This is a genomic window from Amycolatopsis xylanica (assembly GCF_900107045.1).
Classification (GTDB): Bacteria; Actinomycetota; Actinomycetes; order Mycobacteriales; family Pseudonocardiaceae; genus Amycolatopsis; species Amycolatopsis xylanica.
Window position 1 is genome coordinate 1 of the sequence record NZ_FNON01000012.1, and the last position, 113928, is coordinate 113928.

Below are 113928 nucleotides of genomic sequence, written 5' to 3' on the forward strand. Positions count from 1 at the left end.
GTTTTACTGCTCTCAAAGGAACCTCAAAACGAGGTTCTATATATAAGCTCTACTGGCTTAGTTCACTAGCACACTGTTGAGTTCTCAAGCAACACGCTTGGGATCGCGCCGCAAGCGGCCTTATCCCTAGCGATAATTCCTAGCAGTTTTTGTGGGACCGCCCACTCCATCGCCTGAGGCGAGAGCTTGGTTCGCGAGTCCCGGTCGGCCGCCCGGTTTCCCTGGCGACTTGGAGAACTTTACACGCCCGATCGGGGCCCGAAACAGGGGGGTACCTTAACCGCGAAACCCCAGGTCAAGCCCCTGTTTCGGGCCGAAAGCCCGATCAGCCGCGCAGGCGGACCCCGGACAGGTTCCGCTTGCCCTTGCGCACGACGAGCCACTGCCCGTGCAGCGCCCCGTCCAGCGACGGCTTCCACTCCTCGTCGGTCACCTTCACGTTGTTCACGTACGCCCCGCCTTCCTTGACGGTGCGACGCGCGGCGCCCTTGCTGTCGACAAGCCCGCCGGCCAGCAGGAGATCCACGATCGTCGGCTCGTCCGACACCTTGACCTCGCCCGAAGGCACCTCGGCCAGCGCGGCTTCCAGCGTCCGCGCGTCCAGCTCGGCCAGCTCACCGCGGCCGAACAGCGCGCCCGAAGCCGCGATGACCTGCCGCGTGTTCTCCTCGCCGTGCACCAGCGTGGTGAACTCTTCGGCCAGCCGCTTCTGCGCGGCACGCAGGTGCGGCCGCTCGGCGGTGTCCTGCTCGAGCGCGGCGATCTCCTCCTGCGAGAGGAACGAGAACATCCGCAGGTACCGGATGACGTCGGCGTCGCCCACGTTCACGAAGTACTGGAACCACGCGTACGGCGAGGTCATCTCCGGGTCGAGCCACAGGTTCCCGCCGCCGGTCGACTTGCCGAACTTGCGGCCTTCCGCGTCGGTGACCAGCGGTGCGGTCAGCGCGTGCACGCTCTCGCTCTTGACCCGGCGGATCAGGTCGACGCCGCCGACGAGGTTCCCCCACTGGTCGGACCCGCCGACCTGCAGCTTGCAGCCGTGCTTCTCGTTCAGCTTCAGGTAGTCCTGCGACTGCAGCAGCAGGTAGCTGAACTCGGTGTACGACATGCCGTCGGTCTCGAGACGGCGCTTCACCGTCTCCCGGTTCAGCATCGTGTTGACCGGGAAGTGCTTGCCGACGTCACGCAGGAACTCGAGCACGCTCTGCGGCCCGGTCCAGTCCAGGTTGTTCTCGATGATCGCGCCGTTCGACGGCAGGTCGAAGTCCACGAACCGCTCGAGCTGCCCGCGGATGCGCTCGGCCCACTCCCCCACCACGTCGAGCGTGTTGAGCGTGCGCTCGCCGGTGTCGCGCGGGTCGCCGATCATGCCGGTGGCGCCGCCCGCCAGCGCGATCGGCCGGTGCCCGGCGCGCTGGAACCGCGCGAGCATCAGCAACGGGACGAGGTTGCCGGCGTGCAGGCTGGGCGCGGTCGGGTCGAAGCCGCAATAGAGAGTGATCGGTCCCTGGTCGAGATCGCGGCGCAGCGCGTCGATGTCGGTGGACTGCGCGATCAGGCCGCGCCAGGACAGCTCGTCAAGGATGTGTTCACTCACGCCTTAGATCCTCGCGCACCTGGTCAAGCCGAAATCGACCGGGTGCGGCGCTTTCCACCTCTGCGGTACGTGGAGACCGCGGGCGAGCCATCGATCCAGAACCGCCACGGCGTGTCCATCGCCATCGCGACGCCGACCCGCGGCCCCGACTTGATCTGGGACTCCGGAACCTCGTCACCGGTGTACAGCCGCACGGGCGACGCCGGATCGAGCAGATCGGCGCCGTCCTGTGCCTTGTCGAGCCGCAAGGCCGAGGTCAGGATCGCCGGGCCTTTCGCCAGTTCGATCGGTCCGCGCGCGGTCGGCCTTCGCTTGCGCACGATGTCCGCACCGGACACCACTTCACCGGCTCGCAGCAGCACGGCGCCCGCGTGCCCGTCGAAACTGCCGACGACGTTCGCGCAGAAGTGCATGCCGTAGACGAAGTAGACGTAGAGGAACCCGGCCGGTCCCCACATGACCGCGTTGCGTGGCGTCTTGCCTCGATAGCAGTGCGACGCCGGGTCGTCTTGGCCGCGATAAGCCTCGACCTCGACGAGCCGGACGGCGACCGTGCCGTCGGGGCCGGTCGACTCGATCACCGAGCCGAGCAGGAGTTTCGCCAGGTCAACGGGATCTATCGAGAGCTCTTCGCGGGTGAACAACCTCACCGGCACTGCCAGGCCGCTGGCTCGCGGTTGACCTGCCCGGCGACGGTGTTGTCGTCGCCGACCGCCGTGACGTAGCCGTAGTCCCGCTCACCCATGGCGAGCTGGTCCACCGTCGCTTCGGAGTGCCGCCACACGGCGGGCCGCTGGCTGGGGCCGGTCCCGGTGCCCGTGGAGCCGATGATCAGCCCCGACGAGTTGATGCCGACGGCGGTGGTCCCGTTGGGCAGCTCGACCGGGGAGGACCCGTCCCAGTACAACGCGTGGGCATTCCCCTCCATCGGCGCGTCCGCGACAGGCGTGCTTTCCGTCTGCTCCACGGGCGGAAGCGCGTAGCCGACGACCTTGCCGCCGCGGATCGCGGTGGCCCTGGCGCCGTGCAGCCCGTCCGGGGTCGCGAGCGGCCGCAGCTCGCCGTTCACCCACAGCGCCGGCCCGTTCTCGTGGTTGAGCAGGATCGTGCCGTCGTCGTCGAGGTCGACGGCGTCGTAGCGGTCGCCGATGTCGAGCACCGACGGCACGCCCGAACGCCAGACCACCCTGCGGAGGGTGGCCTTGTCGGACACCGTGCCGAGAATGTCGCCACGCGCGTTGATCGCGGTGGCGTGCGATTCGGAATAGCCGTCCGGCAGCGGGAGCAGGTCGAACTTGCCGTTCTTGAGTGCGTACGCCCGGTTGGCACGGGCCTGCTCGTCGAGCGCCACTCCCACGATCGTGCCAGCGCCGTTCATGTCGGTCACCGTGGCGCCGCTCAGCCCAGGCGGGCTGCCGACCACGGTCATCGCGCCCTTCGACCAGGTCACCACGCCGGACCGGTCGCCGAAGCCCGCGTAACCGTCGTGCCCGTCGGCACCGGTGACCTGCACGAGGACGTCACCGGTTCCCGACGGCTTCGGCAGCTGCCGAACGGTCCAAGCGCAGTTCGCGGCGGCAGCCGCCACGGGCAGCTCACCGACGACGATCGCCGGTCCGGCTCCGGAGGCGATGCTCAAGACCACCAGGCCCGTGGTCATCGCGACGGCCGAGCGGGTGATCACTGACTTGCGCATGGCGAAGAGGGTAACGGTCTCCACTGACGGGTGATCGCCTAACCGAGCCATTCACGGATGCTCGAAACCCGCTCGACCAGCCGCGTCCGCTGTTCGGCTACACGATCGGGTGAGGTTCCGCCGCGCGAGTTCCGCGACCGGACCGAGCCTTCGACGGTGAGAACCTCACGGACCTGCGAGGTCAGTGCGGGATTGATTTTCTCGAACTCCTCGTCGGTCAGCTCGTCGAGACCGACGCCGCGCGCCTCGGCGACCCGCACGCTCTCCCCCGCCGCCTCGTGCGCGACGCGGAACGGCACGCCCTGGCGGACCAGCCACTCGGCGATGTCGGTGGCCAGCGTGAACCCGGCAGGCGCCAGCTCGGCGAGCCGCTCGGTGTGGAAGGTCAGCGTGCCGAGCATCCCGGCGAGCGCGGGGAACAGCAGCTCCAGCTGGTCGACGGAGTCGAAGACCGGCTCCTTGTCCTCCTGCAGGTCCCGGTTGTACGCCAGCGGCTGCGCCTTCAAGGTCGCCAGCAGCCCCGTGAGGTTGCCGATGAGACGGCCGGCCTTGCCGCGGGTCAGCTCCGCGACGTCGGGGTTCTTCTTCTGCGGCATGATCGAGCTGCCGGTCGCCCAGGCGTCGTCCAGCGTCACGTAGCCGAATTCGGCGGTGTTCCAGATGATCACCTCTTCGGCGATCCGCGACAGGTTCACCGCGAGCATGGTCACCGCGAACGCGAACTCGGCGGCGAAATCACGCGAAGCGGTGCCGTCGATGGAGTTGTCGACGCTGGTGTCGAAGCCCAGCTCGGCGGCGACGGACTCGGGGTCGAGTCCGAGCGACGAACCGGCCAAAGCGCCTGAGCCATAAGGGGATTCCGCGGTGCGGATGTCCCAGTCACGCAGACGGCCGACGTCACGCAGCAGCGCCTGGCAGTGCGCCTGGAGGTGGTGCGCGAGCAGCACCGGCTGTGCGTGCTGCAGGTGGGTGCGGCCGGGCATGATCGCGTCCGGATAGCGCTGTGCTTGGGAGACAAGGGCTTCCACGACATCCAGGGTCCCGGCGATGATCCGGCGGGCGGCGTCGCGCAGGAACATGCGGAACAGCGTGGCGACCTGGTCGTTGCGCGACCGGCCCGCCCGCAGCTTGCCGCCGAGCTCGGTGCCGGCGCGCTCGATCAGGCCACGCTCCAGCGCGGTGTGGACGTCTTCGTCGGCGAGCACCGGGGTGAACGCGCCGGACTCGACGTCGGCGGCGAGCGTGTCGAGCGCGGCGAGCATGCCGACCAGCTCGTCGTCGGTGAGCAGCCCGGCCTTGCGCAGCACGCGGGCGTGCGCACGCGAGCCCGCGATGTCGTACGGCGCGAGCCGCCAGTCGAAGTGGGTCGACAGGCTCAACGCCGCCATGGCTTCGGCGGGACCGCTGGCGAATCGCCCGCCCCACAACTGGATGCCGCTCAAGGTGCTCCCTTTCAAGAAGTGTGTTCGGACCGGTTCGCCCACGCGGTGAACCGTTCGGCCAGATCCTTGCCGGTCAGCGGCTCTCTGGCGATGACCGCGACCGTGTCGTCGCCCGCGATCGAGCCGACGACCTCTTCGAGCGCCGCCCTGTCGATGGCGCTGGCCAGGAACTGCGCCGCGCCCGGCGGGGTGCGCAGTACCGTCAGGTTCCCCGACGAGTCCACGGACACGAGCAGTTCGGCGAGCAGGCGGGACAGTCGCGAGGTGCCGCCCTGGACACCGCGGACCGGGCTGCCGTCCTCCGGGATCACGTAGATCGGAGCGCCCGAGTCCGCGCCGCGCAGCTTGACCGCGCCGAGTTCGTCGAGGTCACGCGACAGCGTCGCCTGGGTGACCTCGACCCCTTCGGCGGCGAGTAGCTTCGCCAGTTCCGTCTGGCTCCGAATGGCCATCGTGGACACCAGCTCCGAGATCCGCGCCTGCCTGCCAGCCCTGGTCATCGTCGTTCTGCCTCCTGGAACAGCCAGACGAGCAGCGCCTTCTGGGCGTGCAGGCGATTTTCCGCCTCGTCCCACACGGCGCTGGCGGGCCCGTCGATGACCTCGTCGGTGATCTCCCAGCCGCGGTGCGCTGGCAGGCAGTGCAACACGATCGCGTCGTCGGCCGCGCGGGCCAGCAACGTGGAGTTGATCTGCAGCTGCCGGAACGGGCCGACCCGGTCGAGGCCGTCGTTCTCCTGGCCCATCGAGGTCCAGGTGTCGGTGACCAGCACGTCGGCGCCGTCGACCGCGGCGTGCGGGTCGGTGAAGGACGTGATGCTGCCGCCGGTCTCGGCCGCGCGCTTCTTCGCGTCCAAGGTCACGCCCTGGTCCGGCTGGAAACCCTCCGGCGAGACGACGCGGACGTGCATGCCCGCGGTCGCGCCGCCGAGCAGGAATGAGTGGGCCATGTTGTTCGCGCCGTCGCCGAGGTAGGTGACGGTGACCCCGGCCAGCTTGCCCTTGCGCTCGCGGATGGTCTGCAGGTCGGTGAGCACCTGGCAGGGGTGGAACTCGTCGGTCAGCGCGTTGATCACCGGGATCCGGCTGACCGAGGCCATCGCGTCCATGCGCTTCTGCGCGAACGTCCGCCAGACGACGGCGTCGACGTAGCGCGACAGGACGCGGGAGGTGTCCTCGATCGTCTCCTCGCGGCCGAGCTGCATGGCGCGGCCGTCGACGATGATCGGGTGCCCGCCGAGCTGATGGATGCCGACGTCGAAGGACAGCCGGGTGCGCGTCGAATTCTTCTCGAAGATCGCGGCGACCGACTTGCCCTTGAGCGCCTGCGAGCTGTGCGGCTCGGCCTTCAGCTTGTCGGCGAGGTCGAGGATGTCCGCCTGCTCCTGCGGGGATAGGTCGTCGTCACGGAGGAAGTGCCTGGGCATCAAAGGTCCTTTGTGGTGGTTTCGAGCGCGTCGAGGAAGCCGTCGGCCTGCTCGGCGGACAGGGTCAGCGGGGGCGCCAGCCGGATCGTGTCGGGTTGGATCGGGTTGACGAGGTACCCGGCCTCCTGCATCGCCTGCGCGACGGTGGCGGAGACGGGCTTGCGCAGGCCGATGCCGATCAGCAGCCCGGCGCCTCGGACGCCCGCGACGAACGGGAGCTGCTCGGCGCGGGCCGCGATGTCCTTGCCCAGCGCGGAAACGTGGTCGAGCAGATCGTCTTTGATGATGGTCTTGATGACCGCGAGCCCGGCCGCGCAGCACACCGGGTTGCCGCCGAAGGTGGTGCCGTGGTGGCCGGGCTTCATCAGGTCCGCCGCCGCGCCGACGCCGATGGTGGCGCCGAGCGGGAGCCCGCCGCCGAGGCCCTTGGCCAGCGTGAACACGTCGGGGACGATCCCGGCCTGCTGGAAGGCGAACCAGGTGCCGAGGCGCCCGATCCCGGTCTGGACCTCGTCGAGGATGAGCAGCGCGCCGTTGTCCTTGGTGATGTCGCGCGCGGCCTGCAGGAAGCCGTCCGGAGCCGGGATGACCCCGCCCTCGCCGAGGATCGGCTCGATGATGACGGCCGCGGTTTCGGTGTCCACGGCGGCTTTCAGCGCGTCGACGTCGCCGAACGGCAGATGCGTGACACCGGGCACCAGCGGCTTGAACGGGTCGCGCTTGCCGGGCTGGCCGGTGAGCGTCAGCGCGCCCATCGTGCGGCCGTGGAACGCGCCGTCGAACGCGATGATCTTGGTGCGGCCGGTGAGCCTGCTGATCTTCAGCGCCGCCTCGTTGGCCTCCGCGCCGGAGTTCACGAAGAGCACCTTGGCGTTGCCCGCGAGGCTAGCGACGTCGACCAGCGCCTCGGCGAGTTCGACCGCGACCGGGTTCACGTACAGGTTCGAGACGTGCCCGAACTTCGCGATCTGCTCGCTGACCGCCTTGACGACCGCGGGGTGCGCCTGGCCGAGCGCGTTGGTGGCGATGCCGCCCACCAGGTCCACATAGGACTTTCCGTCGGCGTCCCACACCAGCGCGCCCTCACCTCGGACGAGGGTCAGCTGCGGGGTTCCGTAGTTGTCCATCAGCGCGGACTTCCAGTGCGCCTGGCCGTCTACATTGGACTCGATCATGGCAGCTCATCCTCCGGAAAAACCATTGTCCCGATCCCCCTCGACGTGAACACTTCCAGCAGCACGGAATGGGCCAGCCGTCCGTCGATCACGTGGGCGCGGCTGACCCCGCCTCGGACCGCGCGGACACAGGCCTCCATTTTCGGGATCATGCCGCTGGCCAGCCCGGGGAGCAGCTGCTCCAGCCGGTCCACCCGGATCCGGTCGACGAGCGAGGACCGGTCGGGCCAGTTCGCGTACAGGCCTTCGACGTCGGTGAGCACGACGAGCTTCTCGGCGCCGAGCGCGGCGGCCAGCGCGCCTGCCGCGGTGTCGGCGTTGACGTTGTGGACGGTGCCGTCGATGTCGGGGGCCACGGTGGACACCACGGGGATCCGGCCTGCGTTGACGATGTCGAGCACCGCGTCCGGGTTGACCGTGGCGACCTCGCCGACCAGCCCGATGTCGACGGCCTCGCCGTTGACCGTGGCCTGCTTGCGCTCGGCGGTGAACAGCTGCGCGTCCTCGCCGGAGATGCCGACGGCGTACGGGCCGTGCTTGTTGATCAGCCCGACCAGCTCCCGGCTGACCTGGCCGACCAGGACCATCCGGACGATGTCCATCGTCTCCGGGGTGGTGACGCGCAGGCCGCCCTTGAACTCGCCTTCGATGCCGAGCCTGGTCAGCATCGAGGTGATCTGCGGGCCGCCGCCGTGCACCACGACCGGCTTCAGCCCGGCGAGCCGCAGGAAGACCATGTCCTCGGCGAACGCCTGCTTGAGCTCGTCGTCGATCATCGCGTTGCCGCCGTACTTCACGACGACCGTCGCGCCGTGGAACCGCTGCAGCCAGGGCAGCGCCTCGATCAGCACGCCCGCTTTTTCGGCGGCCAGCGCGAGCCGCTCGTCTGCGGGGATCAGTGATTCGGAAGGGCTCATGAGGAGTACGCGCTGTTCTCTTCGACGTAGCCGTGCGACAGGTCGGTGGTGAAGATGGTGGCCTCGTGCTCGCCGACGCCGAGGTCGATGACGATGTCGATGTGGCGGCCGGTCAGGTCGGCCTCGGAGCGGTCCTGCGCGGTGGTGCCGTTCGCGAACAGGGTCGCGCCGTTGATCGCGATCGACAGCGTCTCCGGGGCGATGTGCGCCTGCGCGCGGCCGAGCGCCATGGCGATCCGGCCCCAGTTCGGGTCCGAGCCGAAGAGCGCGGTCTTGACCAGGTTGTCCTCGGCGACCGTGCGGCCGACGGCGACGGCGTCCGCTTCGGACCGCGCGCCCTTGACCGTCAGGTCGACCTCCTTGGTCGCGCCCTCGGAGTCCGCGCGCAGCTGCATGACCAGGTCGTGGCTGACCTCGGTGAGCATGGCCACGAGGTCGGCGTCCGACGGCTCGACGCCGCTGGCGCCGGAGGCGAGCACGAGCACGGTGTCGTTGGTGGACGTGCCGCCGTCGACGTCGAGCCGGTCGAAGGTGACCTTCGTGGCCGCGCGCAGCGCGCTGTCGAGCGCGTCCTTGGTGACCACGGCGTCGGTGGTGAGCACGCTGAGCATGGTGGCGAGGTTCGGCGCGAGCATGCCGGCGCCCTTCGCGAAGCCGCCGACGCTCCAGCCGTCGCGGTGCGCCTTGAACGCCTGCTTGGGCTTGCTGTCGGTGGTCATCACGGCGGTCGCGGCGTTGAGGCTCGCCGCTTCGGAGGCTTCGAGCGCCTTGGCGGCGATGTCCACCCCGGACAGCACCGCGTCCATCGGCAGCCGCTCCCCGATCAGGCCGGTGGAGCAGACGGCGACCTCGATCGCGCCTGCCTCGAGCACCTCGGCGACCTTCTCCGCGGTGGCGTGCGTGTCCTGGAAGCCGAGCGGGCCGGTCGCCGCGTTGGCGCCGCCGGAGTTCAGCACGACCGCCTTGAGCCGCTGCTGCTTGAGCACCTCCTGCGACCAGAGCACGGGCGCGGCCTTGATGACGTTGCGGGTGAACACGCCGGCGGCCACGTCGAGAGGCCCGTCGTTGACTACGAGCGCGAGGTCGAGCGCACCCGCCTTGATCCCGGCGGCCACCCCCGCCGCGCGGAATCCCTGGGGACCGGTGACGGTCATGGTGCGACTCCTACCGTGGAAAGGCCGATGGTTTCTTCGAAGCCGAGTGCGATGTTCATGGACTGGATCGCGCCGCCCGCGGTCCCCTTGGTCAGGTTGTCGATGGCGGCGACCACGACGAGCCTGTTCGCGAGCGCGTCGACGGCGACCTGGAGCTGGACGTTGTTGGAGCCGAGCGTCGCGGCCGTGGTCGGCCACATGCCCTCGGGCAGCACCTGCACGAACGGCTCGCCGTCGTAGAACTTCTGATAGAGCTCGTAGACATCGGCGGCCCGGCGCAGCGGCGCGCTGGCGGTGGTCAGGATGCCGCGGGACATCGGCGCGAGCACGGGCGTGAACGACACGGTGACCGCTTCGCCCGCGATGGCGCCGAGGTTCTGCATGAGTTCCGGGGTGTGCCGGTGCGCTCCCCCGACGCCGTACGCGCTGGCCGAGCCCATGACCTCGGAGCCCAGCAGGTTCGGCTTGAGCGCCTTGCCCGCTCCGGACGTTCCGGTCACCGAAACCACGGTCACGTCCGGCTCGATGATCTTCTCGGCGAACGCGGGCGCCAGCGCGAGCGAGCCGCCGGTCGGGAAGCAGCCGGGCACCGCGATGCGCTTGGTGTTCTTCAGCTTCTCGCGCGCGCCGGGCAGCTCGGGCAGCCCGTACGGCCACTGGCCCGCGTGGTCGCCGCCGTACCAGCGCGCCCAGTCGCCGGCATCGGCCAGGCGGTGGTCGGCACCGAGGTCGACGACGAGCGTCTCCGGCCCGAGCTGCGCGGCGATCTCGGCCGAATGGCCGTGCGGCAGTGCGAGGAAGACGACATCGTGCCCGGCGAGTGTGTCCTTCGTGGTCTCCTGGAGCACGCGGCCCGCGAGCGGGACCAGGTGCGGCTGGTGCGCGGCGAGCTTCGTGCCCGCGCTGCTGGCCGCCGTGAGCGCGCCGATCTCGACCTCGGGGTGCGTCAGTAGCAGGCGCAGCAGCTCCCCGCCCGCGTACCCGCTCGCCCCGGCCACCGCGATCTTCACCGTCATACGAATGATTATGCATACCCATGCAAACTCAATCAAACCGGGGTCCGCCACCGAGAGTGCGCGCCCCGGACCGCAGACCACTCGGATGGAGGAACACCGGGAGCGTCCGGGTCTGGCATTAATGGGCTGATGGGGATAGGCGAGGTGTGGCAGGTAGGCGCGCTCGAAATGTCCGTCCAGCACTGCGATTCCGATTCGTGGCGCCTGGTCGTGGAAATCGGCCGCAATCCCGAACTCGCGGACAAATTGTCCCGCTCATTGGGGCTGCGTCCCATGCCGACTCAAAGAGGCATTCCCGCAGGTGGAAGCCCGATGCCCTGGGTGTTGTCCGGCCGTTCGGAGTCCGCGGTGCGTGAATACGCGGGAAAACTCCGTGCTCATATCGGTGCAACCGCCGATCCGCAAAATGTGGCCTGCACATTGGCGTCCAGCCGCCCCTTCGAATATCGCGCCTCGATCGTCGCCGAGGGCACCGGGAAACTGCTCGAGGAACTCACGGCGGTCGCGGACGGGCGCACGCCGGTGACCCGGGCGGCGTTCAGCCCGATCGCCTACCTGTTCACCAGCCGCGCCGCCGACCCGGCCCGCACGGTCGACCTGCTGAGCGCGCGCTACCCCGTGTTCGCCGAGACCGCGGCCGACCTGCGGTCGCGTGTGGACGACGACGTGTTCGTGCTCGAACTCGCGCTCGTGCGGTTGTTCGGGCATTGGGGCGTGCGGCCGGACGTCGTGGTTGGCAAGTCCGTCGGCGCGCTGGCCGCGGCGTACGTCGCGGGCGTGCTGACGCTCGGCGACGCGTGCGCGCTGGTGTCCGCCTACCGGGGCGGGATCTTCGACAAGGTGCTCGAGACGGTCACGCTGCGGCCGCCGGTCCTGCCGATCGTCATCGGCGGGGACGTCACGTCGCCGGAGTTCTGGGCGTCGCACATGGCCTCGCCGCCCCGGATGTTCGGCAGCATCTTCGCGCTCGCGGACGACGGGGTTTCGACGTTCGCCGAGGTCGGCGCGGACGGCGTGCTGTCCGAACTCGGGCAGGACTGCGTGCCCGCCGCCGAGTTCGCGCCGCTGGTGCGCGGCGGCCAGGAGTACCGGTCAGTGGTCAGCACGCTGGCGTGGCTGCACGAGCGCGGGGTCGCGGTCGACTGGCCCGCGTTCTTCGGCGAGTGCGAACCGGTCGACCTGCCGCCGAGGCCGTGGCGCCAGCCGATCGCCGTGCCCGCGCCGGACGGCCCGCTGCGGCTCGACGCGCCGACCAGGCAGGTCCGGCTGCACGACCGGCTCATCGCGGTCACGCGCAAGGAGTTCGACCTGCTGCGGCTGCTGTCGTCGCGCCGCGGCTGTGTCGTGCCGCGCAAGGAGATCATGCTGGAGGTGTGGGGCGACGAGACCGATCTCGGCCGCACGCTGGACACCCATGTGAACAGCCTGCGCCGCAAGCTCGGCTCCAGCGACTGGATCGTGACGGTCCGCGGGGTCGGCTTCCGCCTGGGCCAGGCCTGATTTGACATTCCTCTGACATGTTTCGACATGGTCCGCCAAAGACTTGCCGGAATTTGACGGACGACGCGTTGCCCGCACCCGTGACCGCGTGGAAATTTGAATTCACTGGGGTTTCCGAGCGGCAAGGGTGGGCGGATGCGAGTTGTCGTCGTTGGCGCGGGCCCAGCCGGTTTGATGCTGGCCGGTGAACTCCGGCTCGGCGGCGCCGAAGTCGTGGTGCTGGAGAAACTCCCGGAGCCGACCGGGGAATCGCGCGGGCTGAATTTGACCGCGCGGACCATGGAGGTTTTCGATCAGCGGGGCATTCTCCCGTTGTTCGGGAAACTCAAGACCTCTCCCGGTGGGCATTTCGGCGGGCTGCCGGTGGATTTCGGCGTGCTCGACGGCGCGCATCACGGCGCGTACGGCGTCACCCAGGCGCGCACCGAGGCCGTGCTCACCCAGTGGGCCACCTCGCTGGGTGCGGACATCCGGCGCGGCCAGGAAGTCGTCTGGCTCTCGGAAGCCGACGACGGCGTCGAGGTCGAGACCACCTCGGGCAAGCTGCGCGCGGAGTACGTCGTCGGCTGCGACGGCGGCCGCAGTCTCGTCCGGACACTCGCGGGCATCGGCTTCGAAGGCCGTGAGGCCACCCGTGAGCTGATGCTCGCCGACGTCGAAGGCTGCGCGCTCGAACCCCGGATGATCGGCCGGTCGCTGCCGCTGGGCATGGTGATCGTCGGCCCGATCAGCGAGGGCGTCGACCGCGTCATCCTCTGTGAACGCGGCGCGCCGCCGAGACGGCGGACCGAGCCGCCGAGCTTCGCCGAGTTCGCGCGGACCTGGCATCGGCTGACCGGCGAGGACATCTCCCACGGCCGTCCACAGTGGATCAGCGCGTTCGGCGACCCGGCCAAGCTGGCCACCACCTACCGCAAGGGCCGGATCCTGATCGCGGGCGACGCGGCGCACGTCCACCTGCCCGCCGGTGGCCAGGGCCTGAACGTCAGCGTGCAGGACGCGGTCAACCTCGGCTGGAAGCTCGCCGCGCAGGTCACCGGCTGGGCGCCGCCAGGGCTGCTCGACACCTACCACGCGGAACGGCACCCGGTCGGACAGCGGCTGCTGGTCAACTCGTCCGCGCAGGGCACGGTCCTGATGGGCGACGACACCATCCAGCCGGTGCGCGACGTCCTCACCGACCTGATCGCCCACGACGAGGTCACCCGGCATCTGGCGGGCATGGTCACCGGGCTGGACCTGCGCTACGACGTCGGCCCCGGCGAACATCCCCTGCTGGGTAAGCGCTTGCCGCGCGTGGAACTCGACGGCGCGCCGGACACGGCCGAGCTGCTGCACCCGGCGCGTGGCCTGTTGCTCGACCTCTCGGACGACGTCGAATTACGCCGGGCCGCGAGACCGTGGCGGGACCGGGTCGACGTTGTCACGGCGTCGGCGAAGGGCCTGCCCGCCAAGACCGAAGCCTTGCTCGTCCGGCCCGACGGCCATGTGGCCTGGGCCGGCGAAGAAGACCTGACCGCCGCACTGCGACGTTGGTTTGGAGAACCGCGATGAGGACACTGATCGTGGCGCGGATGGCGCCCGGCTCCGGCGAGGACGTCGCCGGCATCTTCGAGGAGTTCGACCGCACCGAGATGCCCGGCCTCATGGGCACCAAGCGCCGGGAGCTCTTCTCCTACCAGGGTTTGTACTTCCATCTGCAGGACTTCGAGGGCGACGGGCCGAAGTCGATCGAGCAGGCACGCGCGCATCCGCTGTTCGTGGCAGTGAGCGCCGACCTGAAGCCGCACATCACGCCGTTCGACCCGGACACCTGGCGCTCGCCTGCCGACGCGCTGGCCACCTCCTTCTATCACTGGGAGGCGCCGTGACCCGCCGGGTCGTGGTGACCGGGATGGGCGTGCTCGCGCCGGGCGGCGTCGGCGTCAAGCCGTTCTGGACGCTGCTCACCGACGGCCGCACGGCCACCCGCCGGATCTCGACGTTCGATCCGTCGCCGTTCCGCTCACAGGTCGCGGCCGAGGTCGACTTCGATCCGGGCGCGCACGGGCTCGGAGCGCAGGACGTCCGGCGGATGGACCGGATGACCCAGTTCGCGGTGGTGGCCGCCCGCGAGGCACTGGCCGACAGCGGGCTGTCCACTGTGGACCCCGAGCGCACCGGGGTGGCGCTCGGCACCGCGGTCGGCGCGACGATGACGCTCGACTCCGAATACCGGGCGGTCAGCGACGACGGCAAGCAGTGGCTGGTCGATCCGGAGTACGCGGCGCGCCATCTCTACGGTGCGTTCGCGCCGAGTTCGGCGGCCGCGGAGGTCGCGACGGCGCTCGGCGCGCAAGGACCGGCCGCGGTGGTGTCCACCGGCTGCACCTCGGGGATCGACTCGGTCGGGCACGCCTGGCAGCTGATCCGCGAGGGCTCGGCCGACGTGATGATCGCAGGTGCCGCCGACGCGCCGATCTCACCGATCACGGTCGCCTGCTTCGACGCGATCAAGGCGACCACCCCGCGCAACGACGAGCCCGAGCAGGCGTCGCGGCCGTTCGACCGCTCGCGCAACGGCTTCGTGCTCGGCGAGGGCGCGGCGGTGTTCATCCTGGAGGAAGCCGAACACGCGCGCCGCCGCATGGCCGACTGCTACGGCGAGATCACCGGCTACGCGAGCCGCAGCAACGCGTTCCACATGACCGGACTGCGGCCCGACGGCACCGAGATGGCCGCGGCGATCCGGCAGGCGCTCGACATCTCGAAGCTGGATCCGTCCGATGTGGACTATGTCAACGCGCATGGCTCCGGCACGCAGCAGAACGACGTGCACGAGACCGCGGCGGTCAAGCTGGCGCTCGGTGAGCACGCGTACCGGACGCCGATGAGCGGGATCAAGTCGATGGTCGGGCATTCGCTCGGCGCGATCGGCTCGATCGAGATCGCGGCCTGCCTGCTCGCGAGGCGCTACGGCATCGTGCCGCCGACCGCGAACCTGCACGAGCCCGATCCGCGCTGCGACCTGGACTACGTTCCGCTGACCGCGCGCGAACACCGAGTCGACACCGCGCTGACCGTCGGCAGCGGGTTCGGCGGGTTCCAGAGCGCGATGGTGCTCGCATGAAGACGATCGTGACCGGGCTGTCGGTCGCCGCGCCGAACGGGCTCGGCGTCGAGGACTACTGGTCGGCGACACTCGCCGGGCGTGGCGGGATCGGGCGGCTCACCCGGTTCGACCCGTCGCGGTACGCGGCGACGCTCGCGGGCGAGGTGACCGGGTTCGACGCGGCCGAGCACCTGCCGGGCAGGCTGCTCCCCCAGACCGATCCGATGACCAGGCTGTCACTGGCGAGTGCGGCCTGGGCGCTCGAAGACGCGGGTATCGAGGAGACCGGCGGCGGCGGGGTGGTCACCGCGAGCACCGGCGGCGGGTTCGAGTTCGGCCAGCGTGAACTGGGCAACCTGTGGAGCAAAGGGCCCAAGCACGTCAGCGCGTACCAGTCGTTCGCCTGGTTCTACGCGGTGAACTCCGGGCAGATCTCGATCCGCGAGGGGCTGCGCGGGCCGTCGAGTGTGCTCGTCTCGGACCAGGCGGGCGGGCTCGACGCGCTCGGCCACGCGCGCAGGCAGATCCGCGGCGGCACGCCGTTCGTGGTCTCCGGCGCGGTCGACGGCGCGCTCTGCCCGTGGGGGTGGGTGTCGCTGCTGGCGAGCGGGCGGGTGAGCACGTCGGCCGATCCCGAGCGCGCGTACCTGCCGTTCGACACCGGCGCGGCGGGTCACGTGCCCGGCGAGGGCGGCGCGATTCTCGTGCTGGAGAGCGAAGAAACGGCCGGTGAGCGCGGATATGGCGAGCTCGCCGGGTATGCGGCGACGTTCGGCGTGGACGCTTACCGGCGGGTGATCGAGCTGGCTTTGGCCGACGCCGGTGAGTCCACAGTGGACGTGGTGTTCGCCGACGCGGCGGCCGTGCCCGAGCTGGACCTGGCCGAGGCCGAGGCCATCACCGCCGTGCTCGGCACGGTGCCGGTGACCGCGCCCAAGACGATGACCGGGCGGCTCTACGCGGGCGGTGGCGCGCTCGACGTGGCGTCGGCGCTGCTGGCCATCCGCGATGGCGTCATCCCGCCGACGACCAATGTCACCAACGCGTACGACCTGGACCTGGTCACCATGCCGAGGCCCGCGCCCCTGCGCACCGCGCTGGTGCTCGCGCGCGGCCAAGGCGGTTTCAACTCGGCGATCCTGCTGCGACGAAAGGATTGAACAGTGCTCACCTTGGACGAGCTGCTGCTGATATTGACCGACTGCGCGGGCTCGCCGGAGCCGGTCAGCGGTGCGGTGATCGACGCCGAGTTCGCCGATCTCGGGTACGACTCGGTCGCGCTGATCGAGGCCACCGGACGGCTTTCGCGCGACCACGGCGTCGAACTCGACGACGACGCCACCGCGACCGCCCGTACCCCGCGCGCGCTGCTGGAGCTGATCAACCATGGCTAGGACCGCGCTCGTCACCGGCGCCACCAGCGGGATCGGCCTCGCCGTCGCCAAGCAGCTCGCCGAAGCCGGGCATCAGGTGTTCCTCTGCGCCCGCAACGACGTCTCGCCGACCGTCAAGCAGCTGCGCGCGGACGGCTTCGAGGTCGACGGGACCGAATGCGACGTCCGGTCCGAGACGGACGTCCAGGCGTTCGTGCAGGCAGCGGTCGACCGGTACGGCCCGGTGGACATCCTGGTCAACAACGCGGGCCGCAGTGGCGGCGGGGTCACCGCCGATCTGGTCGACGAGCTGTGGTTCGACGTGATCGACACCAACCTGCACGGGGTGTTCCGGATGACCCGCGCGGTGCTCAACACCGGCGGGCTGCGGCACCGGCCGTGGGGGCGGATCGTGAACATCGCGTCGACCGCGGGCAAGCAGGGCGTGGTGCTGGGCGCGCCGTATTCGGCGTCGAAGCACGCGGTCGTCGGGTTCACCAAGTCATTGGGCAACGAGCTGGGAAAGACGGGGATCACGGTCAACGCGGTCTGCCCTGGTTACGTCGAAACGCCGATGGCGCAGCGGGTCCGGCAGGGTTACGCGGCCGCGTGGGACATCAGCGAGGACGAGGTGCTCGACCGGTTCCAGGCCAAGATCCCGCTCGGCCGGTACAGCACCCCGGAGGAGGTCGCCGGCCTGGTCGGCTACCTCGTCTCGGACCCGGCCGGCTCGATCACCGCGCAGGCGCTGAACGTCTGCGGCGGCCTCGGCAACTTCTGAAGGAGAACGATGAACGTCGAACACGAGATCACCGTGGCCGCGCCCGCCGTCGACATCTATGCCTTCCTCGCCGATGTGACGCGGTGGCCGACCGTCTTCGAGCCGACCGTGCACGCCTCGGTGCTGGAACGGTCGGGGAACGTCGAGCGCATCCGGCTGTGGGCGACGGCCAACGGCTCGCCCAGGACGTGGACGTCGCGGCGCGTGCTCGATCCGGCGGGGCTGCGTGTCGAGTTCCGCCAGGAGGTTCCGCGAGCGCCGATCGCGTCCATGGGCGGCGCGTGGGTGATCGAGCCTTTGTCGGCGGGCAGCTCTCGGGTGCGGCTGCTGCACGACTACGAGGCCATCGACCAGTCCGGGATCGCGTGGATCGACCAGGCCGTGGATCGCAACAGCCACAAGGAACTCGCGGCGCTGAAGACGTTCGCCGAAGGCACGGTCGCGCCGGTGCACACGTTTGCGGACACCGTGCACATCAAGGGTTCCGCGGCGGACGTCTACGCGTTCATCAACGAGGCCGACCGCTGGCCGGAGCGGCTGCCGCACGTCGACCGGGTCGCGCTGACCGAGGACATCCCCGGGCTGCAGCTGCTGGAGATGGACACTCGCGCGCCCAACGGGTCGGTGCACACGACCTCGTCCGTGCGCGTCACCTTCCCGAAGCTGATCGTCTACAAGCAGACCCTGCTGCCCGCGCTGCTGTCCCTCCACACTGGACAGTGGCAGATCCGCGAGGTCGACGACGGGGTGCAGGTCACCTCGGAGCACTCCGTGTCCGTGCACGACCCGGCCACGCTCGACCAGGTGCGCGCCGCGCTGAGTGCCAATAGCCTGGCGACCCTGCGCCACGCGAAAGCATATGCCGAGAGCCAGGAGGAAGTCCTTGCCTGACACCGATGTCATCGTGGTCGGCGCCGGGCCGACCGGTCTGCTGCTGGCCGCAGAACTGCGGCTGGGCGGCGCCGAGGTCCTCGTGCTGGAGCGGCTGACCGAGCCGACGACGCAGTCGCGGGCGGGCGCGATCCACGCCAGGTCCGTCGAGATCTTCGACCAGCGCGGCAGGCTGGAACACCTGGGCGAGGTCGCCCGGGACGACCACGGGCACTTCGGCGGGCTCGACCTCGACCTCGGCCAGCTGCCGACCGTCCACCCGGGGCGGATGAAGATCGGCCAGGCTCGGGTGGAAGCCATGCTCACGGACTGGGTGACGGAACTCGGCGGGGAGATCCGGCGGGGTTACGAGGTGACCTCGCTCGAGCAGACCGAGTCCGAGGTGGTGGTCAACGGTTCGCTGACAGCGCGCTATGTCGTCGGGTGCGATGGCGAGCGCAGCAGTGTCCGCGCGCTGGCCGGGTTCGACTTCCTCGGCGTGGACGCCGAGCTGGAGCTGCTGCGTGCCGACGTGCGCGGCATCGAGGTGCCGTTCCGGTTCTTCCAGCGCTACCCCGCGGGTCTCGCGATCGCGTTGCCGATCGACGGCGGGCTCATCCGGCTCGTGGTGCACGAGTTCGGCAGGCCGCCGCAGACCCGGTCGGGTCCGGTGGAGTTCGCCGAGGTCGTCGCGGCGTACCAGCGTGTGACCGGCGAGGACGTCAGCGCGGGCGAGCCGGTATGGGTCGACGCGTTCGGCAACACCGCGCGGCAGGTGACGGAGTACCGGCGTGGCCGGGTGCTGCTGGCGGGCGACGCCGCGCACCACCTGATGCCGGTCGGCGCGCAGGCGATCAACCTGGGCCTGCAGGACGCGTTCAACCTCGGCTGGAAGCTCGCCGCCGAGGTCCGCGGCTCGGCGCCCGCCGGGCTGCTCGACAGCTACCACGCCGAGCGCCACCCGGTCGGCGCCCGCGTCAAGACGAACATCCAGGCGCAGGCCCAGCTGCTGCTCGGCGACGCCTCGGTCGACCCGCTGCGCGAGGTGTTCCGCGAGCTGATCACGCACGACACGGTGCGCGACCACCTCGCCGCCACGATCGCGGGCCTCGACGTCCGCTACGGCGAAAGCCCGCACCCGCTGGTCGGCGCGCGGCTGCCGTTCTCAGCGCTGACCACGGATTCGGGGCTGACGGACACCACGTCGCTGCTGCGCTCGGGCCGCGGCCTGCTGCTGAATCTGTCCGGCGAGCCGTGGACGGCGGCCGGGGTCGACGTCGTGTCCGCCAAGGTGGAACCGGGCAGCGTCTTGTCCGATGTGGACGGTGTGCTGGTGCGCCCGGACGGGCATGTCGCGTGGGTCGCGGGCACCGGCCCGCTGGAGGCGGCCGTGGAACGCTGGTTCGGCGTATGACGTTCCCGTTCCCGGACTGGCAGGGCGTCGGCGACCATCCGGAGCTGGCCAGGATGCGCCGGGAGGACCCGGTGCCGCTGGTGCCGATCGCCTCCGGCGGCACGGCGTACCTGGCGACCCGCTACCCCGACGTCCGCCGCGTCCTGATGGACCCGGTGTTCAGCAGGGCCGCCGCGGCCGCGCGGCAGGACGCGGCGGTGCTGACCCAGCTCAGCCGCCTGCCCCCGGTGCTGATGAACCTCGACCCACCCGACCACACCCGCATCCGCAAGCTGGTCGCCCGCGCCTTTTCAGCGGGGGCGGTGGAGAACCTGCGGCCGGCCGCCACCCGCATCGCCGCAGACCTGGTCGACGACCTGATCAAGGCCGGTCCTCCCGCCGATTTCCTGCACGACTTCGCCAGGCCGTTCCCGGCCCGCGTCATCTGCGCGCTGCTCGGAGTGTCCGATGTGGACCGTCACCGGCTGCGCTCGCTGATGGACATCACCCTGGCCACCACCGACCGCGCCGAGGTCGGCGCCGCGTTCGGCGAGATCATGGGCCTGATCGCCGACCTCGTCGCCACCAAGCGCGAGTCCCCGGCGGACGACCTCGTCTCGTCGCTCATCGCCGTCCGCGACGCCGGGGACCAGCTCAGCGAGCCCGAGCTGCTCTACACGGTGCTGAACCTCTGCACCGGCGGCTACGAGCCGGTCGCGGGCGCCCTGTCGAACTCCCTGCTCGCGCTCTCCCCCGCCCAGCTCGACCGGCTGACCGGCGACCTTTCCCTGCTGCCGGGCGCGCTCGAGGAACTGCTGCGGTACGTCCCGGTTTTCTGTTCCGCCAAGGAAAGGGTCGCGCTGGAGGACGTCGAACTGTCCGGCGTCCACATCCCGGCGGGCTCGACCGTCATCCCGGTGACCCCGTCGGCGAACCACGACGCCGCGCACATTCCGGACCCCGGCCACGTCGACCTCACGCGGACGAGCCCGCACCTGGCGTTCGGCCACGGCGTGCACCGCTGCGTCGCCATCCCGCTCGCGATGATGGAGCTGGAGATCGCCTACACGACGCTGCTCACCCGGCTGCCCGGCCTGCGCCCGACGTGTTCCGTGGCGGACCTCGTCTGGAAGACCGGCCTGGTGACGGTCGGCCCCACCAGCCTCCCCATCACCTGGCGAAGCTGACCCTCCTCAGGGTCGTGAGTGTCTAGACCGGTTATTGAGGGGAAGCGCAAAGGTGGCGTGATCGTGGGCTCGGCTTGGGCATGGGGGTCGTGAGTGTTCCGGCCGGCTCTAACCGGCCATACCACTCACGACCCCCCACTCGGCAGGCCCGCCCGACCATCCGCGTAACCCGGGTTGGGTGAGGGCCTCCCTCACCCAACCCGGGCAGTCAGGGCCTCCCCCACCCAGATATTCGGGTGAGGGAGGCCCTCACCCACTCGGGCTGAGTGAGGGAGGCCCTCACCCAGCTACCCCGCGACACGCCATGTTTGGCTTCCCCTCAATAGAACCGCCCGCAACACTCACGACCGCCTGGCGGCGGGCAGGTTCGGTGAGGTTGTCGCCGCGCGATCCGCGTGCCGGTTTGTATGGCCCTTGTATTTTCCGGTCGTACAAAGGCACGTCATGCGAGTCTTCCGATTCCTCCTCCCCGCGCTGGCGGTGACCGTCGCCGCGCTGTCCGCGCCCGCGACCGCCAACGCCGCCTACAGTGATCCCCTCACCACGACCACCAAGCAGAACTTGGTGTGGCACGCGACGCCCGCCTCGGCGCTGACCGCGCTGGACAACGCGCTGCCCAACGTCAGCCTCAACACCGTGGTCAACGACGCCAACTATCCGATGACCGGCTGCACCACCAAGGAAAAAGCCGCTCTCCCCAAGGCGCCGGCCGCCACCACGGCTCTGTGCTGGGACGCCGACCGGGCGGGCAGCGCGGCTTGGGTCCCGCAGGGCATCACCACCTCCGGCGACGCCGACAACGACGGCATGTGGGGCAACGACAAAATCCTCCTTTCCGGTTGGCATGGAACGGAAACGCTGAACCGCTACAACGACGCGCGCGTCATGGTCGTCAACTACAACAAGCCAGCCGCACCCGCTTTCCGCATGGCCTACCTGGCCGTGCCGAACAGCACCGGCACCGACTTCAGCGCGGCGAAGGCGCATATGGGCGGCATGGCCTGGTACGGCGACAAGATCTACGTGACCGCCGTCGGCAGCACCTCCACCGCGATCCGGGTGTTCAGCACCAAGCACATCCTGCAGATGACCGACAGCTCGGACAGCATCGGCAAGAATCCCAGCGGCTACAGCGCTTACGGCTACAAGTACGCGATGATGCAGATCGGCTACTACAGCTACGCGGGCGGCGCCTGCAGCATGTCCTCCGACACCGGCGTGCCGTGTTTCTCCTCCCTTTCCTTGGACCGCAGCACCTCCCCGGCCAGCCTGGTGACCACCGAGTACTTCTCCGACCAGAGCCTCCACGGCAGGCTCTTCCGCTACGACATGGGCTCGGACTACCTCCTCGACGCGAACTCGTCCGGCTCGGTGGCCGCGACCGAGGCCTACCGCAGCCAGGTGGGCAACATGCAGGGTGTGTTGGCGCACAACGGAAAGTGGTACGTGGCGCACAGCTCGGCCACCCAGGCGGGCCAGCTGTGGACGCAGACCAAGTCCTCGAGCAACTCGGCCACCTGCGGCTCCCCCTCGACCACGGCCTGCTGGGCCACGCACCCGGAGTCGCTCACCTACGACTGGTCCACCGGCCTCGTCTGGTCGCAGGCCGAGTGGTCGACCGCCGACTGCGCCGCAGCGAACCAGACCTGCGGCCGCGCGATCTTCGCCGTCCCGCTGACAGCCCTCCCCGCCTGAGGCCTGAGGCTTGGGGTCGTGAGTGGCACGGCCGGTTCTAACCGGCAATACCACTCACGACCCTGTCGGCCCGCGGCTTAGCCCGGATCACCTCCCAAGGCTTCGGGCCTGCGGCTGGGCGGAGTCGGGAGGTACTCCCCCTGATTCTCCGGATCACAGCCGACCCGAGGTAGCCGCGCGCGAATCCCGCCGGGTGTCCGCTCGAAGTAGTGAGCGATCGCCTCGACGCTTTCGCCTGCCAGCCAACGCTTTTCCAGCTCGGCGTCCTCGCCGGACGACCAGGACTGGCCTTGTTTGGCCGGCCGGTCGCCTGGTCTTCGGCGCGGCGGCGGCTTCGGTCTGCCCACGAAGTCGAAGAGGCTCTCCGCGAGCAGCTCCGCCACGGTGGACACGACCTGGGCTTGCAGATCGAGCCGTCCTTCGGCGACCGGATCGCCGTCGGCATCGGCGCCGCCGATGGTGATGGCGACCCACTGCGAGGGTTGGGTGTGGTCGTCGCTCGGCTGCGCGGCGACCTCGATGCGATAGGTGTTGGTGCCGACCCGGATCTCTGTCCGGTGCTCTTTGCTGATGTTCATGCCCGCGACGGTAGACCGGGGCACCGACAGTTTTGTCACTTTCCGCGCCCGACCTGCTGCTCTCCGAAATTGTCGGGGCCTCGGCGTACCGTGATTCCATCACATTCGGCGACGAGGGAGTGACGATGAGAGAGCATCAGTTCTGGCGGCTGATCCGCCAGTCGCAGCGGGGCACGCACACCGGGCCCGGTTTCCTGACCACGATGACGAAGAGCCGCCAGCAGGTGATCCGCCTGCGGCACAGCGTTGAATCGCTGCCCTTCTTCGAGATCGTGCGGTTCCACCACATCCTGCAGCGCATCCACCAGCGCGCCAACTCATGGGAGATGTGGACCGCGTTCGGGATCGTGCTCGGCAGCATGGACGACGAAAACTTCCGTGAAGCGGTGTCCTGGCTGATCCTGCAGGGCAGACGAAGATTCACCAGAGCCGTCGCTCAACCGGACCTGCTCGCGGAGCTGGAGTTCGACGAGGACGAGGTGATCGACGCCGAGCCGCTGGGCGGCATCATCTACGACATCCTCGTGCCGCTCGGCAATGGCGACGATGTCGACGAGACCATCGCCGAGGAGGCGATCTACGACGCCTTCGGCTTCGTCGGCAGCGAGCGGCCGGACGGCGAGCAGCTCTCGGAAGATCTGCCGAGCCTGGCCGCGAGGTTTCCCAAGCTCGTCGCGAAACACGTGGCTCCCGGGGCCGAAGCGCTGCCCGAAACCGCCGTCCTGGTGCCGAAACACTGGTGCCCCGACCTGGCGGACCAGATCGGGGCACCGTGATGGAGCGCTACTCACTCAATTCAGAAGCGAAGCAGCTGCGGGAGCAGGTCCTTCTTGGCGTCGGCGCCAGCCTTGGCCTTGTCCGACCGCTGGGTCGCGGCCGCCGCACCCTCGGGCACGGGCTGCGGGACCGGCTCGCACTGGGCGTCCGAGTGTCCCTGGCCGGGGGTGCGCTTCGGCAGCGTGCCGTTGGCCAGGTAGTCGGCGATCTTGTCGTCGACACACGCGACGCCGGAGAGCGAACCGGAGTGCGTGGTGCCACCGGGCGCGCTGATCAGGCTGGAGTTCGGGTAGCGCTTGCGCACCTCGAGGCTGCCGGGGTACGGCGTGGCCGCGTCGAGCTCCTCGTCGATCAGCAGGATGCCGGGCACCTTGCTGCCGTCGATCTCCACCGGCTTACCGGCCTTGGCTGGCCAGTAGAGGCACGGCGCGTTGAACCAGGCGTTGCCCCAGGTCTCGAACGGGGCGCGCAGGTAGGTGAGCCAGTTGTCGATCTTCCACTTGGTCCAGCTCTTCGGCCACTGCACGTCGGTGCACTGCACGGCCGCGTAGACGGCGAAGCCGTTGTCCGCGCCCTCGCCCTGCGCGTTCGAGTCGTCGTAGAGACCCTTCAGCGTCTGCCAGTCACCCTTGTGCACCCAGCCGTCGAAGGCCTCGGCCATGTCCTTCCAGCCGAACACGTAGTACCCGGCCTGCAGGAAGACGTCGGTCCACTCGTCGCCGCCGATGATGCCGCCAGCGGGGTTGGCGTAGAGCTTCTTCTGCTCGGCGTACCAGAGCTTCTCGACGTCCTTGCCGGTCTTGCCGAGGTGGTAGACGGAGTCATACTTGGCGACCCAGTCGAAGTAGATCTTGATGTTGCGGTCGAACGCGACATCCTGGTCGAGGTTCGCCTGGTACCAGACCTTGCGCGGGTCGACGTTGCCGTCGAGCACCATCCGCCGGACCTTCTGCGGGTACAGCGTGCTGTACACCTGGCCGAGGTAGGTGCCGTAGGAGAAGCCGTAGTAGTTGATCTTCTCCTCGCCCAGCGCCTTGCGCAGGTTGTCGACGTCCTTCGCGACGTCGACGGTCTTGATGTGCTCGAGCAGCGGGCCGTTCTTCTTGCAGGCCTCGGCGTAGCCCTTGGACCTGGCCAGCCAGGTCTTCTCCAGCTCACGCGTGGTCGGCACGTACTGCGGCCGGTTGTAGCTGAAGTAGTTGCCGTCGCAGGTCAGCGCCGGCTTGCTGGAGCCGACACCGCGCGGGTCGAAGCCGATCCAGTCGTAGTTGTCGCCCGCGCCGTTCGGCACCGCGGTACCGAGCGTGGACAGGCCGAGGCCCGAGCCACCGGGGCCGCCCGGGTTCACGACCATGATGCCCTGCGACTGCGGGGTCTTGTGCTTGACCCGCGAAACGGCGATCTGGATCTTCTCGCCGTTCGGCTTGGCGTGGTCGAGCGGCGTCTCGAGGAAACCGCACTCGGCGCCGGCCTTCTGCAGGCGGGCGCTCTCGCACTTGCCCCACTTGATGGGCGCCGGGGCGAACTCCGAAGCCGCGGGCGCCGCGCCCGCCATGGGGGCGATGGCCGCCCCGCTGACGAGGAGGCTCGCGGCCGCGACCGCGGCAGCAAATTTGTTCACGATGTTCCTTTTCGTCGACGTTCGTCCCGATTTCAGGGAAAATACCGAGTCTTGCCAACAACTTCGCCGACCGACACGGATTTCACCATCCGTCTTTCGTTGGTATTTCCTACACTCGTCAGCGATCTGATTCGGACAAACGTAGCGGGTCCGCCACCTGGCGTACTCGGCACCTACCCATCCGGTGGAGGTAAAAATGCAGGCCGCGCGGGACCTGGTCGACGCCGTCCGCACAGGGCTGGCGACGAGGGCGGATCCGGTGAAAGCGCCCGAGATGCGGGCGTACATGAAGTCCGACATGGACTTCCTCGGCGTCCAGAAACCGGCCAGGCGCGAGCTCACGAGAGAGATTTTCCGCGCACATCCGCTGCCCGATCGGGAATCGTTCACCGAAGCCGTGCTCACCTTGTGGCGCGACGCGAAGTACCGCGAAGAACGATATGTCGCGCTCGACCTCACCGGCGACAGGGCGTACGCGCGGTGGCTGGACTCGGAATCGCTGGGGCTCTACGACGAATTGATCGTCACGGGCGCCTGGTGGGACTACGTGGACGAGATCGCCGTCCGCCGGATCGGCCCGATACTGCGCGCGGAGCCGGAGGTGCTCAAGCCGCGGCTGCGGGACTGGGCGGCCGACGCCGACCGCTGGCGGCGCCGCACCGCGGTGATCTGCCAGATCGGCTCGAAGGACGCGACCGACACCTCACTGCTGTCCAAGACCATCGAGCTGAACGTGGCCGACAAGGACTTCTTCCTGCGCAAGGGCATCGGCTGGGCGCTGCGGGAGTACGCGAAAACAGACCCCGGGTGGGTGCGACAGTTCGTCACAGCCCACCCGGGGTTGTCGGGGCTATCCCAGCGCGAGGCGCTCAAACACCTCTAGGCACGCAGCTCCGCGCCGTACCGCTCGGCTGCGGCCGCCACAGCGGCGTCCTTGGCTTCGATGGCCTCTTCGACCTTCAGCGTGCGGTCCGGGGCCCGGAACCGCAGCTTGTAGGCCAGCGAGCGCTTGCCTTCGCCGATCTGCGAGCCGGTGTAGGTGTCGAACAGCTCGATGTTCTCGAGCAGGTCGCCCGCCGCACCACGCAGCGTCTCGGCGAGGTCGGCCGAGGGCACACCCGCGTCGACGACGAGCGCCACGTCGAGCAGCACCGGCGGGTACGCCGAGATCCGCGGCGCCGGGCGCGAGTCCGGCAGCGGGATGGCGTCGAGGTCGAGCTCCATGGCGACCGTCCGCTTCGGCAGGCCGAGCGCTTCGATCACCTTCGGGTGCAGCTCGCCCGCGTGCCCGACCGGCCAGTCGCCGACCAGCAGCTTGGCGCAGCGACCGGGGTGCCACGGCGGCAGGTCCGCAGCGGCCACGGTCAGCTCGATACCGGAGGCCGCCGCGATCGTGCGGGCGGCCTGGACCGCGTCCGCCCAGGTGGCGTCCTCGCCCTTGCCCCACCAGCCGGAGCGCAGGCGCTCGCCGGTGAGGACCGTGGCCACGTGCGTCGGCTGGAGCGGGACCGAGGCTTCGAGCAGCGCGAGCTGCTCGTCGGTCGGGCGCCGCTCGACGCCGAGGTCCGGCACCGGCAGCGGCTTGGCACCGGGCAGCACGACCTGGCCGATGTAGTACAGCGCGAGGTCCTTGAAACCACGGGAGACGTTGCGCTGCAGCGTCTCCAGCAGCCCCGGCAGCAAGGTGGTGGCCAGCTGGTCCTTGTCCGCTTCGAGGGGATTGCGCACCCGCACGGTGTGGCGGCGCACGTCGTCCTCGGCGAGGCCGAACGCGTCCCACACGGACTTGGAGATGAACGGGAACGGCTGCACCTCGACGTACCCGGCCTCGGCCAGCGCACGCGAGACGGCACGGCGGCGACGCTGGGTGTCGGTGAGTCCGCGACCGGCGGGCGCGGCGGGCAGCACCGACGGGATGCTGTCGTATCCCTCCAGGCGCAGCACCTCCTCGACCAGGTCGGCGGGCTGCAGCAGGTCACCACGCCAGCTCGGCGGCGCGGCGGTGACCAGCGCGGTCCCGTCGTCGCTCGCGTTCAGCTCGACCTTGCAGCCGATCTGGCCGAGCCTGCGCACGGTGACGCCGCGGTCGTAGTTCACCCCGGCCACGCGGTCCGGCAGGTTGATCGGCATGGTGATCGCGGGCAGCGGCTCCACGCCGCCCTCGTCGGTGCGGCCCGGCTGGATCGAGCCGTCGCCGTACTCGCGCAGCAGGCGCGCGGCACGCTCGACGGCGTGCGCGCACAGCTGCGGGTCGGTGTAGCGCTCGAACCGCTTGGCCGCCTCGGAGAACAGCTTGTGGCGGCGGGCGGTGCGGCTGATCGAAGCCGGGTCCCAGTGCGCCGCCTCGAGGAGCACGTCGGTGCTCTCCGGGGTGATCTCGGTGCTCGCGCCACCCATGGTGCCCGCCAGCGAGATCACGCCGCTGTCGTCGGCGATGATCACGTCGTCGGGGTCGAGCTCGCGGACCGCATCGTCCAAAGTGGTCAGTTTCTCGCCCGGCTTGGCCTTGCGCACCACCAGGTCGCCCTGGACGGCGCCGGTGTCGAAGGCGTGCAGCGGGTGCCCGACCTCGAGCATCACGTAGTTCGTGACGTCGACGGCCAGCGAGATCGACCGGATGCCGGACAGCATCAGCCTGCGCCGCATCCACCACGGTGTCGGCGCGCTCGCGTCGAGTCCGGTGACCCGGCGCAGCACGAACCGCTTGCAGCCGTCGGTGTCCTCGATGTGCACCGGCCAGGCGTCGCCCTCGGCGCCGGGCAGCTCGAAGCTGCCGGGGTCGCCGAACGGGACGTCCAGCGCGTTCGACAGCTCACGGGCCAGCCCGCGGATCGAAAGCGCGTAGCCGCGGTCCGGGGTCGGGGTGAGCTCGAGGACGGTGTCGCCGAGACCCATGAGGTCGCGGGCCTCGTCGCCGGGGCTCGCGGTGCCGGGCGGCAGCACGAGGATCCCGTTGTGCTCGTCGCCGAGGCCGAGTTCGCGGGCCGAGCAGATCATGCCGTCGCTGATCCGGCCGTAGGTCTTGCGCGAGGCGATCGCGAAGTCGCCGGGCAGCACCGCGCCGGGCAGCGCGACGACGACGAGGTCGCCCTCGGCGAAGTTGGTGGCGCCGCAGACGATGCCGCGGGTGCGGACGGCGGCGGGGTCGTCGCCCTCTTCGAGCTCGGGTGCGTGCTCCTCGCCGACCTCGACCCGGCAGAACCGGATCGGCTTCTTGAACTCGGTGAGCTCCTCGATCTCGGCGACCCTGCCGACCACGAGCGGGCCGGTGACCTGGCCGAGCGGCTGCACGTCGTCGACCTCGATGCCGATGCGGATGAAGGCGTCGACCAGCTCCTGCGGCTCGATCGCCTCACCAAGGCCGAGGTGCTCGGTCAGCCAGCTGACGGGGACTCGCACTACGCCTCCGTTCCGAAGGGAAGGGTGAAGCGGACGTCGCCCTCCACCATGTCGCGCATATCCGGGATTCCGTTGCGGAACTGCAGGGTGCGCTCGATGCCCATGCCGAAGGCGAACCCGGAGTACACCTCGGGGTCGACGCCGCAGGCACGCAGGACGTTGGGGTTGACCATGCCGCAGCCGCCCCACTCGACCCAGCCGGGGCCGCCCTTCTTCTCCTCGAACCACACGTCCACCTCGGCGGACGGCTCGGTGAACGGGAAGAAGTGCGGGCGCAGGCGGGTCTTGGAGTTCTCGCCGAACATCGCGCGGGCGAACGCGTCGAGCGTGCCCTTGAGGTGGGCCATGGTGATGCCCTTGTCCACCGCGAGGCCCTCGACCTGGTTGAAGACGGGGGTGTGCGAAGCGTCCAGTTCGTCGGTGCGATAGGTCCGGCCGGGGCATACGACGTACACCGGCAGATCGCGGTGCAGCAGGGTGCGCGCCTGCACAGGGGAGGTGTGGGTGCGCAGCAGCAGCCGCGAGTCCTCCTCGCCGGCGTAGAAGGTGTCCTGCAGCTGGCGGGCCGGGTGGTCCTTGCCGAAGTTCAGCGCGTCGAAGTTGAACCACTCGGCTTCGAGCTCGGGACCCTCGGCGACCTCGTAGCCCATGGCGATGAAGGCGTCGGCGATCTGCTCGGAGATCGTGGTGATCGGGTGCCGCGCGCCGCGGGCGACGCGGTCCCACGGAAGGGTGACGTCGACCGTCTCCTCACGCAGCACGCGCTCGTCCCGCTCGGCCTGCAGCACGGCCAGGCGCGCGTCGTAGGCGGCCTGGATGGCCTGGCGCGCCTCGTTGACGAGCTTGCCTGCTTCCGCCTTCTCCTTCTTGGGCAGCGCGCCGATCTCGCGGCGGGCCAGCAGCAGCGGCGACTGGTCACCCAGGTGCGCCGGTTTGACGGCGGCCAGCGCGTCGAGGTCGGTTGCCGCGGCGAAGTCCGTTTCGGCCTTCTTGATCGCAGCCCGCAGGGTTTCGGGCGAAAGGGCTTCGCCCGCGGTCGGGTTCTGCTGTTCGGTGGCTCCGGACATAACTCCTCGGCGTCCGTTGGTGACGGGATCGGCGGCCGCACGCGGCCAGGACGGCACGCGTGAGGGATGACAGCCGATTCTAGGTGATCGGCTCATGACACCGACCGGGAACCCTCGCCAGCGTCAGCGGGTGACGAAGGCGTCCTGAAGATCAACATCGGCGAACTCGCCCGCGACCGTGCCTTCGGCGGCGTACCGGTACAGCGCGGTCTGGTAGATACCGGACAACGTGCTCGTCAGTATCGACACGACCAGCAGCCAGCAGAAGGCCAGTCCGAGGCAGACGAACCAGGTGATGGCACCGCCGAGCAGCGTGCCGGGGAGCAGGAGCACGATCACCCCGGCGAGTGAGACCAGGAAACCGGCGAGGCCGATCCCGCCCTGCCCGGCGAGGTTCTCGCCCCAGGTGCGCTTGAACATCTCACCCGACCGCTTGGCCGACTCGCGCACGGTGCGGTTCTCCAGCATGAGCACCGGCAGGACCAGGTAGGTGACCAGACTCCAGGCCACATCGACGCCGCGGGCGATGAGCGTGCCGAGGAAGCCGAGCCGCTCCTCGATCACGCGCAGGATCATCGTCACGGTGGCGGTGATGATCGCCCAGCCCAGCAGGCGCAGCCAGTTCCGCCCGGCGGCGCGCAACCCGGCGCCCACGCTCGGGTCGCCGCCGCGCAGTGCCACGTCGGCCTGCGAGATGAGGGCGGCGTTGAAGAAGACTGTCACGAAGGCCGCCGCGACGTAGAACAGCGCGAGCAGTCCCCAGGAGCCCGGGGCCACCTTGACCTCGTTCATCAGGCCGTTCCGCGAGACGAAGAACGCGGGCACGAGGAACACGAGCGCGACGAGCAGCCCGGACACGCCCGCGAGCACGGGGAAGGTGGCGAGTTCCTTGCGCGAGCGCAGAACTCTCAGCGAAGCCTTGAACAGTGCGAACGATCGAGCCAGCCGGCCCATGGAAACCCCCAGAAAGTGACCACAGTGGACTCCGGGAGAATACTCGCTCAGCTTCGGCGTGCGGCCATCGCGCTGGCGTAGACGCAGACTGCGGCGGCGGTCGCCAGGTTCAGGCTTTCGGCCTTGCCGTAGAGCGGAATGCGGACCGCACTGTCGACGGCGCCGAGCACGTCATCGGACAGGCCGTGCGCCTCGTTGCCGAACACCCACGCGGTCGGCACGGCCAGGTCGATCGTGTCGAGCTGGTCGTCGGCGTACCCGTGCGCCGCGCGCGTGGTCAGCCCGGCTCCGGCGCAGGCGGCCAGCGCTTCGGGGATGTCGCGCACGCGCGCGATCGGCAGGTGGAACAGGCTGCCCGCGGCCGCGCGGACGCATTTGCCATTGTGCGGGTCGACGCTCTCGCCCGCGAGGATCACGGCGTCGGCGCCCGCGGCGTCGGCGACCCGGATCACGGTGCCCGCGTTGCCGGGGTCGGCCACGTCGACGAGTACGGCGACGAGCTTGGCGTCGGTGCCGAGCATCCCGGCGAGCGGCCGGTCGAGCAGCTCGCACACCGCGACGATGCCTTGCGGCGTAACGGTTTCCGAGAGCCCCTCGGCCGCGCGGTCGGTGATGGCGGACACTCGTATGCCGAGTTCGCGGGCATGCGCGACCAGCGCCGCGTGCTGGGTGGACGCCCGCTCCGCGACGAAGAGCTCGTGCACCTTGCCGTGTGCCAGCGCCGCTTCGACGGCGTTGGCGCCCTCGGCGAGGAACCGGCCGGTCTTGTCACGCTCGGCGCGGCGGGTCAGTTTGCGCGCAGCAACAACCCGGGGTGTCCGTTCGGTGAACGGATCGGCCCCGGGCTGTGTGCGCGCGTCTGAGGAGATCAGGCCGACTTCTTCTCTTCGGTGTTGACGTTCGCCTTGGCGAGCTCGGCGAGCGCCGAGAACGCGGCGGCGTCGTTCACCGCGAGGTCCGCGAGGATCTTGCGGTCGACCTCGACACCAGCGGCCTTGAGGCCCTGGATGAAGCGGTTGTAGGTCACGCCGTTCTCACGGGCGGCCGCGTTGATGCGGGTGATCCACAGCTGGCGGAAGTCACCCTTGCGGGCACGGCGGTCCCGGTAGGCGTAGTTGAGCGAGTGGAGCGTCTGCTCCTTGGCCTTGCGGTACAGCCGCGAACGCTGGCCGCGGTAACCGCTGGCCAGTTCGAGAGTTGCGCGACGCTTCTTCTGGGCGTTGACCGCCCTCTTGACGCGTGCCACGGGTCCATCCTGTCGATCTAGGGGGGCGGATCACACCCCGGGTGGTTAAAGGTACGAGCTGGAGAAGGTCTCAGAGACCCAGGAGGCGCTTCACGCGGCCGACGTCGGCCTTGTTGACCTCGGTCGTGCCCTCGAGACGACGCGTCAGCTCGCTGGACTTGACCTCCATCCGGTGGCGGCGGCCGGCCTTCTGGCGGCGCAGCTTGCCGGTACCCGTGATGCGGACCCGCTTGGACGTGCCCTTGTGCGTCTTCATCTTCGGCATGGGGGAGCTTTTCCTCTTTCAGGCGGCAGCACACCGGAGACCGGTGTGCTGCGACATGCGTTGCGTGCGGGGCGAAACCGTCAGGACTCGGCGACTTCTTCGTCCTTGGCCGGCTTGGCCTTCGGCTTGACGTTCTTGTGCGGCGCCAACACCATGATCATGTTGCGGCCGTCCTGCTTCGCCGACGACTCGACGAAACCGAGCTCGGTGACGTCGTCAGCCAGCTTCTGCAGCAGCCGGAAGCCCAGCTCGGGGCGCGACTGCTCGCGGCCACGGAACATGATGGTCACCTTGACCTTGTTCCCGGCGGCGAGGAAGCGGGACACGTGACCCTTTTTGGTCTCGTAGTCGTGCTGGTCGATCTTCGGCCGCAGCTTCTGCTCTTTGATGACGGTGAGCTGCTGGTTGCGGCGTGACTCGCGGGCCTTCTGCGCGCTCTCGTACTTGAACTTGCCGAAGTCCATGAGCTTGCATACCGGCGGGCGCGCCTGGGGCGCGACCTCGACGAGGTCGAGATCGTTCTCCTGTGCCAGCCGCAGTGCATCTTCGATCCGGACGATGCCGACCTGCTCGCCGGCGGGCCCGACGAGGCGGACCTCCGGTACCCGGATGCGGTCGTTGATGCGTGTCTCGGAGCTGATGGGGCCTCCTTGGTCCGAGGAATGATTCCTGTTACTCGACCTGGTGCCCACATACAGAAGGCCCCGTCATCAGGATGTCCTGACGCGCGGGGCCCACTCTTTTCCCGATCGCGGACGATCACAAGGATCGAACGCTTCGCCACCACGGCCTTGCGGCCGGTGTGGCGAGACCGGACCCGGACACCTGTCTTGCGGCGGTGACTCGGGTGGGAGCGGGGCTCCACTTGTCCGCCCCCGATTGCTCGGGAGCTGGTCGCAGGTGGAAGGGTACCAGACGTGTCAGATCAACCTTCACAGCAGCCCGAGTATTCCCAGGACATCCGCGGCCTGGAGGAGATTCCCAGCGTCGAGGTCATCAGCAGGGCGGCCGTGATGCTGTTGTCCGCCGCGGCCGAGCGCCTCGGTCTCGCCGACGCCGACCCGGACACCAGCCCGCACCGCGACCTCGACGAGGCCCGCCGTCTCATCACCGCGCTCGCGGGCCTGGTCACGGCCTCCGCAGAGTACCTGGGACTGCACGCCGGCCCGTTGCGCGACGGCCTGCAGTCGCTCCAGAAGGCGTTCCGCGAAGCCTCCGCCGTGCCCGACGCCCCTGGTCAGGGCCCCGGCGAGAAGTACACCGGCCCCGTCTACTGATCCACCCAAGGGCCGCCCTTGTCGCCCAGAGCGTGACAAGGGCGGCCCTTGTCACGTCGACATCCCGTCAGCTGTCATCTAAAATGTTAGATGTGAGTAGCTTACCCAGGCTGTCGCGCTCGCTCTTGCGCGATGAGGCCTACGAGACCCTGCGCCGCGCCATCATCGACGGCACGCTCGCGCCGGGCGCGAACCTGCGCGACGCCGACCTGGCGGACGAGCTCGGCCTGTCCCGCGCGCCGGTGCGCCAGGCGCTGACCAGGCTCGCGGCCGAGGGGCTCGTCGAGTCGAAGCCGCAGAGTTACACCCGGGTCGCGCAGGTCGTGACCGACGACGTCCGCGACGCGCTGCGCCTCGTCCGCGGCCTGCACGAGCTGGCGATCCGCGACGCGCTCCCCCGCATGGGCGAGCCGCAGCTCGCCGCGATGCGCGAAGCCAACGCCCGGTTCGCCCAGGCGATCGGCCGCGGCGACGTCGACGCCGCCATCGCCGCCGACGACCTGCTGCACGCCGTGCCCGTCGAGGCGTGCGGCAACCGCGCGCTCGCGGCCACCCTCGACCGCTACACCCCGCTGCTGCGCCGTCTCGAATACGCGCGCTTCGGCTCACTGCCCGCCCATAGGTCGGTGAAGCGCCACGACGAGCTCATCGACGCGATCGCCGCGCGGGACGCCGACGCAGCCATCCGCATCACCCGCACGATCTGGACCGAGCTGGAATCCCTGCTGGAGGACTGATGATCGACTTCGCCCGCTATCCCCTGCTGATCGGCCCCTCCCCTCTTCACGCGCTCGACCGGCTCACCACCCACCTCGGTGGCGCCCGTGTCTGGGCCAAGCGCGAGGACCTCAACTCCGGCCTGGCCTTCGGCGGCAACAAGACCCGAAAGCTCGAGTACCTGGTCGCGGACGCGCTCGCGCAAGGCGCCGACACGCTGATCTCGATCGGCGGCGTCCAGTCCAACCACACCCGCCAGGTCGCGGCCGCCGCCGCTCGCGCGGGCCTGAAGGCCGTGCTCGTCCAGGAAAGCTGGGTCGACTGGAACGACCCGCTCTATGACCGCGTCGGCAACATCCAGCTCTCACGGATCCTCGGCGCCGACATCCGGATGGTGGACGCCGGCTTCGGCATCAGCTTCAAGCAGAGCTGGGAAGACGCGATCAAGGAGATCGAAGCCGGCGGCGGCAAGCCGTACGCCATCCCGGCCGGTGGCTCCGACCACCGCCTCGGCGGCCTCGGCTTCGCCAACTGGATCGTCGAACTCGAGGCGCAGGAACGAGAACTCGGCGTCTTCTTCGACACGATCGTGGTCTGCTCGGTCACCGGCAGCACCCAGGCGGGCATGATCGCGGGCACCGCGCTGACCGGCAAGCCGCGCCGCGTGATCGGCATCGACGCCTCGGCCAAGCCCGCCGAGACCCGCGACCAGGTCACCCGCATCGCCCGCGCCACGGCCGCCTTGATCGGCGCTCCCGAGCCCGCCGAGACCGAACTCGACGAGCGCTACCATGCCGGGATCTACGGCATCCCCGACGAGTCCACAGTGGACGCCATCCACACGGCCGCCCGGCTCGAAGGCATGATCACCGACCCGGTGTACGAAGGAAAGTCCATGGCGGGCCTGATCGACCTCGTCACCCGCGGCGAGATCGCCAAGGACTCGAACGTGCTCTACGCCCACCTCGGCGGCCAGCCCGCGATCAATGGCTACACCTCAGTTCTGGGCCAGTAGATCCGGTGTGTGCTCGGCCAGCACGCGCAGGAAATCCGTCGCCGCCTGGCTGTGGTGGCCGCCGGGACGCCGGACGGCGAAGACGGGCACGCGCGCGTTCATGCTGGGCACGTCGATCACGCGCAGGCTGCCGATCCGCACCTCCTCCCTGATGTTGCTGATGGGCATGAACGCGATGCCGAGCCCGGCCTCCACCAGCCGTTTCTGGGCGGTGAGACTGTCGACCGCGGTGATCGAGGGGTTCACCAGCTGCCGTTCGAGCAGTGTGCGGAAAGACTCCGGGCGGCCGCGCTCGGACGGAAAGCCGAGCCACTTCTCGTCACGCAGCGGGCCGAGATCCGGCAATTCGGCCGCGGTGATCCGATGCGTGGCGGGCACCACCACGTACAGCTTCTCTTCGCCGAGCGGAATCGACTCCAGCGTGGCGTCGGCGCGGTAGCGCAGCCCGAGGTCCGCCTCGCCGCTGCGCACCAGCGCGCTCACCTCACGACTGGTCGCGGTGCGCAGGTCGACCGTGAGCGTGGACTTGGCCGTGAACGCGCGCAGCGCGTCGACGATGTGCGAGTCCGCGAGCGTGCCGACGATGGCCAGCCGGAGCGGCAGCGCGGCGGCCGACCGATCGCGGACGGCGCGCTCGCCGTCCCGGATCGCGGCGAGCGCGGCTTCGGCATGGGGCAACAAAGCGCGCCCCGCGTCGGTGAGCACCATTCGCCTGCCGACCCGCTCGAACAACGTCGCGTCGAGAGCGCGCTCCAGCTCGTGGATCCGCCTGCTGATCGCGGGCTGGGACCGGTCGAGCCGCCTGGCCGCCTCCGTGTAGCCGCCCACTTCGGCGATGCAGACGAAGGCCTCGATCTCGTCGAACGTCACTGCATCAGTATTCCTGATGCGTAGAGACAGCACTATGCATTTGCATGATGGAAGACGCGGGAGCACAGTGAACCGATGACCGATCAAGCGGCGAAAGCCACCCGGTTCCGTGCCCTGCACGAGCGACCAGAACCCTTGCTGCTCCCCAATCCCTGGGACGCCGGAACCGCCCGCCTGCTGGCCGGGCTCGGCTACGAGGCACTCGCCACCACGAGCCTCGGCGTGGCCAACACGGCGGGCCGCGCCCGCGCCAGCCGTCAGGAGATCCTGGACAACTGCCGCGTCATCAACGAGGCGACCCCGCTACCGGTGAACGCCGACCTCGAGAACTGCTTCGCCGACGATCCCGCCGAGGCCGCCCAGCTGATCGAGGTGGCCTGCGAGTACGGCGCGGTCGGAGCGTCCATTGAGGACCACACGGGCGACCATCGCACGCCGATCTACGACTTCGCCTTGTCCGTCGACCGGGTGCGCGCCGCGGTGGAAGTGGCGCGGAAGCTGCCGATCCCCTTCGTGCTGACCGCGCGGGCCGAGAACCACATCCACGGCGTCGACGACCTCGACGACACGATCAGGCGACTGCAGGCTTACGCCGACGCGGGCGCCGACGTGCTCTACGCGCCAGGGCTGCGCACGCTCGACGAGATGCGCGCCGTGGTCTCGTCGGTGAGCAAGCCCGTCAACGTGGTCATGGGGTTCGCGGATCCGTCGATCACGCTGGAGCAGCTGGGCGAGATCGGAGTGCGCCGGGTGAGCATCGGCGCCGCGCTGTCCAGGCTCGCCCTCAAGTCCTTTATGGACGGAGCAAGGCAGATGCGCGAAGGCGCGTTCGGCTTCGTGGCCGGGCTCCCGCCGATCGCGGAACTCCAGGCGGATTTCGAGGCCCGGTGAAAGCCGCAACCTGTCGACATATGGCGCTTGGAAACACGGCGCCATATGTCGACAGATTGCAACCAGGTCAGTCGCCGAGGACGGCGAGCACGTCGATCTCGACCAGCAGGCCTGCCGGGAGGCCGACGTAGACCGTGGTGCGGGCGGGGAACACCCCGGACACCAGGGTGTCGTAGACCTTGTTGAACTCGGCGAAGTGGTCGACGTCGGTGAGGTAGACGCGGACCATCAGCACGTCGTCGAAGCTGGAACCCGCGGCCTCGAGCACGGCGTTCAGGTTCGCGAAGGTCTGCTTGGTCTGCTCGGTGACCGTGTCGCCGACGATGGCGCCGGTGGCCGGGTCGAAGCCGACCTGACCGGCCACCTGCAGGATGTTGCCCTTGCGGACACCCTGCGAGAACGACGCGATCGGGGTCGGCGCGTTCTCGGTGGTGATCGCGGTCTTGCCCATTTACTTTCCCCTTTCCATGTTCCCCGTCCATCCACTGTGGACGGAAGCTTCGGCCGCGGCGGCGACCAGTTCCGGGACCAGGCCCATCAGGCCGTCGTAGTCGAGCAGCACCTTCGGCACCGACATGGACGCCGCGGCCAGCACCTCACCGCGCGCGCCGCGGATGGGGGCGGCGATGCAGTGGATGAAGTCCTCGTGCTCGGCGTTGTCGACCGCGTAACCACGGTCGGACACGTGCGCGAGCTCGACCAGGTAGTCGGCCGCGTTCGAGATCGTGTTCGGCGTGAGGCGGACGTAGTCGATGGCCTCGGCGACCTGGAGACGGCGCTCCGGAGGCATCGCGGCTACCAGCACCTTGCCGACGGCCGTGCAGTGCAGCGGGGCGCGCTTGCCGATGCGCGAATACATGCGCACCGAATGACGGCCCTCGTACTTGTCGATGTAGACCACCTCACCGTCCTCATAGGACGCTAGGTGGATCGTGTGTCCCGTGCGGGCATTGAGTTCCGACAGCGCGGGCTGCGAGGTCCGCCGGACGTCGCGGTCTTCGAGCGCCTGGTTGGCGAGGTCGAACAGGGCGCTGCCGAGCCGGTAGTACCGGGTGCCTTCGCGGCGCACGAAGTGATGCGACTCCAGCGTGCGCAGCAGGCGCAGCACGGTCGACTTGTGCACGCCGATCTCCTCGGCGAGGTCATCGAGCGTCTTCGGACCGGTCGCGAGCCCGGTGAGCACGGTCAGCGCGCGGTCGAGGCTTTGGCTCATGCTCCACCCAGCCTTGCGTCGGCCCAGCCTTGGTCATCGGCCGCCAGCAGCCGCGCGATGACCTCGTCGGGTAGTGGTTCACCCACGTCGTCGTGGGTGAGCAGGGTCGCCGCGGCCTGCAGATGGCCGCGACGCAGCCGGGTCAACGGGTCGTCGCCGCGCAGGGTCGCCGCCAGGAAACCGGCGGCGAACGCGTCGCCGGCGCCGACGGGCTCGACCACGTCGACCTTCAGCGCGGGTGAGAACAGGACCGTGTCGTCTTCGAGCAGGGTGACGCCGCGCTCTCCGTGCTTGACCACCAGCGTGCGCGGTGACGGCAGCAGCTCGCGCAGCCGGGCGGGATCGCCTGTCCCCCATACGCTTTCGGCTTCCTCGTCGCCCGTGAGCACGATGTCGGCCTGCGCCGCGAGCGAGCGCAGCACGCCAGGGTCACGGCCCGTCCAGAGCGCGGGCCGGAAGTTGACGTCGAACGAGACCAGTGTGCCGGGCTTCGGCTTCGCGAGGATCGCGCGCACCAGCTCGTGGCAGCTTTCCGACAGCGCCGGGGTGATTCCCGACAGGTGCACCGCGCGCACGCCGGTGAAGTCGATCTTCTCCAGCAGCTCGGGGCCCATGCCGGACGCCGCCGAGCCCGCGCGGTAGTAGCGGACCGGGCTGCCCGAGGCGCCGCTTTCCTTGATGTACAGGCCGGTCGGCCGGGTCGGGTCGACGTACACCCCGCTCACGTCGACGCCGGCGGCCGCGATCTCCGCGAGCAGCGCCCGCCCGAACGGGTCGTCACCGACGGCGCTCACCCAGGCGCTGGACAAGCCCAGCCCCGGCAGATGCGACGCCAGGTTCGACTCGGCGCCGCCGATCGTCCGCTTCCAAGTGCGCACCCGATCAGGTGGGCCACTCTCCGCGGGGACGAACAACGCCATCGACTCGCCGATGCACAGCACAGCGCTCGCCACTAACCATCTCCCCGCCGTCTAGCTCCCGTTGACCTGCAGCGCACCGGATGCTACACCTATGGCGCGCAACATACGCAACGTCCATTGCAACATACGCAACAGAGGTGACGGGGATGAATCAGCCTGCGGACGCTTGCACCCTGGACTCTGCCGCTTTGGCAGCGATCCGAGAAGAGCCTCTCGGCTGGAACTTCCGTGCGAGCGCGCCCGCGCTGGCCGGGCTGACGCTGGACAAGGCGGCCGGGCAACGGCTCGACCTCTTCGACGGCGGCTTCTTCGGCCCCTTCGTCGTGCTCGACGCCGAGGCGCTCGAGCACAACCTCACCACGATGGCGCGCTGGTGCGCTGCCCGTGGTGTGAAGCTCGCCCCGCACGGCAAGACGACCATGGCTCCGCAGCTCTACCAGCGGCAAGCCGAGCTCGGCTCCTGGGCGATCACCGCGGCCAACGCCGGGCAGGTGCGCGTCTACCGCGCGTTCGGGGTGTCCCGGATCCTGCTGGCGAACCAGCTGGTCGACCCCTCGGGCCTGCGCTGGGTGTCCGCGGAACTCGACCGCGACCCCGGCTTCGAGTTCAGCTGCTGGGTCGACTCGGTCCGTGGAGTCGAGCTGATGACCGAAGCGCTGAAGGGCGCGCGGCGCCAGGTCGACGTCATCCTCGAACTCGGCGCCGAGGGCGGCCGGACCGGCGCTCGCGACACCGAGACCGCGCTCGCCATTGCCGAGGCCGTGCACGCCAGCCCCGCGCTGCGCCTGATCGGCACCGGCGGCTACGAGGGCGCGCTCTCGCACGACACCGACGAGAAGGCGCTCGCGCTCATCCACTCCTATGTGGACGGACTACGCGAACTCGCGATCTCCTTGCACGCCAAGGGACTCATCACCGGCCAGGTGGTGGTGACCGCGGGTGGCAGCGCCTACTTCGACCAGGTCGCCGACGCGCTGACCAGCGGCTGGCCCGAGGGCGTCGACGTGCTCCCGGTGCTGCGCAGCGGCGCGTACCTGACCCACGACGACGGCTTCTACCGCGGCATCTCGCCGCTCGGCGAGCACCCGCGCATCTCCGACAGCGCGCCGTTCCGCCCGGCGCTGCGCGCGTGGGCTCAGGTCACGTCGAACCCCTCGAAGAACCTCGCGCTGCTGACGATCGGCAAGCGTGACGCGTCCTTCGACGAGGGCATGCCCGAACCGCAGCTCCTGCGCCAGGACGGCCGGATCAGCGAGCTGGCAGGCCACGAGGTCACCAAGCTCAACGACCAGCACGCGTTCCTCGCGCTGCCGGACGACTCGCCGGTCCGCGTCGGCGACTGGATCGGGCTCGGGCTTTCGCACCCGTGCACGGTGTTCGACAAGTGGCCGCTGATCCCCGTGGTCGAGGGCACCACGGTCATCGACTTCGTCAGGACGTACTTCTGATGGACATCGTCTTCCGAGGCGCCTTGGTCGCCGACGGCACCGGCGACCCGATCACCCGCCACGACGTCGGGGTCACCGATGGCCGGATCGCGAGCGTGGCCGAGGCCGGATCACTGGCTGGGAAACGCACGATCGACGCGGACGGGCTCGTGCTCGCGCCCGGGTTCATCGACATGCATTCCCACTCCGACCTGCAGGTGCTCGCCCAGCCGGATCACCTCGCGAAGGTTTCCCAGGGTGTCACGAGCGAAGTGCTCGGGCAGGACGGCCTGTCGTACGCGCCGGTCGACGACAGCACGCTCGAAGGCCTGCGCCAGCAGCTCGCCGGGTGGAACGACGACCCGGCCGGGTTCGACTGGAACTGGCGCTCGGTCGGCGAGTACCTCGACCGGCTCGACCAGGGCATCGCGGTCAACGCGGCGTACCTCGTCCCGCAGGGCTCGGTCCGGATGCTCGCCGTCGGCTGGGACGACCGTCCGGCCACCGACGCCGAGCTGACCAAAATGAAGGAGCTGGTCGCGCAGGGCCTGGCCGAGGGCGCGATGGGCATGTCCTCCGGCCTCACCTACACGCCGGGGATGTACGCGTCCACCGACGAACTGGTCGGCCTGTGCGAGGTCGTCGGCCAGAGCGGCGGCTTCTACAGCCCGCATCACCGCAGCTACGGCAAGGGCGCGCTGGAGGCGTTCGCCGAGATGGTCGACGTCTCGCGCCGCTCCGGCTGCCCGCTGCACCTCGCGCACGCGACGATGAACTTCTCGGTGAACAAAGGGAAAGCGGGCCTGCTGCTGGACCTGCTCGACGAGGCGCTCGACGACGGCTGCGACATCACGCTCGACACCTACCCGTACCTGCCCGGCGCGACGTACCTGTCCGCGCTGCTGCCCAGCTGGGCCACGGAAGGCGGACTGGAGCCGACACTGGCAAGGTTGTCCGATGTGGACACCCGAGAGCGGATCCGCGCCGAGATCGAGGAGACCGGCTCCGATGGCGCGCACGGCGTGCCGATCGACTGGGACAGCATCGAGATCAATGGCGTCCGCAACCAGCGCAACGATCACCTCGTCGGCCATTCGGTCGAAGTGTCCGCGAAGGCCGCCGGGATCGCACCGTCCACTTTGTACTTCGACACCCTGCTCGACGAGCGGCTCGGCACGAGCTGCTTGATGCACGTCGGGCACGAAGAGAACGTCCAGGCGATCATGCGCCACCGGACCCACACCGGCGGCAGTGACGGCCTGCTGGTGGGCAGCAGGCCGCACCCGCGTGCCTGGGGCACGTTCCCGCGTTACCTCGCGCGGTACGTGCGTGAGCTGGGTGTGCTCGGGCTTTCCGAGTGCGTCGCGCATCTCACCGGCCGCGCGGCGCGCCGGTTGCGCTTGTCCGACCGCGGGCTCGTCAGAGCGGGCTTCGCGGCCGATCTGGTGCTGTTCGATCCGGAGACCGTCCGGGACACGGCCACTTTCGACGACCCGAGGCAGCAGGCCGAAGGTATCCCCTACGTCTTCGTCAACGGCGTCGCCGCGATCGACGACGGCCGCCCCACTGGAGCACTCGCGGGGCATTCGTTAAGGAATCCCGGGAGGGATCAATGCTGAACTGGCTGCAACACTCCACCGGCGGGCTGCTCACGCTGGCCGCCGTCTCGATCGCGCTGCTGCTCTTCATGATCATCCGCTGGAAGGTCGAGCCCTTCATCGCGCTGATCGTGGTCGGCCTGCTCACCGCGCTGGCCGCGGGCGTGCCGGTCGGCACGCTCGTCGGCTCGGCGCAGAAGGCCTCGGACTCCTTGCTGGAAAAGGGTTTCGGCGGAATTCTCGGCCACATCACCGCGATCATCGGCCTCGGCACGCTGCTCGGGTCCATTTTGGAGAAGTCCGGCGGCGCCCGCGTGCTCACCACCGCGCTGCTGCGCGCGTTCGGTGAGAAGCGCGCACCGCTGGCGATGGGCATCGCCGGTCTGATCTTCGGTATCCCGGTCTTCTTCGACATCGGCATCTTCGTGCTCGCGCCGCTGGTCTACGTCGCCGCCAAGCAGGGCGGGAAGTCGCTCGTGCTGTACGCGCTGCCGTTGCTGGCCGGGCTTTCGGTGACGCACGCGTTCCTGCCGCCGCACCCCGGCCCGGTGGCCGCGGCAGGCCTGCTGCACGTGGAACTCGGCTGGATCATCCTGATGGGCGCGGTCTGCGCGATCCCGGCGTGGTTCATCGGCGGCGTGCTGTACTCGTCGTGGGTCGGCAAGCGCCTGCACATCGAGGTCCCGGAAGAGATGCTGGTCGCCGACGAGTCCGAAGAGGACGCGAACGCGCCGTCGCTCGGGCTGGTCGCCGCGATCATCGCGGTGCCGCTGGTGCTCATCCTGGCCGGCACGTTCGGCAGCATCTGGCTGCCGAAATCCAACAAGACGCTCACCGGGATCGCCGCGTTCATCGGCACCCCGGCCGTCGCGCTGACCATTTCGACGCTGCTCGCCTCGTGGCTGCTCGGCCTGCGCCGCGGGATGACGGGCAAGGATCTGAACGAACTCTCGGCGAAGGCACTGCGGCCGGTCGCGATGATCCTGCTCGTCGTCGGCGCCGGCGCTTTCTTCGGCGCGGTGCTCTCGGCCACCGGTATCGGCGGCGCGGTCGCCGGTTCACTGAAGAATGCCGGGCTGCCGGTCATTCTCGCCGCATATGTGATCAGCTGCGGGATGAGGATTGCACAAGGTTCGGCAACGGTCGCCATCGTCACCACCAGCGGCATCATCGCGCCGACCGTCGCGTCACTCGGATATTCCCAGGTACAGCTGGCTTTGCTGGTGGTCGCGATCTCCGCGGGCTCGATCATCGCCTCGCATGTCAACGACGGCGGATTCTGGATCGTTTCCCGGTACTTCAACATGTCCGTGCCGGAAACCCTGAAAACTTGGACGGTTTTGGAAACAGTCCTTTCCATTTCGGGTTTCGCCGTGGCAGCATTGCTGATGGCAGTGGTCTAAACCACGAAGCACACACTTACCGGGGAGTTACCATCATGACCGGTCTCAACCGTCGTACCTTCCTAGGCGCGGTAGGCGCCGCCGGAATCGCCAGTGTCGTCGGTGCCAGGGTCGCGGGCGCGACCGGGCCGCACAGCTACGGGAGTGGCGCCATCTACATCAGCAGCTACACCGACAACGGCGGCCACGGGCTCGATGTCGCGCACCGCACCGGCGCCGATCCCGCGCTCAAGGTGGACCGGACCATTTCCGGCGTGAACGCCGCTTCGTGGTTCGACATCAGCGCCGACAAGCGGACGCTGTTCGTCACGAACGAAGACGACAACAACGGCACCATCTCCTCGTTCAGCCTGGCCGACCCCGCGAAGCCGAAGCTGCTCAGCAAGAAGTCGACCAAGGGCAAGGGCCCCACGCACCTGGTCGTGCACAGCAGCCAGAAGTACGTGCTGGGCGCGAACTACACCAGCGGCGACGTCGTCGTGCTGCCGATCCTCGCGGGCGGCAAGCTCGGCGACGCCACCGACCTGGTCAAGCACAAGGGCGCCGAGCGGCCCGCGAACGCGCACCAGGTGGTCAACGACCCGACCGGCCGCTGGGTGCTGAGCGTCGACCTCGGCGCCGACTCCGTCTACGTCTATTCGCTCGACGTGTCCACCGGCAAGCTGAAGCTGAACCAGCAGCTCAAGCTCCCGTCGGGCGCCGGCCCCCGGCACCTGGTGTTCAGCAGGGACGGCAAGTACGCCTACATCCTCGGCGAGCTCCGCGCCGAGGTCACCGTCGCGGCGTGGGACGCGGCCGCCGGGAAGCTCACCCCCGGCCAGGTCGTCGCGGCCGTGCCGCCGGGCACCCCCGGTGACCAGTACCCCGGCGAGATCATCACCTCGTCCGACGGCAAGTTCGTCTACGCGTCGGTGCGCGGCTCGGACACGATCGCGAGCTTCTCGATCTCCGACGGCGGCAAGACGCTGAAGCTGATCAGCAACGTCAAGGTCGGCGGCACCTACCCGCGCCACATCACGCTCGACCCGTCCGAGCAGTGGTTCTACGTCTCGAGCGACAAGTCCGGCACCTTGAGCTGGCTCCCGCGTGACCCGGCGACCGGCCTGCCCGGCGCGGTCAAGGGCAAGCTGTCCATCCCCCAGGTGAACTCGGTGCGCTTCTTCTAAGGAGAGTTTTCGACATGAGAATCCGACGCACCCTCGCCGGGCTCGCCGTACTGGGGCTCGCCGCCGGCTGCGCCCCGACCCAGTCGGCTCCGGCCGCCGGAGGGGACGAGAAGACCGGCACCCTGCGGGTCTGGCTGTTCGACGAGGCCAACCGGGCGCCGAAGGAGGCGACGGTCAAGGAGGCCATCGCCGAGTTCAAGGCCGCGCACGCCGGCGTGGAGATCGACGTCCAGTGGATCCCGGTCGAGGGGCGTGCGGACAAGTTCTCCGGCGCCTTCAACGATCCGTCCAACGCGCCCGACGTCGCCGAGTACGGCAACACCGACGCCGCGAGCTACGTCGAGACCGGCGCGCTCACCGACCTGACCGGTGATCTGCAGAGCTGGAAGGAAGGCGCCGATCTGGTGCCGTCCGTGCTCGAGACGGCCAAGGTCGGCGGCAAGGCCTACGGTTTGCCGTGGTTCACCGGCGTCCGCGCGCTGTACTACCGCACCGACATCTTCACCGAGCTGGGCCTCACGCCGCCGAAGACGATGGCGGAGCTGGCCGAGACCGCGCGCAAGATCCGGGCCAAGAAGCCGGACCTGTACGGCATTTCCGTCGGTGGCAAGTACATCTACGCGATCATGCCGTACCTCTGGGCCGCCGGTGGCGAACTGGCCAAACAGGACGGTCCAAGGTGGACGTCCGCGTTGAACACCGAGGCGTCGAAGACCGGTATCACCAACTACGCGAGCCTGCTGAAGGCGGACATCTGCCCGCCGGAGCAGTGCGCGAACCTCACCGGGACGCAGAGCATCACGGCGTTCGCGGGCGGCAAAGCCGGGATGTCGATCGGCGGTGACTTCAACCGCAAGGCCGTCGAGGCCGGCGCGGTGAAGGGCAAGTACGCGGTGGTCCCGCTGCCGGGCACCACGGAAGGCAAGATCGCGCCGGCGTTCGCGGGCGGCAACCTGCTCGGCGTGTTCAACGCCAGCAAGCGGCGCGGCCTCGGCGTCGAGTTCATCCAGCTGCTCGGCGGGGCGAAGTACCAGGCGAAGATGTACCAGGGCATGGGCAACCTGCCCACGCTCGCCTCGGTGCAGCAGCAGGTTTCGCAGAGCGACCCGTTCCTCAAGCCGTTCGTCGAGACGGTGAAGGCGGGCACCAAGTTCGTGCCGGTCACGCCCTCGTGGGCGCGGATCGACGCGCAGAACATCCTGCCGACCGCGGTGCAGCAGATCGCGACCGGCGGCCAGCCGGTCGACACCGCGCTCAACGACGCGGCCGACAAGATGAACAAGGCGTTCGGGTCGTAGATGGCCACCGGACAACTGACGCGTCCCGCCCCCGTGACTCCTGAACGGAAAGCCGTCAGGAAGCGCGGGGACGGGCGCGCCGCCGCCTGGTATCTGGCACCCGCGGCGATTCTCTTGGGCGCGCTGCTGCTCTATCCGATCTACCAGCTCGTCCTGATCTCGTTCTACGACTACGGGCAGCCGCAGGCCGCCGGGCGCGCGCCGCTGAAGTTCCTCGGCTTCGCCAACTACCTGGACCTGTTCGAGAACGCGCAGTTCTGGACGGTGCTCGGCAAGACACTCGGCTTCGCGGGCACCTGCGTCGTCGGCAGCCTGGTGATCGGCACCGCGCTGGCCGTGCTCGCGACCCGGGTGCGCGCCTTCCCCCGGATGCTGCTCTTCCTGGCCGCGCTGGCGGCTTGGGCGACACCGGCGATGGCGGGCTCGTACGTCTGGCTGTTCCTGTTCGACGCCGATTTCGGCCTGGTGAACGAGATACTGGTCGGCATCGGCTTCGACGGCATGGCGCACCACTCGTGGACCTTCGGCACGGTCAGCACGTTCGGGCTGGTCGCGGCCGAGGTGATCTGGTGCTCGTTCCCGTTCGTCATGGTGACGATGTACGCGGGCATCCAGGCGATTCCCGCGGAGGTGCTGGAAGCGTCCTCTTTGGACGGCGCGTCGTGGTTCCGCACCACCAGGTCGGTGATCGTGCCGATGCTGCGGCCGCTGCTGATGATCGCGACCATCCAGTCGATCATCTGGGATTTCAAGGTGTTCACCCAGATCTACGTGATGACCAACGGCGGTGGCGTCGCCGGGCGCAACCTCGTGCTCAACGTCTACGCCTACCAGCAGGCGTTCGCAGGCTCGCAGTACGGGCTCGGCGCGGCGATCGGGGTCGTCATGACGCTGCTCCTGCTGTCGATCACCGGGCTGTACGTCCGGTCGCAACGCAGGAGCGACGCATGGCTCTAGTACGCAAGCCGGGCAGACTCGTCGCCGAGGTGGTGACGGTCGTGATCGCGGGCATCGTCGCATTCCCGATCTACTGGATGGTCCTGTCCGCGCTGAAGCCGGCGGGCGAGGTGCAGTCGGCGAACCCGAAGCCGTGGACGACCTCACCATCGTTCGAGAGCTTCAACCGGGTGCTGAACGTGTCCGGGTTCGGGCAGTTCTTCCTGAACAGCGTGCTCGTCGCGGTCGCCGTGGTGCTGCTGTCGCTGCTGATGTCCTTTTTGGCCGCGGTCGCGCTGACCCGGTTCAACTTCCGCGGCCGCACGGTGCTGCTGGTGATGCTGCTGGTCGCGCAGATGGTCCCGATCGAGGCGCTGACCATCCCGCTGTTCTTCCTGATGCGGTCGGTCGGCGACGTCGCGCCCGCGTTCGGGCTCAACGAACTGGGTTCGCTGGTGCTGGTGCACCTGGCGTTCAGCCTGCCGTTCGCGATCTGGATGCTGCGCGGCTTCGTCGCGGCCGTCCCGGTCGAGTTGGAGGAAGCGGCCAAATTGGACGGTGCGAGCCGGTTGCGGTTCACCTGGCAGATCCTGTTCCCGTTGGTGGCGCCGGGTCTCGTGGCGATCAGCGTGCTCGCGTTCATCCACGCGTGGAACGACTTCCTGTTCGCGAAGACGTTCATCATCTCCAAGACCGACAACCAGACGCTGCCGCAGGCGATCCTGGTCTTCTTCAAACCCGAGGACACCGATTGGGGCGCGGTGATGGCTTCGTCGACCTTGATGACGATTCCGGTGCTGATCTTCTTCGTGCTGGTGCAGCGCAGGCTGGTCTCCGGCATGGCCGGGGCGGTGAAGGGATGACGGGCTTCGACGGGCTCCTTCCCCGCCCGGTTTCCGTGACGCCCCAGCCTGGTTCGTGCCCATGGCCGACCGAAGTACAGGTACGCCGGGACTCGGACTTGCCCGCAGAGGGCTACCGGCTGGAGATCACGCCGTCGTCCGTGACGCTGGACGTCGCCGACGCGGCGGGCGAGTTCTACGGCCGTCAGACGTTGCGTCAGCTGGCCGGGCCGTCGTGGTTCCGGTCTGTCCCGGGTGGACCGTCCACTGTGCCCTGTGGTGTGGTGGTCGACCATCCCCGGTTCGCCTGGCGCGGATGCCTGCTCGACGTCGCCCGGCATTTCCGCACCAAGGCGGAGGTGCTGCGGTTCATCGACCTGCTGGCGGCGCACAAGCTGAACGTGCTGCACCTGCACCTGACCGACGACCAGGGCTGGCGCATCGAGATCCCGGAATTCCCCCGGCTCACCTCGGTCGGCGGGTGGCGCACCGGTTCGATGGTCGGCCGCCACGACGGTCCCGAGCGCGACGGCCGACCCCACGGCGGCTTTTATACTCTGGACGACCTCCGCGAGATCGTCGCCTACGCGGGTCTGCGGGCGGTGACGGTGGTCCCGGAGATCGACATCCCCGGCCACGCCCGCGCGGCCATCGCGGCCTACCCCGAGCTGGGCCCGGATCCCTCCGCGCAGTGGGAAGTCTGGACCTCGTGGGGCATCAGCACCTCGCTGCTGAACACCTCGGAGTCCACAGTGGACTTCTTCAAGGCGGTGTTCGACCAGCTCTTGGAGATCTTCCCGTCCGAGATGATCGGCATCGGCGGCGACGAGGTGCCCGGCGCGACCGCCGAGCACGGCCTCTTCGTCCGCAAGATCATCGCGCACCTCGAGTCCCGCGGCCGCCGCGCGCTCTGCTGGGACGAGGTGCTCGAGATCCCCGATCTGCCCAAGGTGACCATCAGCTCCTGGCGCAACTCGGAGGCGGGCGCCATCGCCGCCGCGGCCGGGCACGACGTGGTCATGTGCCCCGAGCAGCACGTCTACCTCGACCACCGCCAGTCCGATCACCCGGACGAACCGATCCCGGTCGGCTTCGTGCGCACGCTCGAAGACGTGTACGCCTACGATCCGGCGTTGCCCGGCATCCTCGGCACGCAGGCGCAGGTGTGGAGCGAGCACCTCGACACCGCCCGCCGCGTCGACTACGCGGCGTTCCCGAGGCTGAGCGCGTTCGCGGAGGTCGCCTGGAGCCCGGTCGAAGGCCGGGACTTCGCGGAGTTCCTGCCCCGCCTGCGTGATCACCACCTGCCGCGCTTGGACGCCCTCGGCGTCGAGTACCGCCCGCTGGACGGGCCGCACCCGTGGCAGACCCGCCCAGGCGTCCCCGGTCGCCCGATCTAGCCGGGGGTCGTGAGTGTTGCGACCGGTTCTAACCGGCCAAAACACTCACGACCCACTCCGTCACGCGGAGCCGATCGCGGCGAAGAACTGAAGCGCACGCCGGGCGACTCGGTCGGCCACCTCGGTCGCGGGAAAGTGTCCGACTTCGGCGAGCAGTTCGGCGCGGAGGTCGGTGGCGTGCGTGCCATGTCCGGTCATCAGGCTCACGGGCAGGAGCGGGTCGCGGTCACCCGACAGCACGAGTGTGGGAACGGTCAGCAGAGCCCAGCGATATTTTCCCGCCAGTACCAGCGGGATTTCGCGGCTGATCAGGTTCCGGTAGTACCTGACCGTGGCGCGGACACGGTCCGGCTCGCTGAACTGAGCCAGATACACCGCCTGGTCTTCGCTGGTCAGAGTGGCGGTCCGGTAGATCCAGCGGCGCAGCGCCCATCGGGGGATCGTGGACGCGGCCAGGCGTGGCCCGAGCAGGGGGAGACTGTTGGCGAGGATGTGCCACAGCCGAGGCCCGTGCCGCAATGTCCCGGGTATCGGCCTGAGAAACGGGTTCGCGGTGTTGAGCGCGATGTAGCGGGTGACACGGTCAGGATGGCGCAGCGCAAGCAGGTAGCCTGCCGCACCGCCCCAGTCATGCCCGATCAAGCCGAAGCGGCGCACGCCGAGCCGGTCGAGCAGGCCGAGGACATCATCGGCCATGACCCCGGGCTGGTATCCGTCCGGCGGCGCATCGGTCCACCCGAGTCCCCGCAGGTCCGGGCAGATCACCCGGTGATGACGGGCCAGCACGGGGATGACGTGCCGCCACTGCCACCAATGCTGCGGCCAGCCGTGCAGCAGGACAACAGGGTCGCCACGGCCGGCAAGCGCGACATGCGTGCGCAGCCCGCCGACGTCGAGGAACCGATGCTCGACGCCCGCCAGTTCGGGCATCGGGCGTCCGGTCATCGGAACCTCCTTGATCAGGGAGAATGAGTGCGGCCACGACAATAACAAACAGGCTGCCTGTTTTAAAGGCCTGGACCAGGAAGCAGTGATGGGACGCCAAGCCGAGAAATCCGAGACCACCCGCGCCGCCCTGATCTCCGCGGCACGCGAACTGTTCGCCGAGCACGGCTACGCGGCTGTCGGCACCACGGAGATCGTCACCAGGGCGAACAGCTCCCGCGGCGCGATGTATCACCATTTCAAGGACAAGCAGGAACTGTTCCGCGCCGTGTACGAACAGATCCAGCAGGAACTCATGGACGACGTGTCAGCGCACATGTCGCACACCGGCGACGGCGGGCCGCTCGCCGCGTTCGAAGCGGGCCTGCGCTCTTTCCTGCTCGCCTGCCTTCAGCCTGACAAAGCCCGTATCGGGCTGATCGACGCACCCGCCGTTCTCGGCTGGCGGCAATGGCGAGAATTGGATGAGCAGTACGCGCTCGGCATGGTGACAGCAGGCCTGCAACTGGGCGTCGACGCGGGCGTCCTGCGCACCGACGTGCCCGTCCGTTTCCTGGCCCACTTGGTTCTGGCCGCACTAGGCGAGGCAGGCCTGCTCATCGCCGGCGCCACCGACCCCGGCGCGGCGCGCCTCGAAGCCGAACGAGCCTTGCTCGCCCTCCTTGACGGACTCCGCACGGCCTGAGCGCCCGCACGATCACCACCTGCCACGGCCGGACGCGCTCGGCGTCGAGTACCGGAACGTCGGTTACCGTGATCGGGTGGGCGAAGACGAAATCGGAGTGGTGACCGCGCTCGTGCGCTCGTCGTTCCTGGTGAACGCGGTGTACGCGGAGTCGGGCCGCGAGCACGGCCTGACTCCGCAGCAGGGGCAGCTGCTGTGCGTGCTGATGGCGCGGCCGCAGGGCATGAGCGACCTGATCGCGACACTCGGCCTTGCCAAGTCGAGCCTCACCGGCCTGGTCGACCGCACCGAGCGCAACGGCCTCGTCCGCCGCGAACCCGACCCCTCGGACGCCCGCGCGGTCCGCGTCGCCCTCACCCCGCACGGCGCCAAGCTCGCCTCGGAGTTCTACGACGAGACTTGCCGCCGGATCGAGCAGTTGCCGGGCGGGTTGAGCGCCGCCGAGCGCGCCCTGCTGGCGAACTTGCTCGGGCGCATCGTGTCCGACAACAAGGTCCCCGTGGTGTTCTGACCCTCGCCCGACGCCTTGGGGTCGTGAGTGTTCAGGCCGGTTAGAACCGGCCGCATCACTCACGACCCGAGATCACGGCCCACTCCCAACCCCGGCCTTGCAGTTCGTACAACGAACTAATATGGTTCGTAGTACGAACTGATTCTCTCTGGGGAGCACGCATGACTTTGCCCAACGTCGTCTTCGGCTTCGGCGCGCACAGCGAAATCGCCGAGCAACCGGAACTGCTCCGCCTGACCGAGCAGGCCGACCGCGACGGACTCGACCTCTTTTCCTTGTCCGACCACCCTTACCTGGGCGCCCGTCTCGACGCGTACGCAGCGCTCGGCTTCATCCTCGGCCGCACCCGGCACCTCGGCGGCTTCGTCAACGTCACCAACCTGCCCACGCGGCCCGCACCGATGCTCGCCCGCACGGTCACCTCGCTCTCGACACTCTCCGGCGGCCGAGTCGTGCTCGGCATGGGCGCGGGCGGACTCTGGGACCGCATCGCCGACCTGGGCGTGCCACGACTCTCGGCCGCCGACGCGGTCGACGCCTTCGAGGAGGGCATCACGCTGGTCAGGCTCTTGTCCGGCGGCGGCGAGCCCGTCACCCACGAGGGCACCCATTACCGGGTCACCAAGATCGAGCCCGCCCCGGTCCCCGCGCCGCCGGTGTGGACCGGCTCGGTCGGCCCGAAGTCGCTGGCCGCCACCGGCCGCGTCGCCGACGGCTGGCTTCCCGGTCACGCCGCGGACTGGCTCAGCCCCCGCTACCGAGCGGGCAGGCCGATCATCGACGAAGCCGCCGCTTCCGCCGGCCGCGAGCCGAGCGACGTGCGCACGATCTTCAACTTCCCCGGTCACATCACCGACCGGCCGCTGCCCGCCACCCGTGACCAAGACGGCCGGTGGATCGGCGGTTCCGTCGACCAATGGATCGAGGAACTCACCGGCGCCGTACTCGAGCACGGCGCGTCGGGGTTCATGCTCTTCTCCCCCAGCGGTGGCACGCAGGACCTCACCTCGCTCCGCCGCTGGGGTGCGGAGATCGCCCCAGCCGTCCGCGAGGCCATCTCAGGGCGCACGGTATAGGTCGTTATACATCGATCGTGAGGGCTGCCGCCGCGAGGAGTGCGACGGCACCGCCGATGAGCATGACGATCGACGGCGAGGTCAGGTCGACCACGACGCCGCCGAGCAGGGCGCCCAGTGAAAGGGTCGCTTGGAATGAGGAAGTGAAGACGACGGTGGCCGCCTCACGGGCGTGCGGCGCCGATTTCGCGAACCAGGTTTGCGAGCAGACCGGGACCGCGCCGTACGCGAGTCCCCAGATGGCGAGCAGGATGACCGCACCCGCGCCGAATCTCCCCGCGAGGGGAAGCATCAGCGTGGCGGCCGCCACGGCGCAGGCGCTGACCGTGAACGCGACGCGCAGCCGCGCCATGCCCGCGACGAAGTTGCCCGCGATCCCCGCGATTCCATAGACCAGCAAGAACAGGGTGATCAGCTCCGGGCTCGCCCCGGTGACCTGGCGCAGAAACGGCGTCACATAGGTGTAGGTGCCGAAATGGGCGAGCACGATCAGGAACGTCACGAGCAGGCCGAGCCGGACGCGGGGCTCCCGGAGCAACTCACGAAGCACGGTCAGACTGGTCGTCTGCTCGGCGGGCAACGCGGGCAACACCAGCATCAGCGCGGCGAAGACGGCGAGCGCCAGCATCCCCATGACCGTGAAAGCCACTCGCCAGCCCGCGAGGTCGCCGATGAGAGTGCCCGCGGGCACGCCGAGCACCGAACCGAGCGGGACGGCCGAAAAGATCACCGCGGTCGCCATGCCGACCCGGTCCGGGCGCACCAGTCGGGCCGCCAGCCCGGAGCCGATCGACCAGAACGCGCCGATGACGAATCCGACGAGGACCCTGGAGACGATCATGACCCAGTAGGCCGGGGCGATCGCGGCGAGGAAGTCGGCTGCCGCCAACACGAGCATCAGCACGCACAGCATCACCCGGCGGTCGAACCGTCCAGTCGCGACAGTGACCGCGGGAGCGGCTACGGCGGCCAGCAGGCCGGGCATCGTCATCATCAACCCCGCCGTGCCTGCCGAGATTCCGAAGTTCGAGCCGATGGGCGTCAGCAGGCCGATGGGCAAGATTTCCGTGGTGACAAGGGAAAATATTCCCATCATCACCGAGACGACGGCGGCCTTCGGTCGGGTCGAGGTGAGCATGGGCCAAGTTCAGCAGCTCCGCCGGTGATCGTCTGGCGAGTTCACGACCTCACCGTGCGACGCGATATAAGGTGTTATACGCCGGTTGTGACGTAGGGTCCCGATCATGGGGAACGACGATCTTCAGCTGTCCCAGACCTTCGAATGGCGAGGCCGCTCAGTCGCCTGGGATCGGCTGGGGGCCGGAGAACCGGTGGTCATGTGCCACGGAACGCCCTGGTCCGCACAGCTGTGGGCGCCCTTCGCGCGTGCGCTCAGCCGGGAGTACTCCGTCTACCTGTGGGACATGCCGGGCTACGGTCAGTCGTCGAAGCATGCGGGACAGGCGGTCGATCTCGGCACGCAGGGCGAACTGCTGGCCGACCTGCTCGCGCAGTGGGAGCTGGGACGCCCACACGTGGTCGCCCACGACTACGGCGGCGCCGTGGCACTGCGCGCAAACCTGCTGCACGGTGCCGAATACGCCTCGCTCGCGCTGGTCGACGTCGTGGCACTGCGCCCGTGGGGTTCGGACTTCTTCCGGCTCGTCGCCGCGAATGCCGACGTCTTCGCGGCGCAGCCCGCGGTGGTGCACCGGGGTGCGCTGGAGTCGTACATCGCGACGGCCAGCCATCGTGGCCTCACGCGCGCGCAACTCGACACGTTGACCGAGCCGTGGCTGAGTGTCGACGGGCAGCGCGCATTCTACCAACAGATCGCGGAGGCCGACGTCCGCCACACCGACGAGGTGCAGGACCGCTATGCCGAACTCGACCTGCCGGTCAAGGTCATCTGGGGCGCCGAGGACACTTGGATTCCGGCGGACAGGGCGTCGAAGCTCGCCGAGGCAATCCCCGGCGCGGTACTGGACATCATCCCCGGGGCAGGCCACCTCATCCAGTACGACGCACCCGTCGAACTCGCGATTTCCCTGCACCGCTGGCTGACTCGCTTCTGACCGTCATACGTCGCGATTGTTGGCGCCGGGTCCGTCGAGATTCCAGGCGACGACGCGACGCGGGTGAATGCGCACGACATCGTTGCTGAAGCCATCCAGTAACGGAACGTCGGCGAGCAGCACCTCGACATCGCCGCGGATCTCGATACCGCGCCCGCGCTGACCACCCGGTCCGACCGGCTCTGAAGCCGTGTCATCGACGACGAGCGAGGCACGCGGATCGGCCTGGATGTTGCGGTACTTCTGCGAGCGACTCAACGCCGGACCGCCGATGTCGATCGTCCCGTCGTCGTTCACGAAGTAGGTGACCGGATGATTTTGCGGTGCACCCGCCGGGCCGATCGTGGCCAGCCTGCCCAGCGCCAGCGTCTTCAGGTACTCGCGTTCCGTCTCGGTGAAGATCATGCGTCCAGGCTCACACTTCGAGCTTGGTAGAGGTCAAGAACCTCACCGTGCGCGGTACCAGACCTCCGGCCTGCCGACCTGGCCGTAGCGGGGCTCGCGCTGCGCGAGTCCGTTGTCCGCCAGGTATTCCAGGTACCGGCGCGCGGTAACCCGGGAGGCGCCGATCGCGGCGGCCGCGGCTCCGGCCGACAAGCCGTCTTCGGCCGCGGCCAACGCCTCGGTGATCGCCGTCAACGTCGGCGCGCTCATGCCTTTCGGCAGCGACGACTGGTCCGAAGCACGCAGCGAACCCAGTGCGCGGTCGATCTCCGCCTGGCCTGCGACTTCGCCCGCTGAACTCCGGAACTCGGCATAGCGTTCGAGTTTTTCCTTCAGTGAAGCGAAAGTGAAGGGCTTCAGCAGATACTGGACCACGCCGACCGAGACCGCGGCCTTCACGACGGCGAGGTCGCGCGCCGAGGTCACCGCGATGACGTCGACCGGGAAACCGGCCGCGCGCAGCGAACGGCAGACCGCGAGGCCGTGGGTGTCGGGCAGATAGAAGTCCAGCAGCACCAGGTCGACGGGATTGCGCTCGACGAAACGCAACGCGTCCCCGCCCGAATGCACCACCCCGGCGACGCTGAACCCGGCGAGGCGTGAGACGTAGACCTTGTGCGCCTCGGCGGCGACCGGCTCGTCCTCGACGATCAGCACCTTGATCACAGCGGCAGCCTGACCGTGAAGACCGCGCCGGTGTCGGCGCCGATGTCGATCGTGCCGTGGTAGCGGCGGACCGCCTGGCCGACCAAGGCCAGGCCGACGCCGTGGCCCTCGGCCGGTTTCGTCGACCAGCCGCGGCGGAAGACGTCGACGCCCGGTGGCACGCCAGGACCGTCGTCGGAGACGCGCAGGAGCAGCTCGCCGTCGGAGGAACGGGCCGTGACGACCACCGACGAAGACGCGGCGTCGATGGCGTTGTCGATCAGATTGCCCAGGATGGTCACGAGATCGCGGGCGGCGATGGCGGTGTCTTCGATGGCGGTGTCCTCGGTGATGGTCAGCTCGATGCCGCGCTCGGCGGCCTCCGCCGCTTTGCCGAGCAGCAATGCCGCCAGCACGGGCTCCTCGACGGCGCCGACGACGCGGTCGGTCAGCTGCTGCGCCAGCTGGAGTTCGGCGGTGGCGAACTCGACCGCCTCGCGCGGTTTGCCGATCTCGACCAGGGAAACGACGGTGTGCAGCCGGTTCGCGGCCTCGTGCGCCTGGGAACGCAGCGCCTCCGCGAAACCGCGGACCGTGTTCAGCTCGCCGGTGAGCGTCTGCAACTCCGTGTGGTCGCGCAAGGTCACCACGGTGCCCATGCTCACCGGCGTCACGTTGATCACCAGCACGCGCGTGTCGGTCACGTGGATCTCGTCGGCGCGGCTGCTCATGAACGCCTCGGCCAGGCCGTCCGGCAGGCCGAGGTCGGCCACGGCGGAACCGGTCGGATCGGGGACGTCCAGCAGGTCGCGGGCACCGTCGTTGCACAGCAGGATGACGCCGTCACCGCCGACGAGCACGAGGCCTTCGCGCACCGCGTGCAGCACGGCCTCGTGATAGGAGAACATGTCGCGCAGCTCGGCGGGCGCGACGCCATGGGTCTGGCGCCGGACCCGCGCGCTCACCAGCAGGCTGCCGATGAGCCCGGCGACCAGCACCGAGCCGATGACCGCGGCGAGCGTCCACAGCCGCTCGCGCAGATCCGCGGAGATCGTGTCGACCGTGATGCCGACCGAGACCATCGCGACCACCTGGCCGCCGGACTTCACCGGCACGATCGTGCGCACCGACGGGCCGAGCGAACCCGTGTACGTCTCGGTGAACACACTGCCCTGCAACGCTTCCACGGTCGTGCCGATGTAATGCTGGCCGATCAGCGCCGGATTCGGGTGGGTGAAGCGGATGCCGTCACGGTTCATGATCGTGATGAAGTCGACCTCGGTGTCGGACCGCACCCGTTCCGCGAACGGCTGCAGCGTCGCCGACGGGTCCGGAGTGGACAGTGCGGCCTGCACGCTCGGCGCGTCGGCGACCGTGCGCGCGACGACGGTGACCTTGTCCCGCGCCTTGGCGTCGGTCGCGCTGTCCGCGTCGAGATAGGCCAGCAGGAAACCGGCCCCGGCGAGCACACCCACGATGGCGGCCTGGAGCACGAGCAACTGCCTGGCGAGACTCCACTGGCGTGGCTTCGTTGGCACCCGCACATACCAGCACAAGTCTTCAACCAGCTGTCACCGGCATGTACTCAATGAACACAACCGTGACCTGGCTCACCCGGGCACGCATAGTCTCCGCAATCCCTTTTACCCCCTGCTGGAGGCAATGGTGCCCACCGCCACCCGACGACGCGACAAAACGCACTACTTGTATTTAGCCGTGTTGGCCGCCGTGGTGCTCGGCGTCCTGGTCGGCTTCCTCGCACCCGGGTTCGCCAAGGACCTCAAGCCGCTCGGCACCGGGTTCGTGAACCTGATCAAGATGATGATCACCCCGATCATCTTCTGCACGATCGTGCTCGGCATCGGCTCGGTGGCCAAGGCCGCCAAGGTCGGCCGCGTCGGCCTGATGGCGCTCGGCTACTTCGTGCTCATGTCGACGTTCGCGCTCACCATCGGCCTGATCGTCGGCAACCTGCTCCACCCCGGCAGCGGGCTGCACCTCACCCCGTCCGACATCACCAAGGCGCACAATCAGGCCACCGGCGCGGCGAGCACCACCGACTTCCTGCTCGGCATCATCCCGACGAGCTTCGCGTCGGCGTTCACCAGCGGCCAGGTGCTGCAGACGCTGCTCGTCGCGCTGCTCACCGGCTTCGCGCTGCAGAAGCTCGGCGCGAAGGGCAAGCCGATCCTGAACGGGATCGAGCACATCCAGCGCCTGGTGTTCCGCATCCTCGCCATGGTCATGTGGGCCGCCCCGATCGGCGCGTTCGGCGCCATCGCGGCCGTCGTCGGTGAGACCGGCTGGGGCGCGCTGCGCAGCCTCGCGGTCATCATGATCGGCTTCTACCTGACCTGCCTGGTGTTCGTGTTCGGCGTGCTCGGCGCGGTGCTGTGGGTCGGCGCGCGGGTCAACATCTTCAGCCTGCTGAAGTACCTGGGCCGCGAGTTCCTGCTGATCCTGTCGACCTCGTCCTCGGAGTCGGCGCTGCCGAGGCTCATCGCGAAGATGGAGCACCTCGGGGTCAGCAAGCCGGTCACCGGCATCACCGTGCCGACCGGCTACTCGTTCAACCTCGACGGCACCGCGATCTACCTGACGATGGCCACGCTGTTCATCGCCACCGCGCAGGACAAGCCACTGTCACTGGGCGAGCAGATCTCGCTGCTGGTGTTCATGATCATCGCGTCCAAGGGCGCGGCGGGCGTCAGCGGCGCCGGCATCGCGACGCTGGCCGGTGGCCTGCAGTCGCACCGGCCGGAGCTGGTCGACGGCGTCGGCTTCATCCTCGGCATCGACCGGTTCATGTCGGAGGCCCGTGCGCTGACCAACTTCGCGGGCAACGCCGTCGCCACCGTGCTGATCGGGTCGTGGACCAAGGAGTTCGACCGCGACCAGGCGAGCCGCGTGTTCGCGGGCCAGGCACCCTTCGACGAGACCACCTTGCTCGACGAGCATTCCGAACCTCCCTCGGAACGCAAGGAAGAGCGGGAACCCGCGGCGGTCTGACCGCCGCCTGGTCGTCGGGCGGGGGTCCCCCGTTCCCGCCCGGCGACCGGGATAAAGCGGGCTTTATCCCGGTCTGGGATAAAGCCCGCTAAATCCCGTTCGTCAGATGAGCCACGAGTCCCCGGCGGCCACGCCCCATCATCAAGGCGTGGTTCGCCCGGAAGACAGGCCGGGCGACGCGGTCGAAGCGTCGCAGGATCCGCTTGTGCGCCACCACTTCCTGCACGATCTCGAGCCTGGTCGTCCCGCCGAGATCGGTGATCCGCCCGGCGAGGAACCCTTCTAGGTCACCGCTGAGGTCCACCCTGATCCGCCCGGCCGACTCGTCCTCGACGGCCCGCCGCAGGCGCAGGACCAGCTCGAACGGCAGCGTCGCCCGGCACACCAGCTCCGCGGTGTCGTCGTCGATCCGGCGTACCGAGCGGACGTCCGGCCACCAGTCCGGATACCCGGCCAGGTCGACGACGGCGCCGAACACGAGGTTCGGCGCCGCCGCCACCAGCCAGGTGCTCCGGAACCGGTAGGACCTCATGCCGAGGCCGACACCAGCTTCCGCCCGTCGGTGGTCACCACGTCGACTGAGGCGACCTGATCGGCGGGCACCAGCGCGGACCCGTCGAGCCCGGTGCCGTCCTTCTCACCCTTGGCCGAGACGACCCAGCTGCCGGCGATGATCGCCTCTCCCGCCTTCGACATGACGATGAGCTGGCATTTCTCACCAGCGTGCACGCCGTCGACCTTCGCGTGCACCCTGATCCAGCCCGCCGCCGGTGTCACCGTGGCGGCGAGTTTCACGCTGCCGTCCGTCCCGGCGAGCGTCTTCGTGCCGGGCACCGCCGAAGTCGTCGGGATCGCCACCGGCGGGTTCGTGCCCTCCGGCGCGGTCTGCCTGCCGACGAGCACGCCGCCGCCCAGCGCCACCACGACCAGCGCCGCCGCGCCGGCGAGCGCCAGGAACCGCTTCGGACGGCGCGGGGTGCCGGTCAGGGCCTCCTCCGCCGCCCGCACGCTGCGCAGCGTGCGCTGCAGCAGCAGGTCACCACCCTCGGGGGGACCGTCGAGGAACGCCTCCGGCGGTACCTCGTCCAGCTGTACGCGTAGTTCGTTCAGTTCATCCGCTTCGCGACGGCAGGCGTCGCAGGTGGCGAGATGGGCTTCGAACTCGCGGCTTTCGTTCTCGTCCAAAGCTCCGAGAACGTACGCGCCCAGCGGCGCGTGATCGTGATCAATCGCGCTCATCGCGCTGCCTCCGTTCCTTTGCCCTGCATCACGGCTCTGAGAGCCCGTAGTGCGTAATAGGACCGGGATTTCACCGTGCCAGCGGCGATGCCCAGTGATTGGGCCGCCTCCGTGACGGTGTGTCCCCGGTAGTACAACTCGACGAGCACTTCCCGGTGTTCCGGGGAAAGCCCGTCCATCGCGCCCAGCACGGTCATCGAATCGACCACACCCTGGGCGTGGTCCTTCGTGGTCGCGGGCGATTCGGCGGGCTCTTCGACCTCCTGGGGACGGGAAGCTCGCGCCCGCACCTTGTCGGTGATGATGTTCCGCGCCACGGTGAGCAGCCACCCGCGGACCGAGCCCTTGCCGTTCTCCAGGTCGTCGGCGTGTTTCCAAGCCCTGACCAATGTCTCCTGCACCACGTCCTCGGCGGCAGCCCGATCACCGGTCAGCCTGGTGGCGTACGCCAGCAGGCTTCTGCCGTGCTCCTCGTACAAGTGCCGGATCAGGTCTTCGCCCTTGGCCCGCTTGGGCCGCCAGCCTCCGATCGCCACTCGCGTCCTCTCGCCGCTGTTCTTGGTCGGCGAGGACAGTACTGCAACACGGACGCCGAAGGTTGCCGCACCAGCGAGAGATGCGCTCATCCGCGCCCCGCCTTCGAGCCGTCAGCGAAAGCGGTGCGCGTGACGAACACGGTCCGGGTACCGGTCATGGGGACCTCCTGGTGCTTCGAGGTCCGCCCTGCCGGCGCGACCTGATGACACCACCCACACGACCGGGTTGCCCGACCGGTTCAAATCGTTGACGAAAATTTCCCTCAGTGCGCCAGGATCTCCTTGAGGAACTGGCCGGTGTAGCTCTCCTCGGTGGCCGCGACCTGCTCCGGCGTGCCCTGCGCGACGAGCGTGCCGCCGCCGGAGCCACCCTCCGGACCCATGTCGATGATCCAGTCCGAGGTCTTGATGACGTCGAGGTTGTGCTCGATCACGATGACCGAGTTGCCCTTGTCGACCAGGCCGTTGATGACGCCGAGCAGCTTGCGGATGTCCTCGAAGTGCAGGCCGGTGGTCGGCTCGTCGAGGATGTAGACCGTCTTGCCGGTCGAGCGCTTCTGCAGCTCGCTGGCCAGCTTGACGCGCTGCGCCTCGCCGCCGGACAGGGTTGGCGCAGGCTGGCCGAGCCGCACGTAACCGAGCCCGACGTCGACCAGCGTCGCCAGGTGGCGGTGGATGGCCTTGATCGGCTCGAAGAACTCCGCGGCCTCCTCGATCGGCATGTCGAGGATGTCCGAGACCGTCTTGCCCTTGTAGTGGACTTCGAGGGTCTCGCGGTTGTACCGGGCGCCCTTGCAGACCTCACACGGGACGTAGACGTCCGGCAGGAAGTTCATCTCGATCTTGATCGTGCCGTCGCCCGCGCACGCCTCGCAGCGCCCGCCCTTGACGTTGAACGAGAACCGGCCCTGCTGGTAGCCGCGGACCTTCGCCTCGGTGGTGGACGCGAACAGCTTGCGCACGTGGTCCCACACGCCGGTGTAGGTGGCCGGGTTGGACCGCGGGGTCCGGCCGATCGGCGACTGGTCGACCCTGACGAGCTTGTCGACCTCGCCGAGGCCGTTGATCCGGGTGTGCCTGCCCGGCACCTGGCGCGCGCCGTTGAGCTTGTTCGCCAGCACGGTGGCCAGGATGTCGTTGACCAGCGTCGACTTGCCGGAGCCGGAGACGCCGGTGACCGAGACGAGGCAGCCGAGCGGGAAGCTCACGTCCAGCCCGCGCAGGTTGTGCTCGCGCGCGCCCACGACGGTCAGCTGGCGCTTCTTGTCGACCGGGCGCCGGATGGCGGGCACCTCGATCCTGTGCTTGCCCGCGAGGTAGAGCCCGGTCAGCGAGTCCTTGTTGCGCAACAGTTTCTTGTACGGTCCACTGTGGACGATGTGACCGCCGTGCTCACCCGCGCCGGGGCCGATGTCGACCACCCAGTCGCTCGATCGGATGGTGTCCTCGTCGTGCTCGACCACGATCAGCGTGTTGCCGAGGTCGCGCAGCCTGGTCAGCGTCTCGATCAGGCGGTGGTTGTCGCGCTGGTGCAGGCCGATCGACGGCTCGTCCAGCACGTACAGCACGCCGACCAGCCCGGAGCCGATCTGCGTCGCCAGCCGGATGCGCTGCGCCTCGCCGCCCGACAGCGTGCCGGACGCGCGGTCCAGCGAGAGGTAGGTGAGGCCGACGTCGAGCAGGAAGCGCAGGCGGGCCTGGATCTCCTTGAGCACCGCGCCCGCGATCATCTTCTCGCGGGTGCCGAGCACCAGCGAGTCGAGGAACTCCGAGGCCTCGGCGATGGACAGGGCACAGACCTCGGCGATCGAGTGGTCGCCCTTGGTGGCGTGCTCCAGCGTGACCGCGAGGATCTCCGGCTTGAGGCGAGTGCCCTGGCAGGCCGGGCACGGCACCTCGCGCATGTAGCCCTCGTACCGCTCGCGCATGTACTCGGACTCGGTCTGCTCCTGGCGCCGCTCCAGGAACGGGATGACGCCCTCGAAGTTCGCGTAGTACGAGCGCTGGCGGCCGTACCGGTTCTTGTAGCGGACGTGGACCTGCTCGTCGACACCGTGCAGCACGGCCTTCTGCGCCTTGGCTGGCAGCTTGCGCCACGGGGTGTCCATGCGGAAGCCGATGGTCTCCGACAGCGACTCGAGCAGGCGGATGAAGTACTCCGCGCTCTGGCCGCCCGCCCAGGGCGCGATGGCGCCCTCGCCGAGCGAGAGCTCGTCGTCCGGGACGACCAGCTCGGGGTCGACCTCCTTGCGGATGCCGAGGCCGGTGCACTCCGGGCAGGCGCCGTACGGCGAGTTGAAGGAGAACGAGCGGGGCTCGAGGTCCTCGATGGCCAGCGGGTGGCCGTTCGGGCAGGCGAGGTTCTCGGAGAAGCCGCGCTTGCGGTGCGGGTCGTTCTCGTCCAGGTCGACGAAGTCCAGCTCGACCAGGCCGTCGGCGAGCCGCAGCGCCGTCTCGACCGAGTCGGTGAGCCGCTGCCGCGAGCTCGCCTTGACGCTCAGCCGGTCGATCACGACGCCGATCTCGTGCTTTTCCTGCTTCTTCAGCTTCGGCGGGTCGGTCAGCGCATGGACCGTGCCGTCGACCAGCACGCGGGCGTACCCCTGCTGCTGCAGGTTCGCGAACAGGTCCGCGTACTCGCCCTTGCGGCCGCGCACGACCGGGGCGAGCACCTGGAACTTGATGCCCTCGTCCATCTCGAGCACCTGGTCGACGATCTGCTGCGGCGTCTGCTTGCTGATCAGCTCGCCGCACTTCGGGCAGTGCGCCTTGCCGGCGCGCGCGTAGAGAAGCCGCAGGTAGTCGTAGACCTCGGTGATGGTGCCCACCGTCGAGCGCGGGTTGCGCGAGGTGGACTTCTGGTCGATCGACACCGCGGGCGAGAGGCCCTCGATGAAGTCGACGTCCGGCTTGTCCATCTGACCCAGGAACTGGCGGGCGTAGGCCGACAGCGACTCGACGTAGCGGCGCTGCCCTTCGGCGAAGATGGTGTCGAACGCGAGGCTCGACTTGCCGGACCCGGACAGGCCGGTGAAAACGATGAGGCTGTCCCGGGGCAGGTCGAGGTCCACCCCACGGAGGTTGTGCTCGCGGGCGCCGCGAACAACAAGGCGATCAGCCACGCCAGGGTCCCTTCAAGAATCGGTCTTGGAGCGCTCATGCGGAGCGCCACCCCATGCTAGGACGGACCACCGACAGAAATCGGCGACGCGGTCTTCGCATGCCCCTCTACCAGGTCATCCACCGGTGGGGACGGGTGAGGCAACGCGAGCGGTGCAGCTTTTTGTTCCCTCGTGAGCAGGCGGTACGCCGGGCGTTCGACGAGCACCGTCAGCAGCCAGCCGGCCACGATCGCCGCGGCCAGCACGAGTACCAGTCTCTCCCACGGTGTCGCGCCGAGGTCGCGCAGGGCCCTGGCCAGCATGTAGCCGAGCTCCTGGTGCACCAGATACAACCCGAAAGAGATACCGGCCAGCCATTTGATCGGCCGGGCGAGTGGCCGCAGCCACGTCCAGTCAGGGCCTTTCGCCGCCGCGCACATCGCGAGGAGCATCACGCCGAACCCGGCCACCGAAGGCAGCCGCTGCGGGTCGATCGCGGTCGCGTAGTGCAGCGGGAACATGTGCAGGTCCTGCGCGACGACCGCGCTGGCCAGCAGGAGCCCGAGGTGCCAGGTCTTGAGCCGGTTCTTCGTCCACAGGTAGATGGCGATCCCGATGGCGAACGCGTGCACCCGGTGCAGCCCCAGCCCGAAGATCGCGGTGACCGCCCAGCTCGGCGTGTTCGTCGGGGTGAAGATCACGAACCGGATGAGCAGCGGAACGGCCAGCATCGCCCAGATCAGCGCGACCATGGTCTTGTCCGTCCGCCACTTGCGCGGGAAGAGCAGCGCGGCGGCGGTGAACGCCATGATCTGCACCGGCAGCGTCCAGTACGAGCCGTCGAGGTAGTTGAAGTCCGTCGACCAGCCCTGGATCATGAAGATGTTGGCGTACAGGTCGAGCCCATTGGGCAGGTACCACGGCGCGTCCGTGGTCGGCGACCCGATCGCCGGATCGAACAGGAACCCACTCAGCCCGCTGTGCAGCCGCTGCCCGCTGAACGCGGCCGCCGCGATCCGCATGGTCACGTAGGTGATCAGCACGGCGATCAGGTACCCGGGCAGCACTCGGCTCACCTTTTTGAACAGCCACCGCCCCGGCTTGTCCTTACGCAGCGTCGCGCACGCGAAGTACGCCGAGACGACCAGCAGGATCGCCGCGCCGAACTGCACGGGCACGGTGAACGGGTACCCCGCGAGCTCCGGATGCATGATCTTCGACTGGTGCGTGATGTGCCCGAGCACGACCGAGAGGACGGCGACCACCCTGATGACATCCCAACTGAGGCGCCGGGCTGTCGGCTTTGGGGAGTTCGCCACGTTCGTCCTGAGGGTGATCGGGGTCGGGGAACCCCGAGCGTACGTGGCCAACCTGTGACCAAGTTGTGCGGGTAGAACTGGTTGGAGTGAAACGACTACGGTGTGGCAGGTGAACTACACCGGCCACGTCGAGCCGGGCGGCCCAGCCGCCGTCCGCGCACTGCCCGAACTGACGATCACCAAGCTGTCGGTCGGCCCGATGGACAACAACGCGTACCTGCTGGTCTGCCTCCGCACCAACGAGGCGCTCCTGATCGACGCCGCCAATGACCCGGAGCGCATCTCCGACGTCATCGGCCACGGTCCCGACCGCCCCGCGCTGCGCACGGTCGTCACCACCCACCAGCACGGCGATCACTGGCAGGCACTGGGCGCGGTCGCCGGTGCGAACGGTGCGAACACCGCGGCGCACCCCCTCGACGCCTCGGTGCTCCCGATCCCGCCGGACTTCCTGGTCGAGCACGGCGACACGCTCAAGGTCGGCGAGTGCGACCTGGAGATCATCCACCTGCGCGGGCACACGCCCGGTTCGATCGCGCTGCTGTACCGGGACCCGACGGGCTCGCCGCACCTGTTCACGGGCGACTCCCTGTTCCCGGGTGGCGTGGGGCGGACCACCAATCCGGAGGATTTCGCGTCGCTGATCGGTGACGTTACGGAGCGGATCTTCGGGGTGCTGCCGGATGAGACCTGGGTCTATCCGGGGCATGGGGACGACACGACGCTGGGCGCGGAGCGGCCGCACTTGGACGAGTGGCGCGAACGCGGCTGGTAAGGACTCGTGAGTGTTCCGGCCGGTTAGAACCCAATGCCGGGTAGTTAAGGATCGGGCCGGTTGGTCAAGCCTGCCGCTCGGCGGCTGCCTCAGGGCCGGCTGAACGTTGCGAACGGGGCGTTCACAACACTGAACGACGCATACGCCCCGCTCACTACGTCCACCCCCACCCCGAAAAGCAGTCAAATACGACATAGCGGGGCAAAAGTCGGCGACTTGGGTGCCATGTAGACGTTGACCGGCTTGCGATCGGGCCACTGGCGGTGGCCCGGCCTTCGCGAACCCGAGTTTAGGCCACGCACTGGCCCAAACTCGGGTTTCGCGCGCCGATTGACAACGCAAGCCAAGCCTTAACTACCCGGCATTGGGTCAGAACCGCCCGCAACACTCACGAGCCCCTGGCCTGCGGTAGCTCAGATGCGATCGACTTGCGCGAGTGGTAACTCCGCTCCGTCAGATGCAGCAAAGTCACCACTCGCCCCGACACGCGCAAGCTCGCCCGGGCCAGGCCGCGCAGCGAGGGCGCCGCCGAGTGCTCAGACCCGTCAGCCGATCGGACTGTCCGAGACGCTTGTGACCGACTCGGTACTTAGCGCTTGCGTGGTGATATCTTCGCTTCTATCCGTTTCACCTCCGAGATGCTTTTGAACTACAGAAGCCTTGCGTTCAACTGTCAGCCCCGCCCACACGGGTAGCGGCGCGACGCCCCGACCAGCCATCCAATTGCGAAACGTCGAGTCGAATGGATCCAGTGCCTTCGCTTGAGTTTCTATTCAGCGGGCTGACTCAGCTGCCGAGCAACGGCTACACCGATCTCCTCTGGCGAGCCGTGCACCTCGACGATCTCCACACCAACGGTTTCAGCCATGGCCCCAATGCGCTCGGAAACTGCCATGTTGGTCACGAGGACAGGCTGCACCTGCCGAGGATCATCGCCTTGCTGGAGCCGATCGGCCGCCATGCTCTCAACCTGAGCGATCTGGCTGAAATGAGTGACACCTTGCCCCGACTTGACTTCTATGAGGTACGCACGTCCCGCTGGGTCTTCGACCACCAGATCAGGACCGATGACACCTTGTTCGCCTCGCCCTTCCGCAACTATCCAATTGTTTTCGCCAAGAGATATCGCGATCTCATGTGCAATGGCGTCTTCCGACATAGCTCCATCTCCCGATCGGTCCCCCGAATGTATGGCTAGTTCCACCGAATCGCCCCTCTGCGGGCATCAGTCACCGCCAAGAGCATCGCGACGAGCCCCACGGCGGCACCGACGAGCGCACCACCGACTGCACCAAATGGTTGCTCAAATACCGAGAGACTGACTACGAAGTACACCAAGGCGAAGAATGCACCGGATACCGGAAGCAGGGTGTCCCGACGCTTGAACTCACTGACCAACCCTGTCCTGCCATGCAGAAGCTCGCGATTTGAATCGCCGTCAAGCAGGCGGGCATCGGACAGCACCGGAGAGGAGCCATCGAATGCGCGTTTTACGGATCGCCAAACCGACTCAGCCGCAGAAAGAATGTTGCCGTTGATCGCCTCAACATTGATCTGAAGCTCATCATTACTGCTCTGATAGCAGATTATTCGATAGTCGGGGTGCTCATGAGCAAACGATACCACGCGCTCCCACTTTCGAGACTTGAAAATAGGACTGCGCTTCAGCACCTCACGATCATCATGCCCAAACTTCCCAACGAGGGCACGGTGAACGTGATCATCGTCAGTCATTTTATGACTCACTCGAATCTCGGCACGCATTTTTCCCCCGCTCCCTCCATAGCACTTCACCTACTACCTGGACGAGTGCCACATCCAATCTGTTACGCCGTCGACTGCAACAAAATGGACAAGGTCGAAAAAGAGCAAATCAGCTGCGGCTGTTCAGGAAACGCACGATCTACAAGCCGAGTAGCCGTCGCCTGGCGACTTCACCCGAGACGGAGGCTTGGCGGAAGGCTCACAGCGCGGGTCCACGCGAAGGTTTCGAGATCGGGGTTCGCACGTAGCAAGCGCCCTCGGAACACCGGCCGAGAAGCCGCAGCAACGCTTGACCGACTCGACCAACGCCACACCCGCCGCTCCTCAGGCCGCAACGAGCGAGCACAGGAGATCGATCCGATTCTTGTGATCAGCGGCATCGGCTCGGTACTTCGCCGCCCATGACTGCCAAAGCCCTTGCGTGAACCGGGCCGCATAGCCAGAGCCCAGTCCCGCGTCGATGTGCTGCAGCGCACCGAAAGCCCAATCCTGGTCGTATTGGAGATCCGTCCGAGGCAGATAGGTCTCCAAGTAAGCCGCGAGGACCTCGGCGTCCGCCGACGTGCCCAGGCAGGCGAAGGCGAAGCAGTAGCTCTGGCCCGCGAAGCAGACTGCGCTCTCCAGCAACAGTTCCGCGAGGCGGTCGCGGAACTGGCCGCGGCGGTCCACGCCGATCAGCCAGCCCGCGGTGATCCGCTCTCGCCAGCCACCAGCGAGCAGGGATGCGAGTTCGGCGTCGGTGATCAGCGTGGCCGCCTCCGCCAGATCGGCGAGGAACGTGGCGCGTTCCGGCTCGGGCAGCCCGGCGAAGTTTCCGTGCAGGAGCTTCAGGTAGCGACCGACGCCTTCGCCGTGAGTCACGTAGTCCATGCCCGCAGTATCTGCCGAAACCTTCCCTCACACCCGGGAAAACCTCAAAGTCAGCAGCAGGTGGCGCTGAACGTCTCCGAGTCGGCCTTGACCGTGTAGACCTCCCAGGGTTCCTTGCCGGGGCCGTGCACCCAGACCTTGTCCTGCACCGCGTAGCAACAGGTCGTGTTGTCTTCGGTCAGCGTGTCCAGCCCCTCGCCGGTGAGACGCGCGCTGGCGGCGCTGACCTGGTCGGTCGAGTCGACCTCGACGCCGAGGTGGTCCATGACCGTGGCCTGGCCAGGCTCGCCTTCGAGGAGAACGAGCTTGAGCGGGGGCTCGGCGATGGCGAAGTTCGCGTAGCCGGGCCGCAGTTTCGCGGGCTCGACGCCGAAGAGCTTCGAGTAGAAGTCGATCGAGCCCTGCAGGTCTCCCACGCGCAGCGCGAGCTGTACTCGGGACATGGTCTTCCTCCTTGAATAGATGGATGTCTAATTAGATTGCTCTCTACTTAGATGTCTGTCAAGATAGATACATGTCGAAGCAACTGCCGATCGCCGCGCTGGACGCCTGCTGTTCGCCACTGGCGCGCGACCCGTTGAGCGAAGAACAGGCCGTCGAACTCTCGCGGCTGTTCAAGGCGATGGCCGACCCGGTGCGGCTGCGGTTGCTGTCGATGATCGCCTCCCGCGAGGGTGGCGAGACCTGCGTCTGCGAGCTGACCGACGCGTTCGAGCTGAGCGGGCCGACCATCTCGCACCACTTGAAGGTGCTGCGGGAAGCCGGGCTGATCAGCGGGGAACGGCGTGGCACGTGGGTGTACTACCGGGTGCATCCGGAGGTGCTCGCCCGGCTGGCCGCGGTACTGGTGACCGCGTGACCGCCACTGTCACCAGGTTGTCCACAGTGGACCGGCTGCTGCCGGTGTGGATCGGCGCCGCGATGGCCGGCGGGCTGCTCGCCGGGCGTCTCGTCCCGGGACTCGGGGACGTTTTGGGCGCGGTGACGGTCGACGGGATCTCGCTGCCGATCGCACTGGGACTGCTGATGATGATGTACCCGGTGCTGGCGAAGGTCCGCTACGACCGCCTCGGCACGGTCACCCGCGACAAACGTCTGCTGTGGACGTCGCTGGCGCTGAACTGGATCGCGGGCCCGGCGTTGATGTTCGCGCTGGCTTGGCTGCTACTGCCCGACCTGCCCGAGTACCGCACCGGCCTGATCATCGTCGGGCTCGCCCGCTGCATCGCGATGGTCATCATCTGGAACGACCTGGCCTGCGGCGACCGCGAAGCGGCCGCCGTGCTCGTCGCACTCAATTCGGTGTTCCAGGTGCTCATGTTCGGCGTGCTCGGCTGGTTCTACCTCGCCGTACTGCCCGGCTGGCTCGGCCTGCCGCAAGCGGATCTCACCGTCTCCGGCTGGCAGATCGCGAAAAGCACCCTGATCTTCCTCGGAATCCCTTTGCTGGCGGGCTATCTGACTCGCCGATTCGGTGAACGTGCTCGCGGCCGAGAGTGGTACGAGACGGCCTTCCTGCCCCGCGTCGGCCCGGCCGCGCTCTACGGGCTGTTGTTCACCATCGTGCTCCTCTTCGCGCTGCAAGGCGCCCAGATCACCGACAGGCCCGTGGACGTAGCGCGGATCGCGCTGCCGCTGCTCGCCTACTTCGCGATCATGTGGGCAGGCGCCTATCTGCTCGGTACGGCGGCCGGGCTCGGCTACGCCCGCACCACCACGCTCGCCTTCACCGCCGCGGGCAACAACTTCGAACTCGCCATCGCCGTCGCTATCGCCACTTTCGGCGCCAGCAGCGGCCAAGCGCTCGCCGGCGTGGTCGGCCCGCTCATCGAAGTCCCCGTCCTCGTCGGACTCGTCTATGTCTCGCTGGCACTGCGAACCCGGAGTTCCCATGATTCCTGAAGTCCTGTTCGTCTGCGTCCACAACGCCGGCCGGTCGCAGATGGCCGCCGCGCTGCTGCACCATCACGCCCAAGGTCGTGTCCGCGTCCGGTCCGCCGGGTCCGCACCCGCCGAGTCCGTCAACCCGGCCGTCGTCGCGGTCATGGCCGAACTCGGCATCGACGTCTCGCGCGAACTGCCGAAACGCCTCACCAGCGACGCGGTCGAAGCCTCAGACGTCGTCATCACCATGGGCTGCGGGGACGCCTGCCCCGTCTTCCCTGGCAAGCGTTATCTCGACTGGCAGCTCGACGACCCCGCCGGGCAGGGCGTCGACGCCGTTCGGGCCATCCGGGATGACATCGACCAGCGCGTTCGGTCGCTTCTCGGCGAGCTATCGTCTATCGTCGATGAACGATAGAAGGAGGCCGGGGTGCTGGATAGAGAGTCCGCTCAGACCTACGCAGGCTGGTTTCGCGCGCTCGCGGACCCCACCCGCGTGCAGATCCTGAACCTGCTCGCCGCCGCCGGCGCGCCGATGACCGTCGGGCGGATCGTCGAGCAGGTCGAGGTCGGGCAGTCGACGGTCTCGGCGCACCTGAAGATCCTCACCGAAGCCGGGTTCGTGCTGGCCGAACCGCAGGGCACCGCCCGGCTGTACCAGGTCAATCAGCGGTGCGTCGCCGACTTCCCGTCCGCGGCCGACGCCGTCATGAGACGCTCGGCACCCCGCGCCGCCAACTCGGACCTCCGGATCGTCCCGGCGACCGACGAGCACGCCGACGCCATCCTCGCCATCTACCAAGCCGGGCTCGACACCGGTGAGGCCAGCTTCGAAACCACCGCGCCCGACTGGGCCACCTGGGACGCCACACGCCTGCCGTCGCATCGGTTCGTCGCGCTCGACGACGGCGATCGCGTGCTCGGCTGGGTCGCGGTCACCCCGGTGTCCTCGCGCTGCGTTTACGCCGGTGTCGTCGAGCACAGTGTCTATGTCGATCCCGGTGCGCACGGCCGCGGTGTCGGCATCGCGCTGTTGGACCGTCTCATCGCTTCGACCGAAGCCGATGGAATCTGGACCATCCAAAGTGGAATCTTCCCGGAGAACACCGCCAGCCGTGCGCTTCACCGGCGCGCCGGGTTCCGGGAGGTCGGTATCCGGCAGCGAATCGGCGCTCACCACGGGCGCTGGCGTGACGTCGTCCTCGTGGAACGCCGTAGCTGACGACTACTACTTTCCGCCTATACGACTCTCGACGATCTTCTGATGTCCGGGTCTCCCCTAGCGGCCAGTCTGGAAACACCACTTCGGACAGACGCCAAGGAGAATCCGATGCACGCCGTCCACCTACTCGCCACGCAGGCTCGGCCGGAGGCCTGGATCGCAGGCGGGCTGATCATCGCCGTCATCCTCGCCTTCGCGCTGCTGTTCCTCGGTGCGCTGATCAGCATTCTGGGCTCGCCGCTCAGCGGCGGGATGAAGCTGGTCTGGGTGATCTTCGCGTTCTGCGCCCCCTTCCTCGGCTCCCTGCTGTGGTTCATCGTCGGCAAGGGGAACGCCTACCGGCAGGTGCGGGCGTGAGCGCCGCGATCGTCGCCGCCGGGCTGGACAAGCGGTATCGCAACGGCGGCGGGGTCGAGAATCTCTCGTTCGCCGTGCGGCCGGGCGTGGTGACCGGGTTTCTCGGCCCTAATGGCGCTGGGAAGTCGACGGCCATCAAGCTGATGCTCGGGCTTGCGCATGGCGGTGGACAGACGACGTTCGGCGGGCGTACCTACGCACAACTGGACGATCCACTGAGGACAGTCGGGGTCTTCCTGGAGGCAGGCGCCGTGCATCCGGCGCGGACGGCGGCGGCCCATCTGCGGATGATCGCCGCCGGGGGCGGGCTGTCCGCGTCACGGGTGCACGAGGTCCTGGCCATCGTCGGGCTCGAATCGGTGGCGGACAAGGCCGCCGGTCAGTTCAGCCTCGGCATGAAGCAGCGTCTCGGGCTGGCCGCGGCGCTGCTCGGCGATCCCGAGTACCTGATACTCGACGAGCCCGCCAACGGGCTCGATCCCGAGGGGGTGCGGTGGATTCGGCGGTTCCTGCGCGGACTGGCCGCGGAGGGGCGGACGGTCTTCGCGTCCTCGCATCTGCTCGGGGAGATGTCCCAGCTCGCCGATGACCTGATCGTGATCGGGGACGGCAGGCTGCTTTCGGCCGGGCCGATGACGGAGTTCGTCGAACGGCATTCGTTCAGCGATGTCGTGGTGCGCACGGCGCAGGCCGCCGCGTTGCAGGTGGCGTTGACGCGCACCGGGCTGCGGGTCAGCCAGGAGCAGCCGGGCGAACTCGTGGTCGGGACCGCGGACACCGAGGTCGTCGCCGAGGTGGCGGCGCGCGCGGGTGTCGCGGTGCGGGAGCTGTTCGTGCGGCGGAGTGGGCTTGAAGAGGCGTTTTTGGCGGCGACCGCGGGCTCGGTCCGGCATCGGGGAGCGACTTCGTGAACAAGGCGTTGGCTTATGAATGGTTTCGGGTGCGGTCGCTGCGGTCGACGTGGGTGCTGCTGGTGAGCGCGGGGGTCGTGCAGTTCGCGTCCGGTCTCTATTGGGGGCTCAAACGGGATCTCGGTGACCTGGACGCGTTCGTGTCCTCGTTCGGGCTGACGGCTCGGCTGGGCGCGCTGCTGGTGGCCGCCGTCGGGGTGTGCGCGTTCGGGCTGGACTATCAGCACGGGACGATCGCGATCACGCGGCTGGTCGTGCGCGCGCCGGGGCGGATCGTCGCCGCGCGTGCGATGGTGACCGGCGGGCTCGGGCTGGCGGCCGGAGTGCTGATGGTCCTGCTTGCCGGGGCTGGGGTTCTGGCCGGTGGCGGGACGTTGCCGTCGGACGCCGCGCGTGCCGCGGTGGCGGCGGGCGGGGTCGTGCCGCTGACCGTCCTTTCCGGACTGGCCGGGGTGGCGCTCGGCGGGCTGCTGCGGCACACGGCGGCCGGTGTCGGCTTGTTCGCCGTCTGGGCGCTGGTCGCCGAGACCATCTTGGGCACGGTGGTGAAGGTGCCGCTCACCGCGTTGCCGTTCAACGGTACGGCCTTGCTGTCCACCGGCACACCGGGCTGGACCGGGGCGCTGGTGTTCGCCGCGCTGGTCGCGGTGGCGCTCACGGCGACGAAGTTCACCCTGGCTCGCCGTGACACCTGAGCGGCGGCATCGGCTCGACGGCCCTAGCCTGGGCACGGTGGAACGCGGGAAGCGGTGGCTCGCCTGGTGGGACGGCCGGGCGAGCCTGCTCGCGCTCGACGTGGCCGTCGCCGCCGCGGCCATCGCGTTCTCGCTGGCCAGCGGTGATCCGGCCGATCCGCACCCGGCTTTCCATGTCCCGGCCGTGATCGGCTCGGGCCTGGCGCTGCTCGCTCGCCGGCGGTGGCCGTTCGTCGTGCTGCTGATCTCGGCGGCCGCCCTGGCCGCCGACGTCACGTTGCTGCCGCTGATGATCGCGCTGTACTCCGTCGCGGCCAAACGCGGGATCAGCGTGCTCACCGGCATCGCGGCGCTGGTGACCCTGCTGACCACGGTCCTCCCCCAGCTGTTCCGAGGCCCGTTCGAGCCGACCGCCGCGGCCATCGCGCTCGCCATGATCGTGGTCGGCCCGGTGCTCGCCGGGCTGTGGATGCACCAGCGCGCCGCGCTGCTCGCGGTGCTGCGCGAGCGGGCGGAGGAGGCCGAACGCACGCGCACCCTCCTCGCCGACCAGGCCGTCTTCGCCGAGCGGCGCCGGATCGCGCGGGAGATGCACGACGTCGTCGCGCACCGGGTCACCGCGGTCGCGCTGCAGGCGGGCGCGCTGTCCGTGCTGGCCACGGACGAGCGAACCGAGCGGGCGGCCGAGACGATCCGGGCGGTCAGCGCCACCGCGCTCGAGGAGCTTCGCGACATCCTGCGTGTGCTGCGCGACGAGGACGCGGCGACGCCGACACGGTCCGGTGAGGGCGCGCTCGCCTCGCTCGAAGCACTGGTGGAAGAGGTCGTCGCGACCGGCGCGCTGGTCGAGCTGCGGATGCCGGACCCACTGCCGGACGTGCCGGACCAGGTCGGCCGCGCGGTGTATCGCGTGGTGCAGGAGTCGTTGACGAACGCCGCCAAGCACGCGCCGCACGCCGCCGTCGAAGTGCGACTGGCAACCGGAGACGGCAGGCTCGACGTCGAGGTGACCAACCGGCTCACCCCGCGCTCGGCAGGCGTCCCCGGTTCCGGCTACGGCCTGGTCGGCATGCGTGAGCGCGTCGAACTGACCGGCGGCGCACTGGAAGCGGGACGGGTCGGCGACCGGTTCCGGGTGCTCGCGCGGTTCCCGCTCGGAGAGGCGAAATGACGGTCAAGGTGCTCCTGCTCGAAGACGAGGAGCTGGTCCGCGGCGGCATCCGGATGATCCTCGAGTCCGCGGACGACATCGAGGTCGTCGCCGAGGACACCGACGGCGCGCGCGTGGTCGAGCTGACCGACCGCTACCGCCCGGACGTCGTGCTCACCGACGTCCAGATGCCCGAGGTGGACGGCATCGAGGTCACCCGGCGCCTCACCGCGCGCCCGTCGGCGCCCGCCGTGGTCATCCTGACGACGTTCGACGTCGACGAGTACGTCTACGCGGCGCTGCGGCACGGCGCGTCCGGGTTCCTGCTCAAGCACACCCCGCCCAAGGAGCTGATCAACGCGATCCGGGTGGTCGCGCGCGGCGAAGCGATGCTGTCGCCGCGCATCACCAAACGGCTGCTCGCGAACTTCGCGACCGGCGCCACCGGCGAACTCGCCCGTGCCAAGCTGGCCGAGCTGACACCTCGCGAGCGCGACGTCGCCGCCCACATCGGCCAAGGACTGAGCAACGGGGAGATCGCGAAAACGCTGCTGCTGAGCGAATCCACCGTGAAAGTCCACATCGGACACATCATGGCGAAGCTCGGGGCGGCGAACCGGACCCAGGTGGCCATTCTCGCGCATGACGGCGGCTTGGCCTGACGGACGATACGACATCCGGGTGAGCTCCGGAGACCGCGTACCTTGGGTGACGACAGCCACTGGTCGTCACGACGGGGAGGGTGCGTGAACCTGAGCAGGCACGCGATGAGGGTCGCCGACCAGGAGTCGGTGAAGCTGCTGGCCGCGGCGTTTCCGGCCCTGGATTCGTTCCGGCGCAGGGTGCTCACCGCGATGCTGGCACGCACCACGGGCGCCTGGCATCTGCTGGCGCATCGCCGCCTGCCCGACGAGACCAAGGCGGACGCGTTCGTCATCGGCCCCACGGGCGTGTTCGCCGTGATGATCGCCGAAAACCCGCCCGGCGAAGCCGCGTTCCAGTCGGTGATGCGGCACGCGGAGGAACGCTGCGCCGGTATCCGTGACTATCGGGGACAGGTTCTCCACGGCACGTCGATTCATTTCGTGCTTGTCGTGCCGGGCGCCGGGAACGGGCGGGAGCCACGCGGCCTCGGTCCATATTGGACGCTCGCGGAATCCGATCTGCGCAAGCTCTTCCAGCGTGACGCGGTGCATCTGACCCGGCGGCAGATAGAGATCATCGCCAAGCAGGCGGGCGAGCGGCTGGGCGAATACCTCCCGATGAAGATCGGCATGGCCAAACCCGACCGGGACACCGCTGGGCTGCTGGCCGAAGAAGACCTCACGGCGGACCAGATCAGCGCCGCGCAGCTGCGGCCGTTCGACGCCTGGCTCACGTTCCTGCATCCGCAGCAGCAGGCCATCGTGTCGCGCCACTACAACGGACCCGCCAGGATCAGCGGCCCCGCGGGCACCGGCAAGACCGTGGTCGCGCTCCACCGGCTCCGGCACTTGGCCAGGCGATCCACCGGCCCGCTGCTGTTCACCACGTTCGTGCGCACCCTGCCCGCCGTCAACGAGGCGTCGTTCCGCAGGCTGGCGCCGGAAGTCGCCGACCGCGTCGAGTTCATCCACCTGCATGCCTGGCTGCGGCGGCTGCTCGACGAACGCGGCAAGAGCGTGAAGGTCAACTCGGCACAGGTCACGACGGCTTTCAGCCTGGCGTGGTCGGCTCACCGCGAAGTGCTCGAGCCGCTGGAGCCGTCCGCGGACTATTGGCGCACCGAGATCGATCGCGTCATCAAGGGCCGGGGCATCACGACGCTGGACGACTACGTCAAAGCTCCCCGCAAGGGCCGGGTCCTGCGGCTCGGCCCCAACCAAAAGGAACTGGTCTGGCGGTTTTTCGAGGCATACCAAGAGAAACTGGCCGAGAAGAACCTGCACGACCACAACGACATGATCAGCATCGCGCTCGACGAACTCACCGCGCGCCCACTGCCCGAGCGCTACGCGGCCGTCGTGGTCGACGAGGTCCAGGACATCACGCTGCTGGGCCTGCGCCTGCTCAACCGGCTCGCGGGCGACGGGCCGAACCGCCTGCTGCTGGTCGGCGATGGCCAGCAGCAGGTCTATCCAGGCGGCTGGCGGCTGTCCGATGCCGGTATCCCCATCCAGGGCCGTGGCGAAGTGCTGCGCGTGAACTATCGCAACCGCACCGAGGTGCTCTCGTTCGCCCAGCGCTTCGACGCGACGAACGAGGTCGATGATCTCGACGGCGATCGGGGAATCGCGCTGCTCGACGCCGAGTCCGCCAACTCAGGCGGCGAAAGCCGGACGTGGCGCGGCTCTCTTGATGACCTCCGCGCCGAACTTCCCGCGCAGCTCAAGGGACTCACCGTCCCGCTCGGGCAGACGGCGCTGATCGTGTTCCATCGCCGCGCGCTCGTTCAGTGCACGAAGCTGGTGCGCGAAGCCGGGATTCCGTGGTTGCCGCTCGACGAGTACACGGGCGAGTCCGACGACAAGCTGAAGATCGGCACAGTGCACCGGGCCAAGGGTCTGGACTTCCAAGCCGTTTTCGTCGTCCAGTTTCCGCACCGCGAGCCGATCGGGAAAGCGGCGGAAGAGGAGTCGGCCGAGCTGCGTGGCCGTCAGTCACTGGTCGCGGCCACCCGCGCCCGCGACTTCCTGTGGTGGGGCACCGTCACCGACGGCTAGCCGAGACGGCGATTGACCTCCTCGGCGGAAAACAGGCCGGCATCGAACTCGTCACCTGAGGTCAGACCCAGCCATTCGAGCAGGTCGGCGTGTTCCTCGGCCTCCGGGTCGGCCAACGTCGCCTTCAGCCGCGCGTACCCCCAGTCGCCACCACAGTCTTCGGGCGGGCAGGCTCCCTTACCGCCCGTACAGAAAGCCCTGGTGCTGCTGAGACTGGCAGGCAGGACCTTCTCCAAGGTAATGCGGTGTTCCCAGTCGTCACCGAAATCGTAGGTGTACTCGAGATGCTCGCCGACATCGCTGATCACCTGGGACAGCCGCACGTTTCGTTCGTCGAAGTGGCCGAGCTCGGGATCGGGGAACCCGTACTCGCGCTCGCCGTCGGAGAAAACGTGCAGGTGCGAATCATCCCAACCCATCGCGGCCTGAACCACGTCATGGAGCCGATCGAGGCGGATGTCGGCGGACAACCGCAGGCGCCGCCACACCGGCGGCTTACTCACGCCGAGCAGCTGCACCTTGACCTGGTAGTCGGCCTGGACGCGATCGCGCCGCCCTGAGCCGCTCTCCAGCAGCTCGGTGAGCCTGGGCGCGGCCGGATGCGCAGAGTCTTCGAGTTGTGCCAGTACGTCATCCAGCTCGGCGCCGAGCTGCTCCCTCAGGAGCGCGGGCAACTCAGCGAGGCCTGTCGGGAAGGTATCCAGCACGACGGCCAGCGTGTCCGCGGTCGTCCATGCCAGGTCGGCGTCGGCAGGGTCGGCATCGTCCTGCTCGGCCAGCCAAATTCGGGCGTACGCACCGATACCATCCTTGGCCGCCCACTCTCGCCAGGCGGTCTCCGCCGCTTTGCCGCACCCACGGGCCAGGGTGAGGGCGGTGAGGCGTTCCTGGCCGGACACCACCTCCGCGGCGGCGAGCAGTTCATTGGCGGCCGCCGCCGGATCGCGGCGCTCCAGCCATGGGCGAGCCATCAGCATGACCACCTGGCTGGGGAGCGTGGTGAGTTCGCTGATCACGACAGTGACATCGGCGTCGGCGGGCGGGGCACTGATGCGGAACAAGAAGTCGGTGAGCCACCGGCCGAGCGGCGTCAGCTCGGCGATCTCCTTCCGTACGACCGCGATACCGAATTCACTCAGGTCCTGAGCCACGTAGAAGGCCGCCGTGCCGTCCTGCGAAGCACATTCCGGGCACGGGCATTCACTGTCTGGATCGCCGATCACCTCCGCGAGATCGGCACCCAGATCGCCGAGCGAAACAACACCGCCACGTTCATGGAGGGTCGCGAGCGCGATCAAGCTCTCAACGTCGTTCCCGGCGCTTTCACCCGAAAGCGAAAGGCACCTCAGTACACAGTCGAGCCAGATGGCGAGCGCGGTGTCATTGGCCTTCCCCAGCCACGGCCGCAAGGCAGGCCCAGGCATGACTTTCGCGCGAGAGACCTCGATGAACCCGGCAGCGGACGCCGCCGACCACACCATCATCAGCTCGCTGATGTCCAGCGCGCTACGCGGCTTGCGAGAGTGCGTCTTGATGCCTAGCAGATCGCAGGCCTCGATGGCGGCGGCTGGTTTCAGCACTCCCCGCGTGGTGACCTCTTTGCCTGTGCCGACCCATTCGGCCAGCGCCTGAGCGGTGACGAGCGCGGGGCAAGCACGGGCGGCTGATGCGAGCGATTCGAGTGCTGACTCCAGCTCGGACATCGCGCCAGCCTAGTCGTGAGTGTTCCGGCCGGTTCTAACCGGCCGTACCACTCACGACCTCGCCCGGCTGAGGGCGTCGAGCAGATCGAAATAGCCGTGGCTGGCTTCCCACAGCGCATCGGACACCGCCGTGAGCTTGCCCGGCGCCCACCTGCGGTCCTCGTAAGCCTTGGTACGCGCACGCAACGCGTTCAGGCTCACCTCGAGGTCCGCTTGAATGCGAGCGCGGAGTTCCTCGGGCGAGGGGGCATCGAGCCGGACGTCTTCGCCGCGCCCGTCGCTCAGCGCACGCAGGATGTCGTCGGCGAGTCCGGTTTCCCGGTCCCAGAACAACACGGGCCGGTCGATCTCGTGGTTCCACACGGGCGCGTGCGCGGAGCGCCACAGCACCCGCACCGGCACCTTCGCCACGCGCGTGAGGTTCGCCCAGTGGTCGGCGCCGTTCGGCCTGGTCAGCCAGGGCACGTCGGCGACGGGCAGGTCGACGACGACCGCGACGGTCGCATGGTCGACGTCGTCGCGCGGGGCGCCGACGAGCGTCCCCGCCGCCCACAGCTCGGTGACCGGCAGGGCGAACCCGGCCGCCGGTGATCCGGCGGCCTCCGCGAGGTCACGCAGGTGACGGATCGCGGTCGACCGCTTCATCGGCTTTCCAGGAAGCCGGTGACGGTCCTGCCGAACCCGGCCGGGTCGTCGAGCCACGGGCAGTGGGCGACGCCGGTCTGCAGCACGAGCGTCGAATTGGGGAACGCGTCGGCGAGCTCGGCCACGACACGCGGCGGGCTGTTCACGTCGAACTCCCCCGCCAGCACGAGGACCGGCGCGTCGAAAGCGGCCAGCATTTCGCGGGTGGCCTCGGGGTTGAAAGCCCCCTTGGCGCCGAAGAGGATCGCGGCACGCTCGTTGCGGTGGGTCTCGCCCCTGGCGTGATGGGCCTGCGTCGTGGCGTCCCAGCGGGCGTAGGTGAACGGGGCGAGCGCGTCCCAGTCGCTGTTCGTGGCGCCGCCCGCGTTGACCCGCTCGAAGGCCTCCGACGCGGCGCCGAACCAGGGTTCGCCGGAGCGGAGGCCGACCGCGGCGCGCCGGTCCCCCGGCGTGACCATGATGCCGAGCGCGTGGGTGCTCGGTGTCGCCAGCACGAGCTTGGCGACCCGCTCGGGGTACCGGGCCGCGTACAGCACGGCGAGGTTCGCGCCCGCGGAGTGCGCGAAGAGGTTCAGCCGGTCGAGGCCCAGGTGCTCACGCAGCGCTTCGACGTCGTCGACCTGGCGATCGCAGCGGTACGACGTCAGGCTGGACGGGATCGCCGACTCGCCGGTGCCGCGGGGGTCGAGCAGGATCAGCTGGAAGCGCTCCGACAGGCCGCCGAGGTCACCGAGGTAGTCGGCGTCCTGCATCGGGCCGCCCGGCAGGCAGACCAGCGGGTCGCCGTCGCCGAAGACGGTGAAGGCGAGGTTCGTTCCGTCGAACGCGGTGAAGGCGGGCACGGCGTCAGGACCGGGCGTTCTTTTCCTTGGCGCGCACCGTTTCCTTGCGGACCTCGGCCTGGGTGGCGCGCTCACGCTCCAGCCACTCGGGCTTTTCCGCCTTGAGCGCTTCGATCTGCTCGGTGGTGAGCGGGTCGGTGATGCCGGCGCGCGCGAGGCCACCGATGGAGATGCCCAGCTTGGCCGCCATCACCGGGCGCGGGTGCGGGCCGTTGCGGCGCAGGTCGCGCAGCCACTCGGGCGGGTCGGCCTGCAGCGCGTTCAGCTCGTCGCGGGAGACGACCCCCTCCTGGAACTCACCGGGGGTGGCTTCGAGGTACACACCCAGCTTCTTCGCCGCGGTCGCGGGCTTCATCGTCTGGGGCGTTTTCTGCGACGTCATGGCGTCCAGGGTAACGAGCGCCCGATCACGCCCGGTAATCTGGCCTCGTGACCGGCTCGGACGTACCTGCATCGTTCACCCTCGCGTACGTCCCCGGCGTGACGCCGGCCAAGTGGGTGCGGACCTGGGCCGAACGCCTGCCCGAGGTGCCGCTCCACCTCACCCAGGCCGGGCCAGCCGAGGCCGAGGGCCGGATCCGCGACCGCACGGCCGACGCGGCGCTCCTGCGGCTGCCGATCGACCGCGAGGGCCTGCACGCGATCCCGCTCTACACCGAGACGACCGTGGTCGTGGTGCCCAAGGACCATCTCGTGGCCGCCGCCGACGAGGTGTCCACCGAGGACCTGGCCGACGCCGTCGTGCTGCACCCCCTCGACGACACGCTCGCCTGGGAAAAGCTGCCCGGCCAGCCCGCGATCGAGCGTCCCGAAACGACAGCGGACGCCATCGAGCTGGTGGCGGCCGGGGTCGGGCTGCTGGTCGTCCCGCAGTCGCTCGCGCGGCTGCATCACCGCAAGGACCTCACCTACCGGCCCGTCACGGACGCGCCGGAGTCACGCGTCGCGTTGTCGTGGCTGGAGGACGAGACGTCCGACCTGATGGAGCAGTTCATCGGGATCGTGCGCGGGCGGACGGTCAACAGCACCCGGGGACGCCCCGCGCCTGAGAAGACACCGGCCAAGGCGAAGGCGAAGCGTCCTGGCAAGCCCGTAGCGAACAAGGGCCGTCAGCAGACGCCGAAGCGCGGGAAGCCGCGTCGCCGTTCTTAAGCCCTCTGAGCCGCGGAGGCGCTGAGCCACGGGAGTATCTCGCCGTCGCGGACGATCTCGCCGTAAGTGTCGGGGCGGTCTGAGAGTATGTAGTCGAGCAGGATCGAGGCCGCCTGCGCGGGCGTGCGGGCCTGGCTGAAGTCGTCGAACCACGGCCGTGACGTCGCCGTGTCGACGAGGCCGGGGCAGACGGCCGCGATCAGCGTGCCGTCGGCGAGGTCACGGTCGCGCCGCTCGCGGGCGACGGCCCGGATGGCTGCCACCTGGGCGACCTTCGACGGGATGTTGATCCAGTCGGGCCAGCCGAGCCCGGCGGCCGTGCCGTCGTGGATCGCGGTGCGCCACGCCTCGACGATGGCCTCGACCTCGTCGAGCGAGGGCGCGTCGAACAGCGGGTGCAGGCGCTCGTCGAGGTTGCCCAAGGTGCCGAGTGAGCTGGCGACGACGATCAGCCTGCCGCCCGGCCGCAGTGCCGGGGCGAACGACCTGAGCATCGCGTGGGTGGCGCCGTTCGAGACGGCGATGACCTCGTCGGCCTGCCCGGCCTGGGTCCGCTCGGGGCTCATCCGCGCGGTCGCGTTGGACACGACGACGTCGACCTCGCCGAGTTCCCGCGCGAGGCTGTCGATCGCCGCCGCGTCGGTGACGTCGAGTACCCGGCCTTCGACACGCGCGACGCCGTGGATGGAGGCGGCGGCTTCGGCGACGCGCCCGGCGTCGCGGCCGGTGAGCAGGACCAGGTCGTCAGGTGACCATCGGGCGGCGAGTTCCGCGACGAGCGCGTAGCCGATGCCCTGGTTGGCGCCGGTGACCAGTGCGATGCGTTTCATGCGGTCAACGCTAGGCAGGTGCCTTCCATGCGTCCAACGAGACTTCGGCATCTGTGGTATGCGTAAATGTCATGGACTTCACCGACGTGTCGCTGGCCGGGCTCCGCGTGGTGCGCGAGATCGCCGAGCGCCGCACGTTCAGCGCGGCGGCCGTCGCGCTGGGGTACACCCAGTCCGCCGTGTCCCGACAGGTCGCCGCCGTCGAACGGGCCGCGGGCGCGCCGATCTTCGAACGCCGCCGCGAAGGCGTGCGGCCCACCGCGGCCGGCCAGGTGGTGCTCCGGCACGCGGCGGCCGTGCTCGCCGAGATCGACGCCGCCGACCGCGAGCTGCGCGGCCTGCCCGACGCGACCGGCACGGTCCGGCTCGGCCTCTACCCCACCGCGGGCGCCGTCCTGCTCCCCCGCGCGCTGACGGTGCTGCGCCGCACCCATCCCGGTGTCACGGTCGTGAGCCGCACCGGCGGCACGCCCGTGCTCATCCGCGCACTGCGCGCGGGCACGCTCGACCTCGCGGTGCTCGGCTCGGCGCCCCCGTTCCGCGCACCGGACGCCGAAACCCCGGCGCTGACGGTCGAAACGCTGGCCGAGCGGAACCTGTGCGTGGCGGTGCCGTCGGCGCATCCTTTGGCGGCCAACGATTCTGTCGACATCGCAGCACTTCGGGGACAGCAGTGGATCGCCGGGCGCACGGCGGGCGACGAGCCGCAGCTCGGCGTCTGGCCCGGCGTCGACGAGCGACCGGACATCACGCACACCGCGCACGACTGGCTCACCAAACTGCACCTGGTGGCGGCCGGCTTCGGCTTCACGACCGTGCCGTCGGACCTCGCGGCCGTGGTGCCACCCGGCGTGCGCGTGCTCGCGGTGCGCGGCGGTCCCGAAGAACGGCGCCGCGCCGTGCTGGCCCATGTGCCGCAACGCTTGCCCGAGCCCACACTCCGTGTCATCGAGGCATTGCGGACAGCGGCGACGGCACCCGCGACCGTCCCGTTCTGAGGGACGCGCAAGGATCGGCGCATGGACTTACCCAGTGACTTACGCGCGCTCCTGCAGCGGCCCAGCCCGTGCTTCCTGGCGACCACGATGCCCGACGGGTCCCCGCACCTGACCGAGACCTGGGGCGACACCGACGGGAAGCACATCCTGATCAACAGCGTCCAGGGCTTCGTCAAGATCAGGAACATCGAGCGCGACCCCCGCGTGGCGCTGAACGTCGTCGACCCCGACAACCCTTTCCGCTACTACGCGATCCGCGGCCGGGTGCTGCGCATGACGACCGACGGCGCGCGCCAGCACATCGAAAAGCTGGCGCATCGCTACACGGGCGCGCCCTATTCCTGGTACGGCGGGCGCGATCAGGTCCGGCTGATCCTCACCATCCAGGCCGACCGGATCAGCTAGGCACGCCAGGTCTCGGTCACAGTGTCGATGTAGCCCTTGCCGTACCAGGTGAGGGAAACGCTCGTGCCCGAGACCTTGAGCGGCAACCCAGACGCGCCCAGTCGTCCTACAGAGCGTCGAGCTGATCAGTTACTCGTACCGCTGACCATGAATGAGAAAATCCGCCAGCTGATCCCCCGTGCGGGGTGGAAGTTCACCCACGCCGTCCAAGGCTGCCGCCATCGCGCACTCCAGATATGTCGCGACGGAGAGATTGTTCCAACGGCCGGCGTCCGCCCCCGCCTCGATGTCGCGCAGCTCCACGACCTGCGACAAGATCACCCGTTCCCAACCCCCAAGGCCGGTCACGAAGTCCGCGGATCGCCACACTTCGTCGAACTGCGGCACGTGCGAACTGAGCGCACCTGTCACCACTTCGACGAACGCCTCCTCGGACCAGGCTTCCCGATCCCAGTCATCACGCCCCAAAGCCCACAGAGCGCGCAGGTACTCCTCCAACGGCCGAGAGCAGTCGCCCACAGCGTCCATCACCTGTCTGTGGATATCGAGGTTCATGGCAGGTGGAGGTCGACGCGGACGGTGAGCAGCGAGGTCCCGAACTTGCGCACCATGCCGGCATGCTTCTGGTCGTCGAACGACGCGAGCCGCGCGTCGGCATCGTCGTCGTCGAGCACGACGGCGTTCGCGTCGGCCCAGCGGCCGTCGAGACGCACGCGGATCTTCGGCTCGGCGGCGATATTGGCGACATAACCGGCATAACGGCCCTGCTCGGCCACGATCCACAGCGTCGAGCCTTCGCGCTGGACGCCGACGATCGTGCGGCGCGGCTTGCCGGTCTTGCGGCCCTTGGTCTCGAGGAGGACGTGGCCCGGCAGCTTGCCGGCGAACGTCAGCGCCTTCAGCGGCGGGTTGATGACGTACTTCTGGAGCAGGCGGACGCGCTTACGCCGAGCTTCGGTCATGAATACACGCTACTGCTCTGTTCGGGGGGCTCACTCCGGTTTTCGGTGAATCGGCCGCGAGCGTGGCGGATGATCTGTGATTCCGGCCGCGAGGGGACGGAGCACACCAATGGGAAGACCGGATCAGCCGCGCGACAAGAAAGGCCGCTGGGTCGCGCGGGGCGGTGGAGCGGGCGCCGCGCTGGTCGCGCTGATCGTCGCGCTCCACAGCGGCGGCGGAGGCGGCGGGGCGGCCGTCGAATCGGCCGCGAGCCAAAGCCTGAAAGGCAAGTCCTCGAGCAAAGAGGCCGCGCGCAAGGGAAATCGCGCCGAAGCCTGGAAACGTCTCGGGCTCAAGAGTCTCAAGCAGACGGCCAAACGGGACCTCAAATGCGTGGCCGCTTCGTTCAGCGAAGTCCGGGACTTCTTCGCGCACAACCCGTGCCGCTCACTCGACCGCCTGCTGCTGGCCGTCGCCGATACGAGCGGCAACACGGTCGTGGTGTCGGTCGCCTGGGTGAAGATGGCCAAGACGGAGACGACCGGCAAGCTCAAGTGGATCATCGACATCCAGGGCTCCGGCGACATCTCACCGCTCGCGAGCAGCGCTCTCGGCCTGGCCGGGGTGGACTTCACCGGCCATCACTACGCCTCGCGCCAGAGCGGGCCGCTGCTCGTCGTCGCCGAGACGGCGCCCGGAGGCGGGCATCCCGGCACCGAGCTGCTCAACACCGTGGCCGAGGTGGCGGCGGAGTTCCCGGCGCCGTGATCGCGGCGTGCTAGGTTCACGCTCCCCGTGATCCGACGCGTGATGGTGTGGTGTGAGCGAGCGACCCGAAAAGCCTGCCCCGCAAGTGCTGTCGCAGCGCGCCATCCTGATCGGCGGGCTGCTCCTCGTCGTCATCGCGGTCGTGGTGACGTGGCTGCTGCTGAAGCTGAGCGTCGGCACCACGCAGCTCGACGCGATCCGCACCGGCGGGACGCTCGTGGTCGGCGCGGGCGGCGCGGTCGCGTTGCTGCTCACCGCGCGCAAGCAGCGGTCCACCGAGCTGGAGCTGCGGCAGAAGCACGAGGCGCACCTGCTCGCCGAGCAGATCGCGAACGACGCCCGCGAGGACGCGATCGAACGGCGGATCACCGACCTCTACATCAAGGCCGCCGACCAGCTCGGCTCGGACAAGGCGCCGGTCCGGCTCGCCGGGCTGCGCGCGCTGGAACGGCTCGCGCAGGGCAATCACGGGCAGCGTCAGACCATTGTGGACGTGATCTGCGCGTACCTGCGGATGCCGTCCTTGACGGACGAACAGGAACGCGAGGTGCGGCTCACCGCGCAGCGCATCCTGGTGACCCACCTCAGCCCGAGCGAGAACCCCGACAAGTTCTGGCCCGACACCGATCTCGACCTCTCCGGCGCCGTGCTGGACGGTTTCCGGCTGTCGCATTGCCGGGTGCGAGGCGGGTTCTTCACCAAGACCAAGTTCACCGGCACCGCCTGGTTCACGAACGTCGAGTTCACCGGCGACGCCTGGTTCACCAAGGCCGAGTTCGAGAGCGACGCGGGCTTCGAGAGCGCCGATTTCCAAGGTCGCGCCGGGTTCACCGACATCGCCTTCGCGGGCAAGGCCGGGTTCGGCAACACCCGGTTCGCGCACACCGCCAGGTTCGACCGCTGCACGTTCGGCGCCACCGCCAAGTTCGACAACTCGGTGTTCGTCAAAGGCGCGGGGTTCGTCGGCGTCGAGTTCGGCAAGGACGCGGGCTTCAGCGGGGCCCGGTTCACCCGGGCGCCCAGGTTCGACGGCTCGAGGTTCCGCGGACCGGCCCGGTTCACCGGGACGACCTTCGCGAGCGGCGCCCGGTTCCCGGATGTCACGTTCACCGGGAACCCGCCGCCCGAGGTGGCGCAGTTTCGGCCAGATGGCGCACAGTCATCTGACGACTAGGCCATCCCGGGGCGACCTAGCCCTTGACCAGGCCTACACCTAGACGCAATCATCGGACCTCTCGTCAGCCTACGAGAGGTCCGATGGCATGAGAAACCCTGTGCGGCGTGGCACGGCAAGGTCCGGTTTGCGGCTTTTACTGGCCGTCCTCATCCTGCTGACGAGCCTGGTCGGCACGGCGAACGCGGAGGTGCACCATCCGCGCCAGCAGTGGCTGCGCGACTCCACCGCGGGCCTGTTCCTGCACTGGGGGATGTTCACCGCGCCACGGCACCTGAACTGCGCGGAGTGGGAGCGCGACGTCACCGGCGGCGGCTGGACCCCCGAGTACTGGGTCGACGAGGCGACCAAGCTCGGCGCCTCGTACATCGTGCTCGCGACGTTCCACAGCAGGCTCGGCTACGCGAAGCCGTGGCCGTCGAAGATCCCCGGCAGCTGCGCCACTCAGCGCGACCTGCTCGGCGAGCTGATCAAGGCGGGCAACGCCAAGGGTGTCCACATCATCCTGTACATGACCGACGATCCGCAGTGGCACAAGGAAACCGGCATCGAGACGCTCGATTCGGCCGGCTACTCGGCCTACAAGGGCGAGCAGGTCGACCTGACCACGCGCCCAGGCTTCGGCAAGTACAGCTACGACCTGTTCTTCGAGGTCATGGAGCGCTACAGCGACCTGTCCGGGTTCTGGATCGACAACGACAACGAGTACTGGGAGCAGAACAAGCTCTACGAACAGATCCGAGCGAAGAGGCCGTCCTGGTTGCTGAGCAACAACAACGAGGACACGCCGATCATGGACACGGTCAGCAACGAGCAGAAGACCGGCATGACGCCGTCCTATGACTACCCGCAGGCCGCGTTCACCCCGATGCCCCGGCTCACCGAGGCCGACTACAAGCTGCCGACCACGGGCGACTGGTGGTACAGCGGCGGCGACTCGCCGGTCGACACGCGGCTCTCGACCGGGCGCTACATCACCAACGCGGGCTCGTCGATGAAGTCGCTGATGGCGGAAACCCCGATGGTGAACGGGAAGTTCCCGCCGCAGCAGGAGCAGTTCAACAACTTCATGGCGAGCTGGACCCCGCCGATCAAGTCCTCGCTGCAGGGCAAAGAGGGCGGCGGCTACATGTACGGCGGCATGCAGCCCGGGTTCTGGAACGACGGCGCACACGGCGTGATCACCGTCGAGCCCGGCGCGAAGACGCAGTACCTGCACGTGCTGACCAGGCCGCGGACGGACCAGGTTCGCTTGCGGGACAACGGTTACCAGGTCAAGCGGGTGAGCGACCAGCGCACCGGCGAGCGGCTGAGGTTCAGCCAGTCCGGCGGCTACCTGACGATCCTCGGCATCAAGAACTGGGACACCTACGACACCGTCTTCAAGGTGGAAACCTCGGGCCAGCAAGGGTTCTACCCGCAGTCGTCGATCAAGGCGACGGCTTCGGCCAGCAAGGCGGGCAACCCGGCGAGCAACCTCGTCGACGGCAGTTTCGAGAACTTCTGGGACTCCGACGCGCACACCCCGGTCTCGCTGACGCTGGACCTCGGACGGCGCAAGCCCGCCCGCTATCTCGCGGTGAACCAGCGTGAGGCGTCGCCGACCTACGCGCGGGAATCCTTTGGCCGCCCCGAGGATTCGGCGCGGATCATGGACTACCAGGTCTCGGTCAGCGACGACGGCAGGCACTGGGGCCGGCCGGTCAAGGTGTCGGCCATGCCGAGCGCGCGCGGTGTCCAGTTCATCGACATCGGCGACCAGCGAGCGCGGTTCATCAAACTCGACGTGCTGAACACCTGGAGCGGCCCGCAGGCGCCGCGCTTCGACAAGCAGCTCGCGATCGACGAGATCAAGGTCGGCTACGAGTACGCCGGTTCGTTCTTCCAGCCGCAGGTGCCGCTGGAAGCCGAGTCGTGGCACAACGACCGCGACGGCTCGGCGCACCTCGGCTGGTGCGACGCCTGCTCCGGCACGCTGCAGGTCACCGGGCTCGGCAACGGGCAGCGCAACGCGGTCACCTACGACGACGTCACCGTCGCCACGGCGGGCGACTACCGGCTCGAACTCGGCGCCACCGGCTCCGGCTCGCTCTCGGTGAGCGTCAACGGCGCAGCGCCGGTCGACGTGCAGGCGGCCGGGATCCCGGACGTCCCATCGCCGGTGGCGGTGTCGGTGCCGCTGAAGGCTGGTGCCAACAAGGTGACCGTGTTCAGCAAGGACCGCAACGGCCCCGGTCTGGACCGGATCGCGGTCGCGCCGTTGCCCCCGGCGTCGTACGTGCCGCGGACGACGCTGACCGTCAATCCGGCCGGCATCCAGTGGCTGCCCTCCGGCCAGCAGTCGATCAAGGTCAGCGCGAAGCTGCGCGTCGACGTCGACGACGCGCTCGACCAGGTCAAGCTGGCGCCGGTGCTCCCTGCGGGCTGGTCGCTGGCGGGCGCTCCGGCGACGGCGTCGACGCTGCGGCTGGGCCAGACGCTCGAAGCGACGTGGACGGTCACCTCGCCCGCCGGTCAGAACGTCACGGCGGCCGACATCCCGGTGACCGCGTCGTTCCTGAACCTCGGCAAGGCGTTGACCGCGTCCAAGCCGCTGCGCGTGGCTTTGCGCCCGGCCGACCGCGTGTTCATGCGCGAGGCGGAGGACTCGGCCAACGACATCGGCGACTCGGGCGTGACGAACTGCGGCCAGTGCTCCGGCGGCCAGAAGGTGCGCAACATCGGCGGTTCGCCGATCGCCTTCGCGCAGTTCGGCAACGTGACCGTGCCCGCGGCCGGGCAGTACACGCTGTACCTGGACTACACGGTGAACGGCCCCCGGTCGTACTTCGTGAGCGTCAACGGCGGCGCGCCCGCCGAGGTCAAGACGAACGGGCAGGGCAACACGACCCCGCAGACCTCGACGCTCACGGTGACGCTGAACGCGGGCGCCAACACGATCAAGCTGTTCAACGACACCGAAGGCGCTCCGGACCTCGACCGCATCTCAATCGGGTAGAAGGGCTCGTGAGCGTTGCGGGCGGTTAGAACCGCCCGCAACGCGCACGAGTCATTTCCGCACACAGACCTGTCGTTCGATGTCCCAGGTTCCGCCACTGCTCAGGCAGTTGGCGAACTCGAGCTGCCCATCGACCCACGCCTTGTGCCCGGCACAGACTTCGTACTTCTTCTCGTCGCCATCCCGGCATTGGTAGCCGAACATCGGCGGCTGCCGCGTCTGGCTCACCTGCTTGGAAATCGTCCGGGTCAACGCGGGTGCCGTCGCCGTGCTCGGTGGCGCGGGCACCGTGGAGGTGACCACGACGACCGTTGTCGGCGATGACGGGCTGCCGGGCGGTTCGGCCGTGACCGGTTTTCGGGGCGTCGTGCAGCCGGCGAGGAGCAGGACAAGCGCGAACCCCAGCACCAGCCTCATCGACTCCTCCTCGCCGTTGCTTGGAGAAGTCGTGAAGGCTTGACAAGGGTTACCGGGGGCCGAGAACCGTCACGCGAACGTGACTGCGTACCAGCAGACGTCGCCGGTGGGACCGGCCCCACCGGCGACGTCCGTTCAGTGGCAGTGCCGCTTGTAGTGGCCGGACGGCACGGCGTTGTTGGCGTCCTTCACCGCGTTCTTGAACGCGCTGTTGTACGTCGTGCCGGTGCCCGATCCGTAGATCACCCCGACCACGTTGTTGTCCGCGATCCTGACCAGCTGGCAGGACACCGTGACGCTGTACCTGGCCTCGGTTCCGGTCGTGCTCGCCGCGACGGCGCCCGCGGGCGCCAGCAGTGCCACGGTGGTGGCGAGCGCGACCAGGAAGCGCCTCACGGGCGCCACTCGATGCTGCTGGCGCCGCCGACGCCGAAGACGCAGGAGCCCGCCTGCAGGCGCTGGGTCGGGTTGCCCGCGATCGGGCGGATCCACTCCGAGTACTTGTCGGGCGCGCCGTTGCAGTCGGCGCGCAGGCGTACCTGGCCGCTGTAGACGCGGCACCAGGTGTAGGCGTACTTGCCCGTGGTGTGGATACGCGGGCATTCATAGCCCTGCGCCGCCGCTGCCTGCTGCGGCGCGAAGACGGCCAGGCTCAGGGCGACTGCCGCCGCCGAGCCGACGATCAGTGACTTCACGTTACCTCCCAGTGGTTCGAGTCGAGCGAACACCGCTCGACCCGAACCCTGCCGCCGGGTTCCGGCGCCAGGCAACGGAAAACGCCGTTCGGATCTGTTCGGAACAGTCCCGAACTGGGGTTATGCCGGTTCGACCAGCACCTCTTGATCGGCCTTGCCGGTGCACGGGGTTTGCACGGCTTCGGCACCGGGGCTGACTTCGGCGAAGCCGCCGAGGACGCCGACGCACAGACCGCTGTGCACAGGGCGTAACAGGAAGCCGCCCGGCACCGGGATGTCCACCGGATCAAGAAGGAACCGCTGATGCGCGGCGCCGGTGCAGTCGTGCGGGGACAGCAGCGCGCCGTCGCCGAGCGCCGCGTCGTCCACCGAGAGGCAGCCGATGCCGATCTGGGGGTGATGCCACTGGACCTCGTACACGCCGGTGCCGACCGCCACCAGTTTCGTGGCAGGCACGACATCCGCGCAGGGGCGCTGCACGGCGAGCGGGCGGTCGGTGCGGCCGTTGCGTTCCCTGCCCTCGCCGAAACACAGGTTCCGGTCGGGGATGTGGGCGGGCTTGAGGTGATAGAAGCCTGTCTCCAGCGGTCCCCGTTCGCCGAGCAGCAAGACCGTGGTGACGGCACCCGCCGCCACGAGCACCACCGCGGCCAGCAGCAGCGGCCACAGCCGGCGCCGCTCGCGCGATGGTGGCTCCGGCGCGGCGGCGTCCGGGCCCATGGCCAGCCGTTTCCTGGCGGCCACCCAGTTTTCGGGGTCGGCACCGCAGGCTTTCACGAACGTCTCGACGAGCTGCTCGCGCGGCAGTGTCGTCCGGCCGAGCGCGGTGGCCGTCGTGCTCGGCGGCAGCACGTCACCGGCGGCCGCGGCTTTTCCTTCCAGCTGGCGGTAAGTCAACCCCGACCAGAGCCGGAGCCGGTTCAACGCGGCGACGAACTCGGCCGGGGTGCTCGCTTCTTCAGGTCGTGGCTCTAGCGTCACCGGCACAGAATGCCAGCGCGCTCAGCCCCAGAGTGCCGAAACCCACTCGGGGTGGTCGATGAACGGGTTGCGGTTGTGCTGGTAGGTGTCGTAGATGACCTGGTTGCGCCGCTGCTCGAAGGCATCGGGCGGGTCCTGCCGGTTCCACTGCTTGAGCACCGAAACCCGGCCGATGGCGGGCGCGGAGCCGTTGTTGACGACGTCGTCGACTTCCAGGTCCGCGAAGCCGTCGCCGCCGTCGTAGCGCAGGGCCATGTAGAAGATCATCCGCGCGACATCGCCCTTGACGGCGTCGCGGGGCTCGAAGGAGTCGGCGTCGGTGTAGCTGCCGGGTGCTTCCGAAACCGGGCTGCCGCCCATGTCGAAGTCCTTGTTGCCACGGTCGGAGTTGACCGAGACGTCCTCGGGGCGCAGGTGGTGCAGGTCGGTGCCGGGACCGGTCGCGGTGCCGAAGTCGCCGTGCGACTTGGCCCAGACGTGCTCGCGGTTCCAGTCGTTGACGCCGCCGCCGTTGGTGCTCTTGCTCTGCGAACGGCCGCTGTAGACGAGGATGACGTTGTTCGGGTTCGCCGGGTCCTGGTCCGTCGCCTTCAGCGCGTCCCACACCTGGTCGTAGCTGATCTTGGTGTTGGTGCTGATGATCTGGTGCAACGCCGAACGCAGCGCGGGGCCGGTCTTGCCGAGCGCGTTCTGATAGTAGTCGTCCGTCGGGGCGCTGGTCGTGGTCGTCGGCGGCGCGGTGGTCGTGGAGCTGCTCGGCGGCGTGCCGGTGACCTGCGCGAACGCGGTCGTCGAGATGAGGCCCGCGTGCGAGAAGTACGCGGAGAGCTTGCCGGTCACGTCGAGGTGCTTGCCCATCAGGCCCGGGTTGCTCTGCAAGCCGTACTGGGCGCGGAAACCCGAGGTGATCTGGACGTAGAGGATCTTCGACGTGCTCGTCTCGGCCGCGGAGTCGGCAAGCGCGAGCGCGTAGTCGTTCGGGAAGCCGGAGCGGATCACGGTGCTGGTCGAGGTGGGCTGGCCGACGACATACCCGCGGACCGTGGCGCTCACGCCGGTCTGCTGGCCGATCGCCTGTCCGACGGTGAGCGAGGTGGCTGCGGTCGCGCTGGTGGTCAGCTGGAGCGTGACCACCACTCCGACCACGGTGGTCACTAGCAGGGACAACGGTTTCCAGCGACGAACCGGCATGAGCGGCTCCCTCTCCCCGTGTGACAGGTCGGGGTGAGAGTGCCACAGAAATTCACTCTATAGTGTTAACGATTTGAGGCGATCGAGGAACCAGCACGTGGCGAGCGGGCGTGCTCGACCAGTGCGCGGGCGGCCGGACCGCGTGGTCCTTCCGCACGCCAGGCGAGTGCGAGCGTGCCGCGCAGTCCCGGCTCGGTGATCGACATCGAATGCAGGTCGCGTCGGGTTTCCGCCAATGACGACGGCAGGATCGCCACGCCGAGCCCGCGCCCGGCGAGATCGGCGAGCACACCGGGATCGCTGGCCTCGAAAGCGATTCGCGGCTCGAACCCGGCCACCGCGGCGGCTTCGTCGAGCGCCGCGCGCATCCCGGTCCCCTTGGGCAGGCAGATGAGCGACCGGTCCCGCAAGTCCACGAGCGGAACGGCCGCGCGGTCCGCGAAGGAGTCGCTCCGGGCGACGGCGGCCACGATGGGCTCGTCGGTGACGATCGAGGTTTCCAGTCCTGGCACCGACCCGGTGACCGAACCGATCAGCGCGAGGTCGAGCGCACCGGCCAGCAGCGACGCGACGAGCACGTCGGAATTGGCTTCGGACAACGTGATCTCGACGGCCGGGTGGTTCTTGTGGAAGTCCGCGAGCAGATCGGGCAGATCACCCGCCCGGCACGAGGTCACCATGCCGACCGCGACCCGGCCGCGCAGCAGCCCGGTCAGCTCGTCGACCGCCTGCTTCGCGCCGGCGACGGCCTCCAGCGCGGCCCGCATGTACGGCAGGACCGCGGCGCCCGCCTCAGTGAGCGTGACCGTGCGGCCGGACCGATCGAACAGCGTCTCCCCCAATTCCCGTTCGAGACGGCGGATCTGCGCGCTCACCCCGGGCTGTGCGACGTGCACCTTCTCGGCCGCACGGGTGAAGTTCGCTTCCTCCGCGACCGCGACGAAGTACTCGAGCTGCCGAAGTTCCATAAGCACTGATTCTAGCGACCAGTCGATCCAGCTCTTGGACTTCTGGCTCGATCGGCCGCAGGCTGGAGCCATGACCAAGACAGCGAAGACCCCCGAAGACCTCGCCCGCCTGATCGTCGAGCGGGTCAACGCCGGGGACGCGGCGGGTATCGCCGACCTTTACGCCCCCGACGCCGTGCTGGCCTTCCCACCGGGCAAGGAGACCGTCGGCCGCGACGCGATCCGCGCGGTGTTCGAAGGCCTCATCGCCGCGAAGCCGGAGTTCAAGGTCGAGGAGCCGCTGCCGACCCTGTACTACGGCGACCTCGCCTTGACCTCGACCCGGCCTTCGGACGGCACGGGCGGCCGGGTGCAGGTCGCGCGCCGTCAGCCCGACGGCACCTGGCTCCGCGTCCTCGACCGCCCCGAGACCCACTGACCCGGCCTGCGAAGGCCCCGCGCCGCCCAAAGCGACACGGGGCCTCGGCGTCATCGCCTGCCGGAATCGCTTGTCGTCACGCGAAGCGGCTGGTCCCATGACTCGGCGTACGGTGCGACGACAACCGACTCCCTTTCGTCGACGAGTGACCATGGGGCCCGCACGATCGGGGCATAGTTGCCGCGCGGCGCGGTGGTGAAGGCGAACGTGCCTTGCTCGTCGGAGGTCGCCGAGGCGAGCACCTCACCGGTCTGCGGATCGGGGAGGTCGACCTGCACACCCTCGACGGGCTCGCCGGGGTCGACCTCACCGTTGCCGTTGAGGTCCTGATAGACGGTTCCGTGCGCGTTCGCGGTCAGCCCTGGCACGCGTGCTCGTTCGTAGATCGACGGCGTGTCACCGCTGTAATAGGGGTCGTCGCTGAAATCGCAGGCCACATAGACTGTCCCGTCTTCCAGCGCCGCCTGCGAAACAGTTCCACTGACCTCGAACGACTTCGTCTCGCCTGCGGCGACCGTCACGCCGGCCGCCGGAATGGCCAGGTCTCCCCAATACGCGGGGTCGTCCCAGTTCTTCAGGTGCGCTTGATGGCCGACGTGGTCGCAGCCCGCGTGGATGGTCCTCAGATCGGCCGTGCCACTGTTCGTCAACGTGATCGTCAAATGGGCCACGTCGCCCGGCTGGTAGGAGTCCTCGTGGAAGTCGGCCTTCGCGCTGAGGATTTCGGTCAGTGGCCGCACGGCACGCAGCCGCAGATCCTCGCTCTTGCCCGAGCCGTCAACGGCCACCTGGATCGTGCCGCCGACCCAACCTCCCGGTAATACGAGGTAATCGAGGCTGTACAGGCGCGCGGGAACCTCAGCGACGCTGAATCGCCCTTGCTCATCGGTGGTCGCCTCGATGGCCGGCGTGGCGCGGTCGCCGGTCAGCTTGAGGTGAGCGTCTTTGAGCACCTCTCCGGCACCGGCTTGCCCGTCCCGGTCGGCGTCGCCGTAGACCACTCCGCTCACGGTGCCCTTCGTGGCAGGCGACACGATCGGCACGGTCAGCACGACCTCGTTGTCAGCAGGCGTCACGTCACCCGGTGTGGTGACCGCCAGCTTGACCGTGGCGTCACCGCCACCCCATTTGTCAAGCTGGGCTTTGAGAACGAGTTCCTTCGTGGCACCGGGTGCGAGCGTCGCACCGGTATTCGGCGGGGCCGGGTTGAATTCCTTCCATTCGAACGACGGCAGGAACAACTTCGAACCGGAGACGAACGTGCTCCGCCCTTTCGCCGCGGTGGCGGTCTTGGTGCCCACATTGGTGACCGTGAGCTTGATCGGAACGGTCTGGCCGACGACGTATGAACCTTCGACTGAGGCGGTAACCCGCAGATCAGGTCCCTCGGCCGCCCAAGCGGGCATGGCGGAGACCCCACCGAAAGTCACAGCGAGAGCGAGCGCGGCGGAAAGCCGCCGCGAAGTGGGCGCAACCAAGTTAACTCCCCCATAGAGTGGCACCGCTTGTCCCCCGACGCAGTGTTTCATCAGCTTAAATGGGGATTGACCTGGCGCCAAGACGTCATCGGGAGGCAAGCTGATCGCGTCAGGACCAACAGCACGGTAGGAGACACCGATGACTGTGACCGACAAGCCCCTCTTCGGCGGCAAAGTCAGCCTCCGCCCCGCAGGCGCTTCCGACGCGGCCCGGTTCCAGGAGATACTGGGCCACCCCGAAGTCGCACGCTGGTGGGGCGACGCCGAGGAAGGTGTCGCGGAGCAGGTCGCCTACCTGCTCGACGCCGACGAAGACACGACCTGCTTCGCGATCGAAGCCGACGACGGGATCGCGGGCATCATCCTGGCCTTCGAGGAGGACGATCCGCAGTACCGGCACGCGGGCATCGACATCGCCGTGCACCCGGACTTCCAGGGCCGCGGCATCGGCGCCGACGCCATCCACACGCTCGCCGCCTTCCTGCTGGAGCAGCGCGGTCACCACCGGCTGGTGATCGACCCGGCCGCGTCGAACGAGGCCGCGATCCGGGTGTACAAGCGGCTGGGGTTCAAGCCGGTCGGCGTCATGCGGCGCTACGAGCGCGGGCCCGACGGGACCTGGCACGACGGCCTGCTGCTGGACCTGCTGGCGGGCGAACTGGTCTCCCCGTGATCTGGGGTCGTGAGTGGTACGGCCGGTTCTAACCGGCCAAAACACTCACGACGTCAAGCGGGCTGGAGGCGGGTGATGCGGCCGAGGTCGGCGCGGAGCAGGTCGTCGTAGTCGATCGCGAAATCCCCATTGGGCAAGGTTTCCTCAGCCTGGACCCCGACCACGCGGTCGGGCAGGAACGCGCGCAGCTTGTGCCGCATGCCGTCTTCGTAGCGGACCTCCTCACCCCAGTCTTCGGCGTCATCGGTGCCGAAGACCAGGTAATGGTCCGTCGCGACCGGCGTCCGGAGATCCGGCACGCCCCCGGTGTGACAATCCAGCGCGGGCAACACGATACGGTCCGGCTCCGACGGCCGGTACCACATCAGCAGCGGCTTGGCGCGGTGCGCGTCGGCGTTGTCGAAACAGCAGAGCGCGATCGAACGGCCGGGGAACACATCCGCGTAGAACTCGAGCAGCTCCGGCTTGAGCACCGGACGCTTGTGCGGGGCGACCCGGCTCAGCGCGGCGGGCACGCGCAGCGGGTCTTCGGCGAGGACGACCGTGTAGATGTCGTGCTCGAACACGGTCACCTCGTCGTCGGCGCCCATCCAGGCCATGCCGCCCGCCGCGGCGACCGGGCGGGTCGCCGCGGCCATCCGCGCCAGGATGTCGTCGTGCCGCCCGACCGGGATGAACTGGTCCGGCCGCATGCCCGAGGTGGACACGTGCAGCAGCATCGCGTTGGGGCCACCGGCCAGGTTCTCCGCGGTGTTCTGGTAACCGAGCACCTCGATGCGCCCATGCTCGGGGTGCTCACAGCGGCCGCCGTACAGGGTCGTCCCGCTGAACTCGGCCACGTCGCTCGAAACGCACATACCGCGCAGGCTAGTCACTCGCCGAGGCCGCGCCGAGCAGGTTCCGGATGCGCGCCGTCACCTTCGCGAACTCGGGTTCCGCGACCGTCCGCACGTAGTCCCGCTCGGCGGGCAGCTCCACCGGGATGATCTCCTCGATCGTGCCCGGCCGCGCGGTCATCACGACCACCCGGTCCGCGAGGTACACCGCCTCCGCGATCGAGTGCGTCACCAGCAGGACGGTCGTGCCCGTCTCCGCCCAGATCCGCCGCAGCTCGACGTTCATGTGCTCGCGCGTCAACGCGTCCAGCGCGCCGAACGGCTCGTCCATGAGCAGGACCGGGGGCTTGTGGAGCAAGGCGCGGCACAGCGCCACGCGTTGCTGCATGCCGCCGGACAGCTCGTGCGGGTAAGCGTCCTCGAAGCCGGTGAGGCCGGTCATCTCGATCAGCTCGTCCGTCCGGCGACGGGCCTCCGCCGCGGGCAGGCGGCGCATTTCCGCCTGCAACAAGATGTTCTTGCGCGCCGAGCGCCATTCCAGCAACGCCGCGCGCTGGAACACGTAGCCGATGTCGCGACGCGGGCCTTCGACCGGCGAACCCAGCAGCGACACCGTTCCGCTGGACGGCCGCAGCAGACCCGACACCAGTTTCAGCAGCGTCGACTTGCCGCAGCCGGACGGCCCGACGATGGACACGAACTCGCCAGGCCGCACCGAGAGCGAGACGTCGCGCAGCGCCGTGACGTCGGTTCGCTTGGTACGGAAGGAAACGCCGACGTCCGCCAACGACACCAGGTCCGCCACCCGGCTGGCCGTCATGCTCATCCCTTCACCGCGAAACTGGCGTCCCAGTACTTCGACGGCGCCTCGGCGGTCTTGATCAGGCCCGCGTCGGCGAAGACGGTGATCGTCTTCTTCCAGTCAGCCTCGTCGTTGACGCCCGGCGGCAGCGACTTGGTCGCGTCGGTGTGCAGCAGCTGGATGGTGGCGGTGAACTGGTCCGTGAGCACCTTCGCGGACGGCAGCTGCTCGGACGCGCCCGCCATCGCCTCGACCGCTCCGGGAACGTCGGCGCTCGCCGCCGTCCAGGCCTCGGTGGTCGCCGCGACCATGCGCCGCACGAGCTCCTTGCGGTCCGCGATCGTCTTGTCCTGCGCCACCAGGCCGTTGCTGAAGTAGCTCAGCCCGAAGTCGGCGTACTTCAGCGACGACACCGGCTTGCCCGCCTTCTCGGCGATCGTCGGGCCCTGGTCGGTCGCGTAGCCGAGCAGCGCGTCGGTCTTGCTCGCCAGCACCGCGGCGATCTTGCCCGCCGCGTCGGTGTTCTGCATGACGACGTCGCTCTCGCTCATCCCGTTGGCCTTCAAGAAGATCGGGAACGTCTTCGTCAGCGCGTCACCCGCGGTGGACGCGATGGTCTTGCCCTTGAGGTCGGCGGGCTTGGTGATGTTCTTGTCCGAGAAGAACTGCACCGAGGACGGCGTCTTCTGCAGGAACACGCCGACGCTCTTCACCGGCATGCCCTGCCCGACGCCGCCGAGCAGCGCGGAGGTGTCCGCCCAGCCGAAGTCGGTCTGCCCGCCGCCGGTCACCTGCACGGTCTTCTGCGAGCCCTGCCCTGCCTGGATGTTCAGGTCGATCTTGTGCTTGGCGAAGATGCCCTTCTTCTTGCCGTAGTAGAAAGGCGCGTGCTCGCCGTACGGGTACCAGTTCAGCGTGAGGGTCACCTTGTCCAGCCCGTCACCCGTGGACTCCTTCGCAGGTTCGACCGACGGCGCGCAGGCGGCGGTCAACGCCAGCAAGGCCACTATGAACACGCGGAGCTTCATCGGTCTTCCCTTCAGATGGTGGCGACGGCGCCGGAGTCCGAGCGGCGGCTCACGTGCCACGGCAGCACGAAGTACTCGAGCACCTCCACCAGCACGAACAGCACGACCCCGAGCAGCGACATGATGAACAGCCCGGCGAACAGCACGGGCGTGTCCAGGTTTCCGTTGGCCTGCAGGATGACGTAGCCGAGCCCGGCGTTGGCGCCGACGAACTCGCCGACCACCGCGCCGGTGACGGCGAGCGTCGCGGCGATCTTCAGCCCGGAGAACAAATACGGCAGGGAGGCGGGAAAGCGGATCTTGCGGAAGGTCTGCCCCCGCCCCGCCCCCATGGTGGCCGAGAGCTGCAGCATCTCCGGGTCGATCGACTTGAGCCCGGTGACCATCGAGATCACCACCGGGAAGAACGCCATCAGCACGGCCACGAAGATCTTCGGCGTGAGCCCGAACCCCAGCCAGACGACGAACAGCGGCGCGATGGCGATCTTCGGGATGACCTGTGCGAACAGCAGCAGCGGGTAGACCGTCTTCTCGACGGCGGGCGAGGAGACCATCAGCACGGCGGCCAGCACGCCGACCACGATCGCGATCCCGAAGCCCAGCACGGTCTCGTAGGTGGTCACCCAGGTGTGGAAGCCGAAGTAGCCGGGCTTGTCGAGGATGACACGGAGCGTGTCGCCCGGTGACGGAACGAGATAAGGCTTGACCAGCCCGGCCGCCGTGACCACCCACCAGAGCACGAAACAGGCCGCCAGCAGCGCCACCGGAGGCCAGCTCCGCTTGACGAACGCGCCGAACCGGCCCTGCCGCCCCGCGCTCGCGGGCGTGGCGGACTTCCGCCTGGTCAGATCGTCGATGCGGGCGACCATCGCGCTCCGTTTCCTCGAGGGCAACGCTGCCGAGAAAGCGCTTTCAGCGCCACCCTAGACACTGCGAAACAGACTGGTCAAGCACGACGCGTCGCGACCCGTCCCGCTCACCGGGAGCCCGGCGGCGCAGTCACAGAACCCGACGATCCGCCGCAAGTCAACCATTGTCTGACCTCCTGACGGGGTCTAGCATCACTCAATTGTTAGGGAACTTTCCTAACAATAACCTCCCATGTTTCCCCCGCCGCCGTGTGCCTGAGGAGGCGCGCTCGTGAAGTTCCGGCAGAGATTCTCCCGAACCCCGATCCGGTTACTGGCGGTGACCACGCTCGCCGTCGCCGTCTGCGGCGTCGCCGCCGTGCCGTCCGCCACCGGCCAGCCGGCCCCGGTCACGGCGCTGTCCGTGGCCGCGGACGCGGGCACCGCGACCCCCATCCCCGGTTACCTCATCCAGTCCTCTTCCAAGGTGAGCGACGACTCGGCGGTGACCAAGCCCGGGTTCCCGACGAGCGGCTGGGTGCCGGTCTCGTCCCGCTCGACGGTCTACGCGGGCCTGCTCGCCAACGGCAAGTACCCCGACCCGTTCTATTCGACCAACATGAAGAACGTCAACAAGGCGGACTTCTCGGTGCCGTGGTGGTACAAGGCCGATCTGAACGTGGACTCGACCGACAAGCGCACCTACCTCGACTTCTCGGGGGTGCTGTCCAGGGCGGACGTCTGGGTCAACGGCACGAAGGTGGCGGACTCGGCTCAGGTCAGGGGCGCCTACACCCGCCACGACCTCGACATCACGGCGCAGGTGAAGCAGGGCGCGAACGCGATCGCGCTGAAGATCTACCCGAACAACCCGAACGCCGACCTGACCATGGGCTGGATCGACTGGGCGCAGACCCCGCCGGACCAGAACATGGGCATCGTGCGTGACCTGCTGGTCCGCCGCAGCGGCCCGGTCGCGCTGCGCGGCGCGCACGTGAACACCAAGCTGGCCACGAACCTCGGGCACGCGGACCTGACCGCCAAGGTCGACGTCCGCAACGACTCGAGCGCCGCGGTCACCGCGACCGTGTCCGGCACCGTCGCCGGCGTCGCGATCAGCCAGAACGTCTCCTTGGCCGCCAAGGAGAAGAAGACCGTCACGTTCGGCTCGGTCGGCATCGACAACCCGGACGTCTGGTGGCCCGCCGGCATGGGCGGCCAGCACCTCTACGACCTGAAGCTGACCGCGAGCGTCGCGGGCGCGGCGTCGGACGTGGAGAACGAGCGCTTCGGCGTGCGGGACATCAAGGCCCCGATCAAGGACAAGGGCCGTCTGTACACGATCAACTTCCGCCCGCTGCTCGTGCTCGGCGGCGGTTACTCGCCCGACCTGTTCCTGCGCTGGGACCCGGTCATCGCCAAGGACCGGCTCAAGTACGTGCTCGACATGGGCATGAACACCGTGCGCCTGGAAGGCCACATCGAGCCGGACGAGTTCTTCGAGATGGCCGACGAGCTGGGCGTGCTGACCATGCCCGGCTGGGAATGCTGTGACAAGTGGGAAGGCGGCAGCGGCGGCGAGAACGGCCAGGCGTGGACCGCGGCCGACCACGTGACCGCGAAGCTCTCGATGACCGGCGAGGCCGAGCGCCTGCGCAACCACCCGAGCGTGATGTCCTTCCACATCGGCAGTGACTTCGCGCCGAACGGCACCATCGAGAAGGAGTACCTGGACGCGATCAACGCGGCCGACTTCTCCGTCCCGGTGATCCCGGCGGCGTCGGCGAAGTCCTCGCCGCAGCTGGGCAGCTCCGGCATGAAGATGAACGGCCCGTACGACTACGTGCCGCCGGTGTACTGGTACGACAAGGCGCACGCCGACTCCGGTGGCGCGTGGGGCTTCAACTCCGAGACCAGCGCGGGCGTCGACATCCCGACGATGGACACGCTGAACCGGATGATGTCGGCGAGCGAGCTCGACACCATGTGGAAGAGCCCGTCGACGGCGCAGTACCACCGCTCGCAGTCGTCCACCTTCGCCAACCTGAAGCTGTTCGGCAACGCGCTCAACGCCCGCTACGGCAACTCGTCGAGCCTGCAGGAATGGGTGAAGAAGGCGCAGCTGGCGCAGTACGAGAACATCCGCGCCGAGTACGAGTCGCACGCGCGGAACTTCACCGACTCGTCGAACCCCTCGACGGGCCTGATCTACTGGATGCTCAACAGCGGCTGGACCTCGCTGCACTGGCAGCTGTTCGACCGCTACATGGACCAGGGCGGCAGCTACTACGGCGCCAAGAAGGCCAACGAGCCGGTCCACATCCAGTACTCGTACGACACCAAGTCGGTCGTGGTGATCAACAAGAACCACGGCACCGCGAGCGGGCTCACCGCCTCGGTCAAGCTGTACAACACCGACGGCACCGAGAAGTTCAGCCAGACGGCGAACGTGTCGGTCCCCGGTGACGGCGGCAAGGCCACCGCGCTGACCATCCCGTCGGTCAGCGGGCTGTCCACCACGTACCTGGCGAAGCTGGTGCTCACCGACTCGTCCGGCGCCGAGGTCAGCCGCAACGTGTACTGGCTGTCGTCGGGCACCCAGGACGCGCTCAACTGGAGCGGCACCGACTGGTACTACACGCCGATGTCGTCGTCGGCGAACCTGACCGGCCTGAGCTCGCTGGCGCAGACCACGGTCTCCGCGAGCGCCAGCTCGACCACCTCCGGTGACACGACCACCACCAAGGTCACCCTGAAGAACACCGGCACCGGCAAGACGCCGGCGTTCTACCTGGACGCCCACGTGGTCGTGGGCAGCACCCCGGTGCTGCCGATCCAGTGGAACGACAACGCGGTCAGCCTGTGGCCCGGCGAGCAGACCACGCTCACCGCCACGTACCGCACGGCTGACCTCAAGGGCGGTTCCCCGTCCGTGCGTGTCACCGGCTACAACACCGCCACGCAGACGGTCCCGGCCGGTGGCGGCGGCGGTGGCGACCAGCAGGCGCCGACCGTGCCCGGTGGCCTGCAGAGCACCGGCGTGACCTCGTCCAGCGTCGCGCTGGCGTGGAACGCCTCGACCGACAACGTGGGCGTCACCGGGTACGACATCCAGGTGAACGGCGCGGACGCGGGCAGCACCTCGGGCACCACGTTCATCGCCACCGGTCTCGCGGCCAACACCGAATACAGCTTCAAGGTGCGCGCGAAGGACGCGGCGGGCAACGTGTCCGCGTACAGCGCGGAGGTCAAGGCGAAGACCAGCGGCGGCGGTGACCCCGGCACGCCGGTGGACTACCAGGCCGAGGACGCGACGATCGTGAACGGCGTCGTGGAGTCGAACCACGCCGGGTTCACCGGCAGCGGGTTCGTCAACTACGACAACGTGGTCGGCAGCTCGGTCGAGTGGACGGTCAACGCCGCGGCCGCCGGCACCGCGAACGTGGTGTTCCGGTTCGCGAACGGGACCACGGCCAACCGGCCGATGGACATCTCGGTCAACGGCACGGTGGTGTCCCCGGGGGTCTCGTTCCCCGGCACCGGCGCGTGGACGACCTGGGTGACCAAGACGGTCACGGTCCAGCTGACCGCGGGCGTCAACAAGATCAAGGCGGTGGCCACCACCGCCAACGGCGGCCCCAACGTCGACAAGATCACGGCGTAATCGGGGATAAAGCGGGCTTTATCCCGGGTGCTCTTTCCCGGGATAAAGCCCGCTTTATCCCGTAGTCGTCCAAACGAGACGCTGCTCCCGATCCGGATCGTCCACAGTAGACGAGACGTCGTCGAACAGCCTTGTGGTACGCGATTCCGGGGTGTACGCGGGCCAGCCGGGATTCCCGCTCGCGATGAAGCGGACCCACGCGGAGTGCATCTCCGTCGCGACGGCCTGCAGCCGGTCCCAATCGGGCTTACGGGCCCCGAAAAGGTACCGCCAGTTCACGTTCCGGACGTCGTCGAACATCAACGCCAGGTCGAGCCCGTGCGGCGCGCCCATTCCCTTGCCGAACGGCCTGATCCGCCAGTCCAGCCGGTACATCCACACGGGACGGTCCTGCGCCTCGGCGAACCGGATCGCCGGGATCCACCAGTCCCCCGCGGTGAACGCGTGCCGCTCGGCGAGTTCCGCGGGCCAGTCCGGCAGCAGCGCGCGATAAGCGGCCCGTGCCTTGGCCAGCTCCTCGGGATTCAGCACGGTCGAGCCGCTCCCGAGCAGCCGCGCGCCGCCCCTGGTCAGCATGTGGAACAGGTCCTGCTCGTCGTGGGTGGTCCCGATCAGCACCGGAACCTTGGCCTTCACCTCACCGGGACGCCGGGGCAGGACGGTCCCGTCGACGACCACCCGGTAGGTCACCATGGTGCCCGAGGCGAGCCCGACCCGTTGCTGCGCCGCGACAATCTCCTCGGCGGGCAGCTCACGCAGCTCGCCGCCCGCCTCGGCCTGGACGGCGTCCGCGATCTTCGCGGCCTCCTCCGGAGTGTCCACAACGGACCCGACGCCGGTGCCGCTCTGGATGATCGCCTGCCGGATCAGCCCGTCGACGGCGGGCACCGCGAGCAGCGTCCCGACCGTACGCCCGCCGTTCGACTGGCCGCCGAGCGTGACCCGGGCCGGGTCGCCGCCGAACGCGGAGATGTTGTCCCGCACCCATTCCAGCGCGCGGATCTGGTCCAAGGTGGACACGTTCACGTCCGCGATATCCGGCCGGTAGAGCATGCCGAGCACCCCGAGCCGATACGCGATGGTCACCACGACCACACCGTTGCGCGCGAACGCGCTCCCGTCGAACTGGTTCGGCGAGCCCATCACCCCGCCACCGCCGTGAATCCACACCAGCACCGGGTAGGGCCCGGGCGCGGCGGGCGCGTAGACGTTCAGGTAGAGACAGTCCTCACCGCCGACAAGCCCTTTCCCGGTGAGCGCGGGCTGCAACGCCATCGGCGGAAGCTCCAGCGCGTCCCGGACCCCCGCCCACGGCGTGACCGCCCGCGGGGCCCGGAACCGCAGCTCGCCGACGGGCGGCGCGGCGTACGGCAGGCCCAGGAAGAGCTGGACACCATCGCGTTCCACACCACGGACGATCCCGTCGGCGAGCTGTCGATCAACGAACGTCACTTACGATCCTGACGGCCAGGTCACCTGAGGCGACTTGTAGTACTTGATACCCAGCAGTTTCCACAATGGCCCCTGCTGCGCGAGCCGCTTGCTGAACGCCGTCCAGTTGTGCGTGCTCTGCGGCGACCACCCGAGCTCGGCGAGCCCGACCAGCCTCGGGAAGGTCATGACCTCGATGTCGCCCATGGTCTTGATCGTCTCGGTCCACAGTGGACCTTCGACGCCGGCGACAGCCGACTCCCCGACCCCGCTCAAGTAGGCGCCCGGGTTCCAGTCGTAAGCCTTCTTGACCTCGATCGTGCCTGCCCAGTCGTTACCGGGTGAGGTGCTGCTCGTGTACTTCATGTCCAGGTACGCGCGGTTCGCGGGCGACATCAGCACCTTGGTGCCGTTGTTCTTGACCGCGTTGGCCACCGCGGTGTTGCTGGTGTTGGTGTCCCAGAACTGCGCCACCGCGCCCGCGACCGGCGTCGCGTTCGCGATCTCGTGCCACCCGATCGGCTTCTTGCCGTGCTTGAGCACGATCTGCTGCACCCGGTTGATGAAGGTCTTGTAGTCGGCCGGTTGCGTCGACTTCGCCTCATCCCCGCCGATGTGCAGGTAGGGACCGGGCGTCAACGCCGCGAGCTGCCCGACCACGGCGTCCAGGAAGGTGTACGTGATCTCCTTCGAGGTGCACAGCGAGCTGAACCCGACATCGGTCCCGGTGTACAGCGGCCGCGCCTTGCCATCACAGTTCAGCTCGGCATAGGACGCCAGCGCGGCGTTGGTGTGTCCCGGCATGTCGATCTCGGGCACGACGGTGATGTACTTCGACTGCGCGTAGGCGACGATGTCGGCGTACTCGGCCTGTGTGTAGTACCCGCCGGCGCCGCCCCCGACCTGCGTACTGCCGCCGTAGGTGGCCAGCCGCTCCCAGCCGTTGATCATGATCCGCCAGCCCTGGTCATCGGCCAGGTGCAGGTGGAAGTAGTTCAGCTTGTACCGCGCGATCTCGTCGATGAACCGCTTCACCTGCGCGACCGTGAAGAAATGCCGCGCCACATCGAGCATCGCGCTCCGGTACCCGAACCGCGGCTGGTCGACGACCTTCCCGCCGGTCAGCTTCCACGGCCCCGCGGTCACGGTGCTCCCCTGCGCCTGCGGCGGGAAAAGCTGCAGCAACGTCTGCGCCCCGGCGTACAGCCCGGCCGCCTTGTTCGCCCGGACGGTCACCCCGTCAGCGGTCACGTCGAGCTGGTAGCCCTGGTCACCCACACTCGCGGGAGCCCCGGACAGCAGCAGCTGGATCCCGTCGGCGGCGGGCGGGGTGTGCACCGGAATGGCGTACCCGGTCGACTTCCGCAGCGTCGCGGCCAGCTGGTCCCCGATGCCCGGCACATCGGTCGAAATCGCGACGCTGGACGGCAGCGTGTAGGTCACCCCACTGGTCTGGACCGCGCTGGCAGGCGCCGGGACGATGCTGCTGAACGGAACGGGACCGGGAGCCGCTGCTGCCATGGTCCCGGACCCTAACGGCACCGAAGTGGCCAGCAGCAGCGCAGCGAGCACGAGCCGCACTCTGGACGAGCTCATAAAGATCCTCCATGGTTCAGGAAGCTTCCAAGGAGCGAGCTGGGGAGAGTGCGGCGTGCTGTCCCGAAGTCGCTGACCTGATTCAACCAGAGCGGGTAGCCCCGAACCAGGCGTCCGCCCCCTCCCCGTCGGACCGGGGTCGTGAGTGCTGCGGCCGGTTCTAACGGACCGGTACCTGGCGACCGACCACGCGAGTCTCGGCGCGAGTGGAAGGTTTGCTCCGTTAGATGCAGAAATTCTTCCACTCGCTCGGACTCATCCACCCTGGGCACGTGACAAGGGCCGCCCTTGCAACGCTGTGGGTGACAAAGGCCGCCCGTGTCACCCAGACCGGGGCCCGGCGCATGGGAAACGGAGCGTTGAACGCCTCGTTTCCCACACACCACCACACATAAGTCACTGTCGTTCCGCTGAGCGTGACACAAGCCCCGTTCATACCGACCAGCCAAGCCCAGGCCAGGCGTAGACCGCCAAAAACCGGCTGGCTCTAACCGGTCAAAGCACTCACGGCCCCTCTGCGGCGTCAACCAGCCCCTCGCCTGCGACGACCGAGAGCGACCATCTATCCTGCTCGCCGTTAGAGTGACAAGTCCTGTTGCTCTCGATTTGCGTTGTCGGGAGAACGGGAGCACTCGAGTGGCCGCCGTCCTTGATGCCGTGACCGGCTCACCCGCCCGGCCCCAGAAGCCCGCCCAGCGCCTCGACATCCAAGGCCTGCGTGCGCTCGCCGTCGGCCTGGTCGTCTTCTACCACCTCAGGCCCACCTGGCTCCCAGGCGGTTTCATCGGCGTCGACGTCTTCTTCGTCATCTCGGGCTTCCTCATCATCGGCACGCTAACCAGCGAGATCCGCCGTACCGGTCGCCTGGGCCTGCTCGAGTTCTACGCTCGCCGCCTTCGCCGCCTGGTGCCTGCCGCGACGGCCGTGCTGCTGGTCACCGTGGCCGCGACCGTGCTGCTGGCCCCGGTTTCCCGCTGGCCGGATGTGTTCCGCGAGGTCGTCTCGGCCGCGCTGAACGTTCAGAACTGGACGCTGGCGGTCCTGTCCTCGGACTACGCGCACGCCACCGCGACGGCTTCGCCGGTACAGCATTTCTGGTCGCTGGCGGTCGAGGAGCAGTTCTACCTCGTCATTCCGCTGATCCTGCTGACCAGCGCCGTGCTCGCGGCCCGGAAGAAGGCGAATCCGGCGCGCTGGGCGTTCGGCGCGGTCGTGCTCGTGAGCGTGGTGTCGTTCGCGTTCTCGGTGCTGTTCACGCCCGCTCACCACGGGGCCGCGTACTTCATCACGCCGACGCGGATGTGGGAACTCGGCATCGGCGGACTGGCGGCGATCGCGTTGCACCGGCTCCGCCTCGGCGGGCTCGCGCAGCTGCTGCTCGGCTGGATCGGCCTCGCGGCCGTCGTCGTCTCGGCCGTGACACTGACGACCGAGATGGCCTTTCCCGGCTGGATCGCCGCGATCCCGACCCTCGGCACGGTCGCGCTCCTGCTCGCGGGTGACGGGAACGAGCACACCTACGCCGAGATCACGCCCTACCTGAGCGTGCCGCCGCTGCGCTACATCGGCGACATCTCGTACAGCCTGTACCTCTGGCATTGGCCGGTCATCGTCTTCTTGCTGGAGCAGTCAGGGAATACCCATCTCAGCGCGTTCCAAGTAGTGGTCGCCTCCGCGCTGAGCTTCGCGCTCGCGGCGGCGTCCAAGCGCTTCATCGAAGACCCGTTCCGCAAGCCGAAACGACGGCGCGTCACCTATCTGCTCGGGGTGGCCATGGTGGCGACGAGCGTCATCGTGGCGACCGTTCCCTGGCACTTCGGGCAGGCCAAGCTGGACGACCTCGCCGCCCGCTCCGCGCTCACGAACAAGCACCCCGGCGCACTCGCCTTGTCCCCCGTCGAGCCGAGCCCGGTGCCGACCGGCGTCCCGATCGTTCCAGATCCCGCGATCGCCCGCGACGACTTCCCGCTGCTCGACCGCCCCGGCTGCGCCACCTACGACTTCGAGAACAAGCTGACCGGCTCGGCGTGTGGTTACGGCAACCCGAACGCGACGAAGACCGTCGTGCTGCTCGGTGACTCGCACGCGGCGATGTACAGCACCGCGCTCGCCGAGTACGTCGGCAAGCACACCGACTGGCGGCTCAAGGTCGTCGTCCGCAACGGCTGCCCGTTCACCGCGACCGCGCCGAGCGAGGCCGGGATCCCGCTGACCAACTGCGCCGACTTCAATCAGACGGCGCTGGAGTCGGTCGTCGCGCTGCGCCCGAACCTGGTGATCACGGCGGCCATGTCCCCGCAGTCCTATGTGGAGGACCTGGAGTGGACCTGGCCGTCGCGGTCGGTGCTGGTCGACGGCTACCGCACGGTGCTGACCAGGCTGAGCGAAGCGAACATCCCCGTCGCGGTCATCCGGGAGATCCCGCGGCCCTCGCTCAGCGTGCCCGCCTGCCTGCAGCGCAACCCCGATCGCGCCGCCTGCGACACCCGGCGGCAGGCCGCCTTCCCGTCCGAGGGCGACCCGCTGGCCGAAGCCGCGGACGGGCTCAGCGGGGTCAGGATCGTCGACATGACGAACTGGCTCTGCGACGGCACGTCGTGCCCCGCGGTGATCGGCAACGTCGTCGTCTACCGGGACAACCACCTCACCAACACCTACGTGCGCACGCTGAGCGGCCCGCTCGCGGCCGCGCTGGGGCTGTTCTGACCCGGGTGGACTGACCAGCGACAATGACGCGGTGGACATCGCGGCGTTGATCGTTGGGCTGGTAGTGGCCGTTCTCCTGGTCACCACGGTGGCCAGGAGACTCGACTGGCCGGAGCCGCTGTGCCTGATCGCGGTCGGCGTGGCGGTCTCGTACCTCCCGGGCGTGCCCGAGGTGCACCTGGTGCCCGAGGTCGTGCTGCTCGGGCTGCTGCCGCCCCTGCTCTACGCGACCGCGATCCAGACGTCGCTGGTCGACTTCCGGGCGAACCGGGGGCCGATCGCGCTGCTGAGCGTCGGGCTGGTCACGTTCACCACGCTGGTCGTCGGGTTCGTCGCGTGGCTGGTGATCCCGGGGCTGCCGCTGGCGGCCGGGTTCGCGATCGGGGCGGTCATCGCGCCGCCGGACGCGGTCGCGGCGACGGCCGTGGCGCGGCGGGTGGGGATGCCGCGCAAGATCGTGCGGCTGCTCGAGGGCGAGAGCCTGGTGAACGACGCGGCCGCGCTGGTGGCGTTGCGGACGGCCATCGCGGGCATCGCGGGTTCGGTGACGCTGTGGCAGATCGGGGGCGACTTCCTGCGCGCCGCCGGGGTGGGGATCCTGATCGGGCTGCTGGTCGGATTCGTCGCGGCGATGATCCGGACGCGGCTCGAGGATCCGGTGACCGACACGGCGCTTTCGCTCGCGGTGCCGTTCATCGCGTACCTGTCGGCCGAGGCGTTCCATGGTTCCGGGGTGCTGGCGGTGGTGCTCGCCGGGCTGATCCTCGGGCACAAGGCGCCGGAGATGCTGTCCGGCTCCTCGCGGCTGGCGAGCAGGCTGAACTGGCAGACCATCCAATTCCTGCTGGAAAACATGGTCTTCCTGCTGATCGGGTTGCAGGTCCGGCCGATCCTCGCCGAGGTCGCGCGCGGTGACCTCAGCGGCTGGCAGCTGACGGTGATCTGCTCGGCCATCCTGCTGGTGACGATCTTGACGCGCGCGGTGTGGATGTTCGGGATCGCGTCGGCGCGGCGGCTCTTCCGGCTCAAGGCCTGGCGGTGGTCGTACTCGGCGGTCGTCGCCTGGGCTGGCATGCGCGGTGTCGTCACGCTCGCGGCCGCGTTCGTGCTGCCCGACGACACGCCCCAGCGCGCCGTGCTGGTGCTGGCCGCGTTCGTCGTGGTGGCCGGAACGCTGGTGCTGCAAGGAAGTTCGCTCCCCTGGCTGGTGCGCAGGCTCAAGCTGCCCGCGCCCGACCCGGCCGAGGACGCGTTGCAGGAGGCCGCGCTCATCAACGCCATGTCCCACGCCGCGCTCGCGAAGCTGGAGGAGGTCAGGACGCCCGACGACCCGCCCGAGGTGCTCGACCGGCTGCGTGACCGGATGCGCCACCGCACCGACTCCGCGTGGGAACGCCTTGGCACCCAAGGTTCGCTCGAGGAGACGCCGAGCAGCGCCTACCGCCGGTTGCGGCTGGAGATGATGGAAGCCGAGCGCCAGTACTTCGTGGAGGCGCGCGACGCGGGCAAGGCCGACGACGAGGTGCTCCGCCGCGTGCTGGAGCGGCTCGACATCGAAGAGTCCATGTTGGACCGTGCCAAGGAGGAGGCTCCCTTGGCGGAGAACAGGGAACTCCGCACGCCGGCGGCCACCGCGGGCTCGTGCAAGCACCTGAGCCACGCCTGGCGCGAGGTCGATCCGACGTCTCAAGACCAGTGCGCGGCCTGCGTCGAGGAGGGCCTGAACTGGGTCCACCTGCGCATGTGCCTCAAGTGCGGCAACGTCGCCTGCTGTGACTCGTCCGTCGGTAAGCACGCGACCCGGCATTTCCAGGACACACTGCACCCGGTCATGCGCAGCTTCGAGCCCGGCGAGACGTGGCGATGGTGCTTCGTCGACAAACAGCTAGGCTAGGTGATCCTGGAATTCCGCGTGGCGGAACTGATACAGCGGCCCGACCGCGCGCAGCAGCCCGATCCGATGCGCATCGTCCAAAAAGGACATGAGGTCGCGCGGGAGCAGTCCTTCGCCAGCCAGTCTGTGGGTGGCGACGAGATAGGCGGGCCACGCGCGGTGGTCCCCGGTGAACACCGCGAGCAACCCCGCGGCGAGCCCGAAGATGACCGCCGCGATCGAACAGACCAGCACCGTGGCGGCCTCGAAACCGACTGAAGCCATCGCGCTCGCCTCGAACAACAAGCCTGCCGAGCCACCGCCCACCAGCACTCCGGCGGCGAACCGCACGACGGTGAGATTGCGGTCGCGGCGCCAGCTTTCCCAGGGTGTGCCGGATCTCTTGAGCTGACTCGGCGTCTCGGCCCACCTGATCACGCCGGTGGTGAGGCGGAACGCCACCCAGCCGACAAGGCCCACGAAGAACACGATCACGAGCCCGCTGAAAGCCAAACTCGTTCCCAGCTCGAAGGACTCCCGCAAGCCCAGGAGGAGCAAGCTGCCGATGACCATGATCTTCGAAGCGCCCCAAGCCGTCCCGAGCACCATCGCGACCAGACGGCCGATCCGCCCGCGCAGACGCAGATCGGCGAACCCGGGTTGGTCGTCCGGCCACCTCGCGGCGGAATCCCACACCGTGAACGTGACGACGGCCGCGACCAGACCGCCCGCGCCGAACCCGACGGTGAGGCCGAGCCAACGGCTGAACATGATGCCCTGCGGCCACCCGAACGCCAGCCCAATCACCGCACCGACCGACACCCCGAACGCGAGCCCGATCCGCAGCCGCGTCCGTCGGGTGACGGCCCCGGTGTACCGAGCGAGTTTCCACCACGCGAAGTCCCGTGTGCCGACGTCGCGGGTGAGGTAGGCGGCGAGATATCTCAGCCAGTTCTGCACCTGCTCGGGGTCGTGCCGATGGCGTGGCCGGAACAGGTCGTCGGGATTGTCGCTGGGCGTGCGGGTCGCGATGAGCGCGTCGACGAGATGGTCGAACAGGTGCGCGCGCAGGTCGTCACCGGAGGGGAACTCGGCGGTGTCGAGCAGAGTCGCGGGATCGGCGTCGGGAGTGAGGTATACGGCGCGGACCAGCCACAGGCCCAGCGCCGTGCGCGTGGTCAACGCCAGCGCCGAGCCGGGATCGCCGGCGCGCAGCTCCCTCAACACCAGCTCCCAGCTTGGACTGGGCACCGAGGGCAGGCATCGCCGGAGATACCCGGCCGCGGCGGCGGGCGTGAGCGGATCGGGTTCGACCACGAGAGCTGAGGTCACCACGTCGCCGACCGCGCGGACCGCGTCGGCGAACTCCTCGGTGCGGCTGGTGAGCACCAGCTGGTCGTCGCCGCCGAGTGAGCGGTTGAGCGCGGCGATGACGTCGGCGCGGGTGTGCTCGGGCAGTTCGTCGAGCCCGTCCAGCACTGGCAGGACCTGCGCGCGGACAGTAAGTTCGCCTGCCATGCCGGAGCCCAGTTCGGGGGCACGCAACGCCGGGTAGTCCTGGGCGAGGCGCGTGCTGATCCACTGATGCAGCCGGGGATGGGTCACGGTGTCCCAGCCCGCGACCGAGACGAGCACGGGCACCGGGTCCTCGGGCTTCCTGGTGGTCAGCAGCTGCCGCACCAGCTGCACGGCCAGCGTGGTCTTGCCGGTGCCCGCGGCGCCGAGGATGACGAGCCGCGGCCGTCGCAGCGCGCGGAACCGGTCGACCAGTTCCGCGATCTCGTCGCTGGCGGCGGTGAACAGCATGAGCGGCTCGGTGCTGATCCCCACCGGGTTGTCCATGATCTCGCCGCGTGCGGTGACCTGCCACTGGATCGGCATCGGATCCGGATCGTCCAGCGAGCGGAGCAGAGCCTCGTCGCGCCATTGCGCGGCGACGGCATCCGCGAGCACCTCCTTCGCGGCGTCCAGCCGCGAGGCCGGCGACGTCGCGGGCGCCGGCGGGCGCCGTAGCTGCCAGAACAGCGCGACCAGCGCGGGCACGGCGAAGACCACGGAGACGACCTGGGCCAGGTTCGCCGCGGTCTGCAGGCCGTTGTCACCCCGCCACGCCATGGCCACCACGGCCAGCCCGCCCGCCACGAGCAGCAGCCCCGCCGTCACGGCGACGCCACGCCGTCTCCCGCTGTCACGACTCGTCACAGGAACGGGACGCTGGCGGACCGGCCCGCGTTACTGACGGCTGGGTTAGCGTGGAGCCGTGACTACCGAGGTCGAATACCGCCAGCACCGCTTCGTCCCGCCGCCCGGCTCCACCGAGATCTTCCTGATCCGGCACGGTGAATCGGCGCCTGCCCGGCTCGACCTGCCGTTCGACATGGTCGAGGGCCAGGGCGACCCCGATCTGGCGCCCGAGGGCCGCGACCACGCCGAGCGCGTCGGCAAGCGGATGGCCGACGAGCGGCTCGACGCCCTCTACGTCACGTCGCTGCGCCGGACCGTGCAGACCGCGGCGCCGCTCGCCGCCGCGCTGGGCATGACGCCGAAGCTGGAGGCCCGGCTCACCGAGGTCCACCTCGGCGACTGGGAGGGCGGGCTGTTTCGCAAGCACACCAGCGAAAACCACCCCATCGCCCAGCAGCTGTGGGCGGAACAGCGCTGGGAGGTCATCCCGGGCGCCGAGAAGATGGACGCGTTCGCCGCGCGGTGCCGCGCCGGGATCGAGCGCATCCACGCCGAGCACCCGGATCAGCGC

At 68.8% G+C, this 113928-nt stretch carries 111 protein-coding genes (1 of these 111 only partly in view); 53 read left to right on the forward strand and 58 right to left on the reverse strand.

All coding sequences use genetic code 11. The annotated features are described in order from the left end of the window. Positions 1–325: 325 nt before the first annotated feature. Genes tyrS through argC form a run of 10 tightly spaced genes read right to left on the reverse strand, consistent with a single transcriptional unit; the run spans position 326 to position 10426 of the window. The gene (gene tyrS, locus BLV57_RS37815) at positions 326–1600 is read right to left on the reverse strand and encodes a tyrosine--tRNA ligase (protein ID WP_091298190.1); all 1275 of its coding nucleotides are present in this window, start codon (positions 1598–1600) and stop codon (positions 326–328) included. A 23-nt stretch (positions 1601–1623) separates the two neighbouring features. Next, positions 1624–2250: a DNA-3-methyladenine glycosylase gene (locus BLV57_RS37820; RefSeq protein ID WP_425426076.1), complete on the reverse strand. Its 627-nt coding sequence runs from the start codon at positions 2248–2250 to the stop codon at positions 1624–1626. Then, positions 2247–3296 carry a hypothetical protein gene (locus BLV57_RS37825; protein WP_091298195.1) on the reverse strand — a complete coding sequence of 350 codons (1050 nt, stop codon included), beginning with the start codon at positions 3294–3296 and terminating at the stop codon, positions 2247–2249. Before BLV57_RS37825 ends, BLV57_RS37820 begins: the two co-directional genes overlap by 4 nt. A gap of 38 nt (positions 3297–3334) precedes the next feature. Further along, positions 3335–4729, reverse strand: coding sequence for an argininosuccinate lyase (argH, locus tag BLV57_RS37830; protein WP_176969000.1), 1395 nt, complete (start codon positions 4727–4729; stop codon positions 3335–3337). Positions 4730–4749: 20 nt separating this feature from the next. Continuing rightward, complete coding sequence (locus BLV57_RS37835; RefSeq protein ID WP_091298200.1) at positions 4750–5238, reverse strand: arginine repressor; 489 nt, start codon at positions 5236–5238, stop codon at positions 4750–4752. Further along, entirely contained in the window at positions 5235–6164 is a 930-nt protein-coding gene (argF, locus tag BLV57_RS37840) for an ornithine carbamoyltransferase (protein ID WP_091298201.1), read from the reverse strand. The genes BLV57_RS37835 and argF overlap by 4 nt, the downstream gene beginning before the upstream one ends. Further along, positions 6164–7339, reverse strand: a complete 1176-nt coding sequence (locus BLV57_RS37845) for an acetylornithine transaminase (protein ID WP_091298204.1) — start codon at positions 7337–7339, stop codon at positions 6164–6166. The genes argF and BLV57_RS37845 overlap by 1 nt, the downstream gene beginning before the upstream one ends. Next, positions 7336–8256 carry an acetylglutamate kinase gene (gene argB / locus BLV57_RS37850; RefSeq protein ID WP_091298206.1) on the reverse strand — a complete coding sequence of 307 codons (921 nt, stop codon included), beginning with the start codon at positions 8254–8256 and terminating at the stop codon, positions 7336–7338. Before argB ends, BLV57_RS37845 begins: the two co-directional genes overlap by 4 nt. Further along, positions 8253–9410: a bifunctional glutamate N-acetyltransferase/amino-acid acetyltransferase ArgJ gene (gene argJ / locus BLV57_RS37855; protein WP_091298209.1), complete on the reverse strand. Its 1158-nt coding sequence runs from the start codon at positions 9408–9410 to the stop codon at positions 8253–8255. Before argJ ends, argB begins: the two co-directional genes overlap by 4 nt. Continuing rightward, positions 9407–10426: an N-acetyl-gamma-glutamyl-phosphate reductase gene (argC, locus tag BLV57_RS37860; RefSeq protein WP_091298211.1), complete on the reverse strand. Its 1020-nt coding sequence runs from the start codon at positions 10424–10426 to the stop codon at positions 9407–9409. The genes argJ and argC overlap by 4 nt, the downstream gene beginning before the upstream one ends. Before the next feature lie 420 nt (positions 10427–10846). On the opposite strand from argC, the gene BLV57_RS44105 reads away from it, so the two are divergent. The 11 genes from BLV57_RS44105 to BLV57_RS37915 all read left to right on the forward strand — a co-directional run bounded on the left by BLV57_RS44105 (position 10847) and on the right by BLV57_RS37915 (position 22316). Then, positions 10847–11926 carry a winged helix-turn-helix domain-containing protein gene (locus tag BLV57_RS44105; RefSeq protein ID WP_245757680.1) on the forward strand — a complete coding sequence of 360 codons (1080 nt, stop codon included), beginning with the start codon at positions 10847–10849 and terminating at the stop codon, positions 11924–11926. Between the two features lie 135 nt (positions 11927–12061). Continuing rightward, positions 12062–13480 carry an FAD-dependent monooxygenase gene (locus BLV57_RS37870; RefSeq protein ID WP_091298213.1) on the forward strand — a complete coding sequence of 473 codons (1419 nt, stop codon included), beginning with the start codon at positions 12062–12064 and terminating at the stop codon, positions 13478–13480. Then, positions 13477–13797: a TcmI family type II polyketide cyclase gene (locus BLV57_RS37875; RefSeq protein ID WP_091298657.1), complete on the forward strand. Its 321-nt coding sequence runs from the start codon at positions 13477–13479 to the stop codon at positions 13795–13797. The genes BLV57_RS37870 and BLV57_RS37875 overlap by 4 nt, the downstream gene beginning before the upstream one ends. After that, on the forward strand, positions 13794–15035 hold the full coding sequence (locus tag BLV57_RS37880; RefSeq protein WP_281244469.1) for a beta-ketoacyl-[acyl-carrier-protein] synthase family protein: 1242 nt from the start codon (positions 13794–13796) through the stop codon (positions 15033–15035). The genes BLV57_RS37875 and BLV57_RS37880 overlap by 4 nt, the downstream gene beginning before the upstream one ends. Then, entirely contained in the window at positions 15032–16177 is a 1146-nt protein-coding gene (locus BLV57_RS37885) for a ketosynthase chain-length factor (RefSeq protein ID WP_091298216.1), read from the forward strand. The genes BLV57_RS37880 and BLV57_RS37885 overlap by 4 nt, the downstream gene beginning before the upstream one ends. Positions 16178–16180: 3 nt before the next feature. After that, on the forward strand, positions 16181–16411 hold the full coding sequence (locus BLV57_RS37890) for an acyl carrier protein (RefSeq protein ID WP_091298219.1): 231 nt from the start codon (positions 16181–16183) through the stop codon (positions 16409–16411). Beyond that, positions 16404–17171: a 3-oxoacyl-ACP reductase FabG gene (fabG, locus tag BLV57_RS37895; RefSeq protein ID WP_091298222.1), complete on the forward strand. Its 768-nt coding sequence runs from the start codon at positions 16404–16406 to the stop codon at positions 17169–17171. The genes BLV57_RS37890 and fabG overlap by 8 nt, the downstream gene beginning before the upstream one ends. A gap of 9 nt (positions 17172–17180) precedes the next feature. Beyond that, positions 17181–18062, forward strand: a complete 882-nt coding sequence (locus BLV57_RS37900) for an aromatase/cyclase (protein WP_091298224.1) — start codon at positions 17181–17183, stop codon at positions 18060–18062. Next, a complete protein-coding gene (locus tag BLV57_RS37905; protein WP_245757681.1) occupies positions 18055–19455 on the forward strand; it encodes an FAD-dependent monooxygenase in 1401 nt (466 codons plus the stop codon). Before BLV57_RS37900 ends, BLV57_RS37905 begins: the two co-directional genes overlap by 8 nt. Next, positions 19452–20621, forward strand: coding sequence for a cytochrome P450 (locus BLV57_RS37910; RefSeq protein WP_091298229.1), 1170 nt, complete (start codon positions 19452–19454; stop codon positions 20619–20621). The genes BLV57_RS37905 and BLV57_RS37910 overlap by 4 nt, the downstream gene beginning before the upstream one ends. Positions 20622–21065: 444 nt before the next feature. After that, entirely contained in the window at positions 21066–22316 is a 1251-nt protein-coding gene (locus BLV57_RS37915) for a hypothetical protein (protein ID WP_091298231.1), read from the forward strand. A gap of 77 nt (positions 22317–22393) precedes the next feature. Here the strand turns inward: BLV57_RS37915 and BLV57_RS37920 are convergent, their stop codons facing one another. Further along, a complete protein-coding gene (locus BLV57_RS37920) occupies positions 22394–22894 on the reverse strand; it encodes a helix-turn-helix domain containing protein (RefSeq protein WP_091298234.1) in 501 nt (166 codons plus the stop codon). A gap of 125 nt (positions 22895–23019) precedes the next feature. On the opposite strand from BLV57_RS37920, the gene BLV57_RS37925 reads away from it, so the two are divergent. Next, positions 23020–23670 (forward strand): DUF4240 domain-containing protein, encoded by a 651-nt coding sequence (locus BLV57_RS37925; protein WP_143047255.1) that lies wholly within the window; start codon positions 23020–23022, stop codon positions 23668–23670. Between the two features lie 20 nt (positions 23671–23690). On the opposite strand, the gene BLV57_RS37930 is transcribed toward BLV57_RS37925, so the two are convergent. Further along, on the reverse strand, positions 23691–25292 hold the full coding sequence (locus tag BLV57_RS37930; protein WP_245757682.1) for an alpha/beta hydrolase: 1602 nt from the start codon (positions 25290–25292) through the stop codon (positions 23691–23693). A 196-nt stretch (positions 25293–25488) separates the two neighbouring features. On the opposite strand from BLV57_RS37930, the gene BLV57_RS37935 reads away from it, so the two are divergent. Then, complete coding sequence (locus BLV57_RS37935; RefSeq protein WP_091298238.1) at positions 25489–26175, forward strand: DNA alkylation repair protein; 687 nt, start codon at positions 25489–25491, stop codon at positions 26173–26175. Here BLV57_RS37935 and pheT read toward each other — a convergent pair. The 7 genes from pheT to infC all read right to left on the reverse strand — a co-directional run bounded on the left by pheT (position 26172) and on the right by infC (position 32915). Further along, positions 26172–28691 carry a phenylalanine--tRNA ligase subunit beta gene (gene pheT / locus BLV57_RS37940; RefSeq protein WP_091298241.1) on the reverse strand — a complete coding sequence of 840 codons (2520 nt, stop codon included), beginning with the start codon at positions 28689–28691 and terminating at the stop codon, positions 26172–26174. The two genes, BLV57_RS37935 and pheT, sit on opposite strands and share 4 nt — an antisense overlap. Then, positions 28691–29758: a phenylalanine--tRNA ligase subunit alpha gene (gene pheS / locus BLV57_RS37945; protein WP_091298242.1), complete on the reverse strand. Its 1068-nt coding sequence runs from the start codon at positions 29756–29758 to the stop codon at positions 28691–28693. The genes pheT and pheS overlap by 1 nt, the downstream gene beginning before the upstream one ends. A gap of 123 nt (positions 29759–29881) precedes the next feature. Beyond that, positions 29882–30712 (reverse strand): DUF6159 family protein, encoded by an 831-nt coding sequence (locus BLV57_RS37950; protein ID WP_091298244.1) that lies wholly within the window; start codon positions 30710–30712, stop codon positions 29882–29884. Positions 30713–30759: 47 nt separating this feature from the next. Continuing rightward, positions 30760–31581 carry a TrmH family RNA methyltransferase gene (locus BLV57_RS37955; protein ID WP_176969001.1) on the reverse strand — a complete coding sequence of 274 codons (822 nt, stop codon included), beginning with the start codon at positions 31579–31581 and terminating at the stop codon, positions 30760–30762. Then, positions 31581–31958, reverse strand: a complete 378-nt coding sequence (rplT, locus tag BLV57_RS37960) for a 50S ribosomal protein L20 (protein ID WP_091298248.1) — start codon at positions 31956–31958, stop codon at positions 31581–31583. Before rplT ends, BLV57_RS37955 begins: the two co-directional genes overlap by 1 nt. Positions 31959–32028: 70 nt before the next feature. Further along, positions 32029–32223 (reverse strand): 50S ribosomal protein L35, encoded by a 195-nt coding sequence (gene rpmI / locus BLV57_RS37965; RefSeq protein WP_091298250.1) that lies wholly within the window; start codon positions 32221–32223, stop codon positions 32029–32031. 80 nt (positions 32224–32303) lie between these two features. After that, positions 32304–32915, reverse strand: a complete 612-nt coding sequence (gene infC / locus BLV57_RS37970) for a translation initiation factor IF-3 (RefSeq protein WP_091298251.1) — start codon at positions 32913–32915, stop codon at positions 32304–32306. A gap of 225 nt (positions 32916–33140) precedes the next feature. On the opposite strand from infC, the gene BLV57_RS37975 reads away from it, so the two are divergent. The 3 genes from BLV57_RS37975 to BLV57_RS37985 all read left to right on the forward strand — a co-directional run bounded on the left by BLV57_RS37975 (position 33141) and on the right by BLV57_RS37985 (position 35232). Further along, the gene (locus tag BLV57_RS37975; protein ID WP_091298254.1) at positions 33141–33500 is read left to right on the forward strand and encodes a DUF1844 domain-containing protein; all 360 of its coding nucleotides are present in this window, start codon (positions 33141–33143) and stop codon (positions 33498–33500) included. A 92-nt stretch (positions 33501–33592) separates the two neighbouring features. Then, a complete protein-coding gene (locus tag BLV57_RS37980) occupies positions 33593–34237 on the forward strand; it encodes a GntR family transcriptional regulator (protein WP_425426077.1) in 645 nt (214 codons plus the stop codon). After that, a complete protein-coding gene (locus BLV57_RS37985) occupies positions 34237–35232 on the forward strand; it encodes a 1-aminocyclopropane-1-carboxylate deaminase (RefSeq protein ID WP_091298258.1) in 996 nt (331 codons plus the stop codon). The genes BLV57_RS37980 and BLV57_RS37985 overlap by 1 nt, the downstream gene beginning before the upstream one ends. Here BLV57_RS37985 and BLV57_RS37990 read toward each other — a convergent pair. Next, the gene (locus BLV57_RS37990; protein ID WP_143047256.1) at positions 35215–36102 is read right to left on the reverse strand and encodes a LysR family transcriptional regulator; all 888 of its coding nucleotides are present in this window, start codon (positions 36100–36102) and stop codon (positions 35215–35217) included. The two genes, BLV57_RS37985 and BLV57_RS37990, sit on opposite strands and share 18 nt — an antisense overlap. 75 nt (positions 36103–36177) lie before the next feature. On the opposite strand from BLV57_RS37990, the gene BLV57_RS37995 reads away from it, so the two are divergent. Next, positions 36178–36993, forward strand: coding sequence for an isocitrate lyase/PEP mutase family protein (locus tag BLV57_RS37995; RefSeq protein ID WP_091298262.1), 816 nt, complete (start codon positions 36178–36180; stop codon positions 36991–36993). 67 nt (positions 36994–37060) lie between these two features. Here the strand turns inward: BLV57_RS37995 and BLV57_RS38000 are convergent, their stop codons facing one another. From BLV57_RS38000 to BLV57_RS38010, 3 genes are read right to left on the reverse strand one after another with little or no spacing between them, the layout of a single operon-like run. Then, positions 37061–37444 carry a RidA family protein gene (locus BLV57_RS38000; RefSeq protein ID WP_091298263.1) on the reverse strand — a complete coding sequence of 128 codons (384 nt, stop codon included), beginning with the start codon at positions 37442–37444 and terminating at the stop codon, positions 37061–37063. Next, positions 37445–38206, reverse strand: a complete 762-nt coding sequence (locus BLV57_RS38005) for an IclR family transcriptional regulator (protein ID WP_091298265.1) — start codon at positions 38204–38206, stop codon at positions 37445–37447. It lies immediately after the preceding gene. Continuing rightward, entirely contained in the window at positions 38203–39159 is a 957-nt protein-coding gene (locus BLV57_RS38010; RefSeq protein WP_281244470.1) for a sugar kinase, read from the reverse strand. The genes BLV57_RS38005 and BLV57_RS38010 overlap by 4 nt, the downstream gene beginning before the upstream one ends. A 113-nt stretch (positions 39160–39272) precedes the next feature. Between BLV57_RS38010 and BLV57_RS38015 the strand changes: the two genes are divergently transcribed. From BLV57_RS38015 to BLV57_RS38050, 8 genes are read left to right on the forward strand one after another with little or no spacing between them, the layout of a single operon-like run. After that, entirely contained in the window at positions 39273–40574 is a 1302-nt protein-coding gene (locus BLV57_RS38015; protein ID WP_091298267.1) for an amino acid deaminase, read from the forward strand. Then, positions 40574–42172, forward strand: a complete 1599-nt coding sequence (locus BLV57_RS38020) for an N-acyl-D-amino-acid deacylase family protein (RefSeq protein ID WP_091298268.1) — start codon at positions 40574–40576, stop codon at positions 42170–42172. The genes BLV57_RS38015 and BLV57_RS38020 overlap by 1 nt, the downstream gene beginning before the upstream one ends. Next, a complete protein-coding gene (locus BLV57_RS38025; RefSeq protein ID WP_091298270.1) occupies positions 42166–43554 on the forward strand; it encodes a GntP family permease in 1389 nt (462 codons plus the stop codon). Before BLV57_RS38020 ends, BLV57_RS38025 begins: the two co-directional genes overlap by 7 nt. Before the next feature lie 35 nt (positions 43555–43589). Then, positions 43590–44720 carry a lactonase family protein gene (locus BLV57_RS38030; protein WP_091298272.1) on the forward strand — a complete coding sequence of 377 codons (1131 nt, stop codon included), beginning with the start codon at positions 43590–43592 and terminating at the stop codon, positions 44718–44720. Between the two features lie 14 nt (positions 44721–44734). After that, positions 44735–46018, forward strand: coding sequence for an extracellular solute-binding protein (locus tag BLV57_RS38035; RefSeq protein WP_091298274.1), 1284 nt, complete (start codon positions 44735–44737; stop codon positions 46016–46018). Next, the gene (locus BLV57_RS38040; RefSeq protein WP_091298276.1) at positions 46019–46975 is read left to right on the forward strand and encodes a carbohydrate ABC transporter permease; all 957 of its coding nucleotides are present in this window, start codon (positions 46019–46021) and stop codon (positions 46973–46975) included. After that, positions 46966–47817, forward strand: coding sequence for a carbohydrate ABC transporter permease (locus BLV57_RS38045; protein WP_091298278.1), 852 nt, complete (start codon positions 46966–46968; stop codon positions 47815–47817). Before BLV57_RS38040 ends, BLV57_RS38045 begins: the two co-directional genes overlap by 10 nt. Beyond that, a complete protein-coding gene (locus BLV57_RS38050; protein ID WP_091298280.1) occupies positions 47814–49196 on the forward strand; it encodes a beta-N-acetylhexosaminidase in 1383 nt (460 codons plus the stop codon). Before BLV57_RS38045 ends, BLV57_RS38050 begins: the two co-directional genes overlap by 4 nt. A gap of 60 nt (positions 49197–49256) precedes the next feature. Here the strand turns inward: BLV57_RS38050 and BLV57_RS38055 are convergent, their stop codons facing one another. After that, positions 49257–50141, reverse strand: coding sequence for an alpha/beta fold hydrolase (locus BLV57_RS38055; protein WP_091298283.1), 885 nt, complete (start codon positions 50139–50141; stop codon positions 49257–49259). Positions 50142–50229: 88 nt separating this feature from the next. On the opposite strand from BLV57_RS38055, the gene BLV57_RS38060 reads away from it, so the two are divergent. The 3 genes from BLV57_RS38060 to BLV57_RS38070 all read left to right on the forward strand — a co-directional run bounded on the left by BLV57_RS38060 (position 50230) and on the right by BLV57_RS38070 (position 52413). Beyond that, entirely contained in the window at positions 50230–50826 is a 597-nt protein-coding gene (locus tag BLV57_RS38060; protein ID WP_091298286.1) for a TetR/AcrR family transcriptional regulator, read from the forward strand. A gap of 76 nt (positions 50827–50902) precedes the next feature. Continuing rightward, positions 50903–51337 carry a MarR family winged helix-turn-helix transcriptional regulator gene (locus BLV57_RS38065; RefSeq protein ID WP_245757685.1) on the forward strand — a complete coding sequence of 145 codons (435 nt, stop codon included), beginning with the start codon at positions 50903–50905 and terminating at the stop codon, positions 51335–51337. Positions 51338–51498: 161 nt separating this feature from the next. Beyond that, a complete protein-coding gene (locus tag BLV57_RS38070; protein ID WP_091298288.1) occupies positions 51499–52413 on the forward strand; it encodes an LLM class flavin-dependent oxidoreductase in 915 nt (304 codons plus the stop codon). A 4-nt stretch (positions 52414–52417) separates the two neighbouring features. Here BLV57_RS38070 and BLV57_RS38075 read toward each other — a convergent pair whose 3' ends face one another. After that, the gene (locus tag BLV57_RS38075; RefSeq protein ID WP_091298290.1) at positions 52418–53551 is read right to left on the reverse strand and encodes an MFS transporter; all 1134 of its coding nucleotides are present in this window, start codon (positions 53549–53551) and stop codon (positions 52418–52420) included. A gap of 106 nt (positions 53552–53657) precedes the next feature. Here BLV57_RS38075 and BLV57_RS38080 point away from each other — a divergent pair, with 106 nt between their 5' ends. Further along, positions 53658–54488: an alpha/beta fold hydrolase gene (locus BLV57_RS38080; protein WP_091298292.1), complete on the forward strand. Its 831-nt coding sequence runs from the start codon at positions 53658–53660 to the stop codon at positions 54486–54488. A 3-nt stretch (positions 54489–54491) separates the two neighbouring features. Here the strand turns inward: BLV57_RS38080 and BLV57_RS38085 are convergent, their stop codons facing one another. From BLV57_RS38085 to BLV57_RS38095, 3 genes are read right to left on the reverse strand one after another with little or no spacing between them, the layout of a single operon-like run. Next, on the reverse strand, positions 54492–54893 hold the full coding sequence (locus BLV57_RS38085; protein ID WP_091298295.1) for a PPOX class F420-dependent oxidoreductase: 402 nt from the start codon (positions 54891–54893) through the stop codon (positions 54492–54494). A 42-nt stretch (positions 54894–54935) separates the two neighbouring features. After that, positions 54936–55598, reverse strand: a complete 663-nt coding sequence (locus BLV57_RS38090; RefSeq protein ID WP_091298297.1) for a response regulator — start codon at positions 55596–55598, stop codon at positions 54936–54938. Continuing rightward, a complete protein-coding gene (locus BLV57_RS38095) occupies positions 55595–57115 on the reverse strand; it encodes a sensor histidine kinase (RefSeq protein ID WP_425426078.1) in 1521 nt (506 codons plus the stop codon). Before BLV57_RS38095 ends, BLV57_RS38090 begins: the two co-directional genes overlap by 4 nt. 124 nt (positions 57116–57239) lie before the next feature. Between BLV57_RS38095 and BLV57_RS38100 the strand changes: the two genes are divergently transcribed. Beyond that, positions 57240–58586, forward strand: a complete 1347-nt coding sequence (locus tag BLV57_RS38100; protein ID WP_091298301.1) for a cation:dicarboxylate symporter family transporter — start codon at positions 57240–57242, stop codon at positions 58584–58586. A gap of 88 nt (positions 58587–58674) precedes the next feature. On the opposite strand, the gene BLV57_RS38105 is transcribed toward BLV57_RS38100, so the two are convergent. The 5 genes from BLV57_RS38105 to BLV57_RS38125 all read right to left on the reverse strand — a co-directional run bounded on the left by BLV57_RS38105 (position 58675) and on the right by BLV57_RS38125 (position 64781). Next, a complete protein-coding gene (locus BLV57_RS38105) occupies positions 58675–59118 on the reverse strand; it encodes an SRPBCC family protein (protein WP_091298304.1) in 444 nt (147 codons plus the stop codon). Next, the gene (locus BLV57_RS38110) at positions 59115–59825 is read right to left on the reverse strand and encodes an anti-sigma factor family protein (RefSeq protein ID WP_091298305.1); all 711 of its coding nucleotides are present in this window, start codon (positions 59823–59825) and stop codon (positions 59115–59117) included. The genes BLV57_RS38105 and BLV57_RS38110 overlap by 4 nt, the downstream gene beginning before the upstream one ends. Beyond that, complete coding sequence (locus BLV57_RS38115; RefSeq protein ID WP_245757686.1) at positions 59822–60361, reverse strand: sigma-70 family RNA polymerase sigma factor; 540 nt, start codon at positions 60359–60361, stop codon at positions 59822–59824. The genes BLV57_RS38110 and BLV57_RS38115 overlap by 4 nt, the downstream gene beginning before the upstream one ends. 263 nt (positions 60362–60624) lie before the next feature. Next, a complete protein-coding gene (uvrA, locus tag BLV57_RS38120; RefSeq protein ID WP_091298311.1) occupies positions 60625–63483 on the reverse strand; it encodes an excinuclease ABC subunit UvrA in 2859 nt (952 codons plus the stop codon). 56 nt (positions 63484–63539) lie between these two features. Further along, complete coding sequence (locus tag BLV57_RS38125) at positions 63540–64781, reverse strand: acyltransferase family protein (protein WP_091298314.1); 1242 nt, start codon at positions 64779–64781, stop codon at positions 63540–63542. A 100-nt stretch (positions 64782–64881) separates the two neighbouring features. On the opposite strand from BLV57_RS38125, the gene BLV57_RS38130 reads away from it, so the two are divergent. Beyond that, positions 64882–65556 carry an MBL fold metallo-hydrolase gene (locus BLV57_RS38130; RefSeq protein WP_091298316.1) on the forward strand — a complete coding sequence of 225 codons (675 nt, stop codon included), beginning with the start codon at positions 64882–64884 and terminating at the stop codon, positions 65554–65556. Between the two features lie 769 nt (positions 65557–66325). On the opposite strand, the gene BLV57_RS43070 is transcribed toward BLV57_RS38130, so the two are convergent. From BLV57_RS43070 to BLV57_RS38145, 4 genes are all read right to left on the reverse strand, one after another. Then, complete coding sequence (locus BLV57_RS43070) at positions 66326–66715, reverse strand: hypothetical protein (RefSeq protein ID WP_143047257.1); 390 nt, start codon at positions 66713–66715, stop codon at positions 66326–66328. Between the two features lie 35 nt (positions 66716–66750). Then, entirely contained in the window at positions 66751–67320 is a 570-nt protein-coding gene (locus BLV57_RS43075) for a hypothetical protein (RefSeq protein WP_143047258.1), read from the reverse strand. Positions 67321–67644: 324 nt separating this feature from the next. After that, positions 67645–68190, reverse strand: coding sequence for a DUF6000 family protein (locus tag BLV57_RS38140; protein WP_091298322.1), 546 nt, complete (start codon positions 68188–68190; stop codon positions 67645–67647). A 50-nt stretch (positions 68191–68240) separates the two neighbouring features. Further along, the gene (locus BLV57_RS38145; RefSeq protein ID WP_091298325.1) at positions 68241–68633 is read right to left on the reverse strand and encodes an ArsI/CadI family heavy metal resistance metalloenzyme; all 393 of its coding nucleotides are present in this window, start codon (positions 68631–68633) and stop codon (positions 68241–68243) included. 71 nt (positions 68634–68704) lie between these two features. Here BLV57_RS38145 and BLV57_RS38150 point away from each other — a divergent pair, with 71 nt between their 5' ends. From BLV57_RS38150 to BLV57_RS38195, 10 genes are all read left to right on the forward strand, one after another. Then, positions 68705–69049, forward strand: coding sequence for an ArsR/SmtB family transcription factor (locus tag BLV57_RS38150; RefSeq protein ID WP_091298327.1), 345 nt, complete (start codon positions 68705–68707; stop codon positions 69047–69049). Then, positions 69046–70092, forward strand: coding sequence for an ACR3 family arsenite efflux transporter (arsB, locus tag BLV57_RS38155; protein ID WP_218134972.1), 1047 nt, complete (start codon positions 69046–69048; stop codon positions 70090–70092). Before BLV57_RS38150 ends, arsB begins: the two co-directional genes overlap by 4 nt. Beyond that, on the forward strand, positions 70082–70492 hold the full coding sequence (locus tag BLV57_RS38160; protein ID WP_091298330.1) for an arsenate reductase ArsC: 411 nt from the start codon (positions 70082–70084) through the stop codon (positions 70490–70492). Before arsB ends, BLV57_RS38160 begins: the two co-directional genes overlap by 11 nt. 12 nt (positions 70493–70504) lie before the next feature. Next, positions 70505–71296 (forward strand): helix-turn-helix domain-containing GNAT family N-acetyltransferase, encoded by a 792-nt coding sequence (locus tag BLV57_RS38165; RefSeq protein ID WP_091298332.1) that lies wholly within the window; start codon positions 70505–70507, stop codon positions 71294–71296. A gap of 108 nt (positions 71297–71404) precedes the next feature. Then, the gene (locus tag BLV57_RS38170; protein WP_091298335.1) at positions 71405–71653 is read left to right on the forward strand and encodes a PLDc N-terminal domain-containing protein; all 249 of its coding nucleotides are present in this window, start codon (positions 71405–71407) and stop codon (positions 71651–71653) included. Next, entirely contained in the window at positions 71650–72564 is a 915-nt protein-coding gene (locus BLV57_RS38175) for an ATP-binding cassette domain-containing protein (protein ID WP_245757688.1), read from the forward strand. Before BLV57_RS38170 ends, BLV57_RS38175 begins: the two co-directional genes overlap by 4 nt. Beyond that, positions 72561–73259 (forward strand): hypothetical protein, encoded by a 699-nt coding sequence (locus BLV57_RS38180; RefSeq protein WP_091298338.1) that lies wholly within the window; start codon positions 72561–72563, stop codon positions 73257–73259. The genes BLV57_RS38175 and BLV57_RS38180 overlap by 4 nt, the downstream gene beginning before the upstream one ends. Before the next feature lie 37 nt (positions 73260–73296). Then, positions 73297–74430 carry a sensor histidine kinase gene (locus BLV57_RS38185; protein ID WP_091298339.1) on the forward strand — a complete coding sequence of 378 codons (1134 nt, stop codon included), beginning with the start codon at positions 73297–73299 and terminating at the stop codon, positions 74428–74430. After that, complete coding sequence (locus tag BLV57_RS38190; protein WP_091298342.1) at positions 74427–75071, forward strand: response regulator; 645 nt, start codon at positions 74427–74429, stop codon at positions 75069–75071. The genes BLV57_RS38185 and BLV57_RS38190 overlap by 4 nt, the downstream gene beginning before the upstream one ends. An 84-nt stretch (positions 75072–75155) precedes the next feature. Then, positions 75156–77111 carry a UvrD-helicase domain-containing protein gene (locus BLV57_RS38195; RefSeq protein ID WP_091298343.1) on the forward strand — a complete coding sequence of 652 codons (1956 nt, stop codon included), beginning with the start codon at positions 75156–75158 and terminating at the stop codon, positions 77109–77111. On the opposite strand, the gene BLV57_RS38200 is transcribed toward BLV57_RS38195, so the two are convergent. From BLV57_RS38200 to BLV57_RS38215, 4 genes are read right to left on the reverse strand one after another with little or no spacing between them, the layout of a single operon-like run. After that, positions 77108–78814, reverse strand: a complete 1707-nt coding sequence (locus BLV57_RS38200; protein ID WP_091298346.1) for a plasmid pRiA4b ORF-3 family protein — start codon at positions 78812–78814, stop codon at positions 77108–77110. The two genes, BLV57_RS38195 and BLV57_RS38200, sit on opposite strands and share 4 nt — an antisense overlap. 51 nt (positions 78815–78865) lie before the next feature. Continuing rightward, the gene (locus tag BLV57_RS38205) at positions 78866–79459 is read right to left on the reverse strand and encodes a DUF7711 family protein (RefSeq protein WP_091298347.1); all 594 of its coding nucleotides are present in this window, start codon (positions 79457–79459) and stop codon (positions 78866–78868) included. Next, positions 79456–80301, reverse strand: a complete 846-nt coding sequence (locus tag BLV57_RS38210; protein WP_091298350.1) for an alpha/beta fold hydrolase — start codon at positions 80299–80301, stop codon at positions 79456–79458. Before BLV57_RS38210 ends, BLV57_RS38205 begins: the two co-directional genes overlap by 4 nt. A gap of 4 nt (positions 80302–80305) precedes the next feature. After that, entirely contained in the window at positions 80306–80683 is a 378-nt protein-coding gene (locus BLV57_RS38215) for a DUF5997 family protein (RefSeq protein WP_176968995.1), read from the reverse strand. Between the two features lie 47 nt (positions 80684–80730). Between BLV57_RS38215 and BLV57_RS38220 the strand changes: the two genes are divergently transcribed. Next, the gene (locus tag BLV57_RS38220) at positions 80731–81453 is read left to right on the forward strand and encodes a LysR family transcriptional regulator substrate-binding protein (protein WP_091298353.1); all 723 of its coding nucleotides are present in this window, start codon (positions 80731–80733) and stop codon (positions 81451–81453) included. Here the strand turns inward: BLV57_RS38220 and BLV57_RS38225 are convergent. Continuing rightward, entirely contained in the window at positions 81450–82283 is an 834-nt protein-coding gene (locus BLV57_RS38225) for an SDR family NAD(P)-dependent oxidoreductase (RefSeq protein ID WP_091298355.1), read from the reverse strand. The genes BLV57_RS38220 and BLV57_RS38225 overlap by 4 nt on opposite strands. Positions 82284–82354: 71 nt before the next feature. On the opposite strand from BLV57_RS38225, the gene BLV57_RS38230 reads away from it, so the two are divergent. Then, on the forward strand, positions 82355–83281 hold the full coding sequence (locus tag BLV57_RS38230; protein WP_091298358.1) for a LysR family transcriptional regulator: 927 nt from the start codon (positions 82355–82357) through the stop codon (positions 83279–83281). Between the two features lie 21 nt (positions 83282–83302). Further along, entirely contained in the window at positions 83303–83686 is a 384-nt protein-coding gene (locus BLV57_RS38235; protein ID WP_091298361.1) for a PPOX class F420-dependent oxidoreductase, read from the forward strand. Positions 83687–83815: 129 nt separating this feature from the next. On the opposite strand, the gene BLV57_RS38240 is transcribed toward BLV57_RS38235, so the two are convergent. Both BLV57_RS38240 and BLV57_RS38245 read right to left on the reverse strand, forming a co-directional pair. Further along, positions 83816–84184 carry a hypothetical protein gene (locus BLV57_RS38240; protein WP_143047259.1) on the reverse strand — a complete coding sequence of 123 codons (369 nt, stop codon included), beginning with the start codon at positions 84182–84184 and terminating at the stop codon, positions 83816–83818. A gap of 53 nt (positions 84185–84237) precedes the next feature. Beyond that, entirely contained in the window at positions 84238–84648 is a 411-nt protein-coding gene (locus tag BLV57_RS38245; RefSeq protein WP_091298365.1) for a nitroreductase/quinone reductase family protein, read from the reverse strand. Positions 84649–84757: 109 nt separating this feature from the next. Between BLV57_RS38245 and BLV57_RS38250 the strand changes: the two genes are divergently transcribed. The 3 genes from BLV57_RS38250 to BLV57_RS38260 all read left to right on the forward strand — a co-directional run bounded on the left by BLV57_RS38250 (position 84758) and on the right by BLV57_RS38260 (position 89568). Then, the gene (locus BLV57_RS38250; RefSeq protein ID WP_091298368.1) at positions 84758–85396 is read left to right on the forward strand and encodes a hypothetical protein; all 639 of its coding nucleotides are present in this window, start codon (positions 84758–84760) and stop codon (positions 85394–85396) included. A gap of 52 nt (positions 85397–85448) precedes the next feature. Further along, a complete protein-coding gene (locus BLV57_RS38255) occupies positions 85449–86570 on the forward strand; it encodes a pentapeptide repeat-containing protein (protein WP_143047260.1) in 1122 nt (373 codons plus the stop codon). An 88-nt stretch (positions 86571–86658) separates the two neighbouring features. Beyond that, on the forward strand, positions 86659–89568 hold the full coding sequence (locus tag BLV57_RS38260) for an alpha-L-fucosidase (RefSeq protein WP_091298372.1): 2910 nt from the start codon (positions 86659–86661) through the stop codon (positions 89566–89568). Positions 89569–89619: 51 nt separating this feature from the next. Here the strand turns inward: BLV57_RS38260 and BLV57_RS38265 are convergent, their stop codons facing one another. The 6 genes from BLV57_RS38265 to BLV57_RS38290 form a co-directional block, all read right to left on the reverse strand. Continuing rightward, positions 89620–89985, reverse strand: a complete 366-nt coding sequence (locus BLV57_RS38265; protein ID WP_091298375.1) for a hypothetical protein — start codon at positions 89983–89985, stop codon at positions 89620–89622. A gap of 135 nt (positions 89986–90120) precedes the next feature. After that, the gene (locus BLV57_RS38270) at positions 90121–90381 is read right to left on the reverse strand and encodes a hypothetical protein (protein ID WP_091298377.1); all 261 of its coding nucleotides are present in this window, start codon (positions 90379–90381) and stop codon (positions 90121–90123) included. Then, the gene (locus BLV57_RS38275) at positions 90378–90680 is read right to left on the reverse strand and encodes a hypothetical protein (protein WP_091298380.1); all 303 of its coding nucleotides are present in this window, start codon (positions 90678–90680) and stop codon (positions 90378–90380) included. Before BLV57_RS38275 ends, BLV57_RS38270 begins: the two co-directional genes overlap by 4 nt. A 120-nt stretch (positions 90681–90800) precedes the next feature. Further along, on the reverse strand, positions 90801–91661 hold the full coding sequence (locus BLV57_RS38280) for an XRE family transcriptional regulator (RefSeq protein WP_143047261.1): 861 nt from the start codon (positions 91659–91661) through the stop codon (positions 90801–90803). 21 nt (positions 91662–91682) lie between these two features. After that, positions 91683–92852 carry an endonuclease gene (locus BLV57_RS44455; RefSeq protein WP_091298385.1) on the reverse strand — a complete coding sequence of 390 codons (1170 nt, stop codon included), beginning with the start codon at positions 92850–92852 and terminating at the stop codon, positions 91683–91685. Positions 92853–92917: 65 nt separating this feature from the next. Next, the gene (locus tag BLV57_RS38290) at positions 92918–93820 is read right to left on the reverse strand and encodes a LysR family transcriptional regulator (protein ID WP_091298387.1); all 903 of its coding nucleotides are present in this window, start codon (positions 93818–93820) and stop codon (positions 92918–92920) included. Between the two features lie 70 nt (positions 93821–93890). Between BLV57_RS38290 and BLV57_RS38295 the strand changes: the two genes are divergently transcribed. Next, positions 93891–94238 carry a YybH family protein gene (locus BLV57_RS38295; RefSeq protein WP_091298389.1) on the forward strand — a complete coding sequence of 116 codons (348 nt, stop codon included), beginning with the start codon at positions 93891–93893 and terminating at the stop codon, positions 94236–94238. Between the two features lie 50 nt (positions 94239–94288). Here BLV57_RS38295 and BLV57_RS38300 read toward each other — a convergent pair whose 3' ends face one another. Further along, on the reverse strand, positions 94289–95740 hold the full coding sequence (locus BLV57_RS38300; protein ID WP_176968996.1) for an SdrD B-like domain-containing protein: 1452 nt from the start codon (positions 95738–95740) through the stop codon (positions 94289–94291). A gap of 115 nt (positions 95741–95855) precedes the next feature. On the opposite strand from BLV57_RS38300, the gene BLV57_RS38305 reads away from it, so the two are divergent. After that, the gene (locus tag BLV57_RS38305) at positions 95856–96389 is read left to right on the forward strand and encodes a GNAT family N-acetyltransferase (protein WP_091298393.1); all 534 of its coding nucleotides are present in this window, start codon (positions 95856–95858) and stop codon (positions 96387–96389) included. A 53-nt stretch (positions 96390–96442) separates the two neighbouring features. Here BLV57_RS38305 and BLV57_RS38310 read toward each other — a convergent pair whose 3' ends face one another. Genes BLV57_RS38310 through BLV57_RS38325 form a run of 4 tightly spaced genes read right to left on the reverse strand, consistent with a single transcriptional unit; the run spans position 96443 to position 99924 of the window. Then, positions 96443–97246 carry a hypothetical protein gene (locus BLV57_RS38310; protein ID WP_091298395.1) on the reverse strand — a complete coding sequence of 268 codons (804 nt, stop codon included), beginning with the start codon at positions 97244–97246 and terminating at the stop codon, positions 96443–96445. 10 nt (positions 97247–97256) lie between these two features. After that, positions 97257–98051 carry an ABC transporter ATP-binding protein gene (locus BLV57_RS38315; protein WP_091298398.1) on the reverse strand — a complete coding sequence of 265 codons (795 nt, stop codon included), beginning with the start codon at positions 98049–98051 and terminating at the stop codon, positions 97257–97259. Then, entirely contained in the window at positions 98048–99055 is a 1008-nt protein-coding gene (locus BLV57_RS38320) for an ABC transporter substrate-binding protein (RefSeq protein WP_091298399.1), read from the reverse strand. The genes BLV57_RS38315 and BLV57_RS38320 overlap by 4 nt, the downstream gene beginning before the upstream one ends. Positions 99056–99066: 11 nt before the next feature. Continuing rightward, positions 99067–99924 carry an ABC transporter permease gene (locus tag BLV57_RS38325; protein ID WP_091298402.1) on the reverse strand — a complete coding sequence of 286 codons (858 nt, stop codon included), beginning with the start codon at positions 99922–99924 and terminating at the stop codon, positions 99067–99069. Positions 99925–100195: 271 nt separating this feature from the next. Here BLV57_RS38325 and BLV57_RS38330 point away from each other — a divergent pair, with 271 nt between their 5' ends. Then, complete coding sequence (locus BLV57_RS38330; protein WP_091298404.1) at positions 100196–103567, forward strand: glycosyl hydrolase 2 galactose-binding domain-containing protein; 3372 nt, start codon at positions 100196–100198, stop codon at positions 103565–103567. 54 nt (positions 103568–103621) lie between these two features. Here the strand turns inward: BLV57_RS38330 and BLV57_RS38335 are convergent, their stop codons facing one another. Together BLV57_RS38335 and BLV57_RS38340 are read right to left on the reverse strand one after the other, a co-directional pair. Beyond that, on the reverse strand, positions 103622–105019 hold the full coding sequence (locus BLV57_RS38335; protein ID WP_091298407.1) for a carboxylesterase/lipase family protein: 1398 nt from the start codon (positions 105017–105019) through the stop codon (positions 103622–103624). Next, complete coding sequence (locus BLV57_RS38340; RefSeq protein WP_091298410.1) at positions 105020–106594, reverse strand: beta-N-acetylhexosaminidase; 1575 nt, start codon at positions 106592–106594, stop codon at positions 105020–105022. Positions 106595–107230: 636 nt separating this feature from the next. On the opposite strand from BLV57_RS38340, the gene BLV57_RS38345 reads away from it, so the two are divergent. Together BLV57_RS38345 and BLV57_RS38350 are read left to right on the forward strand one after the other, a co-directional pair. Then, positions 107231–109300, forward strand: a complete 2070-nt coding sequence (locus tag BLV57_RS38345) for an acyltransferase family protein (RefSeq protein WP_091298414.1) — start codon at positions 107231–107233, stop codon at positions 109298–109300. A 31-nt stretch (positions 109301–109331) separates the two neighbouring features. Then, on the forward strand, positions 109332–111194 hold the full coding sequence (locus BLV57_RS38350; protein WP_091298418.1) for a Na+/H+ antiporter: 1863 nt from the start codon (positions 109332–109334) through the stop codon (positions 111192–111194). Here the strand turns inward: BLV57_RS38350 and BLV57_RS38355 are convergent. Continuing rightward, positions 111186–113375 carry an NACHT domain-containing protein gene (locus BLV57_RS38355; protein WP_143047262.1) on the reverse strand — a complete coding sequence of 730 codons (2190 nt, stop codon included), beginning with the start codon at positions 113373–113375 and terminating at the stop codon, positions 111186–111188. The genes BLV57_RS38350 and BLV57_RS38355 overlap by 9 nt on opposite strands. Positions 113376–113433: 58 nt before the next feature. On the opposite strand from BLV57_RS38355, the gene BLV57_RS38360 reads away from it, so the two are divergent. Next, positions 113434–113928, forward strand: the 5' portion of a protein-coding gene (locus tag BLV57_RS38360; RefSeq protein WP_091298424.1) for a histidine phosphatase family protein. It continues 180 nt past the right edge of the window; the window shows 495 of its 675 coding nt (coding positions 1–495); it begins with the start codon at positions 113434–113436; its stop codon lies off the right edge, out of view.

What these genes read in the sequence shown, in the direction of transcription:
- BLV57_RS37825 (WP_091298195.1), bottom strand. Translation starts at nt 3,296, where the DNA reads ATGCGCAAGTCAGTGATCACCCGCTCGGCCGTCGCGATGACCACGGGC.
- BLV57_RS38040 (WP_091298276.1), top strand. Translation starts at nt 46,019, where the DNA reads ATGGCCACCGGACAACTGACGCGTCCCGCCCCCGTGACTCCTGAACGG.
- BLV57_RS37915 (WP_091298231.1), top strand. Translation starts at nt 21,066, where the DNA reads ATGCGAGTCTTCCGATTCCTCCTCCCCGCGCTGGCGGTGACCGTCGCC.
- BLV57_RS38005 (WP_091298265.1), bottom strand. Translation starts at nt 38,206, where the DNA reads ATGAGCCAAAGCCTCGACCGCGCGCTGACCGTGCTCACCGGGCTCGCG.
- BLV57_RS38035 (WP_091298274.1), top strand. Translation starts at nt 44,735, where the DNA reads ATGAGAATCCGACGCACCCTCGCCGGGCTCGCCGTACTGGGGCTCGCC.
- BLV57_RS38230 (WP_091298358.1), top strand. Translation starts at nt 82,355, where the DNA reads ATGGACTTCACCGACGTGTCGCTGGCCGGGCTCCGCGTGGTGCGCGAG.
- BLV57_RS38055 (WP_091298283.1), bottom strand. Translation starts at nt 50,141, where the DNA reads ATGACCGGACGCCCGATGCCCGAACTGGCGGGCGTCGAGCATCGGTTC.
- BLV57_RS38025 (WP_091298270.1), top strand. Translation starts at nt 42,166, where the DNA reads ATGCTGAACTGGCTGCAACACTCCACCGGCGGGCTGCTCACGCTGGCC.
- BLV57_RS38320 (WP_091298399.1), bottom strand. Translation starts at nt 99,055, where the DNA reads ATGAAGCTCCGCGTGTTCATAGTGGCCTTGCTGGCGTTGACCGCCGCC.
- BLV57_RS38265 (WP_091298375.1), bottom strand. Translation starts at nt 89,985, where the DNA reads ATGAGGCTGGTGCTGGGGTTCGCGCTTGTCCTGCTCCTCGCCGGCTGC.
- BLV57_RS38205 (WP_091298347.1), bottom strand. Translation starts at nt 79,459, where the DNA reads ATGAAGCGGTCGACCGCGATCCGTCACCTGCGTGACCTCGCGGAGGCC.
- BLV57_RS37870 (WP_091298213.1), top strand. Translation starts at nt 12,062, where the DNA reads ATGCGAGTTGTCGTCGTTGGCGCGGGCCCAGCCGGTTTGATGCTGGCC.
- argF (WP_091298201.1), bottom strand. Translation starts at nt 6,164, where the DNA reads ATGCCCAGGCACTTCCTCCGTGACGACGACCTATCCCCGCAGGAGCAG.
- BLV57_RS38290 (WP_091298387.1), bottom strand. Translation starts at nt 93,820, where the DNA reads ATGGAACTTCGGCAGCTCGAGTACTTCGTCGCGGTCGCGGAGGAAGCG.
- BLV57_RS38080 (WP_091298292.1), top strand. Translation starts at nt 53,658, where the DNA reads ATGGGGAACGACGATCTTCAGCTGTCCCAGACCTTCGAATGGCGAGGC.
- BLV57_RS38020 (WP_091298268.1), top strand. Translation starts at nt 40,574, where the DNA reads ATGGACATCGTCTTCCGAGGCGCCTTGGTCGCCGACGGCACCGGCGAC.
- BLV57_RS37885 (WP_091298216.1), top strand. Translation starts at nt 15,032, where the DNA reads ATGAAGACGATCGTGACCGGGCTGTCGGTCGCCGCGCCGAACGGGCTC.
- BLV57_RS38045 (WP_091298278.1), top strand. Translation starts at nt 46,966, where the DNA reads ATGGCTCTAGTACGCAAGCCGGGCAGACTCGTCGCCGAGGTGGTGACG.
- BLV57_RS38085 (WP_091298295.1), bottom strand. Translation starts at nt 54,893, where the DNA reads ATGATCTTCACCGAGACGGAACGCGAGTACCTGAAGACGCTGGCGCTG.
- BLV57_RS38075 (WP_091298290.1), bottom strand. Translation starts at nt 53,551, where the DNA reads ATGCTCACCTCGACCCGACCGAAGGCCGCCGTCGTCTCGGTGATGATG.
- BLV57_RS38160 (WP_091298330.1), top strand. Translation starts at nt 70,082, where the DNA reads ATGATTCCTGAAGTCCTGTTCGTCTGCGTCCACAACGCCGGCCGGTCG.
- BLV57_RS37950 (WP_091298244.1), bottom strand. Translation starts at nt 30,712, where the DNA reads ATGGGCCGGCTGGCTCGATCGTTCGCACTGTTCAAGGCTTCGCTGAGA.
- BLV57_RS37920 (WP_091298234.1), bottom strand. Translation starts at nt 22,894, where the DNA reads ATGAACATCAGCAAAGAGCACCGGACAGAGATCCGGGTCGGCACCAAC.
- BLV57_RS37995 (WP_091298262.1), top strand. Translation starts at nt 36,178, where the DNA reads ATGACCGATCAAGCGGCGAAAGCCACCCGGTTCCGTGCCCTGCACGAG.
- rpmI (WP_091298250.1), bottom strand. Translation starts at nt 32,223, where the DNA reads ATGCCGAAGATGAAGACGCACAAGGGCACGTCCAAGCGGGTCCGCATC.
- BLV57_RS43075 (WP_143047258.1), bottom strand. Translation starts at nt 67,320, where the DNA reads ATGCGTGCCGAGATTCGAGTGAGTCATAAAATGACTGACGATGATCAC.
- BLV57_RS38015 (WP_091298267.1), top strand. Translation starts at nt 39,273, where the DNA reads ATGAATCAGCCTGCGGACGCTTGCACCCTGGACTCTGCCGCTTTGGCA.
- argB (WP_091298206.1), bottom strand. Translation starts at nt 8,256, where the DNA reads ATGAGCCCTTCCGAATCACTGATCCCCGCAGACGAGCGGCTCGCGCTG.
- BLV57_RS38235 (WP_091298361.1), top strand. Translation starts at nt 83,303, where the DNA reads ATGGACTTACCCAGTGACTTACGCGCGCTCCTGCAGCGGCCCAGCCCG.
- BLV57_RS37845 (WP_091298204.1), bottom strand. Translation starts at nt 7,339, where the DNA reads ATGATCGAGTCCAATGTAGACGGCCAGGCGCACTGGAAGTCCGCGCTG.
- BLV57_RS44455 (WP_091298385.1), bottom strand. Translation starts at nt 92,852, where the DNA reads ATGCCGGTTCGTCGCTGGAAACCGTTGTCCCTGCTAGTGACCACCGTG.
- BLV57_RS38190 (WP_091298342.1), top strand. Translation starts at nt 74,427, where the DNA reads ATGACGGTCAAGGTGCTCCTGCTCGAAGACGAGGAGCTGGTCCGCGGC.
- BLV57_RS38245 (WP_091298365.1), bottom strand. Translation starts at nt 84,648, where the DNA reads ATGACCGAAGCTCGGCGTAAGCGCGTCCGCCTGCTCCAGAAGTACGTC.
- BLV57_RS38215 (WP_176968995.1), bottom strand. Translation starts at nt 80,683, where the DNA reads ATGACGTCGCAGAAAACGCCCCAGACGATGAAGCCCGCGACCGCGGCG.
- BLV57_RS38310 (WP_091298395.1), bottom strand. Translation starts at nt 97,246, where the DNA reads ATGTGCGTTTCGAGCGACGTGGCCGAGTTCAGCGGGACGACCCTGTAC.
- BLV57_RS38225 (WP_091298355.1), bottom strand. Translation starts at nt 82,283, where the DNA reads ATGAAACGCATCGCACTGGTCACCGGCGCCAACCAGGGCATCGGCTAC.
- BLV57_RS38105 (WP_091298304.1), bottom strand. Translation starts at nt 59,118, where the DNA reads ATGAGGTCCTACCGGTTCCGGAGCACCTGGCTGGTGGCGGCGGCGCCG.
- BLV57_RS38000 (WP_091298263.1), bottom strand. Translation starts at nt 37,444, where the DNA reads ATGGGCAAGACCGCGATCACCACCGAGAACGCGCCGACCCCGATCGCG.
- BLV57_RS37910 (WP_091298229.1), top strand. Translation starts at nt 19,452, where the DNA reads ATGACGTTCCCGTTCCCGGACTGGCAGGGCGTCGGCGACCATCCGGAG.
- BLV57_RS37875 (WP_091298657.1), top strand. Translation starts at nt 13,477, where the DNA reads ATGAGGACACTGATCGTGGCGCGGATGGCGCCCGGCTCCGGCGAGGAC.
- BLV57_RS38140 (WP_091298322.1), bottom strand. Translation starts at nt 68,190, where the DNA reads ATGGACTACGTGACTCACGGCGAAGGCGTCGGTCGCTACCTGAAGCTC.
- BLV57_RS38070 (WP_091298288.1), top strand. Translation starts at nt 51,499, where the DNA reads ATGACTTTGCCCAACGTCGTCTTCGGCTTCGGCGCGCACAGCGAAATC.
- BLV57_RS38150 (WP_091298327.1), top strand. Translation starts at nt 68,705, where the DNA reads ATGTCGAAGCAACTGCCGATCGCCGCGCTGGACGCCTGCTGTTCGCCA.
- BLV57_RS43070 (WP_143047257.1), bottom strand. Translation starts at nt 66,715, where the DNA reads ATGTCGGAAGACGCCATTGCACATGAGATCGCGATATCTCTTGGCGAA.
- BLV57_RS38170 (WP_091298335.1), top strand. Translation starts at nt 71,405, where the DNA reads ATGCACGCCGTCCACCTACTCGCCACGCAGGCTCGGCCGGAGGCCTGG.
- BLV57_RS38325 (WP_091298402.1), bottom strand. Translation starts at nt 99,924, where the DNA reads ATGGTCGCCCGCATCGACGATCTGACCAGGCGGAAGTCCGCCACGCCC.
- BLV57_RS38050 (WP_091298280.1), top strand. Translation starts at nt 47,814, where the DNA reads ATGACGGGCTTCGACGGGCTCCTTCCCCGCCCGGTTTCCGTGACGCCC.
- BLV57_RS38200 (WP_091298346.1), bottom strand. Translation starts at nt 78,814, where the DNA reads ATGTCCGAGCTGGAGTCAGCACTCGAATCGCTCGCATCAGCCGCCCGT.
- BLV57_RS37835 (WP_091298200.1), bottom strand. Translation starts at nt 5,238, where the DNA reads ATGACCAGGGCTGGCAGGCAGGCGCGGATCTCGGAGCTGGTGTCCACG.
- argC (WP_091298211.1), bottom strand. Translation starts at nt 10,426, where the DNA reads ATGACGGTGAAGATCGCGGTGGCCGGGGCGAGCGGGTACGCGGGCGGG.
- BLV57_RS37985 (WP_091298258.1), top strand. Translation starts at nt 34,237, where the DNA reads ATGATCGACTTCGCCCGCTATCCCCTGCTGATCGGCCCCTCCCCTCTT.
- BLV57_RS37925 (WP_143047255.1), top strand. Translation starts at nt 23,020, where the DNA reads ATGAGAGAGCATCAGTTCTGGCGGCTGATCCGCCAGTCGCAGCGGGGC.
- BLV57_RS37900 (WP_091298224.1), top strand. Translation starts at nt 17,181, where the DNA reads ATGAACGTCGAACACGAGATCACCGTGGCCGCGCCCGCCGTCGACATC.
- fabG (WP_091298222.1), top strand. Translation starts at nt 16,404, where the DNA reads ATGGCTAGGACCGCGCTCGTCACCGGCGCCACCAGCGGGATCGGCCTC.
- BLV57_RS38315 (WP_091298398.1), bottom strand. Translation starts at nt 98,051, where the DNA reads ATGAGCATGACGGCCAGCCGGGTGGCGGACCTGGTGTCGTTGGCGGAC.
- BLV57_RS38305 (WP_091298393.1), top strand. Translation starts at nt 95,856, where the DNA reads ATGACTGTGACCGACAAGCCCCTCTTCGGCGGCAAAGTCAGCCTCCGC.
- BLV57_RS38030 (WP_091298272.1), top strand. Translation starts at nt 43,590, where the DNA reads ATGACCGGTCTCAACCGTCGTACCTTCCTAGGCGCGGTAGGCGCCGCC.
- argJ (WP_091298209.1), bottom strand. Translation starts at nt 9,410, where the DNA reads ATGACCGTCACCGGTCCCCAGGGATTCCGCGCGGCGGGGGTGGCCGCC.
- BLV57_RS38260 (WP_091298372.1), top strand. Translation starts at nt 86,659, where the DNA reads ATGAGAAACCCTGTGCGGCGTGGCACGGCAAGGTCCGGTTTGCGGCTT.
- BLV57_RS38110 (WP_091298305.1), bottom strand. Translation starts at nt 59,825, where the DNA reads ATGAGCGCGATTGATCACGATCACGCGCCGCTGGGCGCGTACGTTCTC.
- BLV57_RS38145 (WP_091298325.1), bottom strand. Translation starts at nt 68,633, where the DNA reads ATGTCCCGAGTACAGCTCGCGCTGCGCGTGGGAGACCTGCAGGGCTCG.
- pheS (WP_091298242.1), bottom strand. Translation starts at nt 29,758, where the DNA reads ATGTCCGGAGCCACCGAACAGCAGAACCCGACCGCGGGCGAAGCCCTT.
- BLV57_RS38340 (WP_091298410.1), bottom strand. Translation starts at nt 106,594, where the DNA reads ATGAGCTCGTCCAGAGTGCGGCTCGTGCTCGCTGCGCTGCTGCTGGCC.
- BLV57_RS38250 (WP_091298368.1), top strand. Translation starts at nt 84,758, where the DNA reads ATGGGAAGACCGGATCAGCCGCGCGACAAGAAAGGCCGCTGGGTCGCG.
- BLV57_RS37935 (WP_091298238.1), top strand. Translation starts at nt 25,489, where the DNA reads ATGCAGGCCGCGCGGGACCTGGTCGACGCCGTCCGCACAGGGCTGGCG.
- BLV57_RS38100 (WP_091298301.1), top strand. Translation starts at nt 57,240, where the DNA reads ATGGTGCCCACCGCCACCCGACGACGCGACAAAACGCACTACTTGTAT.
- BLV57_RS38295 (WP_091298389.1), top strand. Translation starts at nt 93,891, where the DNA reads ATGACCAAGACAGCGAAGACCCCCGAAGACCTCGCCCGCCTGATCGTC.
- BLV57_RS38060 (WP_091298286.1), top strand. Translation starts at nt 50,230, where the DNA reads ATGGGACGCCAAGCCGAGAAATCCGAGACCACCCGCGCCGCCCTGATC.